The 115,343-nt window shown below is 44.3% G+C and carries 103 protein-coding genes and 1 other RNA gene (2 of these 104 cut by a window edge); 79 read left to right on the forward strand and 25 right to left on the reverse strand.

The window, feature by feature from the left end; all coding sequences use genetic code 11:
• From asrC to AC4OGX_RS12825, 9 genes are all read left to right on the forward strand, one after another.
• Window positions 1-446, forward strand: partial view of a sulfite reductase subunit C gene (asrC, locus tag AC4OGX_RS12785; protein ID WP_493330943.1) — the 3' end only. It extends 622 nt beyond the left edge of the window; only the last 446 of its 1,068 coding nucleotides appear in the window; its start codon lies beyond the left edge, outside the window; its stop codon occupies window positions 444-446.
• 480 nt (window positions 447-926) lie between these two features.
• A complete protein-coding gene (locus AC4OGX_RS12790; RefSeq protein WP_493330944.1) occupies window positions 927-1,802 on the forward strand; it encodes a D-psicose 3-epimerase in 876 nt (291 codons plus the stop codon).
• A gap of 14 nt (window positions 1,803-1,816) precedes the next feature.
• On the forward strand, window positions 1,817-4,039 hold the full coding sequence (locus AC4OGX_RS12795; protein WP_493330945.1) for an extracellular solute-binding protein: 2,223 nt from the start codon (window positions 1,817-1,819) through the stop codon (window positions 4,037-4,039).
• Window positions 4,040-4,056: 17 nt separating this feature from the next.
• Entirely contained in the window at window positions 4,057-5,040 is a 984-nt protein-coding gene (locus AC4OGX_RS12800; RefSeq protein ID WP_493330946.1) for an ABC transporter permease, read from the forward strand.
• Between the two features lie 2 nt (window positions 5,041-5,042).
• On the forward strand, window positions 5,043-5,993 hold the full coding sequence (locus AC4OGX_RS12805; RefSeq protein ID WP_493330947.1) for an ABC transporter permease: 951 nt from the start codon (window positions 5,043-5,045) through the stop codon (window positions 5,991-5,993).
• A 20-nt stretch (window positions 5,994-6,013) separates the two neighbouring features.
• Window positions 6,014-7,519, forward strand: a complete 1,506-nt coding sequence (locus AC4OGX_RS12810; protein WP_493330948.1) for a sugar ABC transporter ATP-binding protein — start codon at window positions 6,014-6,016, stop codon at window positions 7,517-7,519.
• 111 nt (window positions 7,520-7,630) lie between these two features.
• Window positions 7,631-8,743 (forward strand): sugar ABC transporter substrate-binding protein, encoded by a 1,113-nt coding sequence (locus AC4OGX_RS12815; RefSeq protein ID WP_493330949.1) that lies wholly within the window; start codon window positions 7,631-7,633, stop codon window positions 8,741-8,743.
• A gap of 76 nt (window positions 8,744-8,819) precedes the next feature.
• Complete coding sequence (locus AC4OGX_RS12820) at window positions 8,820-9,137, forward strand: L-rhamnose mutarotase (RefSeq protein WP_493330950.1); 318 nt, start codon at window positions 8,820-8,822, stop codon at window positions 9,135-9,137.
• 21 nt (window positions 9,138-9,158) lie between these two features.
• On the forward strand, window positions 9,159-9,857 hold the full coding sequence (locus AC4OGX_RS12825; RefSeq protein WP_493330951.1) for a D-lyxose/D-mannose family sugar isomerase: 699 nt from the start codon (window positions 9,159-9,161) through the stop codon (window positions 9,855-9,857).
• 132 nt (window positions 9,858-9,989) lie between these two features.
• On the opposite strand, the gene AC4OGX_RS12830 is transcribed toward AC4OGX_RS12825, so the two are convergent.
• From AC4OGX_RS12830 to AC4OGX_RS12840, 3 genes are read right to left on the reverse strand one after another with little or no spacing between them, the layout of a single operon-like run.
• Window positions 9,990-10,838, reverse strand: coding sequence for a YaaA family protein (locus AC4OGX_RS12830; protein WP_493330952.1), 849 nt, complete (start codon window positions 10,836-10,838; stop codon window positions 9,990-9,992).
• 41 nt (window positions 10,839-10,879) lie between these two features.
• Window positions 10,880-11,137 carry a helix-turn-helix domain-containing protein gene (locus tag AC4OGX_RS12835; RefSeq protein WP_493330953.1) on the reverse strand — a complete coding sequence of 86 codons (258 nt, stop codon included), beginning with the start codon at window positions 11,135-11,137 and terminating at the stop codon, window positions 10,880-10,882.
• Between the two features lie 47 nt (window positions 11,138-11,184).
• Window positions 11,185-11,802 carry a DUF2975 domain-containing protein gene (locus tag AC4OGX_RS12840; protein WP_493330954.1) on the reverse strand — a complete coding sequence of 206 codons (618 nt, stop codon included), beginning with the start codon at window positions 11,800-11,802 and terminating at the stop codon, window positions 11,185-11,187.
• Window positions 11,803-12,153: 351 nt separating this feature from the next.
• Between AC4OGX_RS12840 and AC4OGX_RS12845 the strand changes: the two genes are divergently transcribed.
• From AC4OGX_RS12845 to AC4OGX_RS12875, 7 genes are all read left to right on the forward strand, one after another.
• Window positions 12,154-13,644, forward strand: coding sequence for an ATP-binding protein (locus tag AC4OGX_RS12845; protein WP_493330956.1), 1,491 nt, complete (start codon window positions 12,154-12,156; stop codon window positions 13,642-13,644).
• A 4-nt stretch (window positions 13,645-13,648) separates the two neighbouring features.
• Window positions 13,649-14,356 (forward strand): response regulator transcription factor, encoded by a 708-nt coding sequence (locus AC4OGX_RS12850; protein WP_493330958.1) that lies wholly within the window; start codon window positions 13,649-13,651, stop codon window positions 14,354-14,356.
• Between the two features lie 248 nt (window positions 14,357-14,604).
• Entirely contained in the window at window positions 14,605-14,919 is a 315-nt protein-coding gene (locus AC4OGX_RS12855; RefSeq protein ID WP_493330959.1) for a hypothetical protein, read from the forward strand.
• A 191-nt stretch (window positions 14,920-15,110) separates the two neighbouring features.
• Window positions 15,111-16,853: a potassium-transporting ATPase subunit KdpA gene (locus AC4OGX_RS12860; protein WP_493330960.1), complete on the forward strand. Its 1,743-nt coding sequence runs from the start codon at window positions 15,111-15,113 to the stop codon at window positions 16,851-16,853.
• A gap of 34 nt (window positions 16,854-16,887) precedes the next feature.
• A complete protein-coding gene (gene kdpB, locus AC4OGX_RS12865; protein ID WP_493330961.1) occupies window positions 16,888-18,942 on the forward strand; it encodes a potassium-transporting ATPase subunit KdpB in 2,055 nt (684 codons plus the stop codon).
• Between the two features lie 11 nt (window positions 18,943-18,953).
• The gene (kdpC, locus tag AC4OGX_RS12870; RefSeq protein ID WP_493330962.1) at window positions 18,954-19,598 is read left to right on the forward strand and encodes a potassium-transporting ATPase subunit KdpC; all 645 of its coding nucleotides are present in this window, start codon (window positions 18,954-18,956) and stop codon (window positions 19,596-19,598) included.
• Window positions 19,599-19,669: 71 nt separating this feature from the next.
• Window positions 19,670-21,658: a DUF4118 domain-containing protein gene (locus AC4OGX_RS12875; protein ID WP_493330963.1), complete on the forward strand. Its 1,989-nt coding sequence runs from the start codon at window positions 19,670-19,672 to the stop codon at window positions 21,656-21,658.
• Here AC4OGX_RS12875 and AC4OGX_RS12880 read toward each other — a convergent pair.
• The 7 genes from AC4OGX_RS12880 to AC4OGX_RS12910 form a co-directional block, all read right to left on the reverse strand.
• Window positions 21,644-22,399 (reverse strand): TraX family protein, encoded by a 756-nt coding sequence (locus AC4OGX_RS12880; protein WP_493330964.1) that lies wholly within the window; start codon window positions 22,397-22,399, stop codon window positions 21,644-21,646. The two genes, AC4OGX_RS12875 and AC4OGX_RS12880, sit on opposite strands and share 15 nt — an antisense overlap.
• Window positions 22,400-22,401: 2 nt before the next feature.
• On the reverse strand, window positions 22,402-23,034 hold the full coding sequence (locus AC4OGX_RS12885; protein WP_493330966.1) for a DUF4317 family protein: 633 nt from the start codon (window positions 23,032-23,034) through the stop codon (window positions 22,402-22,404).
• A 155-nt stretch (window positions 23,035-23,189) separates the two neighbouring features.
• A complete protein-coding gene (locus AC4OGX_RS12890) occupies window positions 23,190-24,353 on the reverse strand; it encodes an FtsX-like permease family protein (RefSeq protein WP_493330967.1) in 1,164 nt (387 codons plus the stop codon).
• A gap of 4 nt (window positions 24,354-24,357) precedes the next feature.
• The gene (locus AC4OGX_RS12895; RefSeq protein ID WP_493330968.1) at window positions 24,358-25,050 is read right to left on the reverse strand and encodes an ABC transporter ATP-binding protein; all 693 of its coding nucleotides are present in this window, start codon (window positions 25,048-25,050) and stop codon (window positions 24,358-24,360) included.
• Window positions 25,043-25,624 carry a TetR/AcrR family transcriptional regulator gene (locus tag AC4OGX_RS12900; protein ID WP_493330969.1) on the reverse strand — a complete coding sequence of 194 codons (582 nt, stop codon included), beginning with the start codon at window positions 25,622-25,624 and terminating at the stop codon, window positions 25,043-25,045. Before AC4OGX_RS12900 ends, AC4OGX_RS12895 begins: the two co-directional genes overlap by 8 nt.
• A 1,223-nt stretch (window positions 25,625-26,847) precedes the next feature.
• Complete coding sequence (locus AC4OGX_RS12905) at window positions 26,848-27,570, reverse strand: AAA family ATPase (protein WP_493330970.1); 723 nt, start codon at window positions 27,568-27,570, stop codon at window positions 26,848-26,850.
• Window positions 27,571-27,638: 68 nt separating this feature from the next.
• The gene (locus tag AC4OGX_RS12910; RefSeq protein WP_493330971.1) at window positions 27,639-28,400 is read right to left on the reverse strand and encodes a DeoR/GlpR family DNA-binding transcription regulator; all 762 of its coding nucleotides are present in this window, start codon (window positions 28,398-28,400) and stop codon (window positions 27,639-27,641) included.
• A gap of 269 nt (window positions 28,401-28,669) precedes the next feature.
• Here AC4OGX_RS12910 and AC4OGX_RS12915 point away from each other — a divergent pair, with 269 nt between their 5' ends.
• From AC4OGX_RS12915 to AC4OGX_RS12950, 8 genes are all read left to right on the forward strand, one after another.
• Window positions 28,670-29,647 carry a substrate-binding domain-containing protein gene (locus AC4OGX_RS12915; protein ID WP_493330973.1) on the forward strand — a complete coding sequence of 326 codons (978 nt, stop codon included), beginning with the start codon at window positions 28,670-28,672 and terminating at the stop codon, window positions 29,645-29,647.
• A gap of 139 nt (window positions 29,648-29,786) precedes the next feature.
• Window positions 29,787-31,280 carry a sugar ABC transporter ATP-binding protein gene (locus AC4OGX_RS12920; RefSeq protein ID WP_493330975.1) on the forward strand — a complete coding sequence of 498 codons (1,494 nt, stop codon included), beginning with the start codon at window positions 29,787-29,789 and terminating at the stop codon, window positions 31,278-31,280.
• 15 nt (window positions 31,281-31,295) lie between these two features.
• Window positions 31,296-32,261 carry an ABC transporter permease gene (locus AC4OGX_RS12925; protein WP_493330976.1) on the forward strand — a complete coding sequence of 322 codons (966 nt, stop codon included), beginning with the start codon at window positions 31,296-31,298 and terminating at the stop codon, window positions 32,259-32,261.
• Window positions 32,262-32,266: 5 nt separating this feature from the next.
• Window positions 32,267-33,292, forward strand: a complete 1,026-nt coding sequence (locus AC4OGX_RS12930; RefSeq protein WP_493330978.1) for a dihydroxyacetone kinase subunit DhaK — start codon at window positions 32,267-32,269, stop codon at window positions 33,290-33,292.
• Window positions 33,277-33,927: a dihydroxyacetone kinase subunit DhaL gene (dhaL, locus tag AC4OGX_RS12935; protein WP_493330979.1), complete on the forward strand. Its 651-nt coding sequence runs from the start codon at window positions 33,277-33,279 to the stop codon at window positions 33,925-33,927. Before AC4OGX_RS12930 ends, dhaL begins: the two co-directional genes overlap by 16 nt.
• A gap of 2 nt (window positions 33,928-33,929) precedes the next feature.
• Window positions 33,930-35,165 carry a uroporphyrinogen decarboxylase family protein gene (locus tag AC4OGX_RS12940; RefSeq protein ID WP_493330980.1) on the forward strand — a complete coding sequence of 412 codons (1,236 nt, stop codon included), beginning with the start codon at window positions 33,930-33,932 and terminating at the stop codon, window positions 35,163-35,165.
• A gap of 11 nt (window positions 35,166-35,176) precedes the next feature.
• Window positions 35,177-36,127 (forward strand): 1-phosphofructokinase family hexose kinase, encoded by a 951-nt coding sequence (locus AC4OGX_RS12945; protein WP_493330981.1) that lies wholly within the window; start codon window positions 35,177-35,179, stop codon window positions 36,125-36,127.
• Entirely contained in the window at window positions 36,115-36,954 is an 840-nt protein-coding gene (locus tag AC4OGX_RS12950) for a class II fructose-bisphosphate aldolase (RefSeq protein WP_493330983.1), read from the forward strand. Before AC4OGX_RS12945 ends, AC4OGX_RS12950 begins: the two co-directional genes overlap by 13 nt.
• A 217-nt stretch (window positions 36,955-37,171) precedes the next feature.
• Here the strand turns inward: AC4OGX_RS12950 and AC4OGX_RS12955 are convergent, their stop codons facing one another.
• The 3 genes from AC4OGX_RS12955 to AC4OGX_RS12965 form a co-directional block, all read right to left on the reverse strand.
• Entirely contained in the window at window positions 37,172-37,636 is a 465-nt protein-coding gene (locus AC4OGX_RS12955) for a GNAT family N-acetyltransferase (RefSeq protein ID WP_493330985.1), read from the reverse strand.
• A 26-nt stretch (window positions 37,637-37,662) separates the two neighbouring features.
• Window positions 37,663-38,541, reverse strand: a complete 879-nt coding sequence (locus AC4OGX_RS12960) for a CPBP family intramembrane glutamic endopeptidase (RefSeq protein WP_493330986.1) — start codon at window positions 38,539-38,541, stop codon at window positions 37,663-37,665.
• A 213-nt stretch (window positions 38,542-38,754) separates the two neighbouring features.
• Complete coding sequence (locus tag AC4OGX_RS12965; protein WP_493330988.1) at window positions 38,755-39,948, reverse strand: helix-turn-helix domain-containing protein; 1,194 nt, start codon at window positions 39,946-39,948, stop codon at window positions 38,755-38,757.
• Between the two features lie 488 nt (window positions 39,949-40,436).
• Here AC4OGX_RS12965 and AC4OGX_RS12970 point away from each other — a divergent pair, with 488 nt between their 5' ends.
• Genes AC4OGX_RS12970 through AC4OGX_RS12980 form a run of 3 tightly spaced genes read left to right on the forward strand, consistent with a single transcriptional unit; the run spans window position 40,437 to window position 45,535 of the window.
• Window positions 40,437-41,864, forward strand: coding sequence for an MFS transporter (locus AC4OGX_RS12970; protein ID WP_493330990.1), 1,428 nt, complete (start codon window positions 40,437-40,439; stop codon window positions 41,862-41,864).
• A 21-nt stretch (window positions 41,865-41,885) separates the two neighbouring features.
• Window positions 41,886-43,187 (forward strand): carboxylesterase family protein, encoded by a 1,302-nt coding sequence (locus tag AC4OGX_RS12975; protein ID WP_493330992.1) that lies wholly within the window; start codon window positions 41,886-41,888, stop codon window positions 43,185-43,187.
• Window positions 43,188-43,225: 38 nt separating this feature from the next.
• Window positions 43,226-45,535, forward strand: coding sequence for a glycoside hydrolase family 2 protein (locus tag AC4OGX_RS12980; protein WP_493330994.1), 2,310 nt, complete (start codon window positions 43,226-43,228; stop codon window positions 45,533-45,535).
• Between the two features lie 122 nt (window positions 45,536-45,657).
• On the opposite strand, the gene AC4OGX_RS12985 is transcribed toward AC4OGX_RS12980, so the two are convergent.
• Window positions 45,658-45,906 (reverse strand): hypothetical protein, encoded by a 249-nt coding sequence (locus AC4OGX_RS12985; RefSeq protein ID WP_493330996.1) that lies wholly within the window; start codon window positions 45,904-45,906, stop codon window positions 45,658-45,660.
• Between the two features lie 291 nt (window positions 45,907-46,197).
• Between AC4OGX_RS12985 and AC4OGX_RS12990 the strand changes: the two genes are divergently transcribed.
• Both AC4OGX_RS12990 and AC4OGX_RS12995 read left to right on the forward strand, forming a co-directional pair.
• On the forward strand, window positions 46,198-46,800 hold the full coding sequence (locus tag AC4OGX_RS12990; protein ID WP_493330997.1) for a Maf family protein: 603 nt from the start codon (window positions 46,198-46,200) through the stop codon (window positions 46,798-46,800).
• A gap of 5 nt (window positions 46,801-46,805) precedes the next feature.
• Entirely contained in the window at window positions 46,806-46,994 is a 189-nt protein-coding gene (locus AC4OGX_RS12995) for a DUF6472 family protein (RefSeq protein ID WP_493330999.1), read from the forward strand.
• 107 nt (window positions 46,995-47,101) lie between these two features.
• Here the strand turns inward: AC4OGX_RS12995 and AC4OGX_RS13000 are convergent, their stop codons facing one another.
• Window positions 47,102-47,656, reverse strand: a complete 555-nt coding sequence (locus AC4OGX_RS13000; protein ID WP_493331001.1) for a M48 family metallopeptidase — start codon at window positions 47,654-47,656, stop codon at window positions 47,102-47,104.
• A 202-nt stretch (window positions 47,657-47,858) separates the two neighbouring features.
• On the opposite strand from AC4OGX_RS13000, the gene AC4OGX_RS13005 reads away from it, so the two are divergent.
• The 4 genes from AC4OGX_RS13005 (at window position 47,859) to AC4OGX_RS13020 (ending at window position 52,791) form a co-directional block, all read left to right on the forward strand.
• On the forward strand, window positions 47,859-48,542 hold the full coding sequence (locus AC4OGX_RS13005) for a response regulator transcription factor (protein WP_493331002.1): 684 nt from the start codon (window positions 47,859-47,861) through the stop codon (window positions 48,540-48,542).
• Window positions 48,543-48,577: 35 nt separating this feature from the next.
• A complete protein-coding gene (locus AC4OGX_RS13010) occupies window positions 48,578-49,519 on the forward strand; it encodes a sensor histidine kinase (protein WP_493331004.1) in 942 nt (313 codons plus the stop codon).
• Window positions 49,520-49,672: 153 nt separating this feature from the next.
• The gene (locus tag AC4OGX_RS13015; protein ID WP_493331005.1) at window positions 49,673-50,353 is read left to right on the forward strand and encodes an ABC transporter ATP-binding protein; all 681 of its coding nucleotides are present in this window, start codon (window positions 49,673-49,675) and stop codon (window positions 50,351-50,353) included.
• Window positions 50,350-52,791 (forward strand): ABC transporter permease, encoded by a 2,442-nt coding sequence (locus tag AC4OGX_RS13020; RefSeq protein WP_493331006.1) that lies wholly within the window; start codon window positions 50,350-50,352, stop codon window positions 52,789-52,791. The genes AC4OGX_RS13015 and AC4OGX_RS13020 overlap by 4 nt, the downstream gene beginning before the upstream one ends.
• A gap of 96 nt (window positions 52,792-52,887) precedes the next feature.
• On the opposite strand, the gene AC4OGX_RS13025 is transcribed toward AC4OGX_RS13020, so the two are convergent.
• Window positions 52,888-53,766, reverse strand: coding sequence for an AraC family transcriptional regulator (locus AC4OGX_RS13025; RefSeq protein WP_493331007.1), 879 nt, complete (start codon window positions 53,764-53,766; stop codon window positions 52,888-52,890).
• 114 nt (window positions 53,767-53,880) lie between these two features.
• Here AC4OGX_RS13025 and AC4OGX_RS13030 point away from each other — a divergent pair, with 114 nt between their 5' ends.
• The 9 genes from AC4OGX_RS13030 (at window position 53,881) to AC4OGX_RS13070 (ending at window position 64,448) form a co-directional block, all read left to right on the forward strand.
• Window positions 53,881-54,717, forward strand: a complete 837-nt coding sequence (locus AC4OGX_RS13030; RefSeq protein WP_493331008.1) for a histidinol-phosphatase HisJ family protein — start codon at window positions 53,881-53,883, stop codon at window positions 54,715-54,717.
• Window positions 54,718-56,094 (forward strand): MATE family efflux transporter, encoded by a 1,377-nt coding sequence (locus AC4OGX_RS13035; protein WP_493331009.1) that lies wholly within the window; start codon window positions 54,718-54,720, stop codon window positions 56,092-56,094.
• 100 nt (window positions 56,095-56,194) lie between these two features.
• A complete protein-coding gene (locus tag AC4OGX_RS13040) occupies window positions 56,195-56,443 on the forward strand; it encodes a type II toxin-antitoxin system prevent-host-death family antitoxin (protein WP_493331010.1) in 249 nt (82 codons plus the stop codon).
• A gap of 3 nt (window positions 56,444-56,446) precedes the next feature.
• A complete protein-coding gene (locus AC4OGX_RS13045; protein WP_493331011.1) occupies window positions 56,447-56,746 on the forward strand; it encodes a type II toxin-antitoxin system RelE/ParE family toxin in 300 nt (99 codons plus the stop codon).
• Between the two features lie 285 nt (window positions 56,747-57,031).
• Window positions 57,032-57,700: a hydrogenase nickel incorporation protein HypB gene (gene hypB, locus AC4OGX_RS13050; RefSeq protein ID WP_493331012.1), complete on the forward strand. Its 669-nt coding sequence runs from the start codon at window positions 57,032-57,034 to the stop codon at window positions 57,698-57,700.
• A 77-nt stretch (window positions 57,701-57,777) separates the two neighbouring features.
• The gene (locus AC4OGX_RS13055) at window positions 57,778-60,480 is read left to right on the forward strand and encodes an FAD-dependent oxidoreductase (protein WP_493331013.1); all 2,703 of its coding nucleotides are present in this window, start codon (window positions 57,778-57,780) and stop codon (window positions 60,478-60,480) included.
• A gap of 6 nt (window positions 60,481-60,486) precedes the next feature.
• Window positions 60,487-60,831, forward strand: a complete 345-nt coding sequence (locus AC4OGX_RS13060; RefSeq protein ID WP_493331014.1) for a hydrogenase maturation nickel metallochaperone HypA — start codon at window positions 60,487-60,489, stop codon at window positions 60,829-60,831.
• A 12-nt stretch (window positions 60,832-60,843) separates the two neighbouring features.
• Complete coding sequence (locus AC4OGX_RS13065; RefSeq protein WP_493331015.1) at window positions 60,844-61,884, forward strand: DUF5692 family protein; 1,041 nt, start codon at window positions 60,844-60,846, stop codon at window positions 61,882-61,884.
• A gap of 227 nt (window positions 61,885-62,111) precedes the next feature.
• Entirely contained in the window at window positions 62,112-64,448 is a 2,337-nt protein-coding gene (locus AC4OGX_RS13070; RefSeq protein WP_493331016.1) for a M13-type metalloendopeptidase, read from the forward strand.
• A gap of 51 nt (window positions 64,449-64,499) precedes the next feature.
• On the opposite strand, the gene AC4OGX_RS13075 is transcribed toward AC4OGX_RS13070, so the two are convergent.
• The 3 genes from AC4OGX_RS13075 to AC4OGX_RS13085 are packed head-to-tail and all read right to left on the reverse strand — an operon-like array spanning window position 64,500 to window position 67,132.
• Entirely contained in the window at window positions 64,500-65,678 is a 1,179-nt protein-coding gene (locus tag AC4OGX_RS13075) for a HAMP domain-containing sensor histidine kinase (protein ID WP_493331017.1), read from the reverse strand.
• A complete protein-coding gene (locus tag AC4OGX_RS13080; RefSeq protein ID WP_493331018.1) occupies window positions 65,675-66,364 on the reverse strand; it encodes a response regulator transcription factor in 690 nt (229 codons plus the stop codon). The genes AC4OGX_RS13075 and AC4OGX_RS13080 overlap by 4 nt, the downstream gene beginning before the upstream one ends.
• Before the next feature lie 60 nt (window positions 66,365-66,424).
• Window positions 66,425-67,132 (reverse strand): FadR/GntR family transcriptional regulator, encoded by a 708-nt coding sequence (locus AC4OGX_RS13085; RefSeq protein ID WP_493331019.1) that lies wholly within the window; start codon window positions 67,130-67,132, stop codon window positions 66,425-66,427.
• Window positions 67,133-67,331: 199 nt separating this feature from the next.
• Here AC4OGX_RS13085 and AC4OGX_RS13090 point away from each other — a divergent pair, with 199 nt between their 5' ends.
• Window positions 67,332-68,306, forward strand: coding sequence for a DUF2238 domain-containing protein (locus tag AC4OGX_RS13090; protein ID WP_493331020.1), 975 nt, complete (start codon window positions 67,332-67,334; stop codon window positions 68,304-68,306).
• Between the two features lie 86 nt (window positions 68,307-68,392).
• Here AC4OGX_RS13090 and AC4OGX_RS13095 read toward each other — a convergent pair whose 3' ends face one another.
• Complete coding sequence (locus AC4OGX_RS13095; RefSeq protein WP_493331021.1) at window positions 68,393-69,073, reverse strand: hypothetical protein; 681 nt, start codon at window positions 69,071-69,073, stop codon at window positions 68,393-68,395.
• A 688-nt stretch (window positions 69,074-69,761) separates the two neighbouring features.
• On the opposite strand from AC4OGX_RS13095, the gene AC4OGX_RS13100 reads away from it, so the two are divergent.
• From AC4OGX_RS13100 to AC4OGX_RS13160, 13 genes are all read left to right on the forward strand, one after another.
• Window positions 69,762-70,424, forward strand: coding sequence for a F0F1 ATP synthase subunit A (locus AC4OGX_RS13100; protein ID WP_493331078.1), 663 nt, complete (start codon window positions 69,762-69,764; stop codon window positions 70,422-70,424).
• Window positions 70,425-70,585: 161 nt separating this feature from the next.
• A complete protein-coding gene (gene atpE, locus AC4OGX_RS13105) occupies window positions 70,586-70,810 on the forward strand; it encodes an ATP synthase F0 subunit C (RefSeq protein ID WP_109732527.1) in 225 nt (74 codons plus the stop codon).
• Window positions 70,811-70,843: 33 nt separating this feature from the next.
• The gene (gene atpF / locus AC4OGX_RS13110) at window positions 70,844-71,347 is read left to right on the forward strand and encodes a F0F1 ATP synthase subunit B (RefSeq protein ID WP_493331022.1); all 504 of its coding nucleotides are present in this window, start codon (window positions 70,844-70,846) and stop codon (window positions 71,345-71,347) included.
• Window positions 71,325-71,930, forward strand: coding sequence for an ATP synthase F1 subunit delta (gene atpH / locus AC4OGX_RS13115; RefSeq protein WP_493331023.1), 606 nt, complete (start codon window positions 71,325-71,327; stop codon window positions 71,928-71,930). Before atpF ends, atpH begins: the two co-directional genes overlap by 23 nt.
• A 5-nt stretch (window positions 71,931-71,935) precedes the next feature.
• Window positions 71,936-73,444, forward strand: coding sequence for a F0F1 ATP synthase subunit alpha (gene atpA, locus AC4OGX_RS13120; protein ID WP_493331024.1), 1,509 nt, complete (start codon window positions 71,936-71,938; stop codon window positions 73,442-73,444).
• A gap of 1 nt (window position 73,445) precedes the next feature.
• Complete coding sequence (gene atpG, locus AC4OGX_RS13125) at window positions 73,446-74,336, forward strand: ATP synthase F1 subunit gamma (RefSeq protein WP_493331025.1); 891 nt, start codon at window positions 73,446-73,448, stop codon at window positions 74,334-74,336.
• An 80-nt stretch (window positions 74,337-74,416) separates the two neighbouring features.
• On the forward strand, window positions 74,417-75,814 hold the full coding sequence (gene atpD, locus AC4OGX_RS13130) for a F0F1 ATP synthase subunit beta (RefSeq protein WP_493331026.1): 1,398 nt from the start codon (window positions 74,417-74,419) through the stop codon (window positions 75,812-75,814).
• Between the two features lie 12 nt (window positions 75,815-75,826).
• A complete protein-coding gene (gene atpC, locus AC4OGX_RS13135) occupies window positions 75,827-76,243 on the forward strand; it encodes an ATP synthase F1 subunit epsilon (RefSeq protein ID WP_493331027.1) in 417 nt (138 codons plus the stop codon).
• 168 nt (window positions 76,244-76,411) lie between these two features.
• Complete coding sequence (locus AC4OGX_RS13140) at window positions 76,412-78,031, forward strand: EAL domain-containing protein (RefSeq protein ID WP_493331028.1); 1,620 nt, start codon at window positions 76,412-76,414, stop codon at window positions 78,029-78,031.
• Window positions 78,032-78,092: 61 nt separating this feature from the next.
• Window positions 78,093-78,725 carry a 4'-phosphopantetheinyl transferase family protein gene (locus AC4OGX_RS13145; RefSeq protein ID WP_493331029.1) on the forward strand — a complete coding sequence of 211 codons (633 nt, stop codon included), beginning with the start codon at window positions 78,093-78,095 and terminating at the stop codon, window positions 78,723-78,725.
• Between the two features lie 31 nt (window positions 78,726-78,756).
• The gene (locus AC4OGX_RS13150) at window positions 78,757-79,551 is read left to right on the forward strand and encodes a M15 family metallopeptidase (protein WP_493331030.1); all 795 of its coding nucleotides are present in this window, start codon (window positions 78,757-78,759) and stop codon (window positions 79,549-79,551) included.
• A gap of 270 nt (window positions 79,552-79,821) precedes the next feature.
• Window positions 79,822-81,156 carry a hypothetical protein gene (locus AC4OGX_RS13155; RefSeq protein WP_493331031.1) on the forward strand — a complete coding sequence of 445 codons (1,335 nt, stop codon included), beginning with the start codon at window positions 79,822-79,824 and terminating at the stop codon, window positions 81,154-81,156.
• Window positions 81,157-81,361: 205 nt separating this feature from the next.
• Window positions 81,362-82,771 (forward strand): deoxyguanosinetriphosphate triphosphohydrolase, encoded by a 1,410-nt coding sequence (locus tag AC4OGX_RS13160; RefSeq protein WP_493331032.1) that lies wholly within the window; start codon window positions 81,362-81,364, stop codon window positions 82,769-82,771.
• Window positions 82,772-82,802: 31 nt separating this feature from the next.
• Here the strand turns inward: AC4OGX_RS13160 and AC4OGX_RS13165 are convergent, their stop codons facing one another.
• Together AC4OGX_RS13165 and AC4OGX_RS13170 are read right to left on the reverse strand one after the other, a co-directional pair.
• Window positions 82,803-84,323 (reverse strand): response regulator, encoded by a 1,521-nt coding sequence (locus AC4OGX_RS13165; protein ID WP_493331033.1) that lies wholly within the window; start codon window positions 84,321-84,323, stop codon window positions 82,803-82,805.
• Window positions 84,295-86,016, reverse strand: coding sequence for a sensor histidine kinase (locus tag AC4OGX_RS13170; RefSeq protein ID WP_493331034.1), 1,722 nt, complete (start codon window positions 86,014-86,016; stop codon window positions 84,295-84,297). The genes AC4OGX_RS13165 and AC4OGX_RS13170 overlap by 29 nt, the downstream gene beginning before the upstream one ends.
• A 194-nt stretch (window positions 86,017-86,210) precedes the next feature.
• Between AC4OGX_RS13170 and AC4OGX_RS13175 the strand changes: the two genes are divergently transcribed.
• The 7 genes from AC4OGX_RS13175 (at window position 86,211) to AC4OGX_RS13205 (ending at window position 96,404) form a co-directional block, all read left to right on the forward strand.
• Window positions 86,211-87,539, forward strand: coding sequence for an ABC transporter substrate-binding protein (locus AC4OGX_RS13175; RefSeq protein WP_493331035.1), 1,329 nt, complete (start codon window positions 86,211-86,213; stop codon window positions 87,537-87,539).
• A gap of 252 nt (window positions 87,540-87,791) precedes the next feature.
• A complete protein-coding gene (locus AC4OGX_RS13180; RefSeq protein ID WP_493331036.1) occupies window positions 87,792-88,679 on the forward strand; it encodes a carbohydrate ABC transporter permease in 888 nt (295 codons plus the stop codon).
• A gap of 18 nt (window positions 88,680-88,697) precedes the next feature.
• Window positions 88,698-89,543: a carbohydrate ABC transporter permease gene (locus tag AC4OGX_RS13185; RefSeq protein ID WP_493331037.1), complete on the forward strand. Its 846-nt coding sequence runs from the start codon at window positions 88,698-88,700 to the stop codon at window positions 89,541-89,543.
• 16 nt (window positions 89,544-89,559) lie between these two features.
• Entirely contained in the window at window positions 89,560-91,551 is a 1,992-nt protein-coding gene (locus AC4OGX_RS13190) for a beta-galactosidase trimerization domain-containing protein (protein ID WP_493331038.1), read from the forward strand.
• An 87-nt stretch (window positions 91,552-91,638) separates the two neighbouring features.
• Window positions 91,639-93,186, forward strand: a complete 1,548-nt coding sequence (locus AC4OGX_RS13195; RefSeq protein ID WP_493331039.1) for a leucyl aminopeptidase family protein — start codon at window positions 91,639-91,641, stop codon at window positions 93,184-93,186.
• A complete protein-coding gene (locus AC4OGX_RS13200) occupies window positions 93,167-93,925 on the forward strand; it encodes a copper homeostasis protein CutC (RefSeq protein WP_493331040.1) in 759 nt (252 codons plus the stop codon). Before AC4OGX_RS13195 ends, AC4OGX_RS13200 begins: the two co-directional genes overlap by 20 nt.
• Window positions 93,915-96,404, forward strand: a complete 2,490-nt coding sequence (locus AC4OGX_RS13205) for a transglutaminase-like domain-containing protein (protein ID WP_493331041.1) — start codon at window positions 93,915-93,917, stop codon at window positions 96,402-96,404. The genes AC4OGX_RS13200 and AC4OGX_RS13205 overlap by 11 nt, the downstream gene beginning before the upstream one ends.
• 89 nt (window positions 96,405-96,493) lie before the next feature.
• Here the strand turns inward: AC4OGX_RS13205 and AC4OGX_RS13210 are convergent, their stop codons facing one another.
• Together AC4OGX_RS13210 and AC4OGX_RS13215 are read right to left on the reverse strand one after the other, a co-directional pair.
• The gene (locus AC4OGX_RS13210; RefSeq protein WP_493331042.1) at window positions 96,494-96,790 is read right to left on the reverse strand and encodes a hypothetical protein; all 297 of its coding nucleotides are present in this window, start codon (window positions 96,788-96,790) and stop codon (window positions 96,494-96,496) included.
• Window positions 96,791-96,958: 168 nt separating this feature from the next.
• On the reverse strand, window positions 96,959-98,236 hold the full coding sequence (locus AC4OGX_RS13215) for a hypothetical protein (RefSeq protein ID WP_493331043.1): 1,278 nt from the start codon (window positions 98,234-98,236) through the stop codon (window positions 96,959-96,961).
• 155 nt (window positions 98,237-98,391) lie between these two features.
• Here AC4OGX_RS13215 and AC4OGX_RS13220 point away from each other — a divergent pair, with 155 nt between their 5' ends.
• The 6 genes from AC4OGX_RS13220 (at window position 98,392) to AC4OGX_RS13245 (ending at window position 104,750) form a co-directional block, all read left to right on the forward strand.
• Window positions 98,392-98,874, forward strand: a complete 483-nt coding sequence (locus AC4OGX_RS13220; protein WP_493331044.1) for a hypothetical protein — start codon at window positions 98,392-98,394, stop codon at window positions 98,872-98,874.
• 24 nt (window positions 98,875-98,898) lie between these two features.
• A complete protein-coding gene (gene tadA / locus AC4OGX_RS13225; protein ID WP_493331045.1) occupies window positions 98,899-99,378 on the forward strand; it encodes a tRNA adenosine(34) deaminase TadA in 480 nt (159 codons plus the stop codon).
• A 235-nt stretch (window positions 99,379-99,613) separates the two neighbouring features.
• Window positions 99,614-100,240: a TetR/AcrR family transcriptional regulator gene (locus tag AC4OGX_RS13230; protein ID WP_493331046.1), complete on the forward strand. Its 627-nt coding sequence runs from the start codon at window positions 99,614-99,616 to the stop codon at window positions 100,238-100,240.
• Window positions 100,241-100,295: 55 nt separating this feature from the next.
• Entirely contained in the window at window positions 100,296-101,531 is a 1,236-nt protein-coding gene (locus tag AC4OGX_RS13235; protein ID WP_493331079.1) for an MFS transporter, read from the forward strand.
• A 101-nt stretch (window positions 101,532-101,632) separates the two neighbouring features.
• On the forward strand, window positions 101,633-103,978 hold the full coding sequence (locus AC4OGX_RS13240) for an ABC transporter permease (RefSeq protein ID WP_493331047.1): 2,346 nt from the start codon (window positions 101,633-101,635) through the stop codon (window positions 103,976-103,978).
• A gap of 13 nt (window positions 103,979-103,991) precedes the next feature.
• Window positions 103,992-104,750, forward strand: coding sequence for an ABC transporter ATP-binding protein (locus AC4OGX_RS13245; RefSeq protein ID WP_493331048.1), 759 nt, complete (start codon window positions 103,992-103,994; stop codon window positions 104,748-104,750).
• A 51-nt stretch (window positions 104,751-104,801) separates the two neighbouring features.
• Here the strand turns inward: AC4OGX_RS13245 and ffs are convergent.
• Window positions 104,802-105,065, reverse strand: an RNA gene (ffs, locus tag AC4OGX_RS13250) — signal recognition particle sRNA large type.
• Between the two features lie 152 nt (window positions 105,066-105,217).
• Between ffs and AC4OGX_RS13255 the strand changes: the two genes are divergently transcribed.
• The 10 genes from AC4OGX_RS13255 to AC4OGX_RS13300 form a co-directional block, all read left to right on the forward strand.
• Window positions 105,218-106,942 (forward strand): B12-binding domain-containing radical SAM protein, encoded by a 1,725-nt coding sequence (locus tag AC4OGX_RS13255; protein ID WP_493331049.1) that lies wholly within the window; start codon window positions 105,218-105,220, stop codon window positions 106,940-106,942.
• 45 nt (window positions 106,943-106,987) lie between these two features.
• Window positions 106,988-107,614: an endonuclease III gene (gene nth / locus AC4OGX_RS13260; protein WP_493331050.1), complete on the forward strand. Its 627-nt coding sequence runs from the start codon at window positions 106,988-106,990 to the stop codon at window positions 107,612-107,614.
• Window positions 107,615-107,840: 226 nt separating this feature from the next.
• Window positions 107,841-109,442: a VanW family protein gene (locus AC4OGX_RS13265; RefSeq protein WP_493331051.1), complete on the forward strand. Its 1,602-nt coding sequence runs from the start codon at window positions 107,841-107,843 to the stop codon at window positions 109,440-109,442.
• A gap of 46 nt (window positions 109,443-109,488) precedes the next feature.
• The gene (locus tag AC4OGX_RS13270) at window positions 109,489-110,505 is read left to right on the forward strand and encodes an AIR synthase-related protein (protein ID WP_493331052.1); all 1,017 of its coding nucleotides are present in this window, start codon (window positions 109,489-109,491) and stop codon (window positions 110,503-110,505) included.
• 101 nt (window positions 110,506-110,606) lie between these two features.
• Window positions 110,607-111,098 carry an Lrp/AsnC family transcriptional regulator gene (locus AC4OGX_RS13275; protein ID WP_493331053.1) on the forward strand — a complete coding sequence of 164 codons (492 nt, stop codon included), beginning with the start codon at window positions 110,607-110,609 and terminating at the stop codon, window positions 111,096-111,098.
• Window positions 111,098-112,267, forward strand: a complete 1,170-nt coding sequence (locus AC4OGX_RS13280) for an aminotransferase class I/II-fold pyridoxal phosphate-dependent enzyme (protein WP_493331080.1) — start codon at window positions 111,098-111,100, stop codon at window positions 112,265-112,267. Before AC4OGX_RS13275 ends, AC4OGX_RS13280 begins: the two co-directional genes overlap by 1 nt.
• Window positions 112,268-112,273: 6 nt before the next feature.
• The gene (locus AC4OGX_RS13285) at window positions 112,274-112,768 is read left to right on the forward strand and encodes a tRNA (cytidine(34)-2'-O)-methyltransferase (protein WP_493331054.1); all 495 of its coding nucleotides are present in this window, start codon (window positions 112,274-112,276) and stop codon (window positions 112,766-112,768) included.
• Window positions 112,769-112,944: 176 nt separating this feature from the next.
• Window positions 112,945-113,664, forward strand: a complete 720-nt coding sequence (locus AC4OGX_RS13290; RefSeq protein WP_493331055.1) for a GntR family transcriptional regulator — start codon at window positions 112,945-112,947, stop codon at window positions 113,662-113,664.
• A gap of 500 nt (window positions 113,665-114,164) precedes the next feature.
• On the forward strand, window positions 114,165-115,025 hold the full coding sequence (locus AC4OGX_RS13295) for an aldo/keto reductase (RefSeq protein ID WP_493331056.1): 861 nt from the start codon (window positions 114,165-114,167) through the stop codon (window positions 115,023-115,025).
• Window positions 115,026-115,027: 2 nt separating this feature from the next.
• Window positions 115,028-115,343, forward strand: the beginning of a protein-coding gene (locus AC4OGX_RS13300) for a TRAP transporter substrate-binding protein (protein ID WP_493331057.1). Its footprint extends 713 nt past the window's final position; only the first 316 of its 1,029 coding nucleotides appear in the window; its start codon is at window positions 115,028-115,030; the stop codon falls past the right edge of the window.

The following is a 115,343-nucleotide window of genomic DNA, read 5'->3' on the forward strand; positions in this document are numbered from 1 at the left end:
TGAATGAGGATACCGGAAAGATCGAGAAAGACGCATGCTGCTGTATCGGATGCGGTGAATGTGTAAAGGCATGTCCTGCAAGTGCGTGGACCAGGCAGCCGGAGAAGTTCTACCGTGTGATCCTGGGAGGAAGAACAGGACGTCAGACACCAAGAACAGGAAAGATGTTCCTAAACTGGGCAACAGAGGATGTGGTGCTGGCAGTTTTGAAGAACTGGCAGAAGTTCTCAGCATGGGTCATGGATTATAAACCGGAATATCTTCACGGCGGACACCTGATCGACAGGGCAGGATATAAGAAGTTTAAAGAGATCATTTTGGAAGGCGTGGAGCTGAATCCAGAATGTCTGGTGGCAGAGGATATGTTCTGGCATGAGACAGAGTACCGCTCTAACTTCAATGTAAAGCCGCTGGAGATGCATCATCAGGCGGGGCCGCAGAAATAGGAGATCAGGCTGTAATAAATGAGCTGGCAGGAATGTGCCCGTGAAGCAGGAAGGAGAGCCTGGAAATATATATTATAGATGAATCAAAAAAAGGACAGGAATCAAGAAATCAGATTCCTGTCCTTTTTGCGTTTATCAGGCAGAGATCCCAACGGATATACCCATGGTTCAGTCACTGGCGGAGAAACTTAAAATATAATAAGGATTCAAAAGTATGGAAGAATCTACCTGTAGTTTTCGCAGAAGTAGAAGACGTATAGTAAAAATATGATGCAAAACATTTCTTATCACAGTGAAATTTTTGAAACGAAAATTGAAATGTTTCAATGAATTTACGTTTCAAAAGTATTGTATTATGAAAATGATTCCGTTATCATTTTTATATATTAATTCCGGGATTAAGAAGTGAAATTTAGTAAGAATGTTATAAGAACATTGAAGGAATGGCAGCAGATCAGCAAGACTGGAGGACAGGACATTATGAACAAAATAGGAATACATTTTGGATATTTTAACAGGGATTGGGATACTGATTTTATCAGACAGATTGACCAGGTAAAAAGAATTGGATTTGATATCTTAGAGGTTGCTCCGGCTCCCCTAATGAAATTATCAAAAGATCAGAGGGATGAAATAGCGGGACATGCCAAAGAGACAGGGATTGAGTTAACATTCTCCGTTGGACTGGGTAAGGAATATGATCTCGCTTCCCCGGATGCGAAGGTCAGAAAAGCAGGAATTCAGTTTACATTAGATACTTTTGACATTATGCAGGAAATGGGAAGCAGGATGTATTCAGGCGTGGATATCGGTGCATGGAATGAGACATATACCTTTGGTGTGCTGGATAAAAGTGCAGAGTGGAAACGCTCGATCGAATCGGTAAAGGAGATCATGAAGTCCGCCGAGGAGAAAGGGATCACTTATGCTGTAGAGGTGGTGAACCGGTATGAATCTTCTCTTGTAAATACGGCAGAAGAAGCAATGGATTATATTTCAAGAGTCGACAGCCCAAATTGCAAGATCCTGCTGGATACATATCATATGAATATTGAAGAAGACAGCTTTGAACAGGCAATAAAGCTGGTTGGTGACAGCCTGGGACATTTTCATGTAGGTGAGCCCAATAGAAAACCGCCGCGGATGGATGGAAGAATGCCATGGGATGAGATCACATCCGCATTGAAAGAGATTCATTATGAGGGAGCGATCGTGATGGAGCCTTTTATCAAAATGGGCGGCGAGGTAGGACGGGATATCAAGGTGTGGAGAGATATCAGTAAAGGGGCATCTCTTGAAGAAATGGAAGGGATGGCTGCAAATGCGATCGATCTGTTTCACAAAAAGCTGCAGTAGTAAAGGATGAGCATATGTCTACGATCAAGGATGTTGCCAGGATAGCCGGAGTTTCAGTGGGAACAGTTTCGAACTTCTTAAATGGCAGAGAAAATGTAAAAGAAGAAAAGGTACTACTTATTAAACAGGCAATGGAAACACTGGATTACCGGCCCAATTATATGGCACAGAACCTGAAAAGCCAGAAGAGCAAAATTATAGGTATTTTATTCCCGAGTCTGGATGAACCATATAACGATATTTACCAGGGACTGACAGAGTATTTGGATATGAAGGACTTCATTACAGTATTAAAGCTGACACATAACAATATCGTACTGGAAAATCAGTTCCTGGACCAGCTTGTAAATATCGGTGCTCTGGGAATCATCATGGTTTCCAATGATGCTGCAAATATAGAGAAATACAAGAAAATAGAGAAAAAGGGAGTGTCTATAGTATTTGTAGAACGTAAGGTGGGCCAGGGGAGCTTTAGTAACGTACTGTTTGAAAATAAAGACCTGGTCTATGATATCACTGCCGGGCTGCTTGAAAAGGATGCTCAGGCAGAGATAAAGGTGCTTCTGGGGAAACAGGAATTTTCTAATGAAAAGGATTGTGCGGAGGGCTATCTGGCAGCCCGGGAATCGAGAAATGAGGATATTGAGGTTATCAAAGAAATCAACAGGGAAGCTGTTTTTGATCATATTTATCGAAGCATTATGAGCTTTAGCCCCAGACCGGATCATATTATAGTATCTTCTATCGAATTCGCTGAGATATGTGTAGAGGTCTGTAATATTTTAAAGGCAGATATCTGTATCCATGCCCTTGCCGGAGAAAAATGGTACATGACTGATATTCAGAAGAATATGGTTCAATACGGAAGAAATGCTATTCTAATGGGAAAGCAGGCGGGCGAGAAGATGAATGAGATGCTGTCCCATAGGAATCTGCCCGAGCGGAATACGATCTATATTAACTCAAAGGAAAATTACAGCTCTCCTGAAATCGGAATAAACTTAAAAACAGAGAAAAAGCTCAAAGTCCTGACCTATCGGTGTGATGCATCGGAAGCCTTGAAAAAACTGGCTGCCAGTTTTAAGAAGCAGTGTGGGATTGAAGTAGAATTTCACGAGCAGGGCTACACAAAATTAAGAGAACAGTTGAAAAAAGAATTTGCAGCCCAGTCACAGGAATATGATATCTACATGTTTGACCTCCCCTGGATGGGAAGCGTACTTTCTAATAATGTATTTGCGGATATGTCAAAGGAGGTAAAGGAAGATAATCTGCTTAGACGGTATCCGAAAGCAATTACAAAAGCATTTTATAAATATGACCGGGGCATACATATTTTCCCGATCATAGCAACCACTCAGATTCTGCTTTACCGTAAAGATATTTTTACGAATCAGGATATGAAGTCACAATTCATGAACATGTATGGGTATGAATTATCTCCGCCTGGTACATGGTCCAATTTTAATACCATTGCAGAGTTTTTTGACCGGAGTGTAAATCCGAGATCTCCCTTCCGCTATGGGACCGCGGCAAGTGCATTAGAGCCGATCGGACTGATCAATGAATTCCTTCCCAGGCAGTGGGCGTTCCACGGAAAAATAGCAGACAGGTGGGGAAAGGTCGTGATCGACAGTGAGGAAAATGTAAAAGCGCTGGAGAATCTGGTCACTACCTTTGAACATATACCGGAGGGGACAGAAGGATATTTCTGGGATGAGATCTTTGAAATGCTTTTAAAGGGGGAGATTCCGATGGCTCAGGGGTTTGCGTCTCATTATCAGCCCGGAAAGTACTCAGTAGAAGGAAATACCTATGAGAAATATATAGAAGCGGTGCCCCTGCCGGGACATAGGCCCATGCTGGGGGGATGGGCATTGGGCATTAATAAATTTTCTGATCATATCAGAGAGTGTTACGAGTTTATTAAGTGGAATCTGAATGATAAGACAGCCATCTTGAATATGCGTTTGTGCGGGTGTGTGCCCACAACAAAGGTATTTCACGATGATACGTTAAAGTTGAGTTATCCCTGGCTGAATATGGTAAATGAAAAAGTAGAGATGGGGAGCCTGCGCGAGGAAATCATGGACAGCGAGAGGCGGCTTATCAATACAGAGCTCGTAGATGAGGTCATATCAAGAGGAATCAAGAAAGCTGTCTTTAAGAAAGAGACACCTGTGAATGCACTTAGTAAAATACGAATGGAGATCAACCAGTTGATTTCAGGAAAATAAAGGAAGAGGAGAGAGACATGAAGAAAGTAAAACAACTGTTACAGGCAGATCTATCCAGCGTTATCGTGCCTATTATTGTGATTTTTACAATCTTGGCGGCAACGAGCGAAGGGTTTTTATCTTCCTATAATATGTATTCAGTATTTCAGTCAGTACCTATTTTCGTTATCGTCGGTCTGGCACAAATGGTTGTTTTGTCACTAGGGCAGATGAATCTGGCGGTAGGCTCCATAGGAGTTCTGTCCAGTGTCGTTTTTGGATTTGCCATGCAAAACTGGGGGCTGCCGGCGGCGGTTTGTATTATGGCCGCATGTGGCGCCGGACTCATTCAGGGGCTTTTACAGGGGATTTTGATCACGAAATCGGGAATCAATCCGTTTATCATTTCTCTGGCATTGTTGAGCCTTTATAAGGGACTTGCCCTGGTTATCACGAGTGGACAGCCATTTTCACAGCTGAGTGAGGAGTTTAAGTCATTTGGGAATATAAAGATTCTAAACCTGTTTCCTGCAACTATTTTTATCGCAGTACTGGTGAGCGTTATCATGTTTGTGATCATACGCTATAGAAAACTGGGAAAAAAACTTTTGGCCTGCGGGTCAAATGGTGTGGCAGCAGTCTATTCCGGAGTAAATTTTGACAAAACGGTGATCGCGGGTCATTGTCTGAGCGGGGTTCTCTGCGCAGCAGCGGCAATTCTTCAGGTATCGCGGTTTGGAAGCGTACAGCTTTCCATAGGAGATGACTGGATGCTGACCTCATTTGTGGTTCCCGTATTGGGAGGTACATTGCTTTCAGGTGGAAAAGTAAATGTAGTTGGTACTTTTTTGGGTGGTTTCCTGATGGTCCTGATCAACAATGCAATTGTGTTATGGGGAGTCAGCTCCTATGCCACAAATGCAGCAGTAGGTATCATTCTTCTCCTGGCATATGAAGTGGACAGGATGAGGAAAAAAATGATGACAAGTCAGGCTGAGAATGCAGTTGAGAAGGAGGGATAGACATGGATTTTAAGAAGATCAGGAAATCAAACGGATTCAGCGTATCTCTCATTATTATCTGTATGATCGCAGTCATGTGTATCATAAAGAGAAATTATCTTTCAGCAGACAATATCAGTGCGCTTTTAAAAGTTTTGGCAGTTACTTCCCTTGTCGGAACCTCTCAGATGATCAGTATTGCAAGCGGCGGAATGAACGTTTCTATTGGATCGACAGGAGCAATGTCAGCAATTTTTGCAGGACTGCTGATGCAGAATTCGGGGCTGCCTGTTCCGGCGGCGATCCTTATCGGGCTTTTGACAGGAGCTGCCTGTGGTGTAATCAATGGTCTGTTGATCTTTAGAAACGGAGGTGTCGGAGTAGCCAGTTTTTTGACCACTTTAGCAACGAATTCTGTATTTACGGGAATCATTTATATGATCACAACAGGACACGGCGTCAGTAAGATCCCGGCATCCTTTGTTTCGATAGGTAACACAAAGTTGGGGGCAATCCCAACTTCCATGGTTATTATGCTGATCATTCTTATACTGGTATACCTCATGTTCCGCTATACAGGGCAGGGGAAACAGATCCTTGCATTTGGTGCAAACCCGAAAGCAGCAGAATTATATGGGATTTCAAGATTTGGAACGATCATGCGTGTCAATATCCTTGCAAGTGTGATCGCAGCTGTTGCGGGGATGATGGTAGTTATGCGGGTAGGTACTGCACAGCCGGATATCGGATCTGACTGGATGCTTCAGTCATTCGCAGCGCCTTTGATCGGCGGAACAAGACAGGCAGGTGGAAAAGTCAATGTGTTCGGTGTGATTCTTGGTGCTTTAGTGCTGACGATCATAGAAAATGCACTGGTTCATCTGAGTGTGGATGTCTATTGGACAGAGCTGATCAATGGTGTTGTCATTATCGTTATCATGGCGCTTGACCGGCTGCGTTCTATGAAAAAGTAGGAAGGATAAGGTGAGAAAAGATGTCTGAATACATATTAGAATTAGAGAATATCACCAAGATTTTTCCTGGTGTAAAAGCATTGGACGATGTGTCCTTTAAAATAAGAAAAGGTGAGATCCATGCACTGGTGGGAGAAAATGGTGCAGGTAAATCCACGCTGATCAATATTATTTCCGGTGTGTTTGAACCTACAAAGGGGCAGGTCAAAGTAGGCGGTATGCCGGAAAAGATAACGAATCCCGGTAAAGCCTTTGATCTGGGGATCGGCGTGGTGCATCAGGAAAGAAATCTGATCGATACATTTAATGTTGCTGAGAATATATGCTTTATGGATGTATCAACCGGAAGATCAAAACTGGTTGATAAAGAGGCAATGAAGAAGAAAGCAGTGGAGGCCATGAAGAGGGTAGGGCTGGATCTGGACCCTGGACAGGGAATCGAAGAGCTTACATCCGGGAAAAAGCAGATGCTGGAGATCGCAAGGGCAATGTGTTTGGATTCTAAGGTCCTGCTCTTAGATGAACCCACCGCTTCTATTTCTCTGACAGAGGCAGAAAACCTTCTGAAAACAGTAAAACAGCTGCGTGAAGAAGGCGTCTCAATTATTTATATCAGCCATAAGCTGGAAGAAATTTTCGAAATCGCAGACAGCATTACCGTAATCCGGGATGGAAAAAATGTGGGCCCGACCCTGCCGGCAGCCTCTCTGGATAAAGATAAGCTGATCGAGCTCATGGTTGGGAGAAAACATGTGATAGAGACTTATGCGAAAAGAGATTTTACGTCTGCCTCTGTTGTACTTGAGGCGGACAAGATCAGCAGTAAAAAGAATACGATCCCTAAATCCTTCCATCTGAAAAAGGGAGAGATTCTGGGCTGGTACGGTCTCGTAGGAGCCGGAAGAACTGAGTTTGCAAGAGAGATCATCGGAATCGATCCTGTCAGGAACGGAACATTAAAGGTCAGAGGCCATGAAGTAAAAATAGGAAGCTATGAGGAGGCTTTTCAAAAGCATAAAATCTGCTATATTTCTGAGAACAGGAAGGAGGAAGGTCTCTTTCTCCAGCATAGTATTACCGACAATATCGGAATTATCGCTTTAAAAGAGATCAGCAGCAAAAGCGGATTTATTTCTTATAAGAAACAGGACGAAATTACAGAGAAGTACAAAAAGTCACTCAGTATTAAAGCAAAGGACATTTTTGTGGAGACAGCCAGCTTAAGCGGAGGTAATCAGCAGAAAATCTGTATCGCAAAGGGGCTTTGTGTGAACCCAGAGATCATGATAATCGATGAACCTACGGTTGGAATTGATGTAAATACAAAGGGTGAGATCCATACACTGATCTATGAACTTTCTAATCAGGGAATTTCTGTCATAGTGATTTCTTCTGATATGGGAGAGCTGGTACAGCTGGCAGACAGGATCATTGTATTTAAAGATAATGAAATAAAAGGGGAGCTTGAGAATAATAAAGATTATGGAAGCATGAGTACAAAAGTCATGGGAAGCATTTTGTTATAGGCTCTTTAGTGATTTAGGCATAAATGGGAAGAAGGAACGGCCGTATTCTACCATTTGGCATAAATGTCTCAATGAAAACTATGAAAGGTAAAATATAGGAGGAAAATGGATATGAAAAAGAAATTAATCAGTATGCTCTTATGTATGGCAATGACAGTTTCACTTGTAACGGGGTGCGCAGGCGGCGGAAGCAGTGAAGACAGCAGTACGGATTCAGCAGGTCCGTCAGCAGAATATGAAAAAAGTGTATGGAAAGATGTCGTGGCTTATGGCCCGGCAGACGGAAAATCAGAGAAGGATTATTCTTTTGGCGGTGTGTTTGGCGCGATCAACTCTTATAGTGACCCTATGCAGGGAGCAGCAAATGAGGCAGCGAAAGAGCTGGGAATCCCTGAAACGCAGTTTGATGCACCGAAAGACTGGATTCAAAATGACCAGAATACGATTCTGGACGGACTGATCGCAAAAGGATTAAAAGGAATCTATATGATGACATCAGATCCCGTTGCAGGAAATGAGCAGATCTCAAAGATGGTTGGTTCAGACGTGCCGGTTGTCTGTGTAGGAGGCTCACCTGATACCCCTTCACAGGCAACACTCACACTTGCAACAGATGTATACCAGGCATCTTATGATGGTACAAAAAACCTGATCGAGGCGATGGGGGGAAAAGGCGGCGTAGTAGGTTTGTGCGGCGCAGTAACAGACACGAATACACAGTCCAGAATGCAGGCTATCAAGGATGCGTGCAGTGAATATCCAGATGTTAACCTGGTTCAGATCATCGGAGATATCGATGAATCAGAAGCTTCTGTAACAGCAGTAGAGAATATTCTGGCGGCAAAAGGCGATCAGATCAATGGATTTATCAGTACATGCTACTATCCATCAGTTGCCTTGGCAAGTATTCTTTCAGATGAAAAATACAGCGATATTCATGCAATTGGATGTGATACAGATGAAGCAGTCCTGGAAGGGATCAGGAGCGGTGCACTGGACGGTACAATGTCACAGAATCCTTGGGGACAGGCATATCTTGCAACAGTGACACTGAAAATGCTTACAGACGGATGGACCTATAAAGACAGTGAAGATTTCCTTGTGGATTCAGGTTCCTTCTATATTACTTCTGAGAATGTTGATAAAGTGGAAGAGACTCAGAAGGAAGCTACAATGGAAATCGCAAAGACCTGGACGGACAAATTTGAAGCACCGGCTAAATAGGAGTTACAGTGTAAAACGGTCATAGTTAAAGCGGTCAAGACGGATTAAACAAAAAAACAGATAAAGAAGGTGCAGAATGAAGCGCGTCGGAAGAATCGTAAAATTAAAACCACAAATGAAGGAACGGTATATTAAGCTTCATGCGAATCCCTGGCCAGAGGTGACAAAGTCGATCAATGACTGCGGTATCAGAAACTTTTCCATATATTTAAAAGGGGAACTACTATTTTCTTATTTTGAGTATATCGGCGATTCATATCAAGAGGACATGCAGAAATTAGATATGCTGACGGCTGAATGGCTGCGGGAAACTGATCAGTGTCAGGAACCTGTGGCGGGTGCGCGGGAAGATGAACTGTGGAGTGTCATGGACGAAATCTTTTATCAGGAATAGGCAGAAAGGGAGACATAAGACGTGAAAAGATCCGAAATAAATAATGCAATAAAACAAGCGAAAGCGGCCATGGAGGCAATTAATTTTAAGCTTCCATATTTCTCAGAATGGGGACCAGAACAGTGGAATGCAAACAGGGATAAAATAGACAACATGAAGGAGGTGATGCTGGGCTGGGATGTGACAGATTTTGGAACCGGGGATTTTGCACATGTAGGTGCAGTATTATTTACCATGCGGAACGGGAACCTGTACAATGAAAAGGCAGGTGTACCTTATTGCGAAAAAGTCATTGTATTTATGGATGATGAGAAACAGGTGATCCCATATCATTTTCATAATAACAAGACAGAAGATATTATTAACCGGGGAAACGGGATCATGGAGATAGAACTTTATAATTCCACAGCCGATGGGAAGATAGATTATGAGTCAGAGAGCGTAGACGTATATATGGATGGAATCTGCCATACGGTAAAAGCCGGGGAAATCGTGGAGATCCTGCCAGGTAACAGTATCACACTTACTCCGGGATTATATCATCGCTTTGGGGCTAAAAAGGGCGCAGGAAATCTGGTTGCCGGGGAAGTTTCAAAAATAAATGATGATAATCTTGATAATGTATTTGCAGAAGAGCAGAAACGGTTCTCAGACATTATTGAAGATGAGCCGATATTACATCCGCTTTGTAATGAATATGATGCGATAAGGTCCAAATAATGCAGGTTGTGATTCACCGGGCAATAGTGTGAAGCAGTATGAGGCGTGTATGAAGAAATAAAGAATGGCGGCTTGGGAAGATCAAAGCCGCCATTCTTCTGGTGTATGCATTACACGATCCGGGGGGATCGGTCAATTTGTATCAGTTCTTAAAAAAACATATTCTGATTCTGTAGAAAAATCCTCTGAGTATGTATAATCTAAACGGTCGAAGAACCGGATCTCTTCCATCTTCTCGATCTGATTTTCTGCTATCCACCGGACCATCTCTCCGCGTGCCATTTTTGCCTGAGTCCCTTTCATTTTTACCTTTCCGTTAACCAGTTCACCGAAAATACAGGTGACGCACGATACAGGGGCCTGGATATATGGAAGGATGGTCTTACTGTATTCTGCGGAAGCCAGGTTGAGGATCTGGATTTCCTTCTTCATGCTGTGATCTTCACAGAGGCAGTTTGCAGCAAAAGTTTTACCATTGGCATCTACAGATCCGCTGTCTGCGCAGACCCCGTCACTCTGCCTGCACAATTCCTGATAAAGCCTGTCCCCCCAGAACTGATAAAGGTCTTTTGCACCTTCTGTCCTCAACTTAGCCTGCATCTCCAGCCGATAAGGAATCACACCGTCCGTAGGCCTTAGGATGCCGTAGAAGCCAGAGAGAATACGCAGATGTTCTGAAACATAATTCCATTCGCTGTCTGCAAAAATATGGGGAGCCATATACTGATACTGGATTCCCTCATAAGCAATCAGCGCCGGGGTGAGATTCTTTTCAAGCTCATAAGAGTGAAGACGGTCATAATTCTGATTCGTAAGCTTGTCACTGCACTGCCATAATTTTTTTAGTTCCTCACGGGACATGGAATTTAAAAGAGTGTGCAGCAACCTGGTTTCTTCCATAAAGACCGGATGGGTGAGCTCACAGTCATATTCATCAATCACATTCATCTTTTTGGCAGGGGAAATTATTATCTTTATCATAAGTGTTCCTTTCTGTTATGTGGGACTGCTGTTCTAAATGCTTATTCTTCTAAAGTATCGCTTTCTTCAGTATCACTCAGAGTAGCTTTCTCTGAATCATCAACATATTCCAAAATATCACCGGGCTGGCAGTTCAGCTCCTTGCAGATCGCATCCAGGGTAGAAAAACGGATGGCCTTCACCTTTCCAGTCTTTAAGTTGGAAAGGTTCACATTCGTGATTCTCACCTTGACGGCGAGTTCCTTCAAAGAAATCTTCCGGTCAGCCATGACCCGGTCTAATCTCAATATAATTGCCATAGTGGGCCTCCTGATAGGGTAGAGTCACTTGATTTTAACATAGTCTCTTATAAGGTTTCATCTGCATCCTGTTGGAGCAGGCAGCCTTTGTAAAAGACATCTGAAAGTATCAGCACCAAAAGTCCGGTTACAATCCAGTTCAAATCATAAGGGTTTACGAATCCCAGCCGGTGAAAGTTGATCCGAGTCATAAGTACCTGTAAGATTAATTTTCCAAGGGCGCCTTTCAAAAGCATAATGATACCGATACTGTGGATCAGCTTTGTGGTTTTCTCTGTAAAAGGCGTGTATGATGAAGAGATCGCTTTTAAAAGCCTGCAGGCCTGAATCAATATAAGGAATACTGGCAGGAAGTCTGTTAATGTAATCAGCAGATGAAAAGATCCAATAAATAATCTCTCATTTTCAATCGGAAAATCGTCCTCAGACAGTGCTAAATATTCAAGGGGAACGCGGTCAAATCCAAGACCGTGTTTCATGTAACAGCGCCCGGAATCTGTGAGGGTGACATGAAAGGAGGATTCCGGGGAGACAATACAGTAAACAGTACCTGTAATTCCTCTTAGCGTTTTGCAAAAAGCGGCAATCAGGACAATATAGAGAAAGATTTTCGTAATTCGGAAACGCCTTGGGATTTTAGGGGAGGTAATCACTTCTTCATTCATTTTCGTTCTCCTTTCTTTTACCCAAAAGGTAAATGGACGGGGTTAAGATGCATAGTTGCTATTGTTATGATTCTTTCGTTGTTAATTAAAGTATATGCATCTATTTAAAGAAAGTCAATAAAAATTTAATGATAAACGATAATTCCCGCCATTGAGGTTGCATGATTTAGTCATTCCTGATTTTGGTGAAATGAAAAGAATGGACAATCCACAATAATGTGATAGAATAACCATAACAAAAAACTATATCCAAAGGGCATCCCGTAATACATGCCCTTCGGGCGGGTCAGCGGCAAGCCGCAGATTAATGTATGCGATAGGGATACAGGACATTCAGTCAAGAGGAGAATCATGAATAACGCAAAAGAGACACTGTTAGACTGCGGTAAAGTATTGGCTATGGCCGCGGGGGCGACCATACTGGGGAAAGTTTTCACAAGGTTAGGATTCCAGGAAACGAATATCGTTGTCATCTATATTTTAAATGTACTATTGGTTTCAAGATTTACATATGGGTATTATTATGGCATCGCATCCTCCATTTTTTCGCTGCTGAGCTTCAACTACTTTTTTTCAGCACCCTATTATACGCTTTCGGTGTATGATTCCAGCTATCTGGTGACTTTTTTGATCATGCTTATCACCGCACTGATCACGAGCGCACTGACTACCAAGGAAAAAATCTCTACCCAGGAAGCCATGGAAAAGGGAAAAGAGAACCAGATGCTTTATCTGCTTGCAAACAGCCTTTCGGATGCATCTGATATCGAAAGTATTTTAAAAGTGACTATTAAAAATGTAAGCAGGATGCTTTCAGTGGATACAGGATGCATTTATATAGGGAGAAGCGGCACGATCTATCTTAAGCAGCGCGGGGAGGAACAACTGCATCAACATGTGGAAAGCGTGGAACAGCTGCAAAAAAGGTTCAGCAGTTCAGACATAGAATACCGGAAAGAGGAAGGAACCTATGATTATCCAATAAGAGGACAGGGGAAGCTTCTGGCTGTACTAAGGATCGACGGCTGTATTTCGGAAGAGAAGCTAAAGCAAAAAAGCAGGCTGCTGCATGCAATCATTGAAAATGTTTCTCTTGCCCTGGAGCGAATCGAGATTATGACAGAGCAGATCCAGGACAGGCAGAAGATCGAGAAGGAACGGGACCGGGCTAATCTTCTTCGGTCTATTTCCCATGACCTTAGAACGCCGCTCTCGGGAATTATGGGAACATCGGAAATGCTGATGGATATGACCGGGAAGGAGGACCGGCGGTATGAGCTGATACAGGGGATATATCAGGATGCAGACTGGCTGAAATCGCTGGTGGAAAATGTGCTTAATCTGACCAGACTGAGGGATGGAGAGATCTTGATACAGAAAGAGCCGGAGGCGATGGAGGAGATAGTTGGCTGCGCCGTGGCACATATTGAAAAGGCATTCCCGGACAGGGAGATCGAGGTCAAAATTCCCGAGGAGTTCCACCTCGTTCCCATGGATGCAAGATTGATCGAACAGGTCGTGACTAATCTGATAGATAATGCTGTGAAGCATACAAAACCAGAGGAAGAAATCCAGGTGATGATTTCCTATTCTGATAAAGAGGTCACTGTCTCTGTCCGAGATGAAGGGGAGGGGATCGCACCCTGTGACATTGAAAATATTTTTCAGATGTTTTACACTTCAAAGACCCGTTCCCCAGATATAAAAAAGGGGATCGGTCTGGGGCTGGCTATATGTGAAACGGTCATAAAGGCCCATGGCGGGACGATAAGCGGACATAACCGCACCGATCACAGGGGTGCAGAATTTATATTCAGCCTGCCATTGAAAGAAGGAGCATAAAGAGATGACGAAACAAAAAATATTGATCATTGAGGACGATGTACAGATACAGAACTTTATGGTATATACCCTGGAAAACGCAGGATTTTCTGTGGAAGGGGCAGTTAACGGAACCGAAGGGATCCGCTCTTTGATACAAAAAGGGGCGGACCTGATCCTGCTGGATCTGGGACTGCCGGATATCGACGGGATGGAGGTGCTGCATAAGATACGGGAGCGTTCGGATGTTCCGATCATTATAGTTTCAGCGAGGGACCAGGATTCGGAAAAGGCCGAAGCTTTAGATGACGGGGCAGATGATTACCTGACAAAGCCGTTTTCGGCAACGGAGCTGATGGCCCGGATCCGTGTCGCACTCCGGCATTATTTTCGTGCCAGCCAGGCAGGGCAGAGTGAGCAGCTGAAAGAGGCTGTCTATGTCAATGGCGGTCTTCGCATGGATACGAAGAAGCATGCCGCTTACAAAGACGATGCAAAAATCCACCTCTCTCCACTGGAGTTTAAGCTTCTCCTTCTGTTTATGCAGAACCAGGGAAAGGTCCTGACTTACCAGAATATTTTACATAAGGTCTGGGGAGAAGGATATGGAGAGGATACCCAGGTGCTGCGTTCTGCTATGGCATCTATCCGGCGCAAGATCGAAAAGAACCCTGCAAAGCCGGAATATATCCGGACGGAAATAGGGGTTGGCTACAGAATGGAAGAAAAATAGAAAAAATAGTGCACATGGAGGCAGATATCAGACGATGGTATCTGCCTCCATTTTTCGTGGTATCAAACCAGATATGTAGTTAAAAACCGAACTCTCACAGCATTCTTATACCGAAATCAGATTTTCACAGAATTTCCACACCCTTCTTAGATTCTCACAGGATTCTCACACGATACAGCTGAATTCTCACACCATTCTCACAGAGAAAGTTTTATACTGCCATCAAGAAGAAAACAAGGGAGGAGAACATGATGTCAGAGAGATTAGAAAATAAATGCAGAGCCTTGATTGCAAGACAGGAATATTCAGAATGTGAAAGGGAGATTGTGATGTCTATGGTGAAAATGCCTCATTCAGCAGTTCCCCATAATCTGATGGGAATTTTACTGGAAAAAGAGCATAAGCACATTTTGGCGATGAAGCATTTCCGGGCTGCCTACGGCCTTGACCCGGCCTATGTTCCGGCGCGGTATAATCTGGACCAGTTTGGCGAAATGTTTCCGTCAGGGGTGCGCACATGTGCATATACAGATGAAGACTGTCAGATAAAGGAGGAATCGTGATCTAAAAAAAGATCAATAAAATACAAAGAATCTTTTCAGAACATGGTAAGTAAGAGTGGAGGAAGATAAAAATGATGGATCTGATTATGCTGGCGGTTATGCTTGGCAGTTTTTTACTGGTAAAAGTGTTTGTAGATTTCTGTGAATCACAGATAGAACCAAAAGAAAAATAGAGGATGGGGAGAGAAGATATGTTACAAATTATTTTTACGCTGGCAATATTCCTGATACTGGTTATCCCGATGGGGAAATACATGTATCATATTGCCACGGAACAGAAAACATTTGCGGATAAAGTTTTTAACCCCATAGATCAGCTGATTTATAAGATCTGCGGCATTCAAGGTGAGAACATGGGGTGGAAAAAATACGTCCTGACACTTTTGACAGCCAATGCAGTGATGATATTTGTGGGCTATGTGATTTTAAGAATACAAAATATTTTGTTTTTAAACCCGAATGGAATAGAGGGGATGGAAGCAGCTCTTTCTTATAATACGATCATCAGTTTTATGACAAATACAAACCTGCAGCATTATTCAGGGGAAAACGGTCTTTCCTATGCAGGGCAGATGTGCGTCATCATCTTTATGATGTTTACCTCGGCGGCCAGCGGCTATGCGGCATGCATGGCGTTCTGCCGGGGGCTTGCGGGAAAGAGGCTTGGTAACTTTTACCGGGATATGGTCCGGATCACAACACGCATATTGATCCCGGTTTCCTTCCTTGCGGCCCTGATCCTTGTCAGCCAGGGTACACCGCAGACGCTGAGTGAAAGCTTTACAATACATACGATAGAAGGGAAATTGCAGGACCTGGCAATGGGACCTGTGGCTGCGTTAGAGGCGGTCAAGCATCTGGGAACGAACGGAGGCGGCTTCTTCGGGGCAAATTCCACCACGCCTTTCGAAAACCCGACCATCATTTCCAATATCGTGGAGCTGATCTCTATGATGCTGCTTCCCGGAGCCTGTGTTGTTACCTTTGGACATATGCTCATAGACAGGCATAGGGAAAAGAAGGCAGAGACAATAGGGAGCATGACTGCCTCATTACTGAAAAATAAAAAAGTGTGGATGGGCCGACAGGGAGCCGTCGTATTCGGAGCAATGGCAATTATTTTTGCTATCGGCCTTACCCTTTGTTATCATGCCGAGATGGCCGGGAATCCCATCATCAGTGACTTAGGAATCGACCAGAGTGCCGGGAGCATGGAAGGGAAAGAGGTGCGGTTCGGCGTGGCGCAGTCGTCCTTATTTACTACGGTGACCACATCCTTTACGACCGGTACTGTTAACAATATGCATGACACACTGACTCCGCTTGGCGGCATGGTGCCGCTCCTGCACATGATGTTAAACTGCGTATTCGGCGGTAAAGGCGTCGGGCTGATGAATATGGTCATGTATGTCATACTTGCCGTATTCATCTGCGGTCTGATGGTAGGGCGCACGCCGGAATACCTGAACAAGAAGATCGAAGGAAAAGAAATGAAGCTGGTGGCTGTGGTCATTCTGATCCATCCGCTTCTGATCCTGGGATTTTCAGCTCTTGCGGTATCTATGCAGGCCGGACTTGATGGGATTACCAATCCCGGATTTCATGGATTAAGCCAGGTATTATATGAGTATGCTTCCTCCGCGGCAAATAACGGCTCTGGTTTTGAAGGCCTTAAGGACAACAGTGTATTCTGGAATATAACGACCGCCCTGGCAATGTTTTTTGGAAGATACATTGCGATCGCGGCTCAGCTTGCAGTCGCAGGCTCACTTTTGGCAAAGAGGAAGGTAAACGAGTCCCCCGGCACTTTGAGGACAGATAATATCACATTTATGATCATCCTTGTATTTATCGTTTATATATTTGCAGCATTGACATTTTTCCCGGCACTGGCGCTTGGGCCGATCGGAGAACATCTGTCGCTGTGGATGTAGGCTGGATGAATAGAAGGAAAAGGAGTGAAAAGACATGGCAAAGCAGGAAAAGACAAAATTTATTACCCGGGATATTCTGAGATCATCCATTATCGGCTCTTTTCAAAAGTTAGATCCGAGATATATGATAAAAAATCCGGTGATGTTTGTGGTAGAATTCGGATTTTTTATGACGCTGGTCCTGACAGTTTTTCCCACACTGTTTGGAGGAAGTGAGGGGTACAGAGTTTATAATGGAATCGTAACCGTTGTTCTTTTTATCACGGTATTGTTTGCAAACTTTGCAGAATCCGTGGCAGAGGGGAGAGGGAAAGCACAGGCTGCTTCTCTGAAAAAGACAAAGCAGGATACAAAGGCAAGGCTGCTGTTTGGTGAGGGAGAAGAAAAGATCGTGAATGCATCAGAACTAAAAAAGGGAGACATTGTTCTGGTGAAAATAGGGGAAATGATCCCGAATGATGGGGAGGTAATCGAGGGAATCGCATCGGTAGACGAATCCGCCATCACAGGCGAATCTGCACCGGTCACCCGGGAAGCAGGGGGAGATTTTTCTTCGGTTACGGGTGGAACTACAGTTGTGTCCGACTGGCTGAAGATCAGGATCGCGGCGGAGCCTGGAAAGTCATTTCTGGATAAGATGATCTCCCTTGTCGAGGGGGCGTCCAGACAGAAGACACCGAATGAGATCGCCTTAAATACGCTGCTGATCGTGCTGACATTGATTTTTTTAATCGTTGTGATCACCTTATATCCATTTGCCGGTTATCTGGGGACGGAAATTCCGGTCTCCTGGGCTATTGCACTGCTGGTCTGCCTGATCCCGACCACGATCGGCGGCCTTCTCTCCGCGATCGGTATTGCAGGGATGGACCGTGTGACGCGTTTTCATGTGATCGCAATGTCCGGTAAGGCAGTAGAGGCCTGCGGCGACGTGGATACTATGATCCTGGACAAAACGGGGACCATTACCTTTGGAAACCGTCTTGCGGCGGAGTTTTATCCGGTAAAAGGGATCGAGAAACAGGAATTGATCAGGTACGGAGTCATGTCCTCTTTACCAGATGAAACGCCGGAGGGAAAATCGACCGTGGAGTTGGGCAGACAGATGGGATGCCGGCTGGACTTAGATCAGGCCGGACCGATGCAGTTTATCGAATTCACAGCCCAGAGTAAGATGAGCGGAGTGGACCTGCCGGATGGCACCATCATCAGAAAAGGTGCGGGTGATGCAATTATCTCTTATGTGGCAGAGGCTGGCGGCAGCATTCCTCCTGATCTGGAGGCTATCGTAACGGAGGTCTCACACCTTGGCGGAACGCCTCTGGTGGTATGTGTGAACAGCCAGATCTACGGAGTGATCTATTTAAAAGATACTGTGAAGCCGGGACTGGCAGAGCGTTTCGCAAGGCTTCGGGAAATCGGGATCAAGACGATCATGTGTACCGGTGATAACCCACTGACAGCGGCTACGATCGCAAAAGAGGCCGGAGTGGACGGATTTATTGCAGAATGTAGACCGGAGGATAAGATCCAGGCGATCAAAAAGGAGCAGGCAGAGGGAAAACTGGTTGCCATGACCGGGGACGGTACCAATGACGCGCCGGCGCTGGCCCAGGCGGATGTGGGGCTTGCTATGAATTCGGGTACCCAGGCTGCAAAAGAGGCCGCGAATATGGTGGACCTGGATTCGGATCCGACAAAGATCCTGGAAGTCGTGGAGATTGGAAAACAGCTGTTGATCACGAGAGGTTCTTTGACCACTTTCAGTATTGCTAATGATATCGCAAAATATTTTGCGATCCTGCCAGCCATGTTTACGCTGGTACTTCCGCAGATGCAGATTCTAAACATCATGCATCTGGCAACACCTGCAAGTGCGATCCTTTCCGCACTGATCTTTAATGCAGTGATCATCCCCTGCCTGATCCCGATCGCCATGAAAGGGGTAAAGTACCGTCCCATGAAGGCGGAAAAGCTGCTGTTGAAAAATATGAGTATCTACGGAGCCGGCGGCGTCATTGTTCCCTTTGTGGGAATTAAGCTGATTGACCTGGCGGTGGCTCCGATGTTACACCTGCTTGGGATTTAGGAGGAGAAGACATGAAAAATTTCATAAAATCAATAGGAAAAGCCATTGCTTTCTGCATAGTTATGATGGCGCTTTGTTCCTTTGCCTATCCGCTGGCTGTGACCGGAGTCAGCCAGGTGGTGATGAAAGACAAGGCCAATGGAAATCTGATCGATGAGGATGGCAGCCCCACATCAGATCGGGAGGAGGCAGTGGGCTCCGCCTTAGTAGGGCAGGATTTTACCGCTGAGTATTTCTTTCGGGGCCGGGTTTCTTCTGTCAATTATAATACTTATACGAAAGAACAGAAAGCAAATGGAGAATATGCCGGCGTTTCATCTGGGAGCTTTAACTACGGGAATTCGAATCCGGCGTTAAAGGAGCGTATGGAAGCGGATTTGGAAGAATTTCTTGCATCTCACCCGGATGTGGAGAAGGAAGAGATCCCCTCCGACCTCCTAACAGCCTCGGGTTCCGGGCTGGATCCCCATATCAGCCCGAAAGCTGCTGAAATACAGATCAATACCGTAGCAGAGAACTCTGGTCTTAGCAAAGAAAGGGTGAAGGAGATCGTGGAAGAGAATACGGAGCACAAGCTGTTCGGGATCTTCGGGGAAGAGCGTGTGAATGTGTTAAAATGTAATCTCGCTGTGGCGAAGGAGATGGGATCACGATAGGTACCATTGTGAAGACTGCGGGAGGATAGGCATGTTTTGTCTGTCCTCTTTGGTGCGTGAGGAGGATTTGGATGGAAAAGGAGAGACCCGATTCGGAGATATTGTTGAAAAGGCTTCAATATGAGGAGGAACAGAAAGACAGGCGGACCCGGGGAAAGCTTAAGATTTTTCTGGGATATGCGGCAGGCTCCGGTAAAACATATACGATGCTGGAGGCAGCGCATGAGGCAAAAAAGCACAATATAGATGTGGTGTCAGGCTATATCGAACCCCATGACCGCCCGGATACCCAGAAGCTGACCGAGGGATTAGAAAGGATCCCATTCTGTGAATCTGAGTATAAGGGAGTCCGATTCCGGGAGTTCGACCTGGATGCGGCGCTAAAAAGGCATCCCCGGCTCATTCTGGTGGATGAGCTGGCTCACACCAATGTAAAGGGCAGCAGAAATGAAAAGCGGTATCAGGATGTGAATGAACTTCTGCGTGCAGGGATCAATGTTTACACAACATTGAATATTCAGCACCTGGAAAGCTTAAACGATCTGGTGGGGAATATCACCAGGATTGATGTAAAGGAACGGATTCCTGACCGTGTGTTCGACCATGCTGACCAGGTGGAGATCATTGATATTGAGCCGGAGAGCCTGATCGAGCGGATGAAAGAGGGAAAGATCTATCAGAAAGCGCAGGCAGACATGGCGCTGGAACATTTTTTCAGAAGAGAGAAGCTCATTGCACTCCGCGAAATCACACTCCGCAGGATGGCGGAACGGGTGAAACGGATCGCAGAGGAGGAACGCAGTGTCTGGGGAGACCGGAATTACCACACCGGGGAGCATATCCTGGTCTGTATCTCAGCGGCCTCTTCCAACGCAAAGGTCATCCGGGCGGCCTCCCGGCTGGCGTATGCTTTTCGCTGTCAGTTTACCGGTCTTTATGTGGAAACTTTGGCAATGCAGGAGGCAGATAATCAGACGAAGGAACGCCTAAAGGATCATATCGAACTGGCAAAAACGCTGGGGGCCTCGATCGTTACCGTATTCGGGGAAGATGTGGGCCGGCAGATTGCGGAATATGCGGTAATAAGCAATGTTTCCAAAGTAGTCATCGGAAGGACAAATCACAGGTTCTTCTTAGAAAAACCGGGCACGGAAATCCTGGGAAAATTAAGCTGTATGGCACCGAATATTGATGTATATGTGATCCCTGATATCAAAGGGGAAGAGCCGCATAAGAAAAAGCTGATTTTTCGGAAACATAAAGGTGACTGGAGGGCGGCTGCTAAGGATCTGTCTGAGATCACTGCTGTGATGATCCTTACAACGTTTGGGGCCTATGTCCTTAAGCGGCTCAATCTGCCGGAATCCAATATCATCATGATTTATATACTTGGAGTTCTTTTGTCCTCCTATATTGCAGACAATCGGATCTATGCAGTATACTCGTCGGCAGTGGGAGTGCTGGCGTTTAATTTCTTCTACACAAAGCCTTATTTTTCCTTAAAAGCTTATGACCGGGGATATCCGACCACGTTTGTAATGCTGTTTATTGTAGGGCTTTTTGCAGCCACGATGACTCGGAAGCTGAAACAGCAGAGCAGGGAAAATGCGAAAAAGGCATACCGCACCCAGATCCTTTTGGAAAACAGCCAGAAGCTTAGAAGGTGCAGGTCAGATGGGGAGGTATGGAATGAGACTGCTGTGCAGGCCGGAAAATTGCTGAATCTGTCTTTACTGGTTTATCCGGTAAAAGAAAACGGTTTATTAGAGGAGCCGCTGCTGTTTCCAAGGAAGGGAATTGAAAAAGAGGAGTTAAAGAAATCCGTCAATCTGCAGGAAAAGGCAGTCGTACAATGGGTCGTTGCAAACCATCACCGGGCAGGGGCGTGCACCCACACCCTGCCTACGGCGAAAGCAATGTATCTGCCCATTCAGGGGGAAGACGATGTGAAGGGCGTGATCGGCATTGTACTAGAAGAACAAAGAGAGATCCAGGAGTTTAAATACGGGCTGTTGATCGCGATGCTCAACGAGACCGGGGTCAAGTTACAGAACAAATAGCCGGATCAGTCCCAGGATCAACAGGTGTACCGGATAAAAGAGATAGAAAAACCATTTCGAGAAGGTTCTTCCTGATTCCATTCTCTTCCCATTATAGAGGTACAAAATGCAAAACCCGGCCAGTCCCATACCCAGCATACTCAGCAGTGTAAATATAACATTTGAGGCCAGGGGGCGGTGCATTGCAAGCCCGGTCAGGAAGTAATAGGCTCCAAAGAGAAGCACTGATTTAAGAAAAGCTGTTTTGATTTTCTTCCTGGAATCTCCTGCATGGAGGAAGAAGATCGTGATAATAGGAGCTAACATTCCCCAGTCGCATATGACACTGAAAATAATGATCACAAAGGACAGAAAGCTTCTTAATCCGCTGCTTTCTATATTTTCTTTGATCCAAACCAGTGCAAAACATAAACAAAGTGTAAAGATCATGTTCAACCCGACAAACCGGATGGTTCTGCCCTGTGTAAAAGCGAGGCAGTAAGGAATCTCGGATATCAGGCCAAAGAGAAAGAGGCGCGTGATATATACCTTTTTGGAATGTGTGTAATGATAACCTTCTATTAAGAAATAGATCATTGTGATCGCGGTAAAATATCCGATGGCAGTTAACAGAAAGTATAATGGGGTATCCGGATCAAGAATTACGGAGGCAATATGGTTTAACAGCATCGTGAACATGGCGATGTATTTGATCACATCACGGTTTAAAAATCTGTAATGGCCGTTTTCAAGATTCGTCATGCTTACACCTCCAAAAGCTTTCCGTCAAATAATACGTCATGTGTACAGTTCTCATCCGCATGGAAGATATTGATCCAATGCTCATCCCCGCTGCGGTCCTTGAATGCCGGGAAAAGGAAACCATATTCAGGGGCATCCACCTGATAATCACCGTAGGTGGGGCTGATCGTGCAGATCATAAACTGGTAGACCTCCTCAGATTCCCACATCTCTTCCTTGTCTTTTGCCTTGAGGGGGACATCGTAGCTTCCGAAAAACAGGTAAACTGCGTATGGCTTCTTAGAATGATAACGCTCGCTGACGTACTCGTAAAAAACATCAAGCAGAGCATCATTTTTTAACTCACAGGCCTTGAGTCCCATCAAAAGCTGCCAAAGGTCTCCGGGTTTTTGGGATTCCTTTGTAAATTGATATTCTTTTAGATTCACATTTGTGTTCGAAAAAGGAACCGCCTTGGCATTTGCCAGATTCGTGGTCTGGTCTGCGGGGGATAATTTTAGAAAGTGGGTATTAAAGGTTCCGTCTATATATCCCTCTTCATCAATATACGCGCCAGCGATCCTGCTGAAACAATTTCTTTTGAAGGTCATGCGTCTGGTCAGTTCCAGCATGTCTTCCCGGTTGATCTTTCCCATCGTGTTGTCTCATCCTCCTGATTATTATGAACGGTTTTAAATGCAGCTTGAAAGCGCCGCAATGTAGCTGGTATTATAGAGAGCACTCATGGAACGGTGTCCATGAATGCTCCTTTTATTAAAACATATTATGATCTGAATGACCAGAGGAAACATTAAGATTCAAGCATGATTTCCTTCACCGAGATCTTCTTTATTTTTTCAGAATAGCAGTGCATGATGACTTCATAAATGAGGATAAAAAATACGAGGGATATGAGCATTGCGGGAACATCAAATTCGTATTTCGGTACGTCCTGGATATCCCGGAATACGACATCAACCATCAGCCGGATCAGGCCATATTGATATACGGTTCCGATGGCAAAGCCAAGATAAGCCATAAGGCGGTATCCTCCGAGAAGAGACTGACAGCAGTCCTTCTGTGAGTATCCGAATGTACGCATCATGGCAATGGTCTTTGTGTTGCCGTTTATTACAGTCGTGATCGCAAGGAAAAGTGTTGTGCAGGCCAGGACGATGCCGATCACCAGGACCATCACTCCCATCATGGCGCTTGCCAGCTCCTCCATGCCAAAGGACATCTGCGTCATTGCCGAGAAACAGAAGGAGGCAAAGAGGATGAAGAAAGTGAGAGTTTTCTTGCTTCGGAGTGTGTTTCTTCTCAGTTCTTCTAAAAATGAAAATTCCTTCTGTTCCTTGTGTTTCTCCTTTTTCGCTTTTGATTTAGCCTTGGATGAGGACTGTGTATTTTCTTTCAACAGGGTCAACACGGGCTTTCTTAGTTTAAGACAGGCGTAACAGACAGAAAGAGCGGTAAACAGGACTGTGGGCAGGATGACCAGGTATAGCAGCAGCTCCGGGTGGAAATGTATTGTGATTTCCGGCAGGATTTTATCCTCATTCTGCATTTCGTAGAAAAGCGGCATGATCAGAAAAGAGCCGCAGAAGCCGGTCCCGGTGCCGAAAAAGATAGTGACGCCAAATACCCAGAAATTCTTCGCAGTTTTCCAATTGGAATACCCTAAAGCCTTTAGTATGCCCAGCTCTTTTTTATGAGTGTCAATATAATGCCGGATATAGAAAAGCAGCATAATTACTGACGTCAGGAGCAGGCAGCCCCCGCTGATCAGACTGACGACCTTTCCGCTGGAGACCTGGGCATTGTAGAATGCCATCACCTGTTCAGAGGTGATACCGTCTTTGATACCGGCAATATCCAGATTGAAGTTTAAAAACATCGTACATACAAGCACTGCGCAGCAGGACATGATCGATATCCCGATCAGCTTCGCGGCATCTTTGATTCCGACTACCATCTCATCACCATCCTATCTCATAAGCGGTTTTTGTGGCTGTATTTGTATAGATCTCAGAGATCCTTCCGCTGTTCATTTTGATCACAGTGTCTGCCATCTCCGCAATATTCTGGTTATGTGTTACCATAAGGATAGTAAATCCCAGCTTCTGTTTCAGGCGGCAGATATAATCCAGTACCTGTCGGCCTGTCTCCTCATCTAAAGCGCCTGTCGGCTCATCCAGGAATAAGACCTTAGGTTTTTTGGCAAGGGCTCTTGCCACTGCCGTTCTCTGCTGTTCCCCGCCGCTTAATTCGCTGGGGTATTTATCCAGCTTTGTGCCCAGCCCGACCGCTTCGATGATCTCTTTGTAGTCCTTATTCCCCGCCAGATCGGCGCCCATCTTCACGTTTTTGTCTACATTCATATTCGGCAGGAGATAATATTGCTGAAAAATAAAGCCGACATTTTCCCTCCGGAACCTGGTCAGTTCCTGATCGGAAAGAGTGGTGAGATCTGTGGAATCATAAAGAACCTGACCGCAGTCCGGGGATTCCAGCCCTGAGATCGTGTTCAAAAGGGTGGATTTACCGGAACCGGATGTACCCAGGATCACGGCAAAATCGCCGTCTTTGATCTTCAGGCTGATGCCCTTTAAGACCTGGAAACGGTTTTCATTATTTCCATAGAATTTTTGAACTTCTTTCACTTCAATCATAACATTTGCCTGCTTTCTCTTCTTTTAGAAGACTTATAAATACCTCAGTTATCATTTTGCTGATCTCTTCCTCTGTGAACCTGCACATGTTCGTGGCACAGAGCGAGGCGATCCCGTGTGTGTAGATCCATAAGTGCTGATACAGCTTTTGGGAAGCCTCATCGCTGAGTTTATAGGTATCTTTCACAGATGCAAGAATCTCATCATAGTTCTCGTCAATCGACACTAAGACTCCGGAAAGATCAGGGATATTGACCTGTTCCTTCATAAAAAGCAGCTGGAACAGCTTTGGCTCATGAATGGAGAAGAGAATATACTGCATTCCTGTGCCCTTAAAGGCGGGTGTTTCAGATAGACCTTCGCGAATATACCCGGTGTAAAGGCTTTTAGCGGCTTTAATCACTGCCTGCTGAACCTCATCCATATTCTGAAAAACTGTAAAAATCGGCCTTGCCGAGCTGCCAAGCCTTGTGCCTAAGGCTCTGGCTGTCAGATTAGAAATACCATCCTCACGGACGAGATCTAAGGCGGCTTGAATGATTTCCTCTTTTGAAAACTTCGCTTTTGGCGGCATAACGGACCCTCCTGTCCTGTTTTGAAACTATTGTTCTGCAACATATGTTTTATTATAGCGCGTTTTAAAAATAAGTCAAGTAGAATATTTGGTTTTCAGTGGAGTTGTAGTACATTGAGACTTGTTAGAGCGAATGCTATACTAAAAGAATAATCGAATAGAAGAGAGAAGGATGCAATTTCTAGATGCCCTCTAGTTTTTTTGGAAGGAGGGTGAGGTCCATGAATACACTGGAAGTATTAACTTTACTGCTTGTGGTTTTCACAGCATTGACCTACATAGATCAGCATAATAAAAAGAAATAGCATCCCGCCCTGAGAAAGTTGGATGCTATTTCAATAAGTATTTAACAACTGAGGGCATCAGATCTTGCATCTGATTACCTTTTCTAACTCGATTATACATTGGGGGGCTGGAGAAATCAAGTCCCCCTTTTGATAGTAGAAACAGACTTGTGAGTGAAGTTGTAATACATTGATACACGTCATAGCGAATGCTATACTAAAAGAATAATCGAATAGAAGAGAGAAGGATGCAATTTCTAGATACCCTCTAGTTTTTTGGAAGGAGGGTGAGGTCCATGAATACACTGGAAGTATTAACTTTACTGCTTGTGGTTTTCGCAGCATTGACCTACATAGATCAGCATAACAAAAAGAAATAGCATCCCACCCTGAGAAAGTGAATGCTATTTGTAAAAATATAAAAACTTACTGAGGGCATCAGATTTTGTATCTGATTACCTTTTCTAACTCGATTATACATTGGGGGGCTGGAGAAATCAAGCCCCTTTTTGATAGTAGAAACAGACTTTCTATGAGTGAAGTTGTAATACATTGATACACGTCATAGCGAATGCTATACTAAAGAATAATCGAATAGAAGAGAGAAGGATGCAATTTCTTGATGCCCTCTAGTGTTTCAGAAAGAGGGTGAGGCCTATGAATACACTGGAAGTATTAACTTTACTGCTTGTGGTTTTCACGGCATTGACCTACATAGACCAGCATAATAAAAAGAAATAGCATCCCACCGCCTAAAGTAGATGCTATTTTAAAAATATAAAATTATACTGAGGGCATCAGATCTTGTATCTGATTACCTTTTCTAACTCGATTATACATTGGGGGGCTGTGGAAATCAAGCCCCCCTTTTAATAGTAGAAACAGACTTTTTATGAATGACTTACTAAGAATGTTCTTATTTTCAACATCTTCCCAACATCAATTGCTGATTTCAATCAACCTGCTTAATATCTGCTCCCGGTTATTGATAAACATTTCCATCACTTGATAGCTGTCAGTCTCTTCATACTCGCAGGGATGTATCTGCCCATCATCGAAATTGAATATTTCTGCGTCTGGTATTCCCAGTAAAATGGGGGAGTGTGTCACGATAATGAATTGTGATCCCTGGCGGGCACATTCGTGTATTTCCATCAGCAGCGTTAACTGTCTTTGGGGAGATAATGCTGCCTCAGGCTCGTCGAGAAAGTATAGACCGTTTGGCTTTAACTGCCGCTGGGCAATTGCCAGGAAGCTCTCACCGTGTGATTTTTTGTGCAATTCCTCGGAAGGGTGTGACGGATCAGCGTATTCCTCTTCTTTTGTTGCAACATTATAAAAGCTTTCTGCACGGAGAAAATATCCCCAGCGGGCCTTGCGGTATCCTCTGGAAATCCGAAGCGCGTCACATAATTCGGAATGAGAGTCATACGTTGAAAAGGAATAGTTCTTTGTACCCCCTTCCGGGTTGAAGCCGGAGGCGATCGCAGTGGCTTCTAACATGGTGGACTTGCCGCTTCCGTTTTCTCCTACAAAGAAGGTGATGGGTTTGTGAAAGTCCAGGCTCTCCAAGCCAGCGATGGCCTCAATATTCCTTAAATAGCTGTATGGGTGAATCTTATTCCAGTCAATAAAGATTTTTTGAATAAACTGGGTATTCATCTTGCCAAATCCCTCCGTTTAATTCTTTTCACAATTTGTAAAATTTCTATTCTATATTTTCTGAAACTTTATTTTACATTTATCCCTAAAGTTAAAAGCTGGCTGCGAAGCTCGGGTTTTAAACTAGAATCGCAAATTAGAAAATCAATGGAAGAGATATCTGCGATTTTAGAAAGAAAAACATTACTGATTTTTGTAGAATCAGCTAACATAAAACTTTCACTGCTATTACGGATCATAGCTTTCTTTACCTCGGCTTCTAGGATATTTGGAGTAGTGAACCCAAATTCCAGGCTAATGCCATTAGCACCCAGAAAGCATTTATCTGCATGTAAAGTATTTAGAGTGGAAAGCGTAAGTGGACCTACACAGGATAAAATTCCTTGACGGTACTGTCCGCCCAGGAAAATGAGATTGTATTTGTTGTTTTCCCTAAAGATTTCAGCAATATTGAAAGCATTCGTAATAATAGTTAAGTTGTATATTTGGTTTTCAACAATTTTTTTTGCTAGTTCTAACGTAGTTGAGCCGGCATCAATAATAATACTATCTCCAGGAATGATAAAACGAAGTGTCTTTTCAGCGATCTCTGATTTGAAATCACTATTAACGACTTCTTTAGCCGACTCTATTTCTTCATGCTGGCTGGGAGAAATGTTTAATGCACCGCCGTGTGTGCGTTCAATTTTACCTTCTTTGCTGAGTTCATTGAGAACCTTCCTTATGGTCACACCGGAAACAGAAAAAATTTCAGAAAGTTCAGTAACGGTTACAGAAGGTTTTTGATGAATATACTCTAAAATCTTACGTTTTCTTTCAGCATATAACATAATAATACCTCGGCTTTTATATTTATGTAAGTTATTGTAACATATAAAAAATAATAATACAAATTGAATTGGTACAAAATGGAATTTTATAAAAAATTATTTAGAATGACGAAAAAACAAAAGGAATTAATAAATGAAACGCAATAAAATTGGTAAAAACGTAAAAAAACAATAGCTATACGCAAATGTATGTTGACATATTTAACAATGCTGATTATAATACAAGTAAATGAAATGAAATAAAATAAAACGAAAGGGAGAAATGAAAGATGAAAAGAATTGTAAGTTTCATGTTGGTGCTGGTAATGCTGTTGGGAGTATTAGGAGGGTGTTCAAGGCCAGATGATACGAAAAAGGAGGCAGAGGACGTAGTAGAAGATGCAGTTGAGGCAACAGGAAAAGAGGATGGGGATATTGTAATTGGAATATCTGTATTTACAAGAACACATGTATTTTACAACCGTGTCGAAGAAGCTATGAGTAAAAAATGTGAAGAAATGGGGGTTGAAGCAATTTTTGTAGATGCAGATACCGATAGTGAAAAACAGTTCTCACAAGTGCAGGATTTTGTTACGCAAGGAGTAGATGCAATTGTTGTAATGCCTGTTTCAACAGCAGGAAGTAAAAGCTATGTTGATTTAGCAGACAAGGCAGGAATCCCGATATTAACGGCGTTTACAAAGTCTGATGGAGAAGTTTTATGCCACTTCGGAACGGATGAGAATGTTGGTGGTAAACTTGCAGGTGAATTGATTGAAAAGGCACTGCCGGATGGTGGAGATATTGCGATTATAACATATGATGATGTGGAAAACTGCGTGTTGCGGGCCGAAGGGTGTAAAGAGTATTTAAAGGCAAACTGTCCGGATGTCAAGGTGGTTGATGAACAGAACTATCAAGGAGATGCAGAAAAAGCGTCAGCTATTACACAGGATCTATTAGTGAAGTATCCGGATTTAGATTTAATCTTTGCAGTAGGCGATCCGGCAGCGATGAGTGCATATACAATTATAAATGGTGCGGGAGAAGATATTAAGGTAGTTGGATATGATGGAAATCCAGAAGCTCTTGCAGAGATTGTAAAAGACGGAAACTGGATCGCGGATATTGCCCAAGACCCGGAAGGAATTGGAGAAGCAATGATAGAAATGGCTGTAAAGACTGTGAATGGAGAAGAAGTTCCAAAGGAAAAATATATCGAACCATACATTATTGACACAGAGAATGTTAAAGAATATCTGAAATAAAATATTTAAGTTAAGTAATTAATAATAAGGTCGTCCTTATATATCACCTGTTTCCGAAAGTGGTTAACTGGTAAACAGACATTCAGAAGAATATGTTTGATGTAAAGGGCGGCCTTTTTGTATAACGGAAGGTGAGGAAATGGGCGAAAATCAACCTGTTATAAGCTTAAAAAATGTTTCGAAGGAATTTCCGGGTGTAAAAGCACTCACGGACATAACAATGGAAATTCAGCAAGGTGAAGTTCACGTGCTTATTGGGGAAAATGGGGCCGGAAAATCAACATTGATAAAAATTATTAGCGGAGTATATAAAAAGGACGGTGGAGAAATCTATTTTTTAGGGAAAAAGTGTGATTTTTCAAATGCAAAGCAGGCATTAAAGGCAGGGATTAGTGTCATACATCAGGAACTTAGCGTGATTCCTGATCTAAGTGTAGCGGAAAATATATATTTGGGTAGAGAAATAAAGTTAAAGAGCGGGTTTTTAAATAAGAGAAAAATGAACAAGGATGCTCAGAAAATACTTGATCAAATGGATGTGAAGATCAAATCTACAGATATTGTAAAGAACCTGAGTTCTGCAAATAAACAAATGGTAGAAATTGCTAAAGCAGTATCCCAAAATGCAAAACTAATAATTATGGATGAACCTACATCATCTATTTCTGAACATGAAGTGGAATCACTGTTTCATATTATAAGAAGATTGAGACAGGATGGTGTAGCTGTAATATATATATCACACAGACTCTCAGAACTTTTCGAGATTGGTGATAAAGTAACTGTTCTGCGAGATGGATGTTTTGTAAAAACAGCAATGATGTCTGAGATGACAGAGAAAATATTGATTTCCTTAATGGTTGGCCGTGAGATACGACCTTTTATTAATAGAAGTAAAAAAATATTTGAGGATGTAATTTTAGAAGTTAAAAATGCCTCGAGACATACAAAATTTGCAAACATTTCTTTGAAAGTAATGCGTGGGGAAGTTGTGGGTATAGCTGGACTTGTAGGTGCAGGAAGAACGGAAGTGCTCAGGAGTATTTTTGGGGCAGAACCATTGGAGTCGGGAGACATTATGATTGACGGAAAAAAGACTGTTATTAAAAGTCCTAGACAGGCAATCGAAAAAGGATTGGGTCTGGTTCCAGAAGATAGGAGAAATCAGGGGGTAATGCTCGGCAGAAGTGTAAAGTCTAATCTGACATTACCTAGTGTAGAAAAAGAGGCTAAGAGAGGTTTTGTAGACAAAAAGTGGGAGAAAGAAAGTAGTACCAGTTATATAGAAAAACTGTCAATAAAAACACCGGGCGAAGAGTTTATAACTAAAAACCTAAGTGGAGGAAATCAGCAAAAAATAGTGATAGCCAAATGGCTTTTGAAAGGGGTAAGGATACTTCTGTTAGACGAACCTACCCGGGGAATTGATGTAGGTGCAAAGCGTGAAATTTATCAGCTTATAGATGATTTTACCAGTGAAGGAGGAAGTGTGTTGGTTGTATCCTCAGAACTGCCGGAACTTATTGGGATTTGTGACAGGATATATGTGATGTGTGAGGGTAAAGTGACGGGTGAATTAAGTCGGAATGAACTTACAGAAGAAGCCATTATGGAACTGGCTAATATAAATTAGTGGAGGGGACGCGGTATGGAAACCGGAAACAAAAGATTAGAAAAGATTTTTAAAGAATATGCGCTGATTGGCTTTTTGTTTTTACTTTGTGTTGTAATTGTTATGGTTGAACCGAGATTTTTATCAAGGTCTAACCTTACTAATGTGTTAATTCAGGTATCGATTAATGCTTTTATCGCAACAGGAATGACGTTTATCCTGCTGACAGGGGGAATTGATCTTTCAGTTGGGGCTGTATGTGCTCTGACGGGGATCGTGGGCGCCATGTTAATTAAGCTGATACCCGGAGCCGGGGTTCCTATAATGTTAGTTATATCAATTCTGCTTTCTATAGTAGCTGCAGTTATATGCGGAGGTTTTTCTTCTATTTTAATATGTAAATTTAAAGTGGCTCCATTTATTGCGACATTGGCGATGCTGAATATTGCAAGAGGTATATGTTTTATTTTGACGAACAGCAAACCGATATATGGTCTGCCTGAAAACTTTACATGGATAGGCCAGGGATATATGGGTCCCATACCATTTATCGTTATTTTAACAGTAGTAGTCCTTCTGGTATCGCACATCGTACTCAGCAAAACGGCATATGGCAGACACGTGTATGCCGTAGGAAGCAATGAAGAAGTTGCAAAGTTAAGTGGAATAAGTTCGTGGAAGATTAAAACCTCTGTATACATGATCTGTTCTGGATTATCCGCATTTGCAGGTATTTGCCTTTCTTCAAAAATCGGAACTGCTCAGCCAGGCGCTGCAGAGGGGTATGAATTGTTTGCTATTGCAGCAGCAGTCATGGGCGGCACTAATTTATCGGGAGGATATGGAGGAATAACTAATACGATCGTTGGAATTATTGCTATTGGAATTATCAATAATGGACTGAGTTTAATGCAGGTGAATTCGTACTGGCAGAAGGTTGCAATGGGGCTTATTGTTGCATTTGCAGTAATCATGGACAGGCTTAAAGTAAAGGAAGGATAGTAATAATGAAGAAAAATAATATTTGTAATTCCTCAGACACCATGGTAGACGAAATGATAGAGGGATATATATCAAGTACAGGGGGAGCATTTTCACGGGTGTCAGGTACAAAGTCTATAGTTTATAACCCTGCGAAGAACGAAGAGAGGGTTAAAATAATAGTTGGAGGCGGTGCGGGATGTGAGCCTATTTATCTGGGTTGCGCAGGAGCAGGAATGGCGGACGCTGTTGTAAATGGAAATGTTTTTGCGGCACCTTCGGCAATTGCAGTTTTAAAAACTGTGCAGCATATGAATTGTTCTGCAGGTGTGGTTTTTATTTCTGGAAATTATACGGGTGATGTATTGAATTATGAATTGGCAGCAGAGTTGTGCGGAGCCGAAGGAGTGAATGCAAAAGCTTTTTTTGTACGTGATGATATTTTACATAAAGACAAGAAAAACAGAGAAGCACGCAGAGGGATTACAGGAATAATCTGGACGATTAGAATTGCATCGGCAATGGCGAAAGACGGAAAGAGTGTAGATGAAATCTTAGCGGTAATGAATGTAGTTAATGAAAATTTAGCAACAGTATCGGTGACCTTTTGGCCGGGATATAGACCGGATACTGGCAGGCCATTATATGAAATGGATGAAGAGATAATTGAATTTGGAATGGGCGTAAATGGTGAGCCGGGAATAAAACAGATGAAAATGCCCTCTAGTGAAGTTCTTGCAAAAGAAATTATGGATTATATCAATAAGGATCTGGAATTAGGGCAGAAAGACCAGATTTCCTTGATGATCAATGGAAAAGGTGCAACATCTTACGCAGAGTTATATGTTTTTACTAATAATGTGAAAGAATATATCAAAAGGAAGGGGATTCATATTTATCATATTGAGGTAGGTAATTACTTTACTGCACCAGGAATGGGAGGCGTGAGCGTAACTGTATTAAAAGTAAATGATCTGTTGAAAGACTGCTTGGGAAGGGGCACATATACAGGCATGTATTCATCAAAGATAGGAGCGTGGGAAGAAAAATGAAAGAGAGCTTAAACATTCAGGAAACGAAAGATATGTTTTTGATGATTGCAGAGAAAATAATGGAAGCGGAAGATAAACTTACGGAGATTGATAATATTATAGGAGACGGAGATCATGGGATTGGTATGCGTATTGGTTTTCAAGCTGTAAAAGAAAAGCTTCCGCAGACAGATTGTAGTTCGATAAATGAAGTTTTTAAAGAAGCTGGGTTGATTTTGTTAGAAGCAATGGGAGGTGCTTCCGGTGTTATATTCGGAACGATGTTTACCAGTGGGGCGATCAATGCAGCTAGAGCAGATACACTTTCGGTGGCGGTGCTGGCTGATATTTTTTCGCAATCTTTGGAAAAGATAAAAACCAGGGGTGGGGCAAGAGTTGGAGATAAAACTATGGTTGATAGTTTTGAACCGGCTGTTTTATCACTTTTGAAGAGTGCGCAGGAGGATAAAAACTTAACCGAGGCTATGGAGGCAGCATATGAAAAAGCAATAGAAGGTGTAGAAGAAAGCAAGAAAATCAGAGCTAACAGAGGACGGGCGCAAGCGTATGCAGAGGCGTCTGTAGGACTGCCGGATCCGGGAGCTGTGTCAGTCAGTGTTATTTTTGAAGCTATGAGATTATACATGGAGGCTTAAATATGAATTCAAGAAAAAGAGTTTGGGAAACGATCAATCACCGGGAGCCTGATAGAGTGCCCATTGATATCGGAGGAACTAAGACAACGGGGATACATATTGATGAGTATATAAAAATTGGAGAGTACTTGGGGATTGATGTAGAGTATCCTAAGTGTTATGAGCAGTTTCAAATGCTGGCAAGAGTAGAGGAGCCTGTACGAAGATGGCTGCATGGGGATGTTATTCAGGTTGAAAATTTAGTTGAAACATGGGGATATAAAAATGAGAACTGGAAACCTTGGGTCAATACAGCAGGGAATACCATTTTAATGCCTCATGATTTTAATTATGATGTAAAGGATAATGGCGATATCCGTCTGTTTGATATTAACGGAAGATATGTGGCTGAAATGGCCAGTACAGGCAGATATTTTGAACGGCTGCCAAATCCTCCGTTAGATTTATCAAAAGAAATCCAGTTTATGGATTTAGAAGAATTTAGAAAAAGCATCAGTATGTATCAAGAGGATGAACTGCGGGTATTGGAAAAGCGTGCAAAATTAATGCATGAAACTACAGAATATTCAATTCATGGGGGTGCACTTAAAGGAAAATTAGGTACCACAGGAATTTTTGCAGGGCATTCATTTACGGAATGGTTGTGTATTTTGTTGATAGAACCGGAATATGCGGAAAGTATTTTAGAAATTGCAGGAGAAATAGCCGTAAAAAATATAGAAATGTATTTACAGGCAGTAGGAAAATATATTGATACAATATTGATTTCTACCACCGATTTTGGAACACAGAATGGGGAGTTGTTCAGTCCAGATATTTTTAAAGAATTATATATGCCAAATTATAAAAAGATGTGTGAATGTGTGCATAAAAATTCTAATGTTAAGACTATGTTTCATAGCTGTGGATCCATCAGAAATATCATTCCATATTTTATAGAAGCAGGATGTGATATTTTGAATCCAATTCAATCTAATACTGTTGGAATGGATTTAAAGGAGTTGAAAGAAGAATTTGGTGATAAGCTGGTATTTTGGGGGGCAGGAGTAGATAGTCAGCTGACGTATCCAAGAGGAACGGCAGAGGAAGTGGAAACACAGGTTAAGGAACGGTTAGAGATATTAAAACCTGGAGGAGGATGTGTTTTTTCTCCGATACATAATACACAATATGATGTACCAATAGAAAATGTAGAAGCTTTTGTAAATGCAGTACTTAAATATGGAGTGTATGAGTAGAGAGGGATAGTATGATAACGACAGTTAATTTGAATCCTTGCATTGATAAAAGTGTGTTTGTAGAAAACTTTAAATGTGGGATGCTTAATAGGATAGAAAAAGCCCGACAGGACGTGTCTGGAAAAGGTATTAATGTTGCAATGGTATTAAAAGAATTGGGGACTAAGGCTGAATGTCTGGGATTTAATTACTGTGAGGATGGGAAAAAGCTGACATCTGTATTAGAACAGGAAGAAATTGCGTATGATTTTGTGAATGTAAAAGGTACTCTGCGTACAAATACAAAAATTTTAGATACCCAAAATAATGTTTTTACTGAGTTAAATGAATTTGGAGGGAGAGTTACACAGGAAGATATTAGTTTATTAAAGAAAAAGATTCGTGAGCATGCTGTCAATAGTGATCTTATAGTTATTAGTGGAAGTGTTCCTAAGGGAGTTCCAATGAATATATATAAAGAGATTATAGAAGATCTACAGGGCTTAGATGTGAGGATTATTTTGGATGCAGAAAAGGAACTACTGACGGAAGGGATTAAAGGTAAGCCGTATCTGATAAAGCCTAATATTTTCGAAATGGAAACAGCATACAATATTAAGTGTAAAGCCAAAGAAGATGTTATACCACTTATTCTTGATATTATAAAAAAAGGTGTGAAAATAGTATGTGTTTCGCTGGGGGGTGCAGGTGCTTATATTAGCGACGGGAAGCGGCTTTACTACTCTCCTTGCCTTGACTTAGAAGTGAAAGGTTACCAGGGAGCTGGGGATTCTATGGTAGCAGGATTATGTAAAGCAATTGAAGAGGGGAAGGATATTGATGAGATGCTTAAGTATGGAATGGCAGCAGCAGCGGCCTCTCTAGTAATGGAAGGAACACAGTTGTGCCAAAGAGGTGATTTTGAAAAATATTTGAAAGAAATAAGTGTACAGCAGGAGGAAATATCGGTATGTCATATGTAAATACGAAGATGTTATTATATGATGCACAGAAAAATCATTATGCTATACCTGCGTTTAATGTGGAAAATATGGAAATGATACAGGCAGTCATTCAGCAGGCAGCAGAGGAAAAGTTTCCAGTAATACTACAGACAACGCCAGGTACAGTTAGTTATGGGACACTAGGAGTATATGCTGTGATGGTTCAGGAATATAGTAAAAATTTCGATATTCCTGTTGCACTGCATTTAGATCATGGGAAGAGTCCGGAAATGATTATCCAGGCAATGAATAAAGGATATACTTCGGTTATGATAGATGCGTCGAGTGAAACATTATATAGAAATATTGAAATTACAAAAGGAATCGTAAAGCTTGGGCAGATGCTTCAGATTTCTGTTGAGGCAGAATTAGGATGCATAGGAGGAAAAGAGGACGATAATGTATCAGAAGCAGTCAGGTATACAGAAACTGCCGATGCGGTAGAGTTTGTAAGTCAGACAAATGTAGACAGTCTTGCAGTTGCAATAGGAACTGCACATGGATTTTACAAGGGGACTCCCCAGTTGAACATTGAAAGACTGAAAGAAATAAAAAAACAAGTTGCGGTCCCTCTTGTTCTTCATGGAACTTCAGGAGTTCCTGAAAATATGGTAAAGGAGTGCATTAGTGCAGGAATTTGCAAAGTTAACTATGCGACAGATCTGCGAAAAGCATTTACAGAAGGGGTTCGGAAATATATAGAAGAGCATTCGGAAAATGTGGACCCTAAAAAGTATTTGGAAGAAGGGAAAGAAGCAGTAAGGGAAATTGTTAAAAAGCGAATTTTAATGTGCAGCCGCAAATAGTTTGTTCGGAGCGGCCAAGGATATGGCCGTTCCAATCCCTGATATTCTTTAAAAATAGAAATAGCAAGTGCTGGAGCCTTAAGATCAACGCGCCCGTAATCGTTCATAATACCCGACCAGACAGCGCCTGTGATTTTGCCATCCACTTCTGCGTCAATAGCAATATCAACTGTTTACAGAGGGGACTCAACTTCCAGCATTTTTCTGAGCTTAATGGTCATATTGTAAGCTTCTTTTCCATAACTTCATATACTAAAACCGCATCATTTTCCACAGTTAATTTACAGTGCTTCTTTGTAATATAGCCTCTTTTTTCGTATAGAGTACATGCGGGAAGGGAGGCATCTAAACAAACGGTATCGAACGTTTGTGCAATCTTATGCTCCAGACATTCCATAATATAATTGCCGTACCCTTTTCTCTGGTATTGGGGAAGCACATATACTCTCGTAATATGGTTATCCTGATGGCATCCGGTTCCTACGATAACCCCTTGATCTACCAGAATGCCGACTGTCTGATTCGCAATATCTTTTTGGATATTATCTGTATTATGTAAATGGCAGAAAAAATCAACAACCTCCTGAGGGTAATACCTGGGATATATTGTCTTAATTGTTTCCTGAACGATGTTATGAACCTGGGCCAGATCATTTATTGTGGCATTGATATATTGCATCATATTAAATACTCCAATATTTTTGATTTTTATGACATAACAGTCTTACGTTTCTTCCGTTTAGTTAAAATGATAGCAAGAACCGTAAAAATTGTATATCCGATGATTGCGATTCCAGAGGCCTCAATCCCAAAATCTCCTCCGGTAATCACAAATGTACGACTATCTAAGATATAGTTAAACAGGGAATATTTGTCCTCTGCCGCACCGATATGCAGAATGCCGCCTACCATAACGATATTCCAGATGATATGCATAACAGCGCTGTTCCAGATGCTGCCGCTTTCATATGTAACAAAAGAGAACATAACACCCACCATGGTTCCTGCCGCTAAAAGCTGGATGATAGAAAGAAGGTCCAGATCAGCTCCGATGACATGAGATAATGCAAAAATCACAGACGGAACAATAATCGCAACATACTTATTCCAGCGCCGTTCTAAAGCTGACATGATGAGTCCACGGAAAACGACCTCTTCCATGATGCCTGCAGCTAGTCCGAAAAATACCACGGCATCGACAAGGGTGTATAAAAAATCTTCCCTGCCTGCCAAGGCAGAATTCAGATGTCCCGGCATCATAAAATAAACGAAAACCACCATACAAGGCAGGATCAATGCAGAAATTCCCCAAATAGGTTTTAAAGAGAATCTGGTTATCCTTAGGGACTCCATAGTGGAATGGAAGCATTTCTTACAGATCAGAGAAACACAGAAAAGCCCAAATACAAGATATAGGATTCCTGAAATGGCACTTCCGATAATAGAAGATGCTCCCATTTGAACAATAGCATTGCTTATCAATACAGCTGCAAGCTGTGATACAATGAGGGAAACATAAGCTAAAATGGCGGCGATGACTGCCTGCTTTGTGTTTAACCGGTCTGATGTAACTGATGGGGTGTTCATGATGAAGTTCCTCCTGCTATAAAGATAGATGCATTTTAAGGAGAATATCCTTTTATTTTATTGTACATAAAAATGAAAACATTCTCCTTACCAATATTTCTACATTATAACATCGGGAACTGAATTTGCGTATAACATTTTCCAAAGAAAGTCTAAAGGGAAGTTAAAAAATTTCCGAAAGAGTTACCGTTTTGATTTCAACATGATTCTGATTCATGTTGAACTGAATTTCTTCTTGTAAGAGTGAGGGGTAAGACCATATTCTTTCTTAAATAATTTTATAAAATAATTAGCATCTGAGATACCAACAGATGCGCTGACTTCCTGAACTGTGAGGTTTGTGCCGGAAAGAAGAACTGAGGCTTGTTTTAACCGTTTCCTTCTAAGGTATGCAATGGGAGTGCTGCCTGTTTCTTTTTTGAATTCGGCAATAATATGTTTCTTGGACAAGCTTAGCTCGGAAGCCATCTCATCCAGGCTTATGTCTTGGTAATAGTTATGGTCAAGATAATATAGGATGCTTTGTACAAGAGCGCTATAATGATTGGTTTTGTTATATTGAATTGCTGTACAAAATTTGCGGATCATAGACTCTTTAGCCTGAAAGATTTCATCCACATTTTTTGCATTAAATGTTGCTATGGTGTTTTCGCGTGAAAGCTGGTCAATGATATAAATTGGCAGATTTGCGCGCATTGCAGCCAAGCGGACAGTGGTACGGGTAATAGCTGAACCAATTTTTTCGTTTTCCAGGGTGGTACCTATTTGTTTTAAATATTTCACATCTGCCTCCATATTATGAAGATCTAAAAGTGCACTTTTGGCATTTCCGTTTTCAATATCTAATAGAAATCTCTGCTCATAAGAATAGCGTTTTTCTAACAATTGAATACTATTTTCTCTCTTAATATCATTAAAATCGTCATAGAAGCCGTTCGTCGTATGATTGTTGATTTTATGTATTTTAGGTAAATGATCACAGCCAACAGTGGTATATAAAGCATCAATAATATGAAGGGCCTGTGTCTCTGTAAATACCGGGAAAGAGTTATAATAAGAGAAAAAATCTTTTACAGAGAGGTCACTGATCCGATAACGATTGAAAATCATTCGAACATCATTAGAGCTAAGCAGCATAGAACAGAATGGCCCCATTAGAATTGTGCGGGAATTTAATGGGAATATAAGATAATGAATAAAAAATGAGTCTGTAATATATGCAATATCATGGGGATACTCCCTAACAATTTTAGTGATGTTTTCTGCAGTTATAGCTGTCTGTGCTTTATGAAAATAGAAAGCAGACACAAATGCATGGATAGAATCAGAGGAATCAATGACGCAGATGTTGATATTGTACAGTTCTCTTAATAAATGGAGCGCGGTGTCCAGGCTTTCTTTTTTCATGATAGTCTCCTTTTTAATGTCGATAATGTTTATGATGTTGGGGGCAAAAGGTATTTTGTCCCCATGATACCTACGGATTGTTACGCACTTCGTGCTCCCACAATCCTAAAACATTCGAAATCCGCCCTAAACGGGCTACTTTCTCATGTTTTACGGGTCCCAAAGTCATGCTTTTTCATGCGAGCATGAAAAGCATGACCTTTTGACCCTGGTATCGTTCATATTATACTATAGTGGTTAATAGATTTCTATACATAATAATCATAAAATGTTAATATTATGGCATGCAAAAAACACATGTGTATTGCGTTTGATTACTAGTGTACTGACACATTCATAATTAGCCTAACTGCACTGCCTATTTTTCCATCTGCTGCGTTGTCATCAATCGACGTAGCCACCGCTACGCCTCATTCCTCCGCCTTGCAGGCTGGTAAAATATTCAGCACAGTTAGACTAAAGATGAATGTGTCAGTACACTAGCACCTATGTTGAAAAGAATAGGGAAGAAAGGCAGGTTTATTATGGAGAAAGTCGTAAAAAAGTTTGGATTTAAAGACCAGTTTGGTTATGTGTTTGGTGATTTGGCTGGAAGTATGGTTAATCTATACATCGACATGTATGTGTTAACATTTAGCACGTATGTTTTGGGGATCAGCGCTGCATGGATGGCAGGATTGTTTTTGTTCGCAAAAATATGGGATGCAATTAATGATCCATTGATCGGTTCCTTACCAGACCGATTTAAAATAGGAAAATCAGGGGACAGATTTAAACCGTTTATTAAGATTGCTATGATTCCGTTAGCTGTTTCAGTGCTTATGTGCTTTGCAGATGTTTCAAGCTGGCCAATGACAATGAAGCATATATGGATTGCGGCAGGATATCTGGTTTATGGCATGAGTTATACAGGAACATCAATGCCATATGGCGCAATGTCATCTGTTATTACGAGAGATCCGGTGGAAAGAACAAAGTTATCAAGAGCGAGAAGCCTTGGCGGTACAGCAGTAGGCGTCTTATTCCTTCCGCTTGTCCCGATGTTTATCTGGAATGATGATCAGTCAGCGAATCCAAAGGCATTTTTTGTCCTGGCAATTGTAGCTGCAGTTTGTAGTATTGCTTTTTATATCGTATTATTATCATGTACTACTGAAAGATACTCCGCAGAAGAGGTTAAAAAGAAAACATCCGGGGATTACAAGTTTTTTAGTGTGTTAAAGGAAGCCGTAAAAAACAGGCCTCTGCTTGGTATTATGCTTGCATCCTTCGGTAATTGTATTGCATCTGCATCTATGGGATCAATGTCAAGCTATTTATACAGGGAATTTTACCACGCACCCAGAATGATGGCATTAACATCACCACTGAGCATTCCAGTATTATTAGCTGCATTTCCATTAATACCAAAGCTTGCACAGAAATTTGGAAAAAGAAAAGTGATTATTGTAAGTGCAGCATATAATGTGATATTTTCTTCCATGCTATTCTTCTTCCCGATTAAAAATGTTTACTTGTATTTAGTATTAAGTACATTGGCTAATCTTGGTCAGACAGGATTTATGATGTTGATTTGGGCATTTGTGACAGATTGTATTGATTATCAGGAGTGGAAAACTAATAAAAGAGCAGATGGAACGTTATACTCAATCTATACGTTTAGCAAGAAAATAGGCACTTCCATTACACATAGCGGTGTTACATATATGTTAGCGGCAGTTGGATATGTTTCAGGTGTCAAAGTGCAGGCGGCGGGGGTTGGTGACAGCATACGCGGTATTGTCACAATTATGCCTGCAATTGCCGGAATTGTTGAAATCATTGGTATGGCTGTGATTTTTAATCTTTCTAAATCAAAGATGGAAAAGATATATGCAGATCTGAAAGAAAGACGCGAAAGAGCAGAATTAAAATAAAAAAGGAAAGGGGCAGAATGGATGAAGGAAGTAATCATTGAGTCAGCCTGTGGAAAAATAAGGGGACTTGAGTCTCATGACGGGGTACAGAAATTTTATGGAATTCGTTATGCCGCAGCCGGAAGATGGGAATATCCTGTTGAAGTTAAAAAATGGGATGGAATATATGATGCGACATCATTTAAAGATGCAAGTGTTCAACGAAGAACTTTTTATCCGGAACAGGCAGATTCATTTTACTATAATGAATTTCGTAAGGATGAGACATACACATATAGTGAGGATTGTCTTTTCTTAAATATCTGGAAACCAGAGAAATGTAAAAATGCACCGGTCATACTTTACATTCATGGAGGAGCATTCCAGGGTGGATGCGGTAATGAAAAACATTTTGATGGTTCCTCATATGCTAAAAAAGGAGTTATTTTTATTACATTTAACTACCGTTTAGGACCTCTGGGCTATTGTGCCTTGCCAGAGCTGCAAAAGCGGGATGGACATACAGGAAACTATGGGATGTATGATCAGTTTACAGCGCTTAAATGGGTATATAACAACATTGAAGCATTTGGAGGAAGTCCTGCGAATATTACTTTGATGGGACAATCAGCGGGTGCGATGAGTGCGCAGCAGCTGTGTATGTCTCCAATTGCACAAAAGTATATTTCGAAAGCGATCATGACAAGTGGCGGCGGCATTAGTGATTCATTTGGGAATGCGGTCTGTGTGGAGGATACATTTCCTTTTTGGAAAAGCGTCATGGAAAAAGTTGGAAGAAACCTGGAAGAATGGGTTTCCTGTGATTTGAAAGATTTATTCGATGCGGTGTTTGCAACAATGGAACAATATCCTAACGCGATACAGAATTGCAGTCCGGTGATCGATGGAAATATGATTCTGTACAATACAAATGAGATGCATTTTAATAAAATGCAGGCGGCAATTCCTTATCTTATGGGAAGCACAAAAGATGATATGCTGCCAGAAGAGTTAAAAAGAATGGCTAAGGATTGGGTTGTATTACAAACAGAACAAGATATGATCCCATCATATTGTTTTTACTTTTCTAGAAATCTTCCCGGGGACGACAGGGGAGCATGGCATTCCAGCGAATTATGGTATACAATTGGAGCTTTAGACCGGTGCTGGAGACCAATGGAAGAGTGGGATTATAAAGTGTCACAGGTTTTGACAAGCTATTTTAGTAATTTTGCAAGAACAGGTAATCCGAACGGGGATAATCTTCCAACATGGAATCCGACATGCAGTGAGTGTGACAATATTCTGATTGTTTCAGATACAGATATTTATATGGGAAAATAAGTGACAGGAAGTGCCTTGCAGGCGGTAAAGGAGGCAGCATGATTCAGATGAATAACAACTGGTGTTTTTCTAAGTTACCAGAAGTGAATATATCAGATATAGAGAATATTGAACAATTGGACTTAGAAAATATTCAGATGGAAGAGATAACAATACCTCATACGTGGTATGAAGATGGTAATGCGTATGAAGGAGCAGTAGTATACACAAAGAAACAGACCATAGAAGCGAGCCCTGGTCATCATATATTTCTTCAATTTGAGGGAGCTGACAGATGGTGCAGAGTATATGTAAATAACGTGTTTGTCGGGGAACACAAAGGGGGCTATTCTGCATTTGCCTTCGATATAACACAGCAATGCCTGATTGGTAAAGACAATGATATTACTGTTTTATTAGATAATCGTTCCTGGGACACAATATCTCCATTAGCAGGTGATTTCACGGTTTTTGGAGGTATTTATAGAAATGTAAATTTAATAGAGACAGATGAATGTTGTTTTGACCGGACCTATTATGGAACAGACGGAGTAATTGTATGTACAGATTTGGATGATAAACAAAATGGATTGATTCATATTGTGGCACATGTGTCAGGAGTCGCAGACAGCAGACTTTCATTGCGTTACATATGCAGAAATGCCTCTGGAAAGGTAGTACTGTCAGAAGAGGCAAACATCGGGGAAAATGAATATCAGAGCTGTAATCAGGAAAACAGCAAGAAATCTTTCATATTGGAAACAACATTTTGTGTGGAAGAACCAGCATTATGGAATGGGGTAAGTGCTCCTAATATGTATAGTCTGGTTGTAGAATTAGTAAGAAATGGTACTGTAATAGATCATGTGGAACGATCGATCGGATTTCGGAAAGTTACGATAAATCCAGAAACAGGTTTCTATTTAAATCATGTATCAATGAAAATTCATGGTGTGGCAAAGCATCAGGATGCAGGCGGATTCTTTTCAGCAGTGGCAGAACGGGAGGTAGACATGGATTTTGCACTGATAGATGAGATTGGAGCAAATGCAGTACGCTTAAGCCATTATCAGCATTCTGGCTATACATATGAGAGATGTGACCGGGATGGCTATATTACATGGGCAGAGATCCCAATGCTTAAGATGACAGAAAATGAGCAGCTGCAGCAGAATGCCATGCAGCAGCTAACGGAGCTGATCCTGCAGAACATTCATCATCCGTCCATCTGCTTCTGGGGAATTCAAAACGAGATCGCCATGTTCCGGGATGCTGCTTTTGCTCATAAGAATGTAGCAAGACTGTATGATCTGGCAAAAAAATTAGACCCTGGCAGAATCGTAACCTGTGCGAATCTCTACCCGATGAAGGCGCAAAGTAAGTTAAATCAGTTAACCGATATGGTGGGTTATAATATCTACTTTGGGTGGTATTATGGAAAGATGCAGGATTACGGTCCTTATCTTGACCGGCTTCATGACGCGCTGCCGGACGTACCGCTTGGAATCAGCGAATATGGAGTGGATGCAGATGTGCGGCTTCATTCAGAGACACCTCTGGTAAAAGATTATTCAGAGGAATTTCAGGCACTGTTTCATGAGACTGTATATCCCCAGATCGAGGCAAGGAATTATTTGTGGGGTAGTTTTGTCTGGAATATGTTTGATTTTTCCAGTGCCAGGCGGGATGAAGGCGGTCAAAAGTATATTAATGCCAAAGGTCTGGTTACCTATGACAGGAAGGTGAAAAAGGACGCATTTTTCTATTATAAAGCAAAATGGTCTGCTCAGCCGTTCCTTCATATCTGTGAGAAACGGTTTGAAAAGCGCTGCTGTGAACGTCTGAATATCAAAGTCTACACGAATCTGCCCGAGGCAGTGCTAACGCGGGAAAGTGATGGGGATGCCAAAGCGGTTACTGCCAGGAATCTGGGAAACGGAAAGATCGTTTTTTCTGATATACTGCTTAGAGACGGCCGGAATACTTTCAAGGTCAGCGGCAGAGCAAAGGATGGGACACATATAGAAGATGTGGTTACATATGAGAGGACAAAGTATCCTGAAAGATCTTATCAACTGCCGGAAAATGAGGCAGGAACTACAGTACAGAACTGGTTTCTGAACGAAGACGGAGTCAATACGGAGCAGTATTATTCAATTAAGGACCGTGCTGAGGATCTGCTTGAGAATGAGGCATGCCGCAGGATATTAAGCTCTTATCTTCCAGAGGTTACCGTATTGCTTGAGAAAGGTGTGATTCCGATGGGGCTTGCGCTCATTAGTATTCTGAGCAGGGATAAGGAGATCGATAAAAGGATCGATGTAAAAGCGATGAATCTGGAACTGATGAAGATCGTGAAAGAGAGTTGATTTATAAAGATGGAAACAGGATATTACTTTGTGCGATACATATAAGTAATGTCCTGTTTCTATTGTTTACTTAATTGTGCAGTCTGACCTGCATATAGGTGGTCCATATGATTTCTACGGCCTTAAATCCACAGTTTTGTATTGTTTTCAAATTTCCCGCGGTAATTGATATCATTTGTTTTTATTCCCTCCACAAGAAAACTAGAGGTGTGGATATCACAGATTACTGCCTGAAAAGTATGGGTAGTATCAAGCATTTTCTGATAATAGCTTTCAGGATTGTAATGAGCAGATTTATATCCGATAAAATATCCGATAAGCAGTGCGGTAACTTGGATTGCTATGGAGAGGATTATCTTACGTCTTTTCATGGCCGGTACCTCCGTGAGGATGTTAAATTATTTGTTATCATGTTATAGTGGATCGATATGTAAATAAAAGTGTAATGGATGATTTTTCTATTATTTAAAGTATAGAGTTGGGATAAGAAAAAGTCTATAGAAAGTTGGGAGATATTTAGCATATCATCTCCAATCTCTTTTCACTATGGATTTTATGGCATTTACATCGTACAATGGAATCAAGCAGATCAATGTTAGGATCGGCTTTTGAAATGCTAGGTAAGAAGATATTATGATGTAAGAAAATGGAGGCAGAATGTTATGAAGAGGATCGTACTTGGATCTGCATCACCGCGCCGCAGGGAGCTGATGGCGCAGATCGGATTAGAGTTTGAGGTTGCGGTCAGCCATAAAGAGGAGTATTACGAAAGCGTGGTACCGGAGGAGATCGTGAAAGAGCTTGCTTTGATGAAGGCGGAGAATGTAGCTTCTGAGTTGGAGGAACAGGGGGCTTTGAGGGATGCGATCGTGATCGGAGCTGATACGATCGTGGTATTGGATGACCAGATCCTGGGAAAACCGAAGGATGAGCCCGATGCATTCCGTATGCTTAAGGAACTGCAGGGGCGTGCACATCAGGTATTTACCGGAGTGGCCATATTGAATTTTGATAAAGAAGGAGTCAGGAAGATTCATAATCATGCGGTGGAGACAAAGGTATATGTGCATGAGATGGATGAGAATGAGATCAATGCCTACATCCAGAGCGGGGAGCCCATGGATAAAGCGGGCGCATACGGGATCCAGGGGAAGTTCGCGGCCTATATAGATCAGATAGAGGGGGATTATTATAACGTTGTAGGGCTGCCTGTTTCCTATGTATATCAGCAGATCAAGACAATACAGGGTGAAGAAAGGAGTTAGATCAGATGAAGAAGCGGGAAGCATCTAACTGCGAATATTGCATGAACTATGAATACGACGAAGATTATGAATGTTACGTCTGCACGCAGAATCTGGATGAGGACGAGATGGTGCGGTTTGTGAAAGGGGACTTTCATTCCTGTCCTTATTATCGGTTTGGGGATGAGTATAAGATCGTGAGGAAGCAGATGTAGTGCAAAGGGGTCAGGCCCCTTTGCAGTCCATATTCAGAATATTCAGGAATTAGAAATAATAATGTTGCTTACCGGCGGAGTTGCCCTGTATTTTGGTACAACTCCCCCTATACAACTGTCCAGAGTGACCTTCCGTTATCGCGGAGCCACTTCTGGGCTTTTTTATATTCGGGAAGGATGGACTCAACGATCTTGTAGAACGCCGCAGAGTGATTCATTTCCCTGCGGTGGGCGAGTTCGTGGACGACAATATAATTAAGAACTTCTTCCGGGGCGAAGATGAGCCGCCAGTTATAGTTGAGGTTCCCTTCACTGGAACAGCTTCCCCAGCGGGTCTTTTGCTCGCGGATCGAGATCCGGCCATAGCTTACGTGCATAATGGAAGCAAAATAGGCTGTTTTTTGAGTAAATATGTCCCGGGCTATTTTGATATAACGGTTTCTCTCATTTGCAGTAAGCGGGGGCTTCTCAGGCAGTGGATTCTGCTTTGCTTTACTGACATATTTTAAGATCCAGGATTCTTTTTCCAGTAGAAAACGGTCAATCGCAGTGTCCGGGCATCTTTTAGGAGCCCGGACTTTTACTTTGCCGTCAGGAGAGATCTGGATTGCCAATGTTTTGCGGCTGCTGTATATGATTTCGTATTCAAACGGATGGTTCATTTTTAATTACCTCTTCAATGTCCTTTTCAATATATCAATATATTTACCAATATACTTCTTTCATAGTTTAGCAAGGGCGCAGGGATAGTGCAAGACTCAAAAGGCTGTGCCAGATACAGAAATTGTTTGATATATTCTCCCAGGCTGATTATAATTGAGAAGAACACCAACGATCTTAATCGAAAGGAATTTCTTTTGAGTCATGAATAATAAAATCTTAATCACAGAGGACGATGCCGTTCTGGCTGAAGGGGTAAAGATGAACCTGGAGGTTTCCGGTTTTACAGTCCTTATTGCACATAATATAAAAGAAGCCAGTGCCTGTCTTACAGAAGAAAACATCTGTTTGTTGATCCTGGATGTGAATCTGCCCGATGGGGATGGAGTCGAGTTTGCACGTAATCTACGCACCCGTCAAAAGCTCCCTATCATTTTTCTGACAGCAAAGGATATGGATGAGGATATGATCGCGGGCTTTCAGGCAGGAGCTGATGATTATATCACAAAGCCGTTCAACATACAGGTCCTGATCCAGCGGGTGGGGGCAGTCCTGCGCAGATATCAGCCCTTAGAAGAGGAAATGACAGCGATGAAGGTAGGCAATCTTTCCATTGATTTTGAAAGCTATACAGTGATGAAGAAGGGGAAAATGCTGTCGCTGACTCCTACAGAGTTTAAACTGCTTGCAATGTTCTGCCAGAATCCGGGAATTGTGCTGACCAGACAGGTACTCCTGGAAACGTTATGGGACAAAGAGGAAAATTATGTGGATGAACACACTCTGACTATTTTTGTGAGCCGCCTGCGGGGGAAGATATCGGATGAGAAGTTTACCTATATCAAGACTGTCTATGGGACCGGATACCGCTGGATCGGCGCTGAATAGAGGAGACTGGCATAAGAAAGGATGTTTCGAAAATCATGGAGAATTGGATCGTATTAACAGCCATATGTGCCGCTGCCGTATTATGTACTGTCTGTATCTGTGTAGGGATATGGGTCCACATGAGGCGTAAATATGTTGCTTTTTCAGATGAGATCTGCCATTCCATAGATATGATCCTGAAAGGAAAAGGCACCTCGGATTTTGAACTTGATGAGGAGACTCTGCTCTCCAAGATCCAGATAAGACTGAAAAGACTTTCGGAGATCACGGAAGCGGCAGCAAGGGAGAGCGAGGACCAGAAAAAGCAGGTGCAGAGCATTGTCTCAGACATTTCGCATCAGCTAAAGACTCCGATCGCGAATATCACAATGTACTGCGATACGGCTCTGCGCCCGGAGATTTCGGAGGACATGCAGAAACAATGTATTAAGACTATGGAGAAGCAGGTGAAAAGGCTGGATGATTTGATCCGGTCGCTGGTGCAGATGTCCCGGCTGGAAAATCATATCATTGAACTTCATGCAGAGGAGAATAATCTTAAGAACACGCTTTTGGAAGTTACCGAAAGCGCCAGGCTCAAGGCTCAGAAAAAGAAGATCAGCGTTGAGCTTAAGTGTCCCCGGGAACTGACTCTGCGTTATGATGAGAAGTGGACGGCGGAAGCGATTTTTAATCTTGTGGATAACTCCGTCAAATATACGAAAGACGGTGGAAAAGTCCTGATCTTTGTTGAGCCGATGGAAATGTATACCCGGATCACGGTACAGGATAATGGTGTGGGCATCGCACCGGAACATATCAACGATGTCTGCAAGCGTTTTTTCAGGGAAGAAAAGGCCAGCCATGTAGAGGGCGTCGGGATCGGACTGTATCTGACCCGGGAGATCATCATGAGACAAGGCGGATATCTTAAGATTCAGTCAGAGGAAGGGAAAGGGACAAAGGTGCAGGTGTACCTGTTAAATCACTGGGAATAAGAGTTATACACATCAAAGGATGCTGTGATGTGTATAACTCTTATTTCTTAAAGGAACTTTATGTAATTCTTGCATTTTTCGAGAGGATTTTGAAACATTTCCCTGCTATCCTATTTTCAGAACAGGAAAAGAACTTTTAAAGGAGTGTGTGACATGAGTATACTGAAAACGGAAAACCTAAAGAAATATTATGGGAAAGAGCCAAACATCGTGCGCGCGTTAGACGGCGTATCCCTGGAAATAGAAGACGGAGAATTTGTTGCGATCGTGGGGACATCGGGAAGCGGGAAGTCTACTCTTCTGAATATGATGGGAGGTCTGGATGTACCTACGAAGGGAAAAGTGATCATTGGCGGCAAGGATCTGTCCGGGATGGATGACGAGCAGCTCACCATTTTCCGGCGCAGAAGGATCGGATTTGTATTTCAGAATTATAATCTGATTCCGATCTTAAATGTCTACGAGAATATCGTGCTGCCGACTTCGCTGGATGGCGAGACACCGGATGAGGCATACCTTAAGAAGATCATTTCTCTGCTTGGGCTGGAGGAAAAGCTGACAGAGATGCCGACCAACCTTTCCGGCGGACAGCAGCAGAGAGTTGCGATCGCAAGGGCGCTTGCAGCGAAGCCGGCTATCATTTTAGCAGATGAGCCGACAGGAAACTTAGATTCCAGGACCAGCCAGGATGTGCTGGGGCTGATTAAAATGACAAGCAGGCAGTTTCACCAGACGGTTGTGATGATCACACATAATGTAGAGATCGCACAGCTTGCTGACAGAACCATTCGGATCGAGGATGGAAAGATCAGGGAAAGCAGGTGGAATTCATGAGTAAGTCATCAGGGCAGCAGCATAAAAGAGCAGAAAAAGTAAGTGCTAATAATAACGGGAAATCTATCTGGAAACTGGCAGTCAACAGCGTAAAAAGCAGCAGGATGCGCAACATTTTCATCGTATTGACGATCACGCTGTCCGTCAGTCTTCTGATGGTCATGGCTCTGTTTTATGCGGAGCTCGACACGGAACGCTCCCGGCAGGTAGCGAAGATGCAGCATGTCATTTATTATGGCCTGGACAGAGAGCAGATAAATGATCTTACAAAGGATGACAGAACAGAATATGTGCTGGGAATGAAAAAGGGACAGAGCATGGAAGTGGATGGTAAAATGATCCAGCCTGTCTGTTATGATAAAGATCCGGCCAAATCGGGCGGAGTGAAAATCAGCACGGTGGATCCCGTCAAGGGCAGAGTACCGGAGAAAATAGATGAAGTAATGTTGTCAGATGCCCATTGTAAATTCCTGGGAATCAAGGGAGAGCCAGGGGAAAAGGTGTCTTTTACGTTCCTGGACGGGACGACGGAGGAATTTGTAATATCAGGACTCTTTCATCTGGAGGGAGAACAGAAATATTTCTCGATCATCTTTTCGCCGGAATATGGAGAGCATGGTTCCCAGCTCAAAGACATGACATACGACGGAATCGTCAGGATTCAGGGAGCAGCAGATATGAGCCAGTCTGCATTTCTGGAGGAGATCCGTACCTTAGCAGCTGATTATGGAATTGAAAGAAAGAATGTAAACGAGAATAATGCGTTCTTAAATACACTATCCGGAGGGGATATGCAGGCACAGCAGAACCTTCTGGTCATCGGTGTGGGAATCGGAATTTTGTTTGTCAGTGTCCTTGTCATCTACAGTGTGTTTTATCTTGCTGTAGTAGGCAGGATCCAGCAGTTCGGTCAGCTTCGCACGATCGGTATGACGAAACGTCAGATCCGCCGCATGGTGCGGTATGAGGGGCTGATTCTATGCGGTATCGGGATCCCGGCGGGTCTGCTGATCGGCGGATTGACCGGCTATCTCATCAAACCTGCCGGATGGAGCTGGATGAATACATTATTGATCGGTGCCTGTGTGGTAATTGCAGATATTATCACAGTATTGATTTCTGTGCGCAAACCGGCGGTGATCGCATCCTCCATTTCTCCGGTAGAAGCGAGCCGGTATTCTGGGGTGGACGTGAAGGCATCTAAAAAGCTTTCACGAAAGATCACACCTGTCAGCCTGGCATCTATGAACCGCAGCAGGAACAGGAAGAAGGCAGTGCTGACGATGATATCTCTTGGAGTTGGCGGAGTGTTATATATGCTTGCCGCATTTTTTATCACCTCCACAAGTCTGGAAGGGTACTCCCGTCAGGGAACATTTGGTTTTGGAGAATTTGTGATAGATTTCTCTTATAATATGACGAATACATTAGAGCATGGGCAGACGGACCTTCAAATCAATAATCCGATCAATGAGTCATTTATTGAAAAGCTGGAATCTATCGATGGAGTGGAACACGCAGGAGTGTATCAGGACATACCGGTAAGATGGGAGGCACACGGGGAGAACGAGCAGGAGAATATGGTTTCGTTTAGCAAAAAGGAAGAGGCAAAATTGAAAACGATGCTGGAGGAAGGCAAAGTAGACTATGATGCCATGATGAAAGAGGATTCGATCCTGATACAGTATAATGACCTGAACGAGGAAATATTTGGCTGGAGATATGAAATCGGGGATAAAGTCAGGCTTTTCTGGTATGACGGGGAAAAGGAACAGGAGAAAGAAGTTACGGTTGCAGGAATCCTGGACACCACAGCTTATATAAGATACAGTAATAATTATGGATCATTTATTTTCCCGGAAGAGAAACTGGCACAAATGACAAACGGCATGAATCTGAACAGCCAGGTGGTTCTTAAGACTGACCGGGAGAAAGAGGACCAGATCGAAAAGGAAGTACGGAAGATATTGGACGATTACCCATCCTTAACACTGTCAACGTTAAAGGAGCGGGAAGAGACAGACGAGAAGTCGTTTACCCTTCTTTTCTCAGTATTGCTCGGACTTAGTATTTTCATCGTAGCATTCAGTATCCTGAACATGCTGAACACACTCATCAGCAATATTCTGACCAGAAAACGGGAATTTGCCATGCTGCAGTCCGTGGGCATGACTACAAAACAATTATCCCGCATGATTCAGACAGAAGGGCTGATGATGACTGCAGGAAATCTCGCGATTACACTCGTGTTCGGAACGGCAGCGGGATATGCAATGATTAAGATTTTACAGTATTTTGATGTGAATTACATGCATTTTAACTTTCCGGTAGTTTTGTTCCTGGCGTATGCGGTAGTGACTGCAGTCATACCGGTGCTCGTGTCTACAGTGATGATTAAGGGATTCCAGAAAGAAGCGCTGGTGGAAAGGCTGAGATAGAGAGAGTAAAGACAGCGTCTATGTAGTATAAATAAAGATTGGCATAGGGAGAGGAACGGCTGTGGTGACTGGAGGCAGCCGTTCCTTTCTATTTGGTTACAATTCTTTTTTTCGAAACGTTGTAGGACTCATCCCCACCCATTTCCGAAAGGTCTCTGCATAATAACTTGCGCTGGCAAATCCAACGGATAGTGCAATCTCGGTGACGGGCATATCCGTACCGCGCAGCAGCTCGATACTCTTATTGAGCCGGTACTGGTTCAGATACATAGTAGGGGTCATCGAAAAGTATTTAGAGAATAACTTACAGCATTTGCTTTGTCCGACCAAGCCGGACGAAGCGATGTCTGTAAGCGAGAGTTTCCCGGCATAATTTTTCTGGATAAAACCAACCATATCTTTTGTGATCGTAAGATCACGATCCTGCCTGGTATTTTTGGGATCATCTGCAGGCATATTTTCATAAAGAAGGGACCAGATCTTAGAAACTCCTGACAAAGCCTTTAACGGAGCGGCTTTGGAGTCCTTATTCTGATAGATGGAACAAATCTGGTCGTATATATTCCTCTCCCAGGAAATATCTGAGTGGAGCTGAACAAACGGTATCCTTCTGTTTCTGATCAGCGGGAGGACGAAGTCCTGCTCATACGAAGGGACGGAACAAAGCAGCATCGGATGGAAAAGGATGCAGATAAAATCACACTCTGTCTTTGTATCCGAATATCCAAAATGCATCTGTTCGGTATTTACGAAAATCCCCTCGCCTCCTCTCAGCGTCAGAGTATCCCCGTTTACGTTATATTTCATTTCCCCGGATATAACGGCGATCATCTCAACATCAGCGTGCCAGTGATTTGCCGCAGTGTAATTCGGATAATGGGAAAGGAGGTCCCTCTGGATATAGATTGGATAATCATTGCAGTCATATTGTACTTTTTCAGAGAAATCTTCATTCAATTCCATAGAAATCGGCATATTAAAACCTCGCAGAATTGTTATAGTATTTCATAGATATTCGATAGAAATATCCTGTAATGCATCCTATAATTATAATCTGTAATGAAATAAGCGTCAACGGAGGAAAGAAGGATGTTTGCAGATTATCATGTACATACAGAGTTCAGCGACGACTCTGTCTATCCGATGGAGAATGTGGTAAAGGATGCTATAAAACTGGGCATAGATGAGATATGTGTGACGGATCATGTAGATTACGGAATCAAGGTGGACTGGGATTCGGGAAAAGAGTTCAGATACCATGATGGAGACCCCTATGCTAATGTAGATTACCCACGGTATGTAGAAATGATTGACAGGCTGAACCGCCGGTACGGGAATCAGATCACAATTAAAATGGGGCTCGAGTTTGGAGTGCAGAGACATACGATTCCTCAGTTCGAAGCACTTTTCCGGCGCTATCCGTTAGATTTTGTGATTCTGTCGGTGCATCAGGTGGACGATCAGGAGTTCTGGACACAGGATTTTCAGCGGGGAAAGACGCAGCAGGAATATAATGAGCGGTACTATGAGGAAATGCTCGCGGTTGTGAAGAGTTTTAAACACTACAGTGTACTGGGGCATATGGACCTGATCACGCGGTATGATGAGGCGGGGATCTATCCTTTTGAAAAGATCCGGCCCATCGTGGAAGAAATTTTAAAGATTGTGATAGCGGATGGGAAAGGGATCGAGATCAATACCTCATCCCATAGATATGGCCTGACTGATACGACTCCTTCTCTGGAGATTTTGAAACTGTATCAGAAACTGGGCGGCAGAATCCTGACGATTGGCAGCGACAGCCATGAAAAGGCACATCTTGGGGCACATATTGGTGAAACGAAAAAGCTTCTGCGGGATCTGGGATTCAGACAGTTCTGTACCTTTGAAAAAATGCAGCCTGTCTTTCATGATCTGTCAGAGTAAATGGAGAGGGAATGGACAGATTCTATGGAGCAGAAAGAATTTCGAAAAAAACTGGCGGGGCTGGTCCTTCCAATCACATTGCAGCAATTCATGCTGTCAGTCGTCAGCGCATCCGATGCTCTGATGGTCGGCGCGATCGGACAGGATCTGTTATCGGCGGTATCCCTGGCGAGTCAGATCACCTTTGTCTACAATCTGTTTCTTGCCGCAATGACGATCGGGACGAGTATATTTGCAGCACAGTATTGGGGAAAGGGGGACAAAGCTTCGATCGAGAAGATCCTGGGCATCGTACTTAGGATCTCTCTTATCGTATCATTTGCCTTCTTCCTCGCGGCAACATTTTTCCCCGCACTGCTGATGAAGATTTTTACCACGGACACCAGACTGATCAGCTATGGCACGGAGTATTTAAGGATCGTGGGAATCACGTATCTTATGTGCGGCGTTTCGCAGATCTATCTTTGTATCATGAAAAACAGCAGCCTGGCGTCCAAAGGTATGGTGATCGGTTCCGTGACTGCATTCTTGAATCTCATTCTCAATGCAGTATTCATCTTTGGACTGTTCGGGGCGCCTCGTATGGAGGCAGCAGGAGCGGCAGCGGCGACAGCGCTTTCCCGTGTGATCGAGCTTGTATGGGTCCTGGCAGAGCATGGGAAGGAAGGACGGATCAAGATGCGGCTTGGTTATTTTTTGAAGCAGGACAAGAGACTGAAGCAGGATTTTTGGCACTATACGCTCCCGGTTCTTGGGAATGAACTGGTTTGGGGCGGAGGCTTTACAATGTATTCGGTTATCATGGGCCATCTCGGGACAGATGCAGTCGCGGCCAATTCCATAGCCAATATTGTGAAAAATCTGGCCGCGAGCCTGGCACTTGGTATCGGAAACGGGGGAAGTATCCTTGTGGGAAATGAGCTTGGTGCAGGGAATCTTGAGAAGGCCCGGATTTATGGCGGTAAGCTGTGCCGCATTTCCGTTAAATATGGCGCTGCATCCGGCATCTTCCTGCTTATAATAAGCCCTTTTGTTCTGTATATCACAGACCTGTCCCCCCAGGCAGACCGTTATTTACAGTGGATGCTTGTCATGTGTACCTATTATATGATAGGAAGATATGTAAACGGCACAACGATCGCAGGTATTTTCTGTGCCGGAGGAGATTCCAGATTCGGTCTGCTGTGCGACACGGTCACACTGTGGTGCTTTACGGTTCCGGCAGGATTGATTGCAGCTTTTTGGCTGAAATGGCCTGTGCTGGTCGTGTATTTTATTATAAATCTGGATGAGATCGTAAAACTTCCGGCAGTGTACAGGCATTATATAAAGTATAAATGGATGAAGGATTTGACTGTGATAGATAATGTTAAATAGACTGTGCTTAGTTAAAAAGCTGTAAAATTCTACGTTGAATTTTACAGCTTTTGGTGTATACTAATAGTAGATAGAAAGTCGGGAAGAAGGGAGAATGCGTATGCCTAATATTTTACCAGTATCAGATCTGAGAAATTATAATGAAGTTTTAAAGAATTGTCATGTTGGGGAACCTGTGTTTCTTACAAAAAATGGGCGAGGAAGATTTGTTGTACTTGATATTGAAGATTATGAGAAAGAAAGGGCAGAGAAAAAACTTTTAATGAAATTACAGGAAGCGGAAGAAGCTGTAAAGGATGGGAAAGGATGGCTCAGCCTGGAGGAACTGAAGGCTGCTATGGGGGAATAAGTTATGATGAAACTTCGAATCAATCCATTGGTCCTTGCGGATTTGAAAGAGATTCATAATTTTATCGCAGAAGATAATATAGAGAAGGCAGAAGAAACAGTTCAAAAGATTTATAATAAATTTGAGAACATTCAATTATTTCCTGAAATGGGGGCAGACCTTTCAAAGCGTGTTAGTTTTCATACGGATTATAAATATGCTGTTTGGACGGATTATGTAATCATTTATAAAATAGTGAAAGAGTTCGTGGAAATTTATCGCGTAGTGAATCGTTATCAAGATATAACCAGGATTTTTGATTAGTTGCAGAATGATGTTTTAGACGGAACTGAAAAGAAAATATAAATAAGAGTGAGGCCTGTATTACTTTTGAGTAAGCAGGTCTTTTTTTATCTCACGATTGGAATTGGCTATACCAGATTCCAAAACTATGACATTAAGGAAAACTGCCCAAAAATCTTCTCTAAAATGATACAAAAGTCCCAAAAATCAAGCTTCAAATTGACAAAGTATGTATAGTGATACTATAATAAAATGAGAATGACAGAAAAATAACGAAATTGGTATAACCAGAAAGGAGCCGAGAAAATGGAAAAATTCAGGGTTCTTGAAATTAAGCAGAGTGTCTTTGCGGATAATGACAAACGGGCGGAGGAATTGAGGAAGGAACTGAAGGAAAAGAAGGTCTTTCTTCTGAACCTCATGTCATCCCCCGGATCAGGAAAGACCACTACATTATCAAGGACGATCGAGCAGCTTAAGGATGAGATGAAGATTGGTGTCATGGAGGCGGATATTGATTCAGACGTGGATGCGAGGACGATCTCTGAGCTGGGCGTAAAGGCGATCCAGTTACATACCGGAGGTATGTGCCACCTGGATGCGGATATGACGGCACAGGGGCTTAGAGGGCTTGAGACAGGAGATGTAGATCTGGCGATCCTGGAGAATGTAGGCAATCTCGTCTGCCCGGCAGAGTTTGATACAGGTGCGGTGAAGAACGCCATGATCTTAAGTGTTCCCGAAGGGGACGATAAGCCGCTGAAGTATCCGTTGATGTTTTCCATTTGCGATGTGGTGCTGATCAATAAGATCGACGTACTGCCTTATTTTGATTTTGACATGGAAAAATGCGAGCAGAATATCAAGATGAGGAATCCAAATGCCCGGATCATCCCGATCTGTGCCCGCACCGGGGAAGGCATAGATAAGTGGGCCGACTGGCTGAGAAGCGAAGTGAAGGCGTGGAAGGAATAAACGACAGAAAGACTGGGGTAAGAGGGCAGATTTTAGGAAGATAACGATAGGAAGAGAGAGTCAGAAAGGAAAGAGATATGGCAGAGCAGAGGGAACTGATTTTAAAACTGGGCCAGATGGTCACAGACAGAATCGGCCACAAGGTAACAGTAGACGATCCTGAATATTGGGGGCTCGCCTGTGTTGTGACAGATGAGATGGCCGAAGTAGCATTGAAGATGAAGGTACGCAGACCGATGACCTTCGAGCAGCTTCTTAAGGCGACAGGGAAAGAAGAGAAGGAATTACAAAAGCTGTTAGATGAGATGAGCATTGTAGGAATCCTTGAATACAACTGGGAGAATCCAAAGAGGGAGAAGCAGTACGTCCTCCCGATGTTTGTACCCGGAAGTGCAGAATTTACGAATATGAATGCGAAGCAGCTGGAGGAACATCCTGAGCTCGGACGATTTTTCGAGAATATGTCCAGGCTGCCGCTTGAAAAGGTCACACCGATGGTACCGCCGGGAGGCGCGGGGATCGGGATGCACGTCATACCGGTTGAGAAAGCCATTGAGATGGAGAATCAGTCCATCGACATCGAACATATTTCCCACTGGCTGAAAAAGTACGATGGGAAATACGCGGCAAGTCCATGCTCCTGCCGAATGTCGAGAAAGACCTTTGACGAGGGCTGTGCAGATGACCCGGCGGACTGGTGTATCGCTGTCGGTGATATGGCGGATTATGTGGTCGAGACGCAAAAGGGCGGAAGATATGTTACATATGACGAGGTGCTGGAGATATTAAAACGCGCAGAGGACAACGGGTTCGTTCATCAGATCACCAATATTGACGGAAAAGACAAGATCTTTGCGATCTGTAACTGTAACGTGAATGTCTGTTATGCACTGCGGACATCCCAGCTTTTCAACACGCCGAATATGTCACGTTCGGCTTATGTGGCCAGGGTGGAGACCGAGGACTGCGTGGCATGCGGACGCTGCGTGGAGTACTGTCCGGCAGGGGCTGTAAAGCTGGGACAGAAGCTGTGTACCAAAGACGGCCCTGTAACTTATCCTAAGCATGAGCTCCCGGACCGCACGAAATGGGGACCGGAAAAATGGGATGAGAATTACCGGGACAACAACCGCATCAACTGCTATGATACGGGAACTGCTCCTTGTAAGACGGCCTGTCCGGCACATATCGCGGTGCAGGGATATTTGAAAAAAGCTGCACAGGGCAAGTATCAGGAAGCGTTGGCGTTGATTAAGAAAGAAAATCCTTTCCCGGCAGTCTGCGGTCATATCTGCAACCGCCGCTGTGAGGATGCATGTACCAGGGGAACCGTGGATCAGGCAGTTGCCATCGACGAGGTGAAGAAGTTTATCGCCCGTCAGGATCTGGATGCCAAGAACCGTTATATCCCGCCGATCATCCCGCCGACAACGGGAAGACTTTTTACAGAGAAGATCGCCATCATCGGCGGCGGCCCGGCCGGATTAAGCTGTGCCTTTTACCTGGCAGAAAAGGGATATCATCCGGTAGTATTTGAGAAAAATGAGAGACCGGGCGGTATGCTCGTATATGGAATCCCTTCCTTTAAATTAGAGAAGGAAGTGGTGGATGCGGAGATCGAGATCATCCGTCAGATGGGCGTGGAGATCCGCTGCGGTGTAGAGGTAGGAAAAGATATTACGTTAGACCAGCTCCGCGGTGAGGGCTATCAGGCATTTTACATTGCCATCGGATGCCAGGGCGGCAGGATGGCAGGAATTCCGGGTGAGGATGCCGATGGCGTGATGACAGCGGTAGATTTCCTGCGCAAGGCGGCAGAGAATGAAAATTACCCGGTGGAAGGACGCACGGTCGTAGTCGGCGGCGGAAATGTTGCCATTGATGTGGCACGGACCGCGGGAAGATGCGGTGCATCCGAGGTTTCTATGTATTGCCTGGAAAGCCGGGACATCATGCCGGCATCCGCAGAAGAAGTGACAGAGGCTGAGGAAGAGGCTGTTTCCATCAACTGTGGCTGGGGCCCGAAGGAGATCCTGACTGAGAATGGAAAGGTGACCGGCATTGTATTCAAAAAGTGTCTGTCCGTATTTAATGAAGAGAAGAAGTTTGCTCCGGTCTATGACGAGGACGAGACCATCACAGTTCCTTGTGAGAGAGTATTCTTAAGTATCGGACAGAGCATCCAGTGGGGCGGCCTGCTTGACGGCACCAAAGTGGAATTAGGAAGAGGCAATGGTGCAGTGGCTGACCAGCTTACCTATCAGACCGCGGAACCGGATATTTTTGTGGGCGGTGACGTTTATACAGGACCGAAGTTTGCGATCGACGCGATCGCGGCAGGAAAAGAGGCAGCAATCTCCATTCACCGTTTTGTACAGCCGCACAGCAGCCTGACGATCGGAAGAAACCGCCGTCAGTTTATCGAGCTGGATAAGGAAAATATTAAGTTAGAGGAATATGATAATTCTTCCAGGCAGATTCCGGGAGTGGATGAGAGTATTGACAGACATCGGTCATTCAGAGATCCGAAGAAGGTATTCACAGAAGAGCAGGTCAAGATCGAGACGGCCCGCTGTCTGGGATGCGGAGCTTCCATTGTGGATGAGAATAAATGTATCGGCTGCGGTGTCTGCACGACCAAGTGTGAGTTCGATGCCATCCGTCTTCACAGGGAATTACCTGAATGCAGCACGATGCGCCGTTCCGAGGACAAGATGAAGGCAATCCTGCCATATGCTGCAAAACGCGGCCTGAGGATCAAGTTCGGCAGAAAGGAATAAACGATCATGCATGAACTGGGAATTGTGTTTCACATTATCGACAGTCTGGAAAAAGTAGGCCAGGAAAATAAGCTGACCCAGGTAGCCAGCGTTACCCTGGAGGTCGGTGAGGTCTCAGGGGTGCTGGATGATTACCTGAAAGACTGCTGGAAATGGGCGGCTGACAAGTCGGACCTTCTGCGGGGGGCAAAACTTATTACACAGCCGATCCACGCAGTGACATTTTGCGAGGACTGCGAGAGGACCTACAGTACACTGGAACATGGCAGAACCTGTCCGTTCTGTTCCGGCGATCATACATATTTAGTGACAGGGAATGAGTTTAATATTAAGGAAATAGAAGCATGTTAAGGAGGGAAACATATGCTATTTCAAATTTATGGGGAAAATGCCGGCTGGCAGTTGTTAGGATGGGTTCTGGTATTTGCAGGTTTGATTCTGTCAAATGAATTAGCGAGACGTACAAAGAAAGGCGGGATCTTCTGCTTTCTGATCCTGCCTGCGGCGCTGACGGTCTACTTCATCGCTATCTATGTGGGTGCAGCGATGGGCGCGGACTGGGCGCTGAATAATCCGACTTATGTTCATATGAACAGCTGGTTCCACTATGCCAAGCTGTATGCGGCAACTGCCGGATGTATCGGATTTATGATGCTAAAGTATAAATGGAAGATCGGAAAAACAGAGTGGTTTAAGGTGTTCCCGTTTGTGATCGTGGCGATCAATATTCTGATCGCAGTAGCGAGTGATTTCGAGTCCGGTATCAGAGGCTTCATGGCGCTTGCATCCCACGGAGACCGCTGGTGGCTGTCCTCTGAAAATGTATGGCTGTATGGCGGATGGTGGAACTGGGTCAACGGTATCGCAGGAATCCTGAACATTTTATGTATGACCGGATGGTGGGGAATCTATTCCTCCAAGGACAAAAAGGATATGTTATGGCCGGATATGACATGGTGCTTTATCATCGCATACGACCTCTGGAACTTTGAATATACTTACAACAACCTTCCGACCCACGCATGGTACTGCGGAGTTGCACTTCTGCTTGCTCCGACATTTGCCAATGCACTATGGAACAAGGGCGGCTGGATTCAGAACAGGGCCAATACACTGGCACTGTGGTGTATGTTTGCACAGGTATTCCCGATGTTCCAGGATACAAGCCGGTTTGCAACGATCCCGGTTTTGTATGCGGACGGCTTCATGGATGCGGCTATAAGACCGACGGCAGCCAATCCGACTATGCAGGGAGTGGTAGCAATCCTCGCTCTTGGAGCAAACGTGATCTGCCTGGCGTTTATTATCAAGCGTTCTAAGGAGCAGAAGAAGAATCCTTATAAGAATGAAATCTTTACAGATCAGAAAGATTTCCAGATTGCAATGGCAAGAGCTGAGAAATAATCAGACTGCGATTTTAAGAAGAGAGAAATGAAAATAGCGGAAGAGCAAGGGTGTGTTTCCATATGAGGAGGCACACCCTCTTTTTTGAAATTAATCGCTCTTTCTGCCCCAACTTAACCTTCTCTTAACTTTCCACCTGTTATACTGTCCGTGAGATTAGAATTCCAGGGTACTGTGCGTATCTGTATAGTCAAATAAATTTTGCTCAAAAGAAAGGTGGAAGATTGATGAAACATTGTTTACTTACAAGAATGATTTCCGTTATGTTATGTTCCGGCCTGCTGTTGACGGCTTGTTCTGTACCGGGATCAGGAACCGGAGGAAATCACACAACAGGTGCAGGGGGCAGCGAGGCTGTAACCATAGAAAAAGCTGCAGATTATCTTTATCGTGAAGCTGCCAAATATCAAAAAAGTGTGCCGGAAAAAGAGGAGCTTATGGAGAGTCTGCCTGGTCAGAAGGAGAAGGGTGGGGATTTAAGGATCCAGGTGCTCGTCATGGTCAGCCGTGCCTTTGGGGAGCTGCCAAAACCAACGGGGAATCAGGAGAGGCTTGCGCCAAAGGACATCAATCTTGAAAATGTGCCTCAAGAGGCCAGGGCAGATCTGGAAAAGCTAAATGCGGCAGGGGTTCTTGCCCAGAGTGACCTGGGGCAGGGAAAGTCAGATCCCATGTCAAAAAAGGAGCTTCATAACATAGTCCGGCGTATCTATGCTTTGTATGGTACGAATCTAAAGGATGATTTCTATTCAGCGGTCAATAAAAATGAACTGGATACGAAGGAAATCCCTGCCGGGGAGACCGATGCAGGAGGCACTTATGACCAGACGATCCAGGTGCAGAATCAGGTACGTTCGATCATTAAAAAGATCGTAGAGGGAGACGGATATACGCCAGGAAGCAGGGAGGCGAAGGTCAAGGCATTTTATGAGAGTGCTGTGGATTTTCAGAAAAGAAATGCCCTCGGTGCCGGGCCGCTGAAAAAATACATGGATGCTATCGATCAGGCCGATACACTAAAGGAACTCAGTGATGCCCAGATCCTTTCTTCAAAAGAAATCGCCTGCGGCAGCTTTTTCCCTATTATGTATCTGAATGATCCGAGAGACCCTGATAAAATGATCGCAACCTTAACCCCTCCGGTCGAAGGGATGAATGATGAAAGTGATACAGATCATCTGATCCGTCTTCTGACGCTTTCCGGAGAACCCAAGGGGGATGCCAAGGCTCATGTGGAGGCTTATCTGAATCTGGTAAAAAAAGCAGCAGAGACAAAGATCACTTCTGCGGATCCGGAATATGTCAGTGTAAAAGAACTGCAGAAGATTTTCCCTGATCTGGACGTGGAAGGGATTATCAGGGCCGGGGGAGATTCCATACCAAAAGAGCTCTGCCTGCAGATGCCGGAGATATTTCGGGAATCGGGAAAGATTTTCGGCGATAAAGAGTATCTTCCGGCATTAAAGACGGCGCTTAAGCTTCAGATCATCAATACCACCTACACATACCTGAGTCAGGATTTTCTGGAGGCATTTGATGAGTATAACCAAAGGACCATGGGGCAGGCCCCGGACAACAGTACCCCTGAGGAAATGGCGTATGCCATGGTTCAGAATACATTAGGGGATTATATCGATCGTTTGTATGCGAAGGAGTACTTTTCACCGGAAGCCAAAGAGGCTGTGGAGGATATGATCGTACAGTTTATCAATGTATATAAGGAGCGGGTTCAGAAGCTGGACTGGATGAGTGAGGAAACAAAGGCGGCCGCCATCCGCAAGCTGGATACCATGAAATTTTATATCGGCTATCCGGAAAAGTGGGACGATACCATGGATCAGCTGGAGATCACGGATAATTATTTTCAGAATCAGGTCAATGCGCTCAAGCTGATGCAGCAGCGTGTCCGGGATGAGGCTGAGGCTAAAATGAAGGGAAGTGGCCGGAATGATATGAAGATCCCGGTTGCAACTGTGAATGCCTATTATGATCAGCATTCCAACTCCATGTGCTTCCCGGCAGGAATTCTGCAGGCACCATCATTTGATGTGAATGCTTCTCTGGAGGAAAATCTGGGCGGGATCGGAACTACGATCGCACACGAGATCAGCCACGCCTTCGATAACAATGGAGCCAAGTTCGATGAGAATGGCAGCCAGAGAGACTGGTGGGAAAAGTCCGATTACGCTAAGTTTCAGGAGCTTTGTCAGGAAGCAGTGAACTTTTATGACGGTTTCGAGTCCGCGCCGGGGATTGCGATAAACGGGGAGCAGACGCTGGGGGAAAATATAGCGGATATTGGCGGTGTTGCCTGTGCGCTGGACGTTCTAAAGCAGAAGGAGGATCCGGATTATGATAAATTCTTCCGCGCTTATACGCAGGGCTGGTTAAAATGCACCACCCGCGCCAGGGCCGAGAGTCTTGCCGAGGTGGATGAGCACAGCCCGAGTATCTTAAGAGTGAACCGGGTGCTGGCGAATTTCCAGGAGTTTTATGATACTTATGGTGTAAAAGAAGGGGATGGCATGTATGTGCCTGAGAGTGAACGAATTAAGATATGGTAGTAAAAGCGGAGTGCAAAGGGGTCTGACCCCTTTGCACTCCTCTCTGTCCCTTTATGATTCAACAATCGGAAATTGCAGGAGAACCGTCGTTCCCTTCCCAGGTATGCTGTCTACCTGAATCTTCCCCTGATACCGCTCCATAACCGAGGCAGCGATGGCGAGCCCCAGCCCTGATCCTTCAATGTCCTGTGAACGTGAAGGGTCGACACGGTAGAAGGGCTGGAAGACCTCGTTTAGATGTTCCTTCGGGATTCCCATTCCCGAGTCAGCGACTTCAACGGCGGCCATATTGCCGGCGCGGTGCAGTGCAATACATACACTGCCGCCTCTGTGATTATATTTCACGGCATTTTCTGCCACATTGAAGAGGACCCTTTGAAATAGTACAGGACTTCCAGGAACAGTGAGCTCTTCCGGAGCCTCCAGGGAAAGCGTCACATCCTGTCCTGCCGCTTTTTCTTTCAGATCGGATAAGACCTTCTTTAGAGTGCTTTTTAGTGGCACGGGTTTGCGTTCAAGGATCTTAGAGCCTCCTGCCATGGCGAGGAGGGAGTCTACTGTCTGGCTGAGCCGTCCCAGGCAGTCATCGGCATCCTGTACGAATTCCTGATAGTCCTCTATTTGAGGTTCCTCATCCATCTGGAGGACCTGAAGGGAGGTTTTCATGCCGGCTATGGGGGTCTTCAGCTCATGGGCGGCATCTGCGGCAAATCGTTTCTGCACCTGGAAGGAGGCATCCAGCCTTGCGAGCAGATCGTTGAAGCTTTCTGACAACTGAAAAATTTCTTTTGTCCCTTTTTTGACTTCTACAGGCTGATCGAGCTTTTTTTCGTCGATGGTATGGAGCTGTTCTGTCAGCCGTTCCAGAGGTTTGACTAAGCGTCCGGTGGCCCACCAGGTAAAGAGAAGGGAGACCGCGGCTGTCAGAGCCATGACTTCCAGGCCCTGGGTGGAAAAGCTCCGCATGATATCTGTGACCGTGACACTGTCGGCTTCTATACTTGCACTGTCATAAGAGGAATCAGCAGAGTCCGGCACCTTTTCATGACCAGCTGCGGCATCCGTTCCAGCCAAGCTGTCGGGAGGCCCAAAGGCATCATTGAGTGCCAGATATTCCATATAATGTTGATTGGCAGAATAGATCGAGTTAACCGTGAGTACAAAACAGGCTGCGGTAACGATCAGCCCAACCGCTAGTGTGATCTGGATGCGCAGTGACCATTTTTTCATGCGTTTTCCTCCTTTGGCCCGGCAATACGGTACCCCTGTCCTCTTTGCGTTACGATATAAGTCTGGTCTCCTCCGGCGGCATCCAGCTTCTTCTTCAATGAATGCAGATGGACCTTGATGGCGTTTGAAAAGAGATCGGCATCACTTTCCCAGACGTGTTCAATGAGCTCCTCCGCACTGACGATCCTGTCCCGGTGAAACATCAGATATTCCAGGATCCCGTATTCCTTTGGGGTCAGCGCTACCTGTGTATCTCCCAGGTATGCCTGTTTTTCAGCAGTCTCTACTTTTAGGTCTCCACAGGTGAGGGCAGAGGCTCTGTGGAGAAATTTTCTTCGCAGCAGACTTCGGATCCGTGCCTCTAATTCCCCAAAGTCAAAGGGCTTTGTCAGATAGTCACTGCATCCTGCGTCCAGTCCCAAAATCTTATCCTCTGGTGTGTCCCGGGCAGAAAGGATCAGGATACGAATTTCTTCATCCTGTCTGCGGATGCGTTCCAGAACCTCCATGCCGCTGATCTTTGGAAGATTCAAGTCCAGGATCATCAGGTCATATTCGTTGAGGCCGTACAATTCCAGTGCCTCTTCGCCGTCATGAGCACAATCTACAGTATATCCGCGTTTACGCAGACCTTTTGCCACTGATTTTGATAGGATCGTGTCATCTTCTACTAACAGGATTTTCATGAATACGGCCTCCTTATCTCTCGCTGTAGCTGTTAAATGAATTTTGAATCTGCATTTTGGTTAATCATAATAAATAGTCCGGCTTCCGCTGATGCACTCACCCATGGAGTAATTGATCCATTCGATCGCACCCTTTGTATCCCGGCTGCGGATATAAGTCCACATCTTGTAGTTGCTTTCATAAAGCGATTCGATTCCGTACAAGTCGCAGTAGCGTTCCCACATGGTGAAAATGGGTGCGCGGAAGGACTGGAAGATGAGCGGCAGCAGAGTGTTATGTGATGCCAGGGCAAATTCATGCTGAAATTCGAAAGCAGCTTCAATGGCTTCCCGGGTTTCTTTAGCATCCCGTATCTGCTCGATAATCTTTAATAGGACCTGGATCTCCTCATCACTGATCCGGTCGATGCAAAGCTGTGCAGCCAGAGTATCCAGTGCGATCCGAACTTCGAAGATCGAGCGGATCTCCTCATTGCGTATCCTGCCGCCGTTGTATTTCATGATGGACATCAGTGTATCCAGAGTTCCCTTGCGCCGATAGTCTGCCACATAGGTGCCGCTTCTGGGCTTTACGATGAGAAATCCCTTTTTCTCCAATTCAGAAATCCCGCCGTTTACTACGGCACGGCTGACCTGCATCATTTCCGCGAGCTGACGTTCCGGCGGAAGCTTTTCGCCGATTTTCAGCTTCCCGGATAAAATCATGTGTTCCAGCTGGTCTACAAAAAGCTCCCTGAGAGAGGGTGAACTGATTTTTTGAAATTCCATGGAATACCTCCTGTTTTATATGCTGTATTGTGGTATGACCATATACCAGTTGATAAGTTTATTATAGAGGAAGAAGGGGGAGTTTTCAAATGATACTGCTATTTACCAGTGAAATTATGCCAGGCTTTCGATCCTGCCTTGCAATATCCAGACTTTCTACATATAATAGGAGCATACTAAAAGAAGGATTGTGATGTGGATGGAAAAGAAAGAAAAGAAGGATAGCACCCAGAAGAAGGAAAAACGTCCTTTCCGCAATATGTGGAAAGCATTAGGAATGGAGTTAAGAGAGCATAAGAGTTCTTTTATGGTCTATTTTATACTGCGTCTGCTGGTGATTGTTGTTATGGTCCTGCAGATTTTTAACAAGAACTATGAGAACGTATTCTTGTGTATCCTGACGCTGCTTTTGTTAGTGATCCCAAGCTTTGTTCAGGTGACTATGAAGATCGAGCTGCCGACGACACTTGAGATCATCATTCTTGTGTTTATTTTTGCGGCGGAGATCTTAGGTGAGATCAGGGAGTTTTACATTGTATTTCCGTTTTGGGATACAGTGCTTCATACATTGAATGGATTTCTTGCGGCGGCGATCGGATTCTCGCTTGTGGATCTGCTGAACCGAAGTGAGCGGATGGTCTTCAAGCTGTCGCCTTTATTTACCGCGATCGTTGCATTCTGTTTTTCTATGACTATCGGTGTGATCTGGGAGTTCTTTGAATTTGGCATGGACCATATCCTGGGATTTGATATGCAGAAGGATACGGTCATCCACACTATCCGGTCCGTCATGCTGGACCCTGCGGGGGGCAATAATGTGGCGGTTATCAGCAATATCAAAAACGTTGTCGTTCAGGGGAAGGACTTAAGCCTGGGCGGCTATCTTGATATTGGTCTGATCGATACGATGAAGGATCTTATGGTCAATTTTATTGGGGCAGTAGTGTTCTCCGTGATCGGATTTTTCTATGTAAAGAAACGGGGAAAGGGCAGCGTTGTAGGAAGATTTGTTCCTCGTAAGAAAAAGGAGGAGCGGGATTTCCTGAAAATCGTGGAGGCCCAGGAGGAGCAGGAAAACCTTGAGAAGCAGGAAAACCTTGAGAAGCAGGAAGCGTTAGAGCAGGAAATGCTGGCTAAGGAGAAGACAGGCAGGGAAAGCAGTACAAAACATTAAAATGAAATAGGACAGAAGAAAGCCCCCGTTTCTCATTCTTTTCGGGATAGAGAACGGGGGATATTTATTTATGTGGAATTCTTTTCTTAAAAATGTTGATAACAGTATAAGATCAGCCTCCAGATGTGAAAAAGTATTGCCGCTCCCAGTATGGTTGCCAGGATATAGACCAGGATTGTCGGGATGTTCCCAAGAACAGGTACAAGCAGGGCAAATCCGATCTGCTGCATTTCATGATCGGGATTGATATAGAACATATTGATGATTCCATATTGGCCAAAGAATTGATTGATACCTGCAGCTGCGGCACAGCACCCCAGATATAGGAGGGTACTGTCTCTGAGATCTGAATAAGCCGGCATGGAGAGGTTGTTCTCAAGCAGGTAACCGATACCGGCGCAGACCCCGATGATGATCAGCAGGAGATGCCACAGGTAGGAATGGATGGTCAGGGCCAAGATAGGGTAGTGCAGGCCGCTTGTATCTGCAAAAACAGCGATCCCTCCGAGGAGGCTGTAATTCATCAAAAAGGAGAGCAGCAGCATACGGATGCGCTGTTTTTTTACCCATGGGAGGACTAAAAGGATATACATGGCAATGCTGCATAGCTGGAATGGGAAATACCACCAGTCATAGGTACCATGATTTACCTGGAAGGTCAGGCACCACTGTTTCCAGATCTCACTTACAGCCATAATAAGGCCGCAGGAAAAGAAAAAGTGGTTCAGTTTTTGGATGATGTTCTTACGTTTTTTTAATATCTTCATATTTTATCTTTTGAATTCCTCTTAGTCTGGCTTGTGCATATTTTAGTTATGCAGTCTATTGAAAGGAAACATAATATTTTTTGAGCTTAACGATCATATCTGCTTAACTGGATTATAGATCAGATATTAGAAAAATGCACGCAGATATAAAAAATGGAATAAATTATGCTTCTTTTGAATGTGAGTTGCATGAGAAAATAAACGCATTGGTACTATAATGTAGAAAAACAGTATATTCCATTAAGAAATTGCTAAAGTTTCCATAAAGCTTGTTAAAATATAGACATAGTTATGTGCAATGTAACGAAAAGATTTGGAGTTGTGGATGTCTGGATTGTGCAAAATGTCGTTGCAAGTATTTCTGTTTTAATAAGATAAGAAAAAGAAAGATTAAAATTATATAAAATTCATAAAATTGCGGATTTAAAAGACAGAAATAATGGATAAAAAATTGGAGAAATGGCTGAGAAACAGCTCACATTTTTTTTCGTTGACAAACCAAAAAATTGGGCGTAATCTTTATTTAACTTTTAAGAGGAAACAATCTTAAAAGAGCGCGGCGGAGAGGGAATTTCGAGGGAAGAAGTTCTTTTTTTATGCACGAAACAGTGCAGGAGAAAATCCATTTCCGGCGTAATTTGAATGTAGAAAGGGAGGGAGCGATACGGGAAGTTTAACAGAGAAGTTACTGGAAGAGCTGAATTGTGAGACTGTGTTTACGATTCCTATTTTCGGCGGGATCGGCGTGGCTGAATCGGTAGTCGTGACGTGGGTGATCATGGCCGTGCTTGTGGGATTGTCTATCATCTTCGTACGGAATTTAAGGGTTGAGAATCCGGGGAAGAAACAGCTTGTGCTCGAATCAGCTATCGGATGGGCTTCTAACTTCTTCGAGGGCATCATAGGAAAAGAGAATAAGAGATATATACCTTATCTTATAACAGTCATTCTCTATCTGGGTGTTTCCAACATTATCAGTCTGTTCGGATTCAAGCCGCCTACTAAGGATTTGAACGTGACAGCAGCGCTCGCTATTATGAGCATGTTCCTGATTGAATATTCAGGCATACATAAAAATGGAGTCAGGCATTGGATCAAGCATTTTGCCGAACCGGTTCCGGTGGTTGCACCGATCATGGTTCTGGAGATCATCATCCGCCCGTTGTCCCTTTGTATGCGGTTATTTGGTAACGTACTGGGAGCATTTGTCATCATGGAGCTTTTGAAAGCCATTATTCCGGTCCTGGTACCGATACCGTTCAGTTTTTATTTTGATATTTTTGACGGGCTCTTGCAGGCATATGTGTTTGTATTTTTGACGGCACTGTTTATGAACGAGGAACAGGAGTAATGCTTGATGGAGCATTCGATATTGAACCTCATCAAGGAGGCTGTAAAGCGGATACTCAATATCCGTTTTGACAGCAGGTAAAAAGAAGTTGATAAGAAGTCTTTTTATAGGATGTATCAGAAAAAATTCTTAATTTTTAGAAGGAAAAGGAGATTTGTATTATGGGAACAATTATAGCAATCGGAGCAGGAATCGCAGTTTTAACAGGTGTGGGAGCAGGTATCGGTATTGGTATTGCAACAGGAAAAGCAGCGGATGCGATCGCAAGACAGCCTGAGGCTGAGAGCAAGATCAGCAAGACTTTGATCCTTGGATGTGCACTTGCAGAGGCAACAGCTATTTACGGTTTTATTATCGGTTTGTTGATTATCTTACTTTTAAAATAATAGGACATATAACAGGAAAGGCAGGTGGGACAGGTGCTGCAATTAAATGTGAACCTTCTCTTTACCATCATAAACCTTGTTGTTCTTTATCTTTTGTTGAAAAAGTTTTTAATCAAACCGGTAACCGATGTGATGGAAAAGCGTGAAAAACTGATCGCGGACGGCTTAAACGAGGCGAGCAGCGCAAAACAAGAGGCTGCTAAGCTGAAAAGTGAGTATGAGGCAGCGCTTACAGGCGCCAGGGAAGAGTCTGTGAGGATCGTGGAAAAGGCGCAGGTACAGGCAAAGGCTGAATATGAACGTATTGTAAAAGAGGCGGGCGTTAAGGCAGGGAGTATGCTGGATTCGGCTAAGGCGAATATTCAGTTAGAACGGGAGCAGACGATGAAAGCACTGCAGTCAGAGATTGCAGGACTTGCGATGACGGCGGCTGCAAAGATTGTAAGCGAAAAGACAGAGAATCAAGGAAATCAGGACATATATAATCAGTTTCTGGAAGAAGTAGGTGATGCTCATGACGACACAGACAGACACTAACGGCCAGAGCTGCCCTCAGGGGGCAGTGAGCTATACGAAGGAGTCAGACCAGCGAGTATGCCCGTTTGGGCAGGCTGGCAGCATAAGCGTAAGTACAAGGTATGCAAAAGTGTTGTATGAGCTGAATATTCCCAAAGAAGCCATACAGAAAACAAAGGACATATTCACAGAGGTCCCTCAGTTACATGATGTGTTTGTGAATCCAACCATCCGTATGGAACAGAAACAGAAAGTGATAGATCAGGTTTTTCCGGAGGAGATTCGGAACTTCCTAAAGGTGGCATGCAGATATCAGCGGATGGATCTGATCGAGGATATTTTTGCAGCCTACGACAGATACTGCGATGAACAGGAGCACATCCTGAAGGCAGTATTGACTTGTGTAGAACCTCCAAGCGAGGTACAGCTAAAAGAAATGAAGGCGTTTCTTTGTAAAAAATATGATGCCGTCAGGGCGGATATTGAGATCAGGACGGATCAGACTCTGCTGGGAGGCTTTGTGTTACATGCCGGCAGTGATGAGTATGACTGGAGCCTGAGGGGACGCCTGAATAGATTAGAACAAAAATTGACCTGGAGGTGAACAAGGTGAGTTCAATCAATTCAGATGAAATTATTTCCATTCTGAAGAATGAAATAGAAAATTTTGATACGATCAGCAAGGACAGTGAAGTTGGTACAGTCATCGCGGTAGGTGACGGTATCGCGACTGTTTACGGAATTGATCACGCCATGTACGGGGAAATTGTGACTTTTGAGAACGGGTTGAAGGCGATGGTCCAGGATATCCAGAAGGATTCCATCGGATGTATCCTTTTTGGGCACGACACCGAGATCAAGGAAGGCACAAAAGTGACCCGCACAGGGAAGAAAGCCGGAGTTCCGGTTGGTGATAAATATATAGGAAGAGTTGTTAACTCATTGGGAGCCCCTATCGACGGCAAGGGCGAGATCGAAGCCGATGATTACAGGCCGATCGAGCAGGAGGCGCCGGGAATCATAGATAGAAAGTCAGTCAGTGTCCCCATGGAGACCGGTATCCTGTCAATCGATGCCATGTTCCCCATCGGACGCGGACAGAGAGAGTTGATCATCGGAGACAGGCAGACAGGAAAGACTTCCATTGCTTTGGACACGATTATCAATCAGAAGGGAAAAGATGTGGTCTGCATCTATGTTGCAGTGGGACAGAAAGCATCTACGGTTGCAAAGGTTGTGAATACACTGACGACCAACGGCGCGATGGATTACACCATCGTTGTTTCCTCAACTGCAAGTGACTGCGCACCGCTGCAGTATATCGCACCTTATGCGGGAACGGCAATGGCGGAGCATTTTATGTATCAGGGAAAGGATGTTCTGATCGTTTACGATGATCTTTCCAAACATGCAGTAGCATACCGTGCGTTGTCCCTGCTGCTTGGACGTTCTCCGGGACGTGAGGCATATCCGGGAGATGTGTTCTACCTGCATTCCAGACTTCTGGAGCGTTCCAGCCGTCTGAGCGATGCACTGGGCGGAGGCTCTATCACGGCACTGCCGATCATTGAGACCCAGGCAGGGGATGTTTCAGCGTACATACCGACCAACGTAATTTCTATCACGGACGGTCAGATTTTCCTGGAAAGTGACTTGTTCTTCTCCGGCATGAGACCGGCGGTAAACGTAGGTCTTTCTGTATCCCGTGTTGGTGGTGCGGCGCAGACGAAAGCGATGAAGAAAGCATCAGGAAGTATCCGTATCGACCTGGCTCAGTACAGGGAAATGGAAGTGTTTACACAGTTCAGCTCTGATCTGGATGCAGCTACAAAGGAGCAGTTGGAGTACGGCGGCGGCCTGATGGAGCTTTTGAAACAGCCATTGTGCCAGCCGTTGAGCCTGCATGAGAAGGTCATCACTCTTCTGGTGGCGACCCACAAGGTGCTGCTTGGAGTACAGAAGAAGCAGATCAAGAAATTCCAGGCTGATATGCTGAGTTATTTTGATACACAATATCCGGAAATCGGTCAGGAGATCGAAGAGAAACAGGCCCTCACCGATGAGATGATCGAGAAGATCGTGGAAACAGCGAAGGAATTCAAGAAGAGCAGGTGTTAATATGGCAAATATCAGAGAAATACAGACCCGTATAAACAGCGTAAAGGATACGATGAAGATTACGAATGCGATGTATATGATCTCTTCTTCCAAAATGAAGCAGGCGAAGAAGAAGCTTGTCGATACAGAGCCGTATTTCTATGGTCTGCAGGGGGAGATATCCAGGATCCTGCGGCATGTCCCTGATATTGAGCATCCGTATTTTGATTTAAGAGAGAAGATTCCAGCAGAGAAAAGGAAGATCGGCTCTATCGTCATCACGGCGGATAAAGGACTCGCGGGGGCATATAACCATAATATCATCAAACTTGAGGAAGAACTGCTTGCAGGGCCTGGCGAACATAAACTATTTGTTGTCGGAGAGCTGGGAAGACATTATTTTGCTAAGCATAAAGTGGAGATTGACACTAATTTCCAGTACACAGTTCAGAAACCGACGATGCACCGCGCAAGAAATATCTCAAACAGGATTCTGGATCTTTTTAGCCAGGGTGAGCTGGATGAGGTATATATGATCTATACCCGAATGGAGAATTCCGTGCAGTCGGATGCGGAAAGGGTAAGGCTCCTGCCGCTGGAGCGGGCATCCTTCAATCGGATGATCATGCCGCTGAACATGTACCGGGAGGAGATCGAACTCTATCCGTCCGCAAAAGACGTGATGGACAGCATTGTTCCGAGCTATGTAACAGGTATGATCTACGGCTGCCTGGTCGAGGCTTACGCCAGCGAGCACAATGCCCGCATGATGGCGATGAAGTCCGCCACGGACAGTGCAGAGAGCATTATTAAAGAATTGTCTACCTTATATAATAGGGCAAGGCAGGCTGCCATCACCCAGGAGATCACCGAGGTGTGCAGCGGGGCAAATGCGCAGAGACGGAAGAAGTAAGAATATTCTGACAATGGCGTGCAAAGGGGTCAGACCCCTTTGAAAACTGCCCCAACATAAATAAGGAAGTGAGAACGATTATGAATAAAGGACGAATTGTGCAGGTTATGGGACCTGTCGTTGACGTAGTATTTGAAGACGGCAATCTTCCTTTTATCAAGGATGCACTGGAAGTTGAGAACAATGGAAAGACCTGCATCATGGAGGTTGCGCAGCACCTTGGAAATAATGAGGTGCGCTGCCTGATGCTTGCTGCCAGCGAAGGGCTGCATAAAGATATGGAAGTGACTGCTACCGGAGAGGGAATCAAGGTTCCGGTCGGAGAGCAGACTTTGGGAAGATTGTTTAATGTTTTGGGAGAGACCATCGATGACGGAGCGCCGCTTGAAAGTGACCAGAAATGGGTCATTCACAGGGATCCGCCGAGTTTTGAGGATCAGAGCCCGGTTATCGAGATCCTGGAAACGGGAATCAAGGTCATTGACCTTCTGGCTCCTTATGCGAAAGGCGGTAAGATCGGTCTGTTTGGCGGTGCCGGAGTTGGTAAGACCGTATTGATCCAGGAGCTGATCCGTAATATTGCCACAGAACATGGCGGATATTCTATTTTTACAGGTGTCGGGGAGCGTTCCCGTGAGGGAAATGATCTGTGGACAGAGATGAAGGCATCCGGAGTTCTGGAAAAAACGGCCCTGGTGTTCGGGCAGATGAACGAGCCGCCCGGAGCGCGTATGCGTGTTGCAGAGACAGGGCTTACGATGGCGGAGTATTTCAGGGATGAGGAGCACCAGAACGTGCTTCTATTCATCGATAATATTTTCCGTTTTACACAGGCAGGTTCCGAGGTGTCCGCGCTTCTTGGCCGTATGCCTTCTGCTGTAGGCTATCAGCCGACCCTTGCTACAGAAATGGGTGAGCTGCAGGAACGTATCGCTTCGACAAAGAACGGTTCGGTTACGTCCGTTCAGGCAGTCTATGTGCCGGCCGATGACTTGACAGACCCGGCTCCGGCGACCACATTTGCACATTTGGATGCAACAACGGTATTGTCCAGAAAGATCGTTGAGCAGGGAATCTATCCGGCGGTTGATCCACTGGAGTCTAACTCCCGTATTCTGGAGGCGGACATTGTCGGTGAGGAGCACTACGAGGTAGCAAACCAGGTGACGGCGATCCTGCAGAAATACAAGGAGCTGCAGGATATCATTGCGATCCTTGGTATGGAAGAGCTGTCAGATGAAGATAAAGCAACGGTTATGCGGGCAAGAAAGATCCAGAGATTTTTGTCACAGCCTTTCTATGTTGCCGAGACATTTACCGGGATTCCGGGAAAATATGTGCCGCTGAAAGAGACGATCCGCGGCTTCAAGATGATTATCAATGGAGAGATGGACCAATACCCGGAATCCGCATTTTTCAATGTAGGAACCATCGAAGATGTCATTGAAAAAGCAAAGGCTGAAAGCGCCGCAGAATAGAGGTGTATACATATGGATACATTTGGTCTGAAAATTATAGCAAGTGACAGAGTATTCTACGAAGGCCGATGCAGAAAACTCATTCTTCCCGCTCCTGACGGAGAGATGGGAATCCTTGCGAATCACGAGAATATGGTCATTGCGGTGAACGTAGGAGATGCCCGGATGGAGATCGAGGAGGGAAGCTGGGTGGACGTTGCAGTCGGCAGAGGCTTCGCGGAGGTTGTGAATAACCGTGTCACTGTACTTGTCGATACCGCAGAACGCCCGGAGGAAATCGATGTGCGCAGAGCAGAAGAAGCGAAAGAGCGCGCAGAAGAGCAGCTCAGACAGAAGCAGAGCATCCAGGAATACTACCGGACCCAGGCATCACTGGCAAGAGCCATGAACCGGTTGAAGGTGTCACAGGGGAAAAGGTGGAATTTGTAGAGAATTAATACATTTTAGAATATTCAGAAAACGGAGAGCAAAGGGGCCTGACCCCTTTGCTCCCCGTTTTTGCGTCTTGCATTTTAAATAAGATTATACTACAATGTTTATGTCTGGAACTTGACAATAGTAAAGCTGTTATCTAATGAAAACAGGGGAGAGGAATCCATGAGTGAGAAGTATAAACAACGTTCTATTATTGAAATCATGAACGACGTATTAAGTACGATACGGGACTACTATGATTCGGAATATGTTTATTATATAGAAAAAGAAGAGGATGATATCCTTACAATCTATGAATGGTGTGCAGAGAATGTTCCGTGGCAGAGAGACCGTATCAAGATGATGGATGCTGATCAGATGCCGAGATGGATGAAGCAGGAGATTACCGATACAACAGAGGCAGACTACAGTATATTCCGACCTCTGGATGAGAATGTAACTGCAGTCCTGGCAGCGGTCGGGGTTCACAGAGGGGGATGTGACCTGTCCCTTTTGAGGGCAGTACTTCCGTATATATCCCAGGCGATCGTACTGCAGAAGATGCAGAAGCAGCAGGAGTATTTAAGTTATCATGATGATCTGACCGGGCTGCTGAACAGGAACAGTTTTGTGGGATATTTAAGCGAAGTAAAGCAGGAGGAGCTAAAGTCTCTTGGTGCTTTATCCGTGGATATCAACGGCCTTAAGAATTTTAATAAGGAATTCGGCAGAGAATATGGTGATGAGGTCGTGATCCGCGTCGGTGAAGTCCTGGAGGAGTATTTCCGCGGGGCAATGGTATTCAGGCTGACAGGAGACGAATATCTGGCGATCATGGAGAACGTTTCTTATGAAGATTTCATGAAGAATGTTCATGGTGCGCATAATAAGCTTGATAATATCAGTCTTGGGCTGGTGACCATGGGATATGCATGGGAGAAGATCGATATTGATGTGGACAGCCTTGTATCTGATGCAGAGAATATGATGCGGGAAGAAAAGCAGAAGTATTATAAGCATCTGAAAAAGGGACATCATGAACCGATCATCAAACAGGACCTTTTAGAGGACATCAGGCAGGGCAATTTTATCGTATGCTTTGTACCTAAGATGGATGTCATGACAGAGGAGGTTGTGGGTGCGGAAGCAGTTGTCCGCTACCATCACAAGGATCTGGGAATCGTGGATCCGGGGAAATATATCACTCTTCTAGAGGAGACAAAGCTGTCTCATTTCCTGGATCTGTATGTGTTTGAACAAGTATGTAAGACATTGAGGAAGTGGGAGCTGGATGACATGCCGATGCTTCCGATTTCCGTGAATTTTGCAGGTGCGACCCTCCGCGAAGAGAGTATTGCACAGAAAATGCTTGCCCTGGTGGAGAAATACCGAGTATCCTGTGAGTATCTGGAGGTTGAAGTTTCTGAATCCTATACGGATATGAACCAGGAGATGCTGGCAGAGACAAGCAATAGGATCAGAAAGGAAAATGTCCGCGTGGTCTTAGACCATTTTGGGGCAAAGGATTCCAGTTTTTCCATCCTCTCCATTATGGAGTTTGATGGTCTGAAATTAGACAGGAGTCTGGTGACCAACATCGTGGGCAACAGCCGCAGCCAGATCGTAGCAAAGGCAGTGATCGATGTATGCCGCCAGCTTGGCGTGCATGTGGCCGCAGCGGGCGTTGAGACCCAGGACCAGTTGAATGTACTCAAGGAGCTGGGCTGCGATTATGCCCAGGGAACTCTGTTTAATAAACCAATTACCATTGATACTTTTGAAGTCCGCTATATGAAAGGCTGATACTGGATCAGGCTGCAGGATGCTCTTATAGTGGGAAAGTGTCCGAAAAGCAGGAGCAATCATGATAGAGACTTGGATCGCCGATATTGTGCCATTGTATAAGGAAGAATGTTATCGGAAATACTATATGCAGGTGCCTGATTTCCGTAAGGAGAAGGCGGACAGGATGCGTTTCCAAAATGGAAAGGCCCAGAGTATCGGGGCCTGGTCTTTGCTGGAACAGATACGAAAGAAATATGGAATTACAGAAAGAGCAGCATTTAACCTCTCGCATTCGGGAGATTATGTGCTGTGTTCTGTTGATATGGATTGCGGGGAGGATACCCAGGTAGGATGTGATATAGAGTCCGTAGATGAGCCGAATTTAAAGATCGCAAAGCGTTTTTTTAGTCCATCGGAGTATGAACTGATACTGGCACAGAAATCGAGAGGGGAGCAGCAAGAGATGTTTTACCGTTTCTGGGTGCTCAAAGAGAGTTTTATGAAGGCAACGCGCCAGGGGATGGCACTTGATATGAAAAGCTTCGAAATACAGCTGGGGAATCCTCCTGTGCTTATGAAGAAGCCGGAGGAGTTTCCGAGAAGCTATTTTTACCAGGAGTACAAACTATCCGGGATACCATATAAAATAGCAGTTTGTTCTACAGAGAAAGAGATAAATCCAAAGATACATACAGAGCTGCGTTTTCAGTAATTAAAATATGCAGCCCATCAGGAGGCAGATTATGAGTATGAAGATGAACCGAAAGATAAAAAAGGCCCTGTTATTTGGGGCTGCAGCGGGCGCCGCAATGGGGATACTGATTACATTTGCGGCAGCGAACAAGGCGGTAGACCAGAAAGCCGCCGCCATGGCGAAGACAGAGAGTAAGCTGAAAAAAGAGAATAAAGCACTTGAGGAGAAGATCAAGCAGCAGAAGTCGTTAGAGGCAGCAGCCAATTTATCGAAAGAAAGTGCCGATAACTGGGAGCTGATCCTTGTGAACAGACAGTACCCTCTGGATACAAAGTATAAGCCGGAGTTAAAAGAGATCGCGGAAGGCTATTCTGTAGACGGCCGGATCTTGGAGGATACCAAGAAGATGCTTTCTGATGCGGCGGAGGCAGGACTTAAGATGCATATCGTTTCCGCATACCGCTCTCCGGATGATCAGAAGACGGTCTTTAACAATACGATGCAGGACTGGATCAATCAGGGAGACACCTATCTGGATGCCTATAATGAGACCAGGAAGTCTGTTGCCCTGCCCGGACAAAGCGAGCATGCAACGGGGCTTGCCTTAGATATTGTATCTGAGGAGAATCAGGAGCTGGATGAGTCTCAGGCAGATACAAAAGAGGCAAAGTGGCTTGCAGAAAATTGTTATAAATATGGATTTATCCTGCGCTATCCGCTGGATAAATCAGATATCACCGGTGTTGTTTTTGAACCTTGGCATTACCGCTATGTGGGGAAAGATGCGGCTAAAAAGATTATGGATAAAGGTGTGACTCTTGAGGAATATCTTGGAGCGGCATAACAAGAAAAAGACGGTTTTTATGATCCGGTGGAGCTTATGAATATGCTGAATGAAAATGTCTGTTAATTTTATCTTTGTGAGAATGAGAATATTGATGAATCCAGGAATACCCAGGTTTTATCCCGGGTATTCTTTTTTAATTGTCGTTGACGTGTTTCAGGGGATTTGTTAAAATGGAGGAAGGGAAAAAAATAGGTTTATGAAGCAATTATATTGTTTCTATTGACAGGAGTATAAGGTGGATTAAGATAAGGAGGAGCACAAAGAACCATGGAAGATCTTACATTTGGAGAACAAGTCAAAATCATTTTGGGCCGCAAAGGCATGACTATTAAGGAACTGGCAGAGATCATAGAGCAGCGTACAGGTAAGAAGATGTCCAGGCAGAATCTGACACAGCGTCTGGGCAGAGACAATTTTCAGGAACAGGATATGCGCATGATCGCGGATATTCTCGGATGTCCGTTTCATCTGAGTATTTTGACAAACGAGGTTCAGGCAGATTCTGCGGGAGCCGTGCAGGCCATCCTGGCAGATCGTGCACAGAAGTCAGAAAAGCGCCAGCGCAGGGAGCAGACAGTCCGCAAAGCCCATACAGTTAAAGAGCAGCCCAGAGTGAAGGAATCGGAAAAGACGAAAGAGGCAGAGCCTTATCAGATGAGCCTGTTTGAAGATGCGGCGATCCAGGCCATAACAGGGGGAAGAAAGGACGATGCTGATCAGATAGAGTCTCAGCTGGAGGATGTAAACGAGTCAGCGCCAGTCGGGACAGTTCCAGTGCAGCCGGATGCTGTACAGGAAGTAGAGACAGCCGAACAGCCACAGGAGGCAGCCCAGACTGCGGACACATATAAGACAGTGACATCCTATGAAGACGAACAGCCTTATACGGAAGAATATGAAGAAGATCTTACAGAGGAATACGGCAGCGAAGCCTCCTATCCGGATGCAGACGAAGAAGAGCTTGAATTGATCCCGGAGGATGCCGAGGAAGTGGATATGACGATCGGAGAGCTCTATGATATCCACGAGGGACTGACGGAGCTGGAAAAGAGCGTAGAAGCCGGGGAGTCGGTGGAATCGATCAAGGAAGAGCTGGAAAAACCGGTTGAACAGATCAAGCCTAAGAAGGAGCGCTTCCGCACAGGAGGCATGTTCCTGCGCAAGATAGGACTCAATACAAAATCAGCCAGGGAGACGGCTGTGAAGACAGAACCCGTGAGGGAGGAACCAGTCAGAGAGGAATCGGTTAGTGAAGAGCCGATCGGGGAGGCAATGGTCAGGACCTCATTTACCGAGACAGTTCCGGTCAGAGAAGAGCCCCGCAGAACAGAGCCGTTACCGGATCCGGATGATTTTGAACCGGTCATCAAGTACGATGATGTGGAAGAAGACAGAGAACAGGGTGAGATCAATCCATACACAGGACGTGAGTTCCAGTCCAACAGTGTGCGTATGCATCCAAACAGGATCGGTTATGTACAGGTGTACGACCGTAAATTACACAAGTGGACAGATATGACGGAATGGGCGTTTCTCGGATATCAGGAGAGAAAAAAGGCTCTTCTGGGTAAGGACTACGAGCCCCCGATCTATCTGGATTGATCGCAGACTCATAATTTTTGAATGTATCAAAAGTACAGTTTAGAAGAATAAATAAACGGATAAGATATCGGTCAGACGGAGATACACCATCATCATCTGGCCGATATTTCTCTTAACAGAGATAAAACTTAAACCCCATAGGTGGTAAAAATACGCCGGAGCGTATTTGAATATAGGAGCTTTATACCAGGAGGTGAAAATAGTTATGGAATGGAATACATTGCTCTCCACACAGAGGATGCGTGCAGGGGCAGTTAAAAAAGGAAGATCATCGGATCTAAGAAGTGAATTTGAAAAAGATTACCATAGGATCATAGGGAGTGCTTCTTTCAGGCGTCTTCAGGATAAAACGCAGGTCTTCCCCCTGGATAAAAGTGATTTTATCCGCACCCGGCTGACCCATTCCCTGGAGGTATCTTCGTTTGGGAAATCTCTGGGACAGAACATCGGCAAGAATATATTGACCTATAAAAAGGACTCCGGGTTCACCCTGCAGATGAAGGAGGATATCTGCCATATCCTTCAATGTGCAGGGTTGATCCACGATATCGGGAATCCTCCATTCGGTCATTTTGGTGAGGACGCGATCCGGGAATGGTTTACAAGACATCTGCCGGGGCTTCAATTTTTCGGCAGACCTGTTGAAGAGATGCTCAATGCACAGATGAGGGAGGATTTTTATAATTTTGAGGGAAATGCGCAGGCACTGCGTCTTGTGACTAAGCTGCATTACCTGGTAGATGAGAACGGAATGAATCTGACCTATGCTCTGCTCAATACGATTGTGAAGTACCCTGTGGCATCCACAGGGATCGACAAAAGCACAGGAAATATCAAGGATAAAAAGATGGGATACTATTATGCAGACCAAAGTATATTTGAAGAGATCACTGCTTATACAGGGGCCGGCCCAAACAGGCATCCGCTGACCTATATCCTGGAAGCCGCGGATGATCTGGCTTATAAGACAGCCGATATCGAGGATGCATTCGTAAAAGGCTTCCTCTCCTATCATGATCTGGAAAAAGAATTAGAATCCCTGCAGGATAAGTGCCCGGATTCCAATTTTAATGCTCTCGAAAAGCTGCAGGCTTTATATGAGAGAGGAAAAGCCAAACAGGCTGGGAATCCAGAATCCTATGCGGTAAAGAATTGGATCGTGCGTGTGCAGGGATATCTGATCGACTGTGCAACTTTTGGGTTTACATCGAATTATGAAAGTATCATGGACGGAACGTTTAAGCAGGATATTTTTTATGGGACTTTTGGTGAGAAACTCATGGATTTACTGGGGGATATGGCGTACCGATATGTTTTTTCTTCAACGGCTATTTATAAGATGGAGGTGACAGAGGCTGTAATCCTGGATTTTCTGATGGATAAGCTTGTCCATGCCGTATTATATTATGATACGGAAGCGAGAATGAACTCCATCGACAGCAGGGTAGTTTCCTTCATTTCCGAGAATTATAAAAATGCCTATAAGCTTCAGGCAGAAGGAAAGAGCGAAGCGGAGAAGTTATATCTCCGCCTGCTTCTGGTAACGGACTATGTATGCGGCATGACAGACAGCTTTGCCAAGCGACTGTACCAGGAGATGAACGGCCTGGTATAGAGCAGGGCTATAATCTGATCCCAAATTCATATTATTCCTTTTCAGATTCACAGATGCGGATGAATTCTTTTGGGGAGCATCCGAAGTTTTTCTTAAAGCATTTACTAAAATAGAAGACATCTGAATAACCAATAGCTGCTGCAACCTCGGATACGAGATGATCCCCGGCTGCAAGCAGCTTTTTTGCCGCTTCCATCCTTACCTTTGTGATATATTGAAGGATGGACTGGTCCCTCACATTCTTAAAAATAGTGCCCAGATAAGAAGCATTTAATTGAAAATGCTCCGCAATAGCAGAGACCGTCAACTCGGGATTCATATAATTTTCATCGATATAGGCCGTGATCTTTTTGCAGTAGCTGACATCGGAGGGCGGTGTCTTCTTGAACTGCATGCACTGATTTCCATAATGCAGCACAGTATCCTTAAGCTTCTCGCAGGAATATTCTTCCTCGATCATCACGGAGATAAAATCAGAGATACTTAAGTCCAGGCTGGCAGGAATCTTATAATGGATCTGAAAGGTGATGAACAGTTCATTGAGAAACGAAAACAGGAGATCAATATTTTTCTTCTGAACGATGGTATCAAAGGATTTTTCAATGAAGCTTTCAAAGTTTTTAGTATCTCCCAGATTCAGATACTCCATAACGGTCTGGCGGAGCTTCAAAAGGTCAAGCTTTTCGTTTCCCTGCTCTTTATGCTTGAATTCCATAAACAGCTCAGAGTGCGGGTGAAAATACCGCTGGTTCAGGCTGGAGATGATCCGGCGGTAATAAATGCCCCAGTCCTCATCAAGCGAAAATACATGGTTGGCTGTGAGGAAGATATAAGAGTCATAAGCCCCCACGAACTCGGTCAAAAGACTTCCCAGATGGCTGATATCCGAACCTGTGCAGAAGAAAAGCTGTATCACATAAATGTGCCCGGACTCCTGAAAATGTTCACAGAACAGGTTCAGTCTGCTGCGGATCTGCTCGGCCAGACCGAGTGCACCCGAAGGGGTATCCTCCATGGTATAGATGCCTATGTAGGCGGAGTATTTATACTGCTCAAAATCGGGGTACTGCATACATAATTCTGCCGGGCTTAGCTTCCCCTCCCGTACATCCACCAGTGCGTTGCTGCGCATATGGCGGTCAAAGGAGAGAAGCTTGGCCGTTGTCTTTTGGCGCTGCGTGATCTTTTCGATACATTTCTCCAGAGAGGCGTGCAGGGAAGATGCATCCACAGGCTTGAGCAGGTAGTCGCTGACACCGGTCTGCAGGGCAGCCCGCGCATACTCGAATTCATTGTAGCCGGACAGGATGATGACCTGAGTCTCGGGAAAATTCTGCCGGATATGCTGGGCTGTCTCCGTCCCCAGCATTTTGGGCATACGGATATCCAACAGTACGATATCAATATGCTGTTCGTTTAAGTGGTTCAATACCTCTACTCCGTTTTCTGCCTCCCCGGCCAGTTTTAGATTCAGCTCCTTCCAGGGGATGATCCTTTTCAGACGCTGCCTTATAAAATATTCATCATCTGCGATCAATAGTGTTGTCTGCATGGCTGATAGCCTCCTTTTTTGGTATGGTAATAGTGGTCCTGCATCCACCGTCAGGCCGGTTCACCATGGCAAGCCCATAGTCCTCGCCGTAGTAAAGCTGTATCCTCTGGTGGATATTTTTGACACCGAAATGGTCACTGCATTCCCAGATTTTTTGATATGCCTCCTGCGTAAAGCCGACTCCGTTATCCTGCACAACGATCAGGATATTATCATTCTCTTCGCTGATCTTGATCTCCAAAAGCCCTTTGGACTCCATCTCCTTGATCCCGTGGTAAATACTATTTTCCACGATGGGCTGTAAGAGAAGCTTAATACAGGAATATTTCTTTAATTCCTCCGGGCACTCGATCGTATAATCAAATTTATGGAAATACCGGATCTGCATGATATGCAGATATGCGGTAGTGATCTCCAGTTCGTCTCTTACCGTGACATGAAATTTTCCGCTGCTTAAGCCCACTCTGTAAAAGGTAGAAAGACTCATGACAATATCGATGAGTGTCTGTTTTTCATCCAGTTCAGCCAGGGAGCAGATATTGTCCAGCGTATTATATAGGAAGTGAGGATTTACCTGCTGCTGGATCAGGTCCAGGGAAATCTTGTTCTTAAGCTTTGTCGTCTCAATGAGATTATCCTTTAGCTGCTCCTGAGCCTGGATCATGGCATTAAACTCTGAGAAGAGCAGCGCGATATCCCGGTCATCACAGGGAATGTCGTCGATGGTGGTCCAGTCTCCCTGCTTGATCTTCTGTGTGTGGTCGATCAGCCTGTAAAGCGGGGAGGTGATCGTCCCGGACAGTTTTCTGGATATGAGGAAGCAGATGCCCACACAGAAAATAACAGCAAGGACACTTAACAGCAGCACGTGCATCAGCGGCCGGAAAAAGGTGGCAAAGGAAATGCTGTTGATAATATACCAGTCAAGCCTGGGCAGGCATCTGGTAAAGGTGATATCCCTTGCCGAAAACTTCCGTGTACTCGTGGTAAATCCTGCGTATTTAGATTCTAACATCAGGCTGCCATCTGTGCTCTTTACGACTCCGTCCTGATCTGTAATATAGATATGGCGGTTTTCGTCTGTATTATCCACATAAATATCAGAGATCGTACTTTCCGGGATCGAGATCTCGATATATCCCAGCAGACCTCCTGTTGCAATACTGTATACCGGCTGTATCATGGACAGGGTGTAAAGTGTTGTACTTTTTTTCAGGTTCGAGTTCTTAAGCTGCAGAAACCATACTCCGTCCTTGGAAGAGGGGACATCTGCCATATCATAAACAGGATAATATTCCGTTGTGGCAACAAGCTTTCGCTCTCCCGAATAAAAAGCAACGGAGTGGATAAACGGGGTGGACTGTATGGTATGATTGATACTGTCCTTCATGAGCATCTTATCCATGGCAGAAAAGGTTTCCGGTGTATTTTTATATTTCTTTAGTCCGTTTTGAATGGTATCGTCAGTCATAAGTGCCAGAGAGTAGTTGGAAACAGAGTCCATATAGTAATCCAGCTGTCCGGCGATATAGTCAAGCTGCGCCAGTGAGGAATCAGAGGTGCTCTTGACAAAATGATTGTAGTACATAAAAGAGGTAGCAACCGTTAACAGTAACATCAGACAGGATGCGACCAAGGTCATACTGCGGAAGATTTTGGAACGGATGGAAGGGGTTGTATTTGAATTTTTCATGTCAGAGGCCTCCTTTGTAATGTCATATTTATTCTATATGAATCTATATAAAAAGTCCATGCAGGAGGAACCGGACATGGAAACTTATTTAGGAAATCTCCAAAAAATCTAGAAAATGACCATTTAGTATCTGGAGATTTTAAGGTATATTGTGTTTAGCAAATGTAACAGATAGAAAAAAAGGAGGAAAAATTATGAAAGCAAAAAGATTGATCGCGCTTGGTCTTGCTGGACTGATGTGTGCAGGGCTGCTCGCAGGATGCGGCTCCTCAAAAGACAAGAGTGGGAAAGAGGATGGAAAAGATGGGAAGATCACGATCCGCCTTCTTACAAGAATGGCAGGAACATCTCCGCAGGTAGGAATCTACAATGATATTCTGGATGAATTCAAGGAGAAACATCCCGACGTAACGATTATCGACGATTCCCAGAGTGATGAGTCCGCATTTAACAACATTCTTTCAACAGATATCGCATCTGGAAACATGGCAAATATTTTCCGTATTCAGGGCGTTGCTAACTTAGGTGAGTACATCGACAACGGACTGCTTCTGAATGTGCAGCCATACCTGGATGAGGATCCTGAATGGGGCGGCGGCTTTACAGAGGGTGCACTTTCCTACTATCAGGTTCCGGGACATGAGGGAACATACGCAGTTCCGATGGAATCAGGACTGATCGGTGTTTACTATAATGAAGATCTGTTCAAGAAAGCAGGAGTTGATAAATTCCCGGAGACATGGAAAGAACTGTTAGACGCAGTGAAGAAACTGAAAGCTTCTGGTGTTACTCCGATCGCAATGGGAGCACAGACAACATACATGGCAGGACATCTGCATGACCAGATCTTCTACAAATGGGCAGGAACAGAGGCAGCTAAGAAATTAGGAAGCCGCGATATGAAGTGGACAGATCCGGAAGTTGTTGAGACTCTGCAGTATGTAAAAGACCTGATCGATGCAGGCGCATTTGATGAAAGCGCAGCAGGAATCCAGGATAACATTGCAATGAGCCAGTTCCAGAATGGTGAGGCAGCTATGGTCATCACAGGACCATGGAATATCAGTACCTTCACAGATCCGGCAGAAACACCTGTAAAAGACAGCATTAAAGTAGCAAAATTCCCATATTTCGAAGAGAAACCGGAATTCAAGAATGAAGACATGCAGACACTCAGCCCATACATGATCAGTGGAAAACTGGAAGGGGAAGAGTTAGACCTGACGATCGAGCTTGTAAAAATGCTGACAAATAAAGATGCAGCAAAGAGATTTGCAGAGGAATGCGCATTCCTGATCCCAAGAACAGATATTGATCTTGACGAGAGTAAGTGTGAACCATTGTTCATTGACAATATGGAGCTTGGTGGAACATCTACAGGTATCGGTGTTGACGTATTCGACTTCGATCCACTGACATCTATGCAGGACAGAACAAGAAACTCCATCGTGAGCATGTTCACAGGTACATCCGCAGAAGATGCAGCAAAAGAGATTCAGGCAGAAATAGATAACGCAAAATAAAAAAACAAGCTGCCGGGGATGCGTCTCCGGCAGCTTTGTAACTAAGGCTCGAAAAAGACCGAGCCTAAGTCGACAGGATGTACTTTGTAACTAAGACTCGAAAAGACCGAGCCTAAGTTACATAAGCAGATGGAAACATCCATGTCACTAAGGCTCGAAAAAGACCGAGCCTAAGTCGACAGGATGTACTTTGTAACTAAGACTCGAAAAGACCGAGTCTAAGTTACATAAGCAATCAGGAGAGAAGAAAATATGATTAAGATTAAAAATAGTAAAATGCGTCTTACGCTCGCGTTGTTTGTGCTCCCGGCTTTATTGATTTATATTCTGTTCCAGATCCTGCCGTTGATCGGCGCCGTATTTTTTTCTTTTATGGAGTGGAATGGAATCGGGGGTTCAGCTCTTGAGTTTGTGGGAATTAAAAATTATGTGAGTGCTTTCCAAAACCCGGACTTTATTCTTTCGCTGAAGAATATGTTCAAAATGGTAGTGTTCAGTGTGCTGTTCCATACACCGATCGCTCTGGTTATGGCGGCGGTGATCAATACGAAGTGCAGAGGATACCGTATCTTCAAGGCATTGTTCTTCGTGCCGACTGTATTCCCGCTGACAGCTGTAGGTTTGATGTGGTATTTCGTATTCATGCCGACAGGAGTGTTCAATTCCTTCTTAAAGGTGCTGGGACTGGGCGGAGCTGCACAGGCTTGGCTTGTCAATCCGGGCACGGCGATGAATACGATCGTATTTGTTAACATCTGGGCCGGTGTAGGATACTATATGGTCATCCTGCTGGCTGGCTTAACAACGATTTCCGAAGATGTGTACGAGGCGGCTGCGATCGACGGAGCCAATAAGCTGCAGTGCTTTTTCCAGATCACTGTTCCGATGCTCAAGCCAACGATCGCAATGTGTATCCTGATGGATATCATCGGATCTGTGAAGGTGTTTGACCTCGTATTTGCGATGACAGGCGGCGGGCCGAATGGTCTGACGAACCTGCCGACGACGTTGATGTACAACGAGGCATTTAAATACAGCCATTATGGACTTGGTAGTGCGATCGGTATCATCATCATGGTAATCTGTCTTGCAGGAACCATGCTCAGCAATAAACTGACAAGCAAGAAGAATGACCAGTAAGGAGGAAAGGTGAGTACTATGAATAAAAAAGCAAAAGTAAAACAGAATCCCGGAGGGATCATAGCAAAATATGCATTTTTGCTCGTAATGGCATTTATGTTTGCAATGCCGATGATATTTACTCTTCTTTCATCCGTAAAGACAAAGACAGAGATTTTTGCCAAGCCATTCGACCTTCCGGCTGTGTTCCAGTGGGGCAACTATACAGAGGCATGGCAGGCTGCCAATATGAGCAGATACTTCATCAACAGTATTATCCAGGCAGGGGCAACGGTTATTGTTCTTGCAATCGTTTCGTCCATGGCGGCGTATGTACTGTCCAGGTTCCAGTTCAAGGGTAACAAATTCCTGATGTTATTCTTCATGCTGGGAATGATGGTTCCTATGCATACCGTACTGGTTCCGGTCTCCTATATCATCGGTACCCTGAACCTGAAAAATAATATCCCGGCCCTGGTGCTGATCTATGTTGCATTCAGCCTCCCGTTCAGTATCATGGTTATGAGCAACTTTATGCGGGGAGTGAATCATTCTCTGGAGGAAGCGGCACTGATCGACGGTGCGACTTACTTCCAGATTTATAGAAAAGTTATGCTGCCGCTCTGCGTACCGGCGATTTCAACGATTTCGATCTTCAACTTTTTAAGTGCATGGAACAACATCCTGTTCCCACTTTTGTTTATCAACGACAAGAACTTAAAGCCGATCGCATTAGGACTTCTGAACTTCAACGGTGAGCGCGGAAGTGACTATGGTCCGCTGATGGCTGCGATCGTAATTACAGTTGCAGTACCGCTCGTGATTTACCTGCTCTTCCAGGAGAAGGTAGAAGGCGGTCTGGCAGCAGGCGCAGTAAAAGAATAGAAAAAGGAGAATTTATATGTCATCAATATCATACCGCCAGGTTCACCTTGATTTCCATACGAGTGAGTTCATCCCGTCAGTCGGGGAGGATTTCTCCATGGAAGAATTTGGGGATACCCTGGAAAAAGCAAATGTCAATTCCATCACCTGTTTTGGACGCTGCCACCATGGCTGGCTTTATTATCCATCCAGGAAGTTCCCGGAACTGATCCATCCGAATCTGAAAAACAGAAACCTTCTTCTGGAGCAGATCGAGGCGTGCCATAAGAGAGGCATCCGTGTACCGATCTATACAACGGCACAGTGGGACGGACGGATCATGAGAGAGCACCCGGAATGGCTGTCTCTGGATGAAAATGGAGAGTATATTGATACACAGCATGTCCCGGCACCGCATTTTTACAACACGATCTGCTTAAACAGCGGTTACCGCCAGTTTTTTAAAGAGCATCTGGAGGATTTGATCGAGGTGACGGGTCCTGAAAACGTGGACGGTATCTTTATTGATATCCTGTTCCATGTGGACTGCAAATGTCCGAATTGTGTTGCAAAGATGAAAGAACTGGGCATGGATGTGGAAGATAAGGCGGAAAGACTCCGCTATGCAAGCCGGATGCTGGATGAATTCAAAGAAGAGATCACTGCATTCATTCACGAAATGGCTCCGGATGCGACTGTTTTCTATAACAGCTCCCACATCGGACCGGCTTACAAGAACAGCTTTAAAGATTACAGCCATCTGGAGTTAGAATCTCTCCCAAGCGGCGGCTGGGGATACGACCATTTTCCGGCAACGAGCCGTTATGCGCGTATGCTGGGGAAAGAAATGATCGGAATGACAGGAAAGTTCCATACATACTGGGGAGATTTCCATTCCCTGAAAAATAAAGCAGCTCTGGAACTGGAGTGCTTCAGCATGCTGGCGATGGGGGCAGGCTGCTCCATCGGAGACCAGCTCCATCCATCCGGAAAACTCTCCAGGGGCGCATATGACCTGATCGGAAGTGTCTATGCAAGCGTAAAGGAAAAAGAGCCGTACTGCTATGATGCGAAAGCAAAGACAGAGATCGCTGTATTGAATCCAGAAGAGTTTTACCCGGAGGATTCCTATGACCTGAGTATTTCACCGTCTCTGATCGGTACCGTCCGTATGCTTCAGGAGCTGTGTTATCAGTTCGATATTATTGACACAGATATGGATTTTTCAGCATATAAGGTCCTGATCCTGCCGGACTGCATCTATGGAAACGATAAGCTTTACAAGCTTCTGGAGGATTATCTGGCACAGGGCGGAAAGGTGATCGGATCCTACGAATCCTGTCTGAAAAAGGATGGTTCCAAGAGCATCTATGGAGTCAGATATAAACAGGAATCTCCATACTACCGCGAGTTTGTCATGCCGAATGAAAAAATAGGAAAGAACCTTCCAAAAGAAGAATTTGTAATGTACCTGCGAGGTCTGGATGTAGAAACAGATGGAGCAGAGGTGCTCATGGACAAGATCGAGCCTTATTTTGACAGGGCCGGTGAAAAATTCTGTTCCCACCAGCATGCTCCATCCTCAGGTAAAATTGGATATCCAGAGGCGACAATATATCAGGGTGCGGTTTATTTTTCACATCCGGTCTTCCACTGCTACCGCAAAAATGCAGCTGCCTGGTGCAAGGCCATGGTTAAGGATGCACTGGAGATCCTATTGGAGGATAAACTGGTTTCACATAATGGACCATCCACGATTCTGGCGGCACTTAACCACCAGGAGAAGGAAGACCGTGACATCCTGCATATCCTGCATTATATCACAGAGAAGCGTTCCGAAGATATCTACACGCTAGAGGACGTGATCCCGCTTTACAACACGGAATTCTGTATTTACACAGGAGACAGGGAAGTAAAAAGTGTTAAAAATGTCATCCGCGGGGAAGAGATAGAATTTACCAGGGATGGCAGTTATATCAGGTTCCAGATACCATTGATCCAGGGACATGAGATGATCGAGATAAAATAGAAGCCCCAAGAAGCTTAAGGGGTTAGATATGAGTTAAAATATGAGTCCGGACAGGAAGGACATAAAGAAGATACAAGGAGGAACAGTATGATCAGGATTGCAGCCGGGACAGACTTAAAAACGGGCATCCTGTTCTTCACAAAGGCAGCAGCAGATAAGCTGTATGACGGGGAAGGGGGCGTATTCCGGGGGGAATATCTGCAGACCCTTCCCCGCCTGTCTTCTGAGGGAAAACAGGAATGCTGTGTGGGGCTTGGCGAAGAGCCCCTGTCAAAAAGAGAAGTAATGGAAGCCGCAGCATGCGGTACCGCCTTTATGCGGGAACATAAGATCACCCGCTTTTATGTGGATGTAAACGGACTGGGAGGATTTCTGACAGAGGAGAACTTTCCTTATTTTATCCAGGGGCTTTGCCTGGGGGGATACGAACCACCGCGGTTTTTAGGGGAGAAAAAAGGGAAAGCAGACAGACTTTCGTCCAATTTGGAAGAACGGTATGAGGCAGACATCACCCTGACCGGGGAGATCGAACAGCTGACAGGGATGACGAAGGAAAAGTTAAAGACGGTGTTTGACCGGGGAGTGCATATGGCTCAGGGAATCCTGTTTGCCAGGGATATGGTAAACTATCCCGGAAATCTTCTGCGTCCGGCGGATTTTGCAGAGGCGATCCGCCGCCAGATGGAAGGCTTGAATGTGGAGGTCGGGATATTGGACAGAAAGCAGCTTGAAGAGCTGGAGATGGGCGGTCTTTTGACAGTGGGAGGCGGCAGTGCATTTGCACCGTGTATGGCGGTGCTGAGATACCGCGGAGCGAAAGCGGCTAAGGAAGAAGCAGAAGCCCGGGACGCACAGGGGAAAAAGGACAGCTCAAACGAAGCCGGAGAGCCGGAGACGATCGGTCTGATCGGAAAGGGCGTTACCTGTGATACGGGCGGTTACTGTTTGAAATCATCCGGCTCTATGGCAGGGATACGCGGAGATATGGCAGGCGGTGCTGCAGTGGCAGGATGTATTTACGCGCTGGCGGCAGATCAGGCAAAAGTCAATGTGACAGGAGTCATCCCTATCTGTGAGAACCGGATCTCGCCGGACAGCTATCTTCCCGGAGATGTCATTACGATGTATAATAAAACACGTGTGGAGATCTGTAATACGGATGCAGAAGGGCGTCTGATCCTGGGAGATGCGGCCGCTTATGCAGTGGAATGCGAGGGCGTTGACAAGGTGGTGGATATCGCCACGCTGACGGGGGCTGTTGTAAGTCTGTTTGGATTTTCCATTGGAGGGGTGCTCAGTGACAATGAGGAATTATATGCCCGGTTTGAAGCGGCAGCAGATATTTCGAAGGAACAGTACGCCAGGATCCCATATTATGAGGAGCATGAGGAAATGCTGAAAAGCCAGGCGGCTGACCTAAAGAATCTGGGACCGGACTACTGCGGAACCATCACTGCGGGACTGTTCATCCGGCGTTTTGTGGAGGGAAAACCGTGGCTTCACATGGATATTGCAGGAACGGCCTGGGTAGACCAGCCTATCTGGAAGTTTCAGAGTAAGGGGGCGACTGGTGCAGGTGTGACAACGTTGTACGAGCTGTGCAGAGGAGGAGAAAATGAAGGATTATATGCTTGAAGTTTGTGTGGATTCGGTGGAATCAGCCATAGCGGCCCAGAGGGGCGGCGCGAAACGGCTGGAATTGTGTGGGAACCTCATCATAGGCGGAACGACGCCGACTCCGGCTTTATTCCGTGCGGTTAAGGCGGCAGTGGATATCAAGATCCATGTGCTGATCCGCCCCAGATTTGGGGATTTCTGTTATACGGATGCAGAGTTTGCGATCATTCGGGAGGAAGTCAGGCAGTTTCGTGAGCTTGGCGCGGATGGCGTTGTGATCGGGATACTCCGCCCGGACGGTTCCCTGAATATGGAACAGATGGGAGAATTGATCCGGGAGGCCGGCGGGATGCAGATCACGCTGCACCGCGCATTTGATGTGTGCAGCGATCCAATGCGGGCGCTGGAGGAGTGTGTGGCATTAGGGGTACACACGATCCTCACGTCCGGCCAGAAGGACAGCTGCCTTGCAGGGGCAGATCTGCTGAAAGAACTGAAAAAGGCAGCAGCGGGCCGGCTTCACATTCTGGCAGGTGCAGGCGTGAATTCGGGGAATCTGGAGGAATTATGCCGCGTGACTGGTCTGGATCAATTCCATATGAGCGGGAAGAAGGTGCTGGACAGTGCAATGGATTTCCGGCGTGAGGGCGTTCCTATGGGACTGCCGGGAATCAGTGAATTCAGTATCTGGCGCACCGATGAAGATGAAATACGAAAAGCAGCAGAAGTGCTTGAGAGGAGTCCATATGTTTTCTGAGAATTTTACAGCGAAAATAGACGATATATATAGAAAAAGAAGCAGTACGGCCCCGGGCCTTTTTCATGAAATAGAAGAAAAGATCAATGCCTGCCTACCGGATGAGCAGATATTACTACGTTACCTTTACGGAAATATGCCGCTTTCCGATGCAGTGAACTATCCCTTTGAGACATTTTTAGATTACGCTTCCCATGGTGCATTTCTTTGGAAGAACGGACCATTTAAGGGGAGGGTGAGCGAGGAGATCTTCTGTCAGTATGTGGTGTATCACAGGATCAACACGGAGGACATCAGTGTATGCCGGAGTTTCTTCTATAAAAAGGTGGTAACAGAAGCGGAGGAAGCAGAAAATATGGCCGAGGCGGTTCTAAAATTGAACTACTGGTGTGCCCAGGAAGCATCTTACCGAGCTTCTGATGACAGGACTGCGTCTCCGATGACCGTGTACCGAAGTGCCCATGGAAGATGCGGGGAGGAGTCCACGTTTACCGTGAGCGTGCTGCGCAGCATGGGGATCCCTGCGAGACAGGTCTATGCACCGAGATGGTCTCACTGTGACGACAATCATGCCTGGGTGGAGGCATGGTGTGACGGGGAATGGCATTTCCTGGGGGCATGCGAGCCGGAGGAGGTTCTGGATAAGGGCTGGTTTTTACACGCATCATCCCGTGCTATGCTGATTCATTCCAGATGGTATGGAAGCCTTACGCTGGCAGGAAATGCAGTGGAGGAAGAAAATGTCGTCTCCACACAGGGTATGACAACGGAGATCAATGAGATCGGAACTTATGCAAACACAAAACGGGTCAGGATCTGTGTATTGGATTCTGGCAGAAATCCTGTAAAAGATGCAAAGGTCACGATCGAGGTCTTGAATTACTCAGAGTTCTTCCCGATCGCAGTGATGCAAACGAAGGAGGATGGAACGGCTGAGATAGAGCTGGGGCTGGGAAGTGTAAGGATCTGTGCAGAGCACGGGGAGACCTCCTGTCTGGAGCTTTTGGATGTCAGAGAGAGCAGAGAAGTAACTCTCATTCTTTCGGATGCTAAGGAGTGTGGAAATCGTGAAAAGTGGGATTCCTTCGAGTGTTTTGCCCCGCAGGATGCCATCATCCACAGCGGTTATGTGACAGAGGAGCAGAAAATAAGACAGAAGGAGAAGCTGGCAGTAAGGACCGCACTCCGGTTAAAGAAAACCGGAACCGGAAATGAGGCAGAAGTGGAGGCTTTCCAAAACGGCACTAAAAATGCAGCTTACAGAAAGCAGCTGCTTGATACACTGACGAAAAAGGATCTGCTGGACTTGAAAGCAGAGGTGCTGGAGGCTCATTTGGAACATGCCATGCAGTATCAGGGGAGATTCCCGGAGGATATCTTTGTCAAATATCTTCTGTCTCCGAGGATTTATTTAGAGATGCTGACGGATTTCAGAGGGGCGATCGAAGAGCTTCTTACCCCGGAACAGAAGGAAGCTTTCAGTGCTGACCCAGGGAAAATCTGGGAGTTCATCAATCAGGAGATCCGGGAATGCGCACAGGAGGAGTACGAAGCCCTTCTGACCCTGCCCGAGGCGTGTCTTAAGTACAGAGTGGGCAGCAGGCAGTCCCGGGAAATGCTGTTTGTAGCCATATGCAGGACATTGGGGATTCCTGCACGGCTGAATACGGTGGACGGTGCCATGGAGTATTATGCCGAAGGAAGCTTTCACCAGGTTCTGGAGCCGGAAGCAGTAGGAGAGCTTATCGTTTATCCTGAAAAATCTGAGGGCTTTGTGTATTTCCAGAACTGGTCTGTGGTCAGAAAATATCCTGGGGAGAGAAAGCTTTTAGACTTAAGTGATGCGGAAGCAGAGTGTAAGACGAAGGAATGCATCAAGGTTTTGATTCCGGCAGGTGTCTATGAGATCGTGACTGCAAACAGGCTGCCCAACGGGAATATCCTTGGACGTATCACAGAAGTAGAAGTCACTTTTGCCGGCCGGGTTTCTGTGGAACTGAAATTAGAAGAGGCTGAGCTTAGTCAGATGCTGGAGTGTGTTCCGATGCCCCCTTTTGAGGTAGAAGAGCTTGCGGGTGAAAAAGTCCAGATCACAGAGGCCCTGAAAGGAAAGCCGAATCTGGTCATCTGGCTGTCAGAAGGGCAGGAGCCGACAGAACATATCTTGAACGAACTCTGCGAGAGAGCGGAGGAGTTTAACCTGGGGGAAGCGGATATCCTCTTCCTTGTAAACGATGCCGGGGCCTTGAAGCAGGCAACACTGCATCGGACACTTCAGATGCTGAATGGGGTAAAGGTACTGCGTGACTGCGTAGAAGAGAGGGTATCTGTCCTGGGGAGAAGGTTTTATGTAGATCCTGAGAGTATCCCTCTGATCCTGGTCACAGACAGGGAGGCAAACTGTGTATATGCAGCCAGTGGCTATAATGTAGGAACAGCTGATATGATCTTGAAGATCCTGGATGCCGGGATACTGTAGATCAGGTGAAAAGGGCTGCTAGCTTATAAGAGTGTAAAAATAAAAAGGTGCTCAAAAGGCTTTTTGGCCTTGAGAGCACTTTTTTTTAATCAGCTGAGTTCGATCTTTGCAGCCTCTTCCGGTTTGAAATCATTCTCCAAGTCATAGATATTATGTCCGGTTGATTCGCTTAAGACTCTTCCTTCCAGGGAATAGCAGCGGATGAAACGTCTCTTATCGATACTTGACCAATGCTCGACATCCCATGTGAGGTATCCGTCTGCGTCTGTCTTCTTTTCTTTCAGATACAGGTCTACCTGGCGGCCGCCGTCTTCCATTAATTTGATCAGATCCTTCGTACCGGAGATCTCAACCTCTTCCTTTTTTACTGAATCATAAATCTTCATTGTATTTCCTCCTGCCCATTATCTTGGTATAGGGTAATTATAACCTCTGAGATAGAAAAACTCAACAAGATCTGGAAAATCACTCTCATGTATGAAACAGGCAGAATAAAAGTAAGACTGCACATATTGATGTGAAGTCTTACTTTGGCTGTGAAGTTTTGGCGGGGATCAATGTATATACCGGCACCAATACCCAAATCTTTCGTTCTCGTCCCTCTCATCCTCTTCAAGCTTTAGCTGGCTTATGTAGGATTGTGTGAACTGAGGAAAGCCGAAAAGCTCTGCAGCCCTTGCCTCACGCGGTGCATAGACTCCTGGCACTCCCAGCCAGAAATGTCCGTCCTCCTCCACAAGCAGCAGATGATTGTAATTATGATACCCATGCATGAGAAAGCTGTTATTTGCCAGATTCCAGGATTTCCGCGGAAGTACGGAAAGCTCGGAGCGCTGGATCTTACGGACTGTCTCACTGGGCCGCTGTGTTTCACCATGCTCACCCTGTCCGGCCCCGGAGTCAGCAGACATGTGTACAGGTTCAGCAGACAGAGGTTCGGAGTCAGCAGACATGCGCACCGGTTCGGCGGACAGAGGTTCGGAGTCAGTGGATATGTGCACGGAGTCATTAGACATACGCACAGAGTCAGTAAGCATAGGCTCGGGCACAGCTGACCGGGCGGGGGCTTCTGGCTCCCCGGTTTTGTCTAATGCTTCGGTTTCCTCCATAGAAAGCTCCCCCACATTCTCCGTGATTTCTTCGAGATCCTGCGTCTTTTCCAGTTTATCTGGTTCTTCCAAGATGCAGGGAAACACTTCCACGGATTCCGCCTCCATAACGGGAGATATGTCTAAAGAAGATTCTGTCTCAGGAATGGATTCCTCATTCATAACAAGCGGGGGTTCATTCATAACAGGTGGGACTTCTTTACTGGATTCGGCCTCGAGCCTGGTTTCAGCCCCAGCCTTAGGTTCAGTCTTGGCACCAGGTTCAGCCTCAGCGTTAGGTTTAGTCTCGATCCCAGGTTCAGCCTCGTAGGTTTCGGTCTGTACAGGGTCTTTCGGCGTCTCCTCCCATATCTTCACCTTTCTGGTATCAAACGGAAGGTTATCAGAAAACGCTGCATAGTATTGTCCGTCCTCTGTCTGAAGTAAAAAGCCGCTCAGATCTTCCAGTATTTTCCCTCCCGGATATTCCGAGTCAGTCAGGGAAAGTCTGGCATAGATCGTCTTTTCTCCACAGGTAATTGTCTGGATCGGTTTCGCAATGCTTTCAGATCCATTTTCATAAAAAGCAAGCAGCGAAACGGATTCTCCATTTTTTACGGGAATTCCCCGTGCATTGATCTGCAGAATGCAGGAATGATAGTGCGGTGTGACCTTCATGAAGCCTACATTCCTAAGCTTTTGATCGTTTTTGTATTCATATAAGTAACAGATACCGGGATTCATGATGCACCTCTGGTCTTGTCTTTTATTCAATCTAACTTATTCACGGGTAACAGAAAAAAGAACAATATCAGTGAAAATTATGGAAGGATGTGATAAAATTATATTACCTGTATGGGCGTAAGGGAGTTTTGATTTATTAAGGAGGCGTGAGGGGAATGAAAAAGAAGATTCAGCTTTTGGCGGTGATATGCTGCACAGTTTTACTTATCCCGGGATGTGTTATGAACAGAGGGACTAAGATATACAATAGCGATGAGATGATCGTAAAGGATTATAATTCGTACAATCTGGTAATGTCCAGGCAGTCAGTGAGTGAAAATCATCTCACAGGTTCAGCTCAGACAATGGAAGGTATGGGAGAGATCTGGGAGTTTGATGCACCAAAGGATCTGGATGTAAAAATTGAGAGCCAGATTACCGTTTCATCCGGGAAAGCAAAGCTGGTATTGATCGATCCCGACGATACAGTGACGATTTTAAAAGAATATACGGCAGACTCCAAGGCAGAACAGAAATATTCGGAGACATTTCGTGTGAAAAAGGGCCATAACAGGATGAAACTTGTTGCCGAAAAGGATACACAGATTGAGTTTGAGATTTCCGTCGATCAGGGGGAAATGAATACGTTTGGAGACTAGGGTTTAAAAATGCAGGAGAAGAGTATGACAGCAGATGAAAAGTATATGAAAGAGGCGATCAGGCAGGCGAAAAAGGCCTATGCCCTGGAGGAAGTGCCCATTGGCTGTGTGATCGTCTACCAGGATAAGATCATCGGGAGAGGTTATAACAGACGGACGATAGATAAGAACACATTGGCGCACGCAGAGCTGCTCGCGATCAAGAAAGCAAGTAAGAAGATGAACGACTGGCGCCTGGAGGACTGTACGATGTATGTGACGCTGGAGCCGTGCCAGATGTGCTCCGGTGCGATCATCCAGGCCAGGATCAAGCGTGTGGTGGTCGGATGTATGAATCCGAAGGCGGGATGCGCGGGGTCCATCTTGAATCTGCTGGAAATGAAGGAGTTTAATCATCAGGCAGAGCTTACAACGGGCGTACTTGAGGAAGAGTGCAGTTCGATGATGAAGCAGTTTTTTAAAGAGCTGCGTGCAAAGCAGAAGATGAAAAAAAGGAACGAGTAATTAATAAAGTACCGTTAGGAGTATAAGATCTTAAATTTAAAGGAAAGAAATCCCAAGCGGAACTCCAGTAGTTATCAGAGATTTGGAAGAAATGTAAAGGTGTAAACTTTGTAAAATGAGTTTACACCTTTTTTGTATACTTCCTTTTTAAAATAATATATAAATTTTTGTTGACATTCGACCGTCGGTCTAGTAATATGTATTTATAGACCAACGGTCGAGAAAGGAGAAGCTAATGTCACATACAAAAGATTTTGATACAAAAAGAAATGCAATTTTAGATTGTGCAGAACAGCTATTTACTATAAGAGGCTATGAAGTAACAACTGTAAATGCCATTTTAAAAGAAGTTGGAATTGCTAAAGGAACATTCTATTACTATTTCGAATCAAAAGAAGAAGTAATGGACGCAGTTATTATGAGAATCGTTGACACTGAATTGAAATATGCGAAAGAAGTACTTAACAATGAAAAATTAACACCAATTGAAAAACTAATTACTTCCCTTTTTAAAAAATCAGAAAGTGATGAAAAAAAAGTAATAATTGAAAGCTTGAATGAACCAAACAATGCGTTGATGAAACAAAGAGCATTACAAAGAACATTGGAAGTTCTATGTCCCATCTACGCAGAAATGATTATTGAAGGAAATAGAAGACAGGATTTTTCATCTGCCAGTCCGCTTGAGGATATTCAATTTCTTGTGGCAGGTATGCAGACAATATATGACCTTAGCAGTATTTCAGATGCAAAGATCGATGTAAATATGGAGGTTGTCCTGAATACTATTTTTCAAGTATTAAGAATTGATGAATCAAAAAATAGCAAAGAACAAGTAAAACGATTGTTTCAAAATATGTAAAGAAATTACCGATATGGTATAGGAGGAGTTTATTATAGAAGCGACACAAGCATCGATATATCAAACAACATTCAACTTTATTAAATTAGTGACGGGTCAGGCTGTCTCCGTTTTTGGGACGTCACTACTTCGTTTTGCACTATCTCTGTATGTTTTAGATATTACAGGGCGGGCGGATATTTACGCAACATTATTTGCAGTATCAAGTCTGCCGGTTTTATTCTCACCAATTGCGGGAGCATTGGCTGATAGATTTAATCGTAAATCAATTATGGTTGGTTTAGATTTAACGAATGGTTTACTTAGTTTATTACTTCTAATAGCATTTTTATTCAATCAGACATCTATTTTTGTTATCGCAATTGCAATGATCCTATTTGGTTTTGTCGGCGCAATGGATACTCCTGTTGTGACAGCGATCATCCCCGGTATTTCAGCAAGTGATAAATTAGAATCAGCAAATGGTATTTTGCAAGGTGTTCAATCTCTATCTGGGATTGTTGCTCCTGTTTTAGGAGGTTTACTTTATGGCTTAATCGGAATGAATCATATTCTCATTATCATAACAGTTTTATTCTTCTTAACCGCATTATTAGAAACACGTATTTTAGTACCGCAAAACAAAACAGAATATTCAGGTAATATTATTAAAGTTTTAGCAGGTGATTTGAAAGAAGGATTCCATTATACATTAACTCATAGTTTCATTCGTAAAACTATGTTGCTAAGTGTAGGGCTAAATTTTGCTCTTACTCCACTCTTTATCGTTGGAGTACCATATATTTTAAGAGTAACAATGAACTTAAATACTGGTCTATATGGAATTGGTATTGGAATTATGGAATTTGCAACAATTCTAGGTGCTCTCCTTATAGGAGCCGTTTCAAAAAAAATAAGGGTATCTAATTTCTACCTTTGGATTTTATTTGTTGCAATTCTATTAATTCCGATGGGAATGTCGACTATTCCCCTATTATTGCAACATGGAACATTTCCGGCATTTGCTTTATTTGTACTTGGTGGAGTTCCGCTTTCTGCGTGCTTATCCATTGTATCTATCTTTGCGATAAGTAAAATACAAAAGGTTACACCATCAAAGAACCTGGGAAAAGTAATGTCCATTATTATGGCGACTGCACAATGTGTTGCTCCTATTGGTCAAATTTTGTATGGGATCGGCTTTGAAACTTTTGAAAACCGTGCATATATCCCAATCATTATTACGTTTGCTGCTACCATATTATTATCGATTTTAAGCAAAGCATTGTATCGAAATGAAAAGGACATCTAGTAAATTGTTGGATAAAAGATGAATAGATTCAAAAGGATCAGTACGCATATCCTTTTGAATTTGACATACGCTTTGCGTACTAAAATTAAAGGAGATAATAAATGATACAACGATTACTAAAAAAAGATTTTAAGAAGAATAAAGTCATTGTTTTTACCCTCTTTACATTTATTTTACTATCCTCAATGCTATTATCCAGTGCATTGACGATTGTAACTGAATTAACAGGTTCTTTAGACCATTTATTTGAAAAAGCAAAAGTACCCAGCTATGTACAGATGTATGCCGGTGATTTCTCACAAGATGAAATCAACACCTTTAGTGAAAATAACGAACTTGTGAAAAACCAGCAAACCGTAACCATGTTAAATATTGATGGCGAACATCTATTCCTCCAAGGAAATGGTGAATCGGAAGTGAATAGTATTATTGAAAATAGTTTTGTGAAACAAAATGAAGCATTTGATTTCTTATTAGATACAAGAAATGAAATTGCCAGTGTTCAGGATGGTGAGATAGGTATTCCTGTTTATCATCAACAACTTTATAACTTAGAGTTAGGATCTAAGGTGCAGGTACAAATAGGTGATTTCAAAAAGACCTATACGATTATTTCATTTATACGTGATGCACAGATGAACCCCTCGATTGTTACCTCGAAGCGGTTTCTGGTAAGTGATAATGATTGGAATGAATTAGAAACGAAGCTTAGTAATCAAGAAAATCTAATCGAGTTTGAATTGAATGATGACAGCTCGATTTCAGAATTTGAAAAGCAGTACGAAGCTTCTGATCTTCCGCAAAGCGGGACGGCACTTACGAAATCTTTATACCAAGTATTAAACGCATTAACAGATGGCGTTGTTATCGCTATTATAATTCTTATTAGTTTACTGCTATTGCTCATTGCTTCTTTATGTTTGCGATTTACTATCCTTACTGCTATGGAAGAAGATTATCGGGAAATCGGAATTATGAAAGCTACCGGTATTAGCAACAAAAATATACGAAAGCTGTATCTTACAAAATACATTGTGATTGCTTCTGCTGCCTGTATTGGAGGGTATCTTGCTTCTCTGGCAGTTACCAATGTATTTACCAAATCCATGTCCCTTTACATGGGCCTGGCTCCTAAAACTCTGATCAGCTATTTTCTGCCGCTGCTGGGTTCGCTGCTCGTATTCTTTTTCGTTTATTTATTTTGCAGGCTTGTGTTTAGACGCTTTAAAAAGATTTCAGCTTATCAAGCGTTACAAGTTGGAGAAACATCAGGAAACCGTAAAATTGCACATAGAATGCAATTAAGTGGCAAGAAACACTGGATAGGGAATCACACGATCTTTATCAGTATTCGAGAAGTGCTAACACAGATAAAAACGTATATATTGTTAATGCTGGTCTTTGCTATTAGTTTGTTTATGATGAGCGTTCCTTTCAACTTTTTACAAACGATTCAAGATTCTAGTTTTATTTCTTATATGGGTGCCGGAGAAAGTGATTTACGAATCGATATTCATCAAATGGATAAATATAAGAAGGAATCTGAAGATGTGTTTAGATACTTAACAAATGAAAGTTTAAACAATAATGCGATTGAAAAAGCTGCTTCTTACGAAACAAGTGCTTATCAGATGAAAAATGCTGATAATGAGATAAGCACTATTAAAATTGAGAGTTCAAAAGATTATGATGTATTTCCACTTCATTATACTCATGGGCGGGCACCACAAAACGCGGAAGAGATTGCTCTATCCAGTATGAATGCAGATGAATTTAATGCAAGTGTAGGAGATACCGTTACCATCATTTTGGAAGGAACAGAAGAAAAACTTACGGTAAGCGGCATTTATCAAGATGTAACCAACGGTGGTAAAACTGCGAAAGGAATGCTTGAAAGCGATGATGTATTATGGACTACTTACAATTTCAATGTTAAAGATGCTTCTCAAATAAATGAAGTAAAAACGGAACTTGAACAAACATTTAGACATATTAAGGTGACTGATATGGATAGCTATATTAAGCAGACATTAGGCGGAATCATTGAACAAGTCGCCAGCCTTAGTGTAGTATCATTTGCCCTTTCCTTATTTATATCCATTTTGATTACTTCAATGTTCTTTAAAATGATTCTTGCGAAAGAAGCGAAGAATTTTGCGATTATGAAGAGTATCGGTATTTCCACAAAAACATTGCAGCGACAATATATTGTACGGGCATTATTTACCCTGCTCATTGGTCTTATTGTTGGAGTGGTACTAACAAATGTACTTGGAACACAAGTCGCCAGCCTATTATTATCAGGCGTATCAAAACTAACCTTTGTCACGAATCCTCTTATTAACTATCTGATCATTCCTTTTTCATTGGTGTTAGTGGTGAGTATAAGTGTCTATATTGTTAGCGTATCTATTAAAAAAATTAACATCATGTTAATCGCTGAATAAAGGAGGAATCGTCATGATTTTAAAAGCAACTGATGTATCAAAGAGTTTTCCAATTGAAAATATGGAACCTCAGCATGTATTAAAAAATATTCAATTAACTATTAACAAAGGTGAATTTGTATCCGTTATGGGTGCGAGTGGTTCAGGTAAATCTACTCTGCTTTATACGATCAGTGGCATGATGCAGCCAAGTGCAGGAACTGTTGAATTTGCCGGAGAACAATTAAATACACTGACAGAAGAACAATTAACAAGTGTTCGATTAAATAAAATGGGGTTCGTTTTTCAACAAGCAAACTTATTAAAGAACTTTAACTTGAAAGACAATATTATTCTTTCTGCATATCTCGGAAAAAAAGAATCGCAAAAAGAAATTGATAAGCGTGCTATTCAATTGATGAAACAGACTGGTGTCCATCAACTAGCCTTAAAAGATATTACGCAGGCTTCTGGAGGACAATTACAAAGAGTTTCAATTTGCCGTGCATTAATTAATAAACCAGAAATCATATTTGGTGATGAACCTACCGGTGCGTTAAATTCAAAGTCTGCTTCTGAGATCATGATGCTTTTTAACGAAATTAATCAAAATGGAACAACGATCCTATTAGTTACTCATGATGCTAAGGTAGCGTCAAAAACAGAGCGCATTTTATTTATGGCAGATGGTGAAATTGTTTCGGAAAAATATTTAGGTAAAATGAAAGACGAGTCAACATTAAAAGAACGTGAAGAACAAGTGGCAAAGTGGCTGAACGGATTAGATTTTTAGAAAAAAGGTTCTTGTTGTTATTGGTGTTCTAATTGATGTCAGAATTATTTTACGTGCATTACGCTTCGAATACATCTCCACAGACGTTACCTCGGTAGTTAACTCAACCCAGGCACCCTCACGGCACCCGGAAGATTCTGCTTAGTGCTGCTTCGTTCCCGACCTGACACAGTTCACAGATTTCCGTCGCGTGAGACCCAGATCTTCAACGCCACTTTCCGAGGGCAGCTCTGCAAATCAGCACCCTCTGCGTAATATCACCCCTGCTATAGCGGATTGCAGGTACAAGGTACCGCTAACACCCCGGCTGCACGAGTCTTAATTTTACCTTGTTTTAGCCGAAATGTCAACGGATACGGGAGTTTTTGTTTACGGAAAGGCAAAATTATAGTAAAATTAGGGTATTGTTCAGACCGGCGGAGGTCATATTGACGCCGGCGCTGCACCTAAATGGAGGTGGTGAATTTATGAAAGTGTTATTAACGGCTATCAATGCAAAATATATACATTCTAACTTAGCTGTCTACAGCCTGAAAAGCTATGCATCCTGTTATGGACAGGAGGTGGAGATCGCGGAGTACACGATCAATCAGAACGCGGATGATATTCTTGCCGATATTTACAAGAAGGCACCGGATATCCTGTGCTTTTCCTGTTATCTATGGAATATCACCTATGTCGCCTGGCTGATCCCGGAGATCAAAAAGATCCTGCCGGATACCCGGATCTGGCTTGGCGGCCCGGAGGTTTCCTATAATGCCCCGGAAGTCCTAAAGACATACCCTCAGGTGGACGGTGTGATGCGCGGGGAGGGAGAAGAGACCTTTTTGGAGCTGTTGGACTATTATCACGGAAAGATACAGAAACTGGAAGATATCAACGGGATCACATTCCGGGTGTGGAAAACTTCCGGGATCTCTGCCGGGGATGTGGAAAACGAAAGTGAGATCGTAGAAAATCCGTGGCGCGAGGTAATGGATCTGAGCAGGGTTCCATTTGTATACGATGATATGGAGAAGTTTCGAAATAAGATCATCTATTATGAATCAAGCAGAGGGTGCCCATTTTCGTGCAGCTACTGCCTTTCTTCTATTGATAAGTGTCTGCGTTTCCGCGATCTGGAGCTGGTAAAAAGAGAACTCCAGATTTTTATTGACGCCGAGGTCCCCCAGGTCAAGTTTGTGGACAGGACCTTCAACTGTAAGCACGAGCATGCGATGGCGGTCTGGTCTTATCTGGCGGAGCATGATAAAGGAAAGACAAATTTCCACTTCGAGGTGGCGGCAGACCTTTTGAATGAGGAAGAACTGTCCCTGATCGAATCCATGAGGCCCGGCCTGATCCAGCTGGAGATCGGCGTCCAGTCAACCAATCCTGCTACCATCAGAGAGATCCACCGTACCATGAGGTTTGAGGAAGTGAGGCGGATCGTGGGCCGGATCCATGCAGGGGGAAACGTGCATCAGCATCTGGATCTGATCGCAGGCCTGCCCTTCGAGGACTATGTAAGCTTTCAAAATTCCTTCAATGATGTGTATTCCCTTCATCCTGAGCAGCTTCAGCTGGGCTTTTTGAAGGTTCTCAAAGGATCTTATATGCATGAGAATGCCGGGAAGTATGAACTTTTGTATCAGGACCGCCCGCCTTTTGAGGTATTATCTACCAAATGGCTTCCCTACTCCGATGTCATCCGTCTAAAGGGTGTGGAGGAGATGGTGGAGGTTTATTATAACAGCGGACAGTTCGTCAATACACTGCGGGAGCTGGAAAAGCATTTCCCGGATGCATTCTCCATCTATGAGCAGCTGAGCAGGTTCTATGAAGAAAACGGACTTCATATGCTCAACCATTCCCGGATCACCCGCTATGAAGTTCTGTTTCGTTTTGCCAAAGAATATGACCGGGAAAATCAGGAAACCTATAGAAATGCGCTCATAGTAGATCTATACCTGAGAGATAACGTGAAAAACAGACCCTCTTTTGCGGGAGAGGAGACTGTGGAAAAAGAAGAAGCAGCAGAGTTTTATGAGACAGAGGCAAACGAACACAGGTATTTAGATGGGTATGAACAGTTCGACAAGAGACAGCTGAGGAAAATGACCCATCTGGAAAAAATCGGTGGGGAGCTTCTATTATTTGATTATAGAAACAAAGATGTGCTGACAAATCAAGCAAAGCTCATCTATATTTAGGGACGCAGTTCTGGACACGGAACGCCGTCTATAAGGAGGTTAGCCATGAAAAAACGTACCAGGGAGATCTTGGAGATTCTCGACGAACAGTATGGACGGGAGTATATCTGCTACCTGAATTACAATACGCCCTGGCAGTTATTGATCGCCACAATGCTCAGCGCCCAGTGCACGGACGCCAGAGTGAATATTGTGACAAAGGATCTGTTTGAGAAATATGACACCCTTGAGAAATTCGCTGATGCAGATTTAAAGGAGCTGGAGCAGGACATCAAGCCAACGGGATTTTATCATAATAAGGCGAAGAATATCATCGCCTGTACGAAAGCATTAGTTGAGCAGTTCCATGGTGAGGTTCCCTCCTCCCTGGAGGAGCTGACTTCCCTGGCAGGGGTGGGGCGCAAGACTGCCAATGTCATCCGCGGGAACATTTTCCACGAGCCAAGCGTGGTGGTGGATACTCATGTGAAGCGTATTTCCAGACGTCTGGGGCTGACCAGGAATGAGGATCCAGAGAAGGTGGAAATGGATCTGATGAAGGAGCTTCCGAAGGATCACTGGATACTCTATAATATCCAGATCATCACGTTTGGACGTTCCATCTGCACGGCCCGGAGTCCAAAATGCGGGGAATGCTTCTTGCAAAAATACTGTAAAGAGTATAAAATGTAACCTAACTAACTGACAACATGGTCTAAGTAAAGGACCAAGACGGATAAGAGGTGGATATAAAATGAATATATATGATAAGAAAGTCAGAAGAATCATTTCAATTGTTGTTATGGTGATCATCCTGGCTATGGTCGCAACGATGATCATACCATATCTTGTTGTATAGTGACGCGTTTACGAAGGAGAGCTTTTGTAAAGCAGCTTCAAAGGAAATCAGAGGAAGTTTATGGGGAACAAAAAGAGAAGAAGACGCAGACGAAGATTACGCAGGTCCGAGGCGAAGGCGATCTACCGTATGATCCAGATCATCTTGTGTGCAGTCGTTGTGATCCTGTGTGTACAGTTTTTTCTCCACAGATATATCAGGAAGTTTGACGAGCGCATTATCATCCAGGGCGTTTCGATCGGGGATACGGATGTCTCGGGGCTGAATGCGAAGAGAGCGAAAGAAAAGATCCAGAAGGAGCTTTCTGTCTATGCCGATGAAAAGGTCATTCTGACATTGGAGGATGGAAGAAAGGCAGAGGCCACGCTGGGAGAATTGGGCCTGACCATTAAAGAGATAGATTCTGTGGTACAGCAGGCCGTGGATTATGGAAAAAAAGGGAACGCACTTTCCTGTTACCGGATTTTGAAGCGTTCACAGAAGCATGAAAATAAGAAGGAGATCCCTGTTACATATGCTCTGACAGAGAAATCCGCGAAAGCGGGCCTGAATGGTGCGTTTAAAGACCAGTTAAACCTTCCGGAGAATGCAAGGGTGACGCACGATGATTCGGGCGTGTCCATTGTGGAGGAGAAGCCGGGTGAGGTCGTGGATATCAAAAAGACGGTGAAAAGCATTAACAAGCTGCTGGAAGGAAAATGGGATGGAAAGGGCGGGAAGGCCAAGGCCTATCTGACCTACACGGATCCCAAGATCACAAAGAAGGATCTAAAAGGGATGACGGATCTGCTCGGCAGCTATACGACTTTTTATGGAAGCGACGGTTCCGGCAGGGCACAGAATATCGAAAGCGGTGCAAAGCTTATTGACGGCTCTATCATTAAGCCGGGAGAAGAGTTCTCCGCCGATGCTGCGATGCGGCCGTATACAAAGGAAAATGGATTCACAGAGGCAGCCTCCTATGAGGATGACAAAGTTGTACAGTCCATGGGCGGCGGTATCTGCCAGATCTCTACCACGTTATATAATGCAGTGCTATATGCAGAGCTGGAAGTGACGGAGAGGTCTCCTCATACGATGCTGGTTCATTATGTAGAACCTTCCCAGGATGCGGCGATCGCGGATGATGTGAAGGATCTAAAGTTTAAGAACAGTTTGGAATCATCGGTCTATATAGAGAGTGTACTAAAGGATGGCTGTATCACATTCAATATCTATGGCAAAGAAACACGGGACCCGGGCCGGACGCTGGATTTCATCAGTGAGACGACAGGAACCGACCTCCCGGACGGAAAGCGCTATATTGCTACAGACGATGCGATCGGAAGCTTCTATACCTTAAACCAGGCACAGCCGGCAATTACGGCACAGCTTTTGAAGGTGGTCTATCAGGACGGCGGGGAAGTGAGCCGGGAAGTCGTCAATAACAGCCAGTACGTTCCTTCAAAGGAGACAATCGCTGTGGGAACGGCCTCAGATGATCCTCAGGCATCGGACCGGATGAATCAGGCGATCCTTTCCCAGGATGAGAGCCAGATCATGAGTACGATCCAGGAGCTGACGGGGAACACAGACGGCTCCCAGGACGGGCAGCAGGACAGTGCAGGCAGTTCGTCAGAAGGGGAGAACGGATCCGATGCGCAGGATGGTACACAATATTAAAACAACAGAAAGTAAAAATAATTCTTGATCAGAAAGCAGGAGAAGAATGAAAGCAGGAAATATTTCACAGACCGTATGGAAAAGGTCCATCAGAAAACAACTGAATCATGTCCGGGACGAGGTCCTTTTTCCGCCTTCTATGGAAGAAGCCTGCAGTATGCTTCGGATACCAGAGGGACATGTGCTGGTATCCTCCAGCGCCCAGTCTTTTGGAAATGCACAGGAAACCGGGATCTACGCGGCAGCAAAGGCTCTCAATGAGATCGCGGCCAGAGGGGCATCCCCTCTCGGAGTGTCGGTCCAGGCGGTACTGCCTTTGTCTGTAACAGAAGAGCAGTTAAAAAAGATGCTTGGTTCTATCGAGGAGGTCTGTGTGGAAGCGGGTGCGCCGGTCACCTGTTTCAAGGCAGAGAATAATCCGGCTGTGAACCAGGTCTTTATCACGGCCGCTGCGCAGGGCGCTGTGAAAGAAGATGAAGTGATCCGTGCGGCGGATGCAAAGGCGGGGGAAGCTATCATCTTATGCGGGTATGTCGGCCTGGAAGGAATGCTTCGTGTTCTGGAGGAATGCGGGGAGGAGTTAGGGCAGAGATTCGTCCCGGCGTTTATCCGGCAGATGAAGGAATTGAAACCCCGGCTTTTAGGAATAGAGGCTGTTAAGGCAGCAAGATGTGGCGGCGTATCGGCAATACACCAGATCGGAAGCGGAGGGATCTTTGCCGCTCTGTGGGAGCTGGCAGAGGCATCCGGCATAGGGATGGAGGTAGAGCTTTCCCGCATGTCTATCCGGCAGGAGACGGTGGAGGTATGTGAATACTATAACCTGAATCCGTATCAGATGACTTCTACGGGAAGCTTTCTGATGACGGCAAAGGACGGTGACAAACTCGTGAACGCACTGGAAGGGGTGGGCGCACGAGCCGTCAAGCTTGGGGTTGCCACGGACAAAAAGGCCCGGGTGATCACAAGCGGTGAAGAACAAAGATATCTGGACAGACCGGCACAAGATGAGCTGATGCTCTGGTGGGAGCGCTCATTAAGCCGCAAGAAGGATGTCCTGTAGGACCGAATGGAAAAACAGCGGCCATGACAGATGTCTGTCCGGCACAGGAAATAGAAATTTAAAAACCAGATTGATATAGACAGATTTAGGAGGTAATAGAGATGGATAACTTAAGGAATGAAATTCTGAGATATCTGGAGACAAACAGCAGAGTGGACCTTGGAGAGCTTGGAGTACTGCTTGGAGTGGACGAGGTGACTGTGGCAAATGAGATCGCTGACATGGAAAAGGAGAAGATCATCTGCGGATACCATACGCTGATCGACTGGGATAAAGCAGGAGTGGAGAGCGTGACCGCGCTGATCGAGGTACGTGTGACACCGCAGCGCAATCAGGGCTTCGACCGTATTGCAGAGCGGATCTACAATTATCCTGAGGTGCACGCAGTGTATCTGATCTCAGGAGGCTACGATCTTTTAGTCACACTGGAAGGGAAGACATTGAAAGAGGTTTCCCGTTTTGTGTCGGAAAAATTATCTCCGATCGAATCCGTGATCAGCACTGCAACCTATTTTATCCTGAAAAAGTATAAGGATCATGGCACCATCCTGGTACCGAAGAAAGAGTCAGAAAGGATGTTGGTGACACCATGATGAGAAACCCATTATCAAAGAAAATAATAGAAATCGAGCCATCCGGTATCCGGAAATTTTTTGACGTGGCAAATGAGATGGAGGACGCGATTTCCCTTGGTGTGGGAGAACCGGATTTTGATACTCCGTGGCGTATCCGTGAGGAAGGTATTTTTTCTTTGGAAAGAGGGCGTACCTTTTATACATCGAATGCCGGACTGCAGGAATTAAGAAATGAGATCTGTAATTACCTGGAAAGAAAGATCCATGTCAGATATGATCCGAGAAAGGAAACACTGGTCACAGTCGGTGGAAGCGAGGCCATCGATATCGGTCTGCGCTGTATGCTGGACCCGGGGGATGAGGTGCTGATCCCGCAGCCATGTTATGTATCCTATCTTCCATGCACGGTCATGGCGGATGGAGTACCAGTGGTGATCCCGCTTCAGTATGAGAATGAGTTTAAACTGACAGTGGAGGATCTGGAGAAGTATACGACTCCGAAGACTAAGGTTTTGATCATGCCCTTCCCGAACAATCCGACGGGCTCTATCATGACGAAGGAAGATTTGGAGCCGATCGCTGAGTTTGTTAAGGAACATGATCTGTACGTCCTCTCGGATGAAATCTATTCCGAGCTGACTTACAAGACAGAGCACGTCTCCATCGCAAGCCTTGAGGGAATGCGTGAGAGGACCATCGTGATCAACGGATTTTCCAAGGGCTTTGCCATGACCGGATGGCGTCTGGGATATTGCTGCGGACCGGAGGAGATCATCGAGCAGATGATCAAGCTGCATCAGTTCGCGATCATGTGCGCTCCGACGAACAGCCAGTATGCGGCGATCGAGGGACTCAGAAACTGTGAGGACGAGGTAGTGGAGATGCGCAAGTCCTATAATCAGAGAAGACGTTTCCTGATCCATGAATTTGCACGTATGGGGCTGGAATGCTTTGAACCGTTTGGCGCATTCTATGTTTTCCCGAGTATCCAGGAATTCGATATGACGTCTGAGGAGTTCGCTACCCGTCTGCTCCAGGAAGAAAAGGTTGCTGTTGTGCCGGGTACTGCGTTTGGTGAATGCGGGGAAGGCTTCCTGCGTATATCCTACGCGTACTCACTGGATGATCTGAAAGAAGCACTGGGACGTTTGGGGAATTTCATCCAGCGTCTGAGAAATGAGAGGTAAGCTGTCATGTTGAATATCGTACTTCATGAACCGGAGATTCCGGCAAATACGGGAAATATCGGAAGGACCTGTGTCGCAACTAACACAAGGCTGCATCTGATCGAGCCGCTCGGTTTTAAGCTCAATGAAAAGGCGTTAAAGCGTGCGGGGATGGACTATTGGTCCGATCTGGACGTAAGGACGTATATTGATTACAACGATTTTCTGGAAAAGAATCCGGGGGCCAGGATCTATATGGCAACGACAAAAGCTTCCAAGGTGTATACTGAGGTTACATACGAGCCGGACTGCTATATCATGTTTGGGAAGGAAAGCGCAGGGATCCCGGAAGAGATCCTGGTTGAACATAAAGAAGACTGTGTCAGGATCCCGATGGTCGGAGATATCCGGTCGTTGAATCTTGGGAATTCCGTGGCCGTCATCTTATACGAGGCGCTCAGACAGAACCAGTTTGCAGGGATGAATCTGGAAGGACACCTGCATGATTTGAGCTGGGATTAAGTAAAAGACAGGATCATATGGAGAAGAGTACTCCATAAGATCCTGTTTTTTTAAGGAACCTTTTCTGCCTTGTAAGATGCAGGCGTAACTCCACTAGCCAGTTCTTTTGTAATTTGGTACAATGCATTTATACAGTTCCCGGGATGATGGCGGGAAACGAAAGGAAGTATGTATGAATGACAGAATATGTATTAAGCGATACTTTTAAAGAGAATGTACAGCGGGAGATGGAGGATAATCCGTTTGCAGTTCTTAGCCGTGTGATCTATCAGCAGTTGTATCAGGAGGTGATAGCCGGGCATTTACTGCCTGAGCACAAGATTATTGAGTCTAAGATAGCGAAGGATTTGAATGTTTCTCGGTCTCCGGTGAAAGTAGCACTTGTGGATATGGTAGAAGAGGGGATCTTTGAAAGAGGAGCGGGAAAGACTGTCCATGTAAAGCCGATCACTTATGAGGAGTGTTCATGGATCTATGAGGCGAGGATGACTCTGGAACCAAAAGCTGCCTATCAGGCAGCCAGACGGATTAAGCCGGCAGAACTTTCGCAATTGAGGGAGTTGATTAACAAGTTTGAAGAGATCGATCAAACATTGAATCAGCGGGAGTATACATTGGCAGATAAGCAATTCCATGAAATTGTCATAAAGGCATCCAGGAATCCCTATTTAGTCAGTATGTACAAGTCTATAGAGTGTCCTCTGGCATGTTACCGCAATCAGCTTAATCAGCTTGTCTATGAGGAGTGCTTTCAAAAGCATGACATGGGGAGTGGGTCCGAACATCATAAAGCCATTTATAATATGCTGAAGAATCACCTTCCGCTGTTGGCAGAAGATGAGATGCGCAATGACATACAGCGCATGTATGGCACCATGTCACGTTTAAGAAAATAGAAATGCGAGAAGCCTGCGTGGCAGCAAATAATCATGAAGTTTTTCACACAATTACATAATTTGGGAGAATAAGAGCCCTCTTGGTGAGCAGGTAACAGAATCACCAGGAGGGCTTTTTCTAGTAGTGGGAAGAATACAGCCAGGACCAAAGGGGGCCATCGTGAGGCGGAATCAGAAGGAAAGTGGATGTGAGGAACATACAGAATAGCAGAAGCTATAGTGTGCGATTTGAAAAGCGCTGTTGAAAATTGGAAAAACTTACCAATCAATAAGGCAAAATCATACTGTTATACTTGTCTTATGAAAAATATATAAATTGCACAAAAACGAAAGAAGAATAGAAACAAAAATGATAAAAAAGAGGAAGAAGTGATTGCGATTAAAAACAAAAATGTTATAAATCAACAATGAAAGCACTATTTTTGACACAGTTTGTAGAGGATTTATATAATTAACGAAAGAACGAAAGAGAGTTCGTAAAAAAATGAAGGAGGTTTGTTATGGAGTACAAAACAATGCGTAACGGGATGAAAGTACCTATGCTTGGTCTTGGCTGCTACAAGTCGGAGGCAGAAGAGGGCATCCGCGCTGTAAGAAGCGCAATAGAGGTGGGATACAGGCATATTGATACGGCTAATTTTTATGAAAATGAGAAGTATGTCGGCGAGGGGATACGGGAAAGCGGAATAGACCGAAGCGAATTATTTGTAGTAAGTAAGATATGGCCGACAAGCTATAAAACACCGGAAGCAGCAGTTGAATATAGTATGAGAGCTTTAAATATGGATTATATCGACATGTATCTGCTTCATTGGCCCAGCCAAAATGAATATGCACGTTATCATGCTTTCGAGACACTGCTGAAATACAAAGAGAAAGGATATTTTAGGGAGGTCGGGGTATCAAATTTCAAAAAGGAACATCTGGAGGGGCTGATTGAGAGGTTTGGTATAGTTCCGGTCATGAACCAGATTGAGCTCTCCCCCTGGCTTCAGAAGAAGGAAGATTATCAATATTGTATGGAAAACGATATTACAATGACGGCGTGTGTGCCATTCGCAAAGGGAAATATCCTGTCAGACCCCAAACTTTTAGAAATTGCAGAAAAACACCATAAAAATGTTGGACAGGTGATTTTGAGGTGGAATATCCAAAGAGGAAACTGTGTCATTCCGAAGTCGTCAAAACCGCATCGGATAGCAGATAATTTCAATATTTTTGATTTCGAACTGGATGTGGATGATATGTCATTGATTGCCGGGATGGAAAATGGGAATGCATATTGTAGTGATTCGTCAGTATTTACAGGGGATTTCTGGAACATTGAAGACCATTTGTTAAACAGGGAGAAGGAGAATTAAGCATGAAGTTAAAAAGAATCGTTGCTTTTTGCTGTGCGGCTGCAATGCTTTCTGTCATGTTTTTAAGCGGCTGTCAGAATAAGGAAATAGAAAAGGTGGATCATGGTGTAATCAGGATTGCCTACAATAATGCCGAGAATTATCCGCATTTTATGGCGCTTGAGTGGGCGGCAGAAGAAATTGAAAAGGTAACAGATGGGAGATTTACCGTAAAAATCTATTCTAACGGAACCCTGGGAGATCAAAGGGCGGCACTGGAATTAACACAGAACAATGCGGTTCAGATGTGTGTGGCGAATGCAACTATTGTAGAGAGCT

This window comes from Faecalicatena sp. (genome assembly GCF_058819085.1).

Bases quoted from the DNA above. Each gene is read 5' to 3' on its own strand.
- AC4OGX_RS13165 (WP_493331033.1), bottom strand. From the start codon at position 84,323: ATGCAGACAACACTATTGATCGCAGATGATGAATATTTTATAAGGCAG.
- AC4OGX_RS13085 (WP_493331019.1), bottom strand. From the start codon at position 67,132: ATGGAATTTCAAAAAATCAGTTCACCCTCTCTCAGGGAGCTTTTTGTA.
- AC4OGX_RS13170 (WP_493331034.1), bottom strand. From the start codon at position 86,016: ATGAAAAATTCAAATACAACCCCTTCCATCCGTTCCAAAATCTTCCGC.
- AC4OGX_RS13030 (WP_493331008.1), top strand. From the start codon at position 53,881: ATGTTTGCAGATTATCATGTACATACAGAGTTCAGCGACGACTCTGTC.
- AC4OGX_RS12890 (WP_493330967.1), bottom strand. From the start codon at position 24,353: ATGGTAGTCGGAATCAAAGATGCCGCGAAGCTGATCGGGATATCGATC.
- atpG (WP_493331025.1), top strand. From the start codon at position 73,446: ATGGCAAATATCAGAGAAATACAGACCCGTATAAACAGCGTAAAGGAT.
- AC4OGX_RS12900 (WP_493330969.1), bottom strand. From the start codon at position 25,624: ATGCCGCCAAAAGCGAAGTTTTCAAAAGAGGAAATCATTCAAGCCGCC.
- AC4OGX_RS13000 (WP_493331001.1), bottom strand. From the start codon at position 47,656: ATGAACCATCCGTTTGAATACGAAATCATATACAGCAGCCGCAAAACA.
- AC4OGX_RS12975 (WP_493330992.1), top strand. From the start codon at position 41,886: ATGAAGGAAGTAATCATTGAGTCAGCCTGTGGAAAAATAAGGGGACTT.
- AC4OGX_RS13075 (WP_493331017.1), bottom strand. From the start codon at position 65,678: ATGAAAAAATGGTCACTGCGCATCCAGATCACACTAGCGGTTGGGCTG.
- AC4OGX_RS12990 (WP_493330997.1), top strand. From the start codon at position 46,198: ATGAAGAGGATCGTACTTGGATCTGCATCACCGCGCCGCAGGGAGCTG.
- kdpC (WP_493330962.1), top strand. From the start codon at position 18,954: ATGAAAAATTTCATAAAATCAATAGGAAAAGCCATTGCTTTCTGCATA.
- AC4OGX_RS12925 (WP_493330976.1), top strand. From the start codon at position 31,296: ATGGAAACCGGAAACAAAAGATTAGAAAAGATTTTTAAAGAATATGCG.
- AC4OGX_RS13215 (WP_493331043.1), bottom strand. From the start codon at position 98,236: ATGAATCCCGGTATCTGTTACTTATATGAATACAAAAACGATCAAAAG.
- AC4OGX_RS12835 (WP_493330953.1), bottom strand. From the start codon at position 11,137: ATGGCAATTATATTGAGATTAGACCGGGTCATGGCTGACCGGAAGATT.
- AC4OGX_RS13140 (WP_493331028.1), top strand. From the start codon at position 76,412: ATGAGTGAGAAGTATAAACAACGTTCTATTATTGAAATCATGAACGAC.
- AC4OGX_RS12950 (WP_493330983.1), top strand. From the start codon at position 36,115: ATGTCATATGTAAATACGAAGATGTTATTATATGATGCACAGAAAAAT.
- AC4OGX_RS13240 (WP_493331047.1), top strand. From the start codon at position 101,633: ATGATACAACGATTACTAAAAAAAGATTTTAAGAAGAATAAAGTCATT.
- AC4OGX_RS13270 (WP_493331052.1), top strand. From the start codon at position 109,489: ATGAAAGCAGGAAATATTTCACAGACCGTATGGAAAAGGTCCATCAGA.
- AC4OGX_RS12850 (WP_493330958.1), top strand. From the start codon at position 13,649: ATGACGAAACAAAAAATATTGATCATTGAGGACGATGTACAGATACAG.
- AC4OGX_RS12985 (WP_493330996.1), bottom strand. From the start codon at position 45,906: ATGAAAAGACGTAAGATAATCCTCTCCATAGCAATCCAAGTTACCGCA.
- AC4OGX_RS12830 (WP_493330952.1), bottom strand. From the start codon at position 10,838: ATGATAAAGATAATAATTTCCCCTGCCAAAAAGATGAATGTGATTGAT.
- AC4OGX_RS13005 (WP_493331002.1), top strand. From the start codon at position 47,859: ATGAATAATAAAATCTTAATCACAGAGGACGATGCCGTTCTGGCTGAA.
- AC4OGX_RS13015 (WP_493331005.1), top strand. From the start codon at position 49,673: ATGAGTATACTGAAAACGGAAAACCTAAAGAAATATTATGGGAAAGAG.
- AC4OGX_RS13065 (WP_493331015.1), top strand. From the start codon at position 60,844: ATGCTATTTCAAATTTATGGGGAAAATGCCGGCTGGCAGTTGTTAGGA.
- tadA (WP_493331045.1), top strand. From the start codon at position 98,899: ATGACAGCAGATGAAAAGTATATGAAAGAGGCGATCAGGCAGGCGAAA.
- AC4OGX_RS12915 (WP_493330973.1), top strand. From the start codon at position 28,670: ATGAAAAGAATTGTAAGTTTCATGTTGGTGCTGGTAATGCTGTTGGGA.
- AC4OGX_RS12880 (WP_493330964.1), bottom strand. From the start codon at position 22,399: ATGACGAATCTTGAAAACGGCCATTACAGATTTTTAAACCGTGATGTG.
- AC4OGX_RS13175 (WP_493331035.1), top strand. From the start codon at position 86,211: ATGAAAGCAAAAAGATTGATCGCGCTTGGTCTTGCTGGACTGATGTGT.
- AC4OGX_RS13155 (WP_493331031.1), top strand. From the start codon at position 79,822: ATGGAAGATCTTACATTTGGAGAACAAGTCAAAATCATTTTGGGCCGC.
- AC4OGX_RS13210 (WP_493331042.1), bottom strand. From the start codon at position 96,790: ATGAAGATTTATGATTCAGTAAAAAAGGAAGAGGTTGAGATCTCCGGT.
- AC4OGX_RS13265 (WP_493331051.1), top strand. From the start codon at position 107,841: ATGGGGAACAAAAAGAGAAGAAGACGCAGACGAAGATTACGCAGGTCC.
- AC4OGX_RS12790 (WP_493330944.1), top strand. From the start codon at position 927: ATGAACAAAATAGGAATACATTTTGGATATTTTAACAGGGATTGGGAT.
- AC4OGX_RS13280 (WP_493331080.1), top strand. From the start codon at position 111,098: ATGAGAAACCCATTATCAAAGAAAATAATAGAAATCGAGCCATCCGGT.
- kdpB (WP_493330961.1), top strand. From the start codon at position 16,888: ATGGCAAAGCAGGAAAAGACAAAATTTATTACCCGGGATATTCTGAGA.
- AC4OGX_RS13090 (WP_493331020.1), top strand. From the start codon at position 67,332: ATGGAAAAGAAAGAAAAGAAGGATAGCACCCAGAAGAAGGAAAAACGT.
- AC4OGX_RS12995 (WP_493330999.1), top strand. From the start codon at position 46,806: ATGAAGAAGCGGGAAGCATCTAACTGCGAATATTGCATGAACTATGAA.
- AC4OGX_RS12965 (WP_493330988.1), bottom strand. From the start codon at position 39,948: ATGAAAAAAGAAAGCCTGGACACCGCGCTCCATTTATTAAGAGAACTG.
- AC4OGX_RS12805 (WP_493330947.1), top strand. From the start codon at position 5,043: ATGGATTTTAAGAAGATCAGGAAATCAAACGGATTCAGCGTATCTCTC.
- AC4OGX_RS13060 (WP_493331014.1), top strand. From the start codon at position 60,487: ATGCATGAACTGGGAATTGTGTTTCACATTATCGACAGTCTGGAAAAA.
- AC4OGX_RS13010 (WP_493331004.1), top strand. From the start codon at position 48,578: ATGGAGAATTGGATCGTATTAACAGCCATATGTGCCGCTGCCGTATTA.
- AC4OGX_RS12895 (WP_493330968.1), bottom strand. From the start codon at position 25,050: ATGATTGAAGTGAAAGAAGTTCAAAAATTCTATGGAAATAATGAAAAC.
- AC4OGX_RS13220 (WP_493331044.1), top strand. From the start codon at position 98,392: ATGAAAAAGAAGATTCAGCTTTTGGCGGTGATATGCTGCACAGTTTTA.
- atpD (WP_493331026.1), top strand. From the start codon at position 74,417: ATGAATAAAGGACGAATTGTGCAGGTTATGGGACCTGTCGTTGACGTA.
- AC4OGX_RS13230 (WP_493331046.1), top strand. From the start codon at position 99,614: ATGTCACATACAAAAGATTTTGATACAAAAAGAAATGCAATTTTAGAT.
- AC4OGX_RS13285 (WP_493331054.1), top strand. From the start codon at position 112,274: ATGTTGAATATCGTACTTCATGAACCGGAGATTCCGGCAAATACGGGA.
- atpE (WP_109732527.1), top strand. From the start codon at position 70,586: ATGGGAACAATTATAGCAATCGGAGCAGGAATCGCAGTTTTAACAGGT.
- hypB (WP_493331012.1), top strand. From the start codon at position 57,032: ATGGAAAAATTCAGGGTTCTTGAAATTAAGCAGAGTGTCTTTGCGGAT.
- AC4OGX_RS13180 (WP_493331036.1), top strand. From the start codon at position 87,792: ATGATTAAGATTAAAAATAGTAAAATGCGTCTTACGCTCGCGTTGTTT.
- AC4OGX_RS13275 (WP_493331053.1), top strand. From the start codon at position 110,607: ATGGATAACTTAAGGAATGAAATTCTGAGATATCTGGAGACAAACAGC.
- AC4OGX_RS13290 (WP_493331055.1), top strand. From the start codon at position 112,945: ATGACAGAATATGTATTAAGCGATACTTTTAAAGAGAATGTACAGCGG.
- AC4OGX_RS13150 (WP_493331030.1), top strand. From the start codon at position 78,757: ATGAGTATGAAGATGAACCGAAAGATAAAAAAGGCCCTGTTATTTGGG.
- AC4OGX_RS12945 (WP_493330981.1), top strand. From the start codon at position 35,177: ATGATAACGACAGTTAATTTGAATCCTTGCATTGATAAAAGTGTGTTT.
- AC4OGX_RS12800 (WP_493330946.1), top strand. From the start codon at position 4,057: ATGAAGAAAGTAAAACAACTGTTACAGGCAGATCTATCCAGCGTTATC.
- AC4OGX_RS13020 (WP_493331006.1), top strand. From the start codon at position 50,350: ATGAGTAAGTCATCAGGGCAGCAGCATAAAAGAGCAGAAAAAGTAAGT.
- nth (WP_493331050.1), top strand. From the start codon at position 106,988: ATGAAAAAACGTACCAGGGAGATCTTGGAGATTCTCGACGAACAGTAT.
- AC4OGX_RS12970 (WP_493330990.1), top strand. From the start codon at position 40,437: ATGTTGAAAAGAATAGGGAAGAAAGGCAGGTTTATTATGGAGAAAGTC.
- AC4OGX_RS13195 (WP_493331039.1), top strand. From the start codon at position 91,639: ATGATCAGGATTGCAGCCGGGACAGACTTAAAAACGGGCATCCTGTTC.
- AC4OGX_RS12840 (WP_493330954.1), bottom strand. From the start codon at position 11,802: ATGAATGAAGAAGTGATTACCTCCCCTAAAATCCCAAGGCGTTTCCGA.
- AC4OGX_RS13190 (WP_493331038.1), top strand. From the start codon at position 89,560: ATGTCATCAATATCATACCGCCAGGTTCACCTTGATTTCCATACGAGT.
- AC4OGX_RS13200 (WP_493331040.1), top strand. From the start codon at position 93,167: ATGAAGGATTATATGCTTGAAGTTTGTGTGGATTCGGTGGAATCAGCC.
- AC4OGX_RS13185 (WP_493331037.1), top strand. From the start codon at position 88,698: ATGAATAAAAAAGCAAAAGTAAAACAGAATCCCGGAGGGATCATAGCA.
- AC4OGX_RS12905 (WP_493330970.1), bottom strand. From the start codon at position 27,570: ATGAATACCCAGTTTATTCAAAAAATCTTTATTGACTGGAATAAGATT.
- AC4OGX_RS12920 (WP_493330975.1), top strand. From the start codon at position 29,787: ATGGGCGAAAATCAACCTGTTATAAGCTTAAAAAATGTTTCGAAGGAA.
- AC4OGX_RS13035 (WP_493331009.1), top strand. From the start codon at position 54,718: ATGGAGAGGGAATGGACAGATTCTATGGAGCAGAAAGAATTTCGAAAA.
- AC4OGX_RS12815 (WP_493330949.1), top strand. From the start codon at position 7,631: ATGAAAAAGAAATTAATCAGTATGCTCTTATGTATGGCAATGACAGTT.
- AC4OGX_RS12810 (WP_493330948.1), top strand. From the start codon at position 6,014: ATGTCTGAATACATATTAGAATTAGAGAATATCACCAAGATTTTTCCT.
- AC4OGX_RS13025 (WP_493331007.1), bottom strand. From the start codon at position 53,766: ATGCCGATTTCTATGGAATTGAATGAAGATTTCTCTGAAAAAGTACAA.
- AC4OGX_RS13080 (WP_493331018.1), bottom strand. From the start codon at position 66,364: ATGAAAATCCTGTTAGTAGAAGATGACACGATCCTATCAAAATCAGTG.
- AC4OGX_RS12960 (WP_493330986.1), bottom strand. From the start codon at position 38,541: ATGAACACCCCATCAGTTACATCAGACCGGTTAAACACAAAGCAGGCA.
- AC4OGX_RS13160 (WP_493331032.1), top strand. From the start codon at position 81,362: ATGGAATGGAATACATTGCTCTCCACACAGAGGATGCGTGCAGGGGCA.
- AC4OGX_RS13295 (WP_493331056.1), top strand. From the start codon at position 114,165: ATGGAGTACAAAACAATGCGTAACGGGATGAAAGTACCTATGCTTGGT.
- AC4OGX_RS13045 (WP_493331011.1), top strand. From the start codon at position 56,447: ATGATGAAACTTCGAATCAATCCATTGGTCCTTGCGGATTTGAAAGAG.
- AC4OGX_RS12885 (WP_493330966.1), bottom strand. From the start codon at position 23,034: ATGGGAAAGATCAACCGGGAAGACATGCTGGAACTGACCAGACGCATG.
- AC4OGX_RS12845 (WP_493330956.1), top strand. From the start codon at position 12,154: ATGAATAACGCAAAAGAGACACTGTTAGACTGCGGTAAAGTATTGGCT.
- AC4OGX_RS13245 (WP_493331048.1), top strand. From the start codon at position 103,992: ATGATTTTAAAAGCAACTGATGTATCAAAGAGTTTTCCAATTGAAAAT.
- AC4OGX_RS13040 (WP_493331010.1), top strand. From the start codon at position 56,195: ATGCCTAATATTTTACCAGTATCAGATCTGAGAAATTATAATGAAGTT.
- AC4OGX_RS13055 (WP_493331013.1), top strand. From the start codon at position 57,778: ATGGCAGAGCAGAGGGAACTGATTTTAAAACTGGGCCAGATGGTCACA.
- AC4OGX_RS12875 (WP_493330963.1), top strand. From the start codon at position 19,670: ATGGAAAAGGAGAGACCCGATTCGGAGATATTGTTGAAAAGGCTTCAA.
- AC4OGX_RS12955 (WP_493330985.1), bottom strand. From the start codon at position 37,636: ATGATGCAATATATCAATGCCACAATAAATGATCTGGCCCAGGTTCAT.
- AC4OGX_RS12860 (WP_493330960.1), top strand. From the start codon at position 15,111: ATGTTACAAATTATTTTTACGCTGGCAATATTCCTGATACTGGTTATC.
- AC4OGX_RS12795 (WP_493330945.1), top strand. From the start codon at position 1,817: ATGTCTACGATCAAGGATGTTGCCAGGATAGCCGGAGTTTCAGTGGGA.
- AC4OGX_RS12820 (WP_493330950.1), top strand. From the start codon at position 8,820: ATGAAGCGCGTCGGAAGAATCGTAAAATTAAAACCACAAATGAAGGAA.
- AC4OGX_RS12910 (WP_493330971.1), bottom strand. From the start codon at position 28,400: ATGTTATATGCTGAAAGAAAACGTAAGATTTTAGAGTATATTCATCAA.
- AC4OGX_RS12940 (WP_493330980.1), top strand. From the start codon at position 33,930: ATGAATTCAAGAAAAAGAGTTTGGGAAACGATCAATCACCGGGAGCCT.
- atpH (WP_493331023.1), top strand. From the start codon at position 71,325: ATGACGACACAGACAGACACTAACGGCCAGAGCTGCCCTCAGGGGGCA.
- AC4OGX_RS12930 (WP_493330978.1), top strand. From the start codon at position 32,267: ATGAAGAAAAATAATATTTGTAATTCCTCAGACACCATGGTAGACGAA.
- AC4OGX_RS13145 (WP_493331029.1), top strand. From the start codon at position 78,093: ATGATAGAGACTTGGATCGCCGATATTGTGCCATTGTATAAGGAAGAA.
- AC4OGX_RS13205 (WP_493331041.1), top strand. From the start codon at position 93,915: ATGTTTTCTGAGAATTTTACAGCGAAAATAGACGATATATATAGAAAA.
- AC4OGX_RS12980 (WP_493330994.1), top strand. From the start codon at position 43,226: ATGATTCAGATGAATAACAACTGGTGTTTTTCTAAGTTACCAGAAGTG.
- AC4OGX_RS13070 (WP_493331016.1), top strand. From the start codon at position 62,112: ATGAAACATTGTTTACTTACAAGAATGATTTCCGTTATGTTATGTTCC.
- atpC (WP_493331027.1), top strand. From the start codon at position 75,827: ATGGATACATTTGGTCTGAAAATTATAGCAAGTGACAGAGTATTCTAC.
- AC4OGX_RS13255 (WP_493331049.1), top strand. From the start codon at position 105,218: ATGAAAGTGTTATTAACGGCTATCAATGCAAAATATATACATTCTAAC.
- AC4OGX_RS13095 (WP_493331021.1), bottom strand. From the start codon at position 69,073: ATGAAGATATTAAAAAAACGTAAGAACATCATCCAAAAACTGAACCAC.
- AC4OGX_RS12855 (WP_493330959.1), top strand. From the start codon at position 14,605: ATGATGTCAGAGAGATTAGAAAATAAATGCAGAGCCTTGATTGCAAGA.